At 70.1% G+C, this 110499-nt stretch carries 111 protein-coding genes, 2 tRNA genes, 2 pseudogenes and 1 riboswitch (2 of these 116 running past the window's edge); of the genes and pseudogenes, 41 read left to right on the forward strand and 74 right to left on the reverse strand.

Features of this window, described 5'->3' with window-relative positions; all coding sequences use genetic code 11:
• Both CWN80_RS07415 and CWN80_RS07420 read right to left on the reverse strand, forming a co-directional pair.
• On the reverse strand, positions 1–63 hold the start of the coding sequence (locus CWN80_RS07415; RefSeq protein ID WP_128277080.1) for a hypothetical protein. It extends 321 nt beyond the left edge of the window; the window shows 63 of its 384 coding nt (coding positions 1–63); it begins with the start codon at positions 61–63; its stop codon lies off the left edge, out of view.
• Positions 38–826 carry a prolipoprotein diacylglyceryl transferase gene (locus CWN80_RS07420; RefSeq protein ID WP_238148110.1) on the reverse strand — a complete coding sequence of 263 codons (789 nt, stop codon included), beginning with the start codon at positions 824–826 and terminating at the stop codon, positions 38–40. The genes CWN80_RS07415 and CWN80_RS07420 overlap by 26 nt, the downstream gene beginning before the upstream one ends.
• 128 nt (positions 827–954) lie before the next feature.
• On the opposite strand from CWN80_RS07420, the gene CWN80_RS15350 reads away from it, so the two are divergent.
• Together CWN80_RS15350 and CWN80_RS07425 are read left to right on the forward strand one after the other, a co-directional pair.
• A tRNA-Pro gene (locus CWN80_RS15350) sits at positions 955–1024 on the forward strand.
• Between the two features lie 11 nt (positions 1025–1035).
• Positions 1036–1109, forward strand: a tRNA-Pro gene (locus CWN80_RS07425).
• A 56-nt stretch (positions 1110–1165) separates the two neighbouring features.
• On the opposite strand, the gene CWN80_RS07430 is transcribed toward CWN80_RS07425, so the two are convergent.
• The gene (locus CWN80_RS07430; RefSeq protein WP_128277081.1) at positions 1166–2344 is read right to left on the reverse strand and encodes a DDE-type integrase/transposase/recombinase; all 1179 of its coding nucleotides are present in this window, start codon (positions 2342–2344) and stop codon (positions 1166–1168) included.
• 452 nt (positions 2345–2796) lie between these two features.
• Here CWN80_RS07430 and CWN80_RS07435 point away from each other — a divergent pair, with 452 nt between their 5' ends.
• Together CWN80_RS07435 and CWN80_RS07440 are read left to right on the forward strand one after the other, a co-directional pair.
• Positions 2797–3075 (forward strand): ArsR/SmtB family transcription factor, encoded by a 279-nt coding sequence (locus CWN80_RS07435; protein WP_007927099.1) that lies wholly within the window; start codon positions 2797–2799, stop codon positions 3073–3075.
• Positions 3076–3078: 3 nt separating this feature from the next.
• On the forward strand, positions 3079–3471 hold the full coding sequence (locus tag CWN80_RS07440; RefSeq protein WP_007927100.1) for a VOC family protein: 393 nt from the start codon (positions 3079–3081) through the stop codon (positions 3469–3471).
• A 73-nt stretch (positions 3472–3544) separates the two neighbouring features.
• On the opposite strand, the gene CWN80_RS07445 is transcribed toward CWN80_RS07440, so the two are convergent.
• From CWN80_RS07445 to CWN80_RS07565, 25 genes are all read right to left on the reverse strand, one after another.
• Positions 3545–4696 (reverse strand): tyrosine-type recombinase/integrase, encoded by a 1152-nt coding sequence (locus CWN80_RS07445; protein WP_007927108.1) that lies wholly within the window; start codon positions 4694–4696, stop codon positions 3545–3547.
• Positions 4697–4757: 61 nt separating this feature from the next.
• Positions 4758–4970, reverse strand: coding sequence for a helix-turn-helix transcriptional regulator (locus CWN80_RS07450; protein WP_007927110.1), 213 nt, complete (start codon positions 4968–4970; stop codon positions 4758–4760).
• Positions 4967–5551, reverse strand: a complete 585-nt coding sequence (locus CWN80_RS07455) for a hypothetical protein (RefSeq protein ID WP_007927118.1) — start codon at positions 5549–5551, stop codon at positions 4967–4969. Before CWN80_RS07455 ends, CWN80_RS07450 begins: the two co-directional genes overlap by 4 nt.
• A gap of 87 nt (positions 5552–5638) precedes the next feature.
• Positions 5639–7417: a TraM recognition domain-containing protein gene (locus CWN80_RS07460; RefSeq protein WP_128277082.1), complete on the reverse strand. Its 1779-nt coding sequence runs from the start codon at positions 7415–7417 to the stop codon at positions 5639–5641.
• The gene (locus tag CWN80_RS07465) at positions 7414–7896 is read right to left on the reverse strand and encodes a hypothetical protein (RefSeq protein WP_128277083.1); all 483 of its coding nucleotides are present in this window, start codon (positions 7894–7896) and stop codon (positions 7414–7416) included. Before CWN80_RS07465 ends, CWN80_RS07460 begins: the two co-directional genes overlap by 4 nt.
• 111 nt (positions 7897–8007) lie before the next feature.
• Complete coding sequence (locus tag CWN80_RS07470) at positions 8008–8454, reverse strand: hypothetical protein (protein ID WP_007927125.1); 447 nt, start codon at positions 8452–8454, stop codon at positions 8008–8010.
• A gap of 42 nt (positions 8455–8496) precedes the next feature.
• Entirely contained in the window at positions 8497–8874 is a 378-nt protein-coding gene (locus CWN80_RS07475) for a helix-turn-helix transcriptional regulator (RefSeq protein WP_128277084.1), read from the reverse strand.
• Positions 8875–8945: 71 nt separating this feature from the next.
• A complete protein-coding gene (locus tag CWN80_RS07480; RefSeq protein ID WP_007927129.1) occupies positions 8946–10451 on the reverse strand; it encodes a hypothetical protein in 1506 nt (501 codons plus the stop codon).
• On the reverse strand, positions 10445–11236 hold the full coding sequence (locus tag CWN80_RS07485; RefSeq protein ID WP_007927131.1) for a hypothetical protein: 792 nt from the start codon (positions 11234–11236) through the stop codon (positions 10445–10447). Before CWN80_RS07485 ends, CWN80_RS07480 begins: the two co-directional genes overlap by 7 nt.
• 51 nt (positions 11237–11287) lie before the next feature.
• A complete protein-coding gene (locus tag CWN80_RS07490; protein WP_040881164.1) occupies positions 11288–12757 on the reverse strand; it encodes an SCO6880 family protein in 1470 nt (489 codons plus the stop codon).
• A gap of 6 nt (positions 12758–12763) precedes the next feature.
• Positions 12764–14149, reverse strand: coding sequence for a TrbL/VirB6 family protein (locus CWN80_RS07495; protein WP_128277085.1), 1386 nt, complete (start codon positions 14147–14149; stop codon positions 12764–12766).
• 30 nt (positions 14150–14179) lie between these two features.
• Positions 14180–14449, reverse strand: coding sequence for a DUF6112 family protein (locus CWN80_RS07500; protein ID WP_007926521.1), 270 nt, complete (start codon positions 14447–14449; stop codon positions 14180–14182).
• 90 nt (positions 14450–14539) lie between these two features.
• A complete protein-coding gene (locus CWN80_RS07505) occupies positions 14540–14806 on the reverse strand; it encodes a DUF6112 family protein (protein WP_007926523.1) in 267 nt (88 codons plus the stop codon).
• The gene (locus CWN80_RS07510; RefSeq protein WP_040881049.1) at positions 14806–16461 is read right to left on the reverse strand and encodes a M23 family metallopeptidase; all 1656 of its coding nucleotides are present in this window, start codon (positions 16459–16461) and stop codon (positions 14806–14808) included. The genes CWN80_RS07505 and CWN80_RS07510 overlap by 1 nt, the downstream gene beginning before the upstream one ends.
• Positions 16462–16476: 15 nt before the next feature.
• Positions 16477–17166: a hypothetical protein gene (locus CWN80_RS07515; RefSeq protein ID WP_007926532.1), complete on the reverse strand. Its 690-nt coding sequence runs from the start codon at positions 17164–17166 to the stop codon at positions 16477–16479.
• Positions 17167–17212: 46 nt separating this feature from the next.
• Positions 17213–18223, reverse strand: a complete 1011-nt coding sequence (locus CWN80_RS07520) for a ParB N-terminal domain-containing protein (RefSeq protein WP_128277086.1) — start codon at positions 18221–18223, stop codon at positions 17213–17215.
• Entirely contained in the window at positions 18220–19134 is a 915-nt protein-coding gene (locus CWN80_RS07525; protein WP_007926536.1) for a hypothetical protein, read from the reverse strand. Before CWN80_RS07525 ends, CWN80_RS07520 begins: the two co-directional genes overlap by 4 nt.
• A 94-nt stretch (positions 19135–19228) precedes the next feature.
• Positions 19229–19639: a hypothetical protein gene (locus CWN80_RS07530; RefSeq protein WP_007926537.1), complete on the reverse strand. Its 411-nt coding sequence runs from the start codon at positions 19637–19639 to the stop codon at positions 19229–19231.
• Positions 19636–20334: a helix-turn-helix domain-containing protein gene (locus CWN80_RS07535; RefSeq protein WP_007926539.1), complete on the reverse strand. Its 699-nt coding sequence runs from the start codon at positions 20332–20334 to the stop codon at positions 19636–19638. Before CWN80_RS07535 ends, CWN80_RS07530 begins: the two co-directional genes overlap by 4 nt.
• Positions 20335–20360: 26 nt before the next feature.
• Complete coding sequence (locus tag CWN80_RS07540; protein ID WP_007926541.1) at positions 20361–21293, reverse strand: bifunctional DNA primase/polymerase; 933 nt, start codon at positions 21291–21293, stop codon at positions 20361–20363.
• Positions 21293–22378, reverse strand: coding sequence for an ImmA/IrrE family metallo-endopeptidase (locus tag CWN80_RS07545; protein ID WP_007926543.1), 1086 nt, complete (start codon positions 22376–22378; stop codon positions 21293–21295). The genes CWN80_RS07540 and CWN80_RS07545 overlap by 1 nt, the downstream gene beginning before the upstream one ends.
• A gap of 223 nt (positions 22379–22601) precedes the next feature.
• Positions 22602–23537 (reverse strand): helix-turn-helix transcriptional regulator, encoded by a 936-nt coding sequence (locus tag CWN80_RS07550; protein ID WP_128277087.1) that lies wholly within the window; start codon positions 23535–23537, stop codon positions 22602–22604.
• 24 nt (positions 23538–23561) lie between these two features.
• Entirely contained in the window at positions 23562–24830 is a 1269-nt protein-coding gene (locus CWN80_RS07555; protein ID WP_007926545.1) for an MFS transporter, read from the reverse strand.
• Positions 24827–26482, reverse strand: coding sequence for an ABC-F family ATP-binding cassette domain-containing protein (locus CWN80_RS07560; RefSeq protein ID WP_007926546.1), 1656 nt, complete (start codon positions 26480–26482; stop codon positions 24827–24829). Before CWN80_RS07560 ends, CWN80_RS07555 begins: the two co-directional genes overlap by 4 nt.
• A gap of 202 nt (positions 26483–26684) precedes the next feature.
• Positions 26685–27803: a DNA cytosine methyltransferase gene (locus tag CWN80_RS07565; RefSeq protein ID WP_192899849.1), complete on the reverse strand. Its 1119-nt coding sequence runs from the start codon at positions 27801–27803 to the stop codon at positions 26685–26687.
• A gap of 273 nt (positions 27804–28076) precedes the next feature.
• Between CWN80_RS07565 and mobF the strand changes: the two genes are divergently transcribed.
• Positions 28077–31628 (forward strand): MobF family relaxase, encoded by a 3552-nt coding sequence (gene mobF / locus CWN80_RS07570; protein ID WP_040881054.1) that lies wholly within the window; start codon positions 28077–28079, stop codon positions 31626–31628.
• 21 nt (positions 31629–31649) lie between these two features.
• On the opposite strand, the gene CWN80_RS07575 is transcribed toward mobF, so the two are convergent.
• The 3 genes from CWN80_RS07575 to CWN80_RS07585 form a co-directional block, all read right to left on the reverse strand.
• A complete protein-coding gene (locus tag CWN80_RS07575; RefSeq protein ID WP_007926549.1) occupies positions 31650–32489 on the reverse strand; it encodes a helix-turn-helix domain-containing protein in 840 nt (279 codons plus the stop codon).
• Positions 32490–32632: 143 nt separating this feature from the next.
• Complete coding sequence (locus CWN80_RS07580) at positions 32633–33796, reverse strand: Cmx/CmrA family chloramphenicol efflux MFS transporter (RefSeq protein ID WP_128277088.1); 1164 nt, start codon at positions 33794–33796, stop codon at positions 32633–32635.
• Between the two features lie 254 nt (positions 33797–34050).
• Entirely contained in the window at positions 34051–35046 is a 996-nt protein-coding gene (locus tag CWN80_RS07585) for a DNA-processing protein DprA (protein WP_238148118.1), read from the reverse strand.
• A gap of 221 nt (positions 35047–35267) precedes the next feature.
• Here CWN80_RS07585 and CWN80_RS07590 point away from each other — a divergent pair, with 221 nt between their 5' ends.
• The 4 genes from CWN80_RS07590 (at position 35268) to CWN80_RS07605 (ending at position 38708) form a co-directional block, all read left to right on the forward strand.
• Positions 35268–35645, forward strand: a complete 378-nt coding sequence (locus CWN80_RS07590; protein ID WP_051987926.1) for a hypothetical protein — start codon at positions 35268–35270, stop codon at positions 35643–35645.
• Between the two features lie 84 nt (positions 35646–35729).
• On the forward strand, positions 35730–36842 hold the full coding sequence (locus CWN80_RS07595) for a DUF262 domain-containing protein (RefSeq protein ID WP_202865230.1): 1113 nt from the start codon (positions 35730–35732) through the stop codon (positions 36840–36842).
• A complete protein-coding gene (locus CWN80_RS07600; protein WP_083853677.1) occupies positions 36829–37581 on the forward strand; it encodes an MAE_28990/MAE_18760 family HEPN-like nuclease in 753 nt (250 codons plus the stop codon). The genes CWN80_RS07595 and CWN80_RS07600 overlap by 14 nt, the downstream gene beginning before the upstream one ends.
• A complete protein-coding gene (locus CWN80_RS07605) occupies positions 37581–38708 on the forward strand; it encodes a DNA cytosine methyltransferase (RefSeq protein ID WP_007926561.1) in 1128 nt (375 codons plus the stop codon). The genes CWN80_RS07600 and CWN80_RS07605 overlap by 1 nt, the downstream gene beginning before the upstream one ends.
• Before the next feature lie 385 nt (positions 38709–39093).
• Here CWN80_RS07605 and CWN80_RS07610 read toward each other — a convergent pair whose 3' ends face one another.
• The 6 genes and pseudogenes from CWN80_RS07610 to CWN80_RS07630 form a co-directional block, all read right to left on the reverse strand.
• Positions 39094–39882, reverse strand: coding sequence for a putative hydro-lyase (locus tag CWN80_RS07610; RefSeq protein WP_007926563.1), 789 nt, complete (start codon positions 39880–39882; stop codon positions 39094–39096).
• Positions 39875–40543 carry a 5-oxoprolinase subunit C family protein gene (locus tag CWN80_RS07615; protein WP_337590134.1) on the reverse strand — a complete coding sequence of 223 codons (669 nt, stop codon included), beginning with the start codon at positions 40541–40543 and terminating at the stop codon, positions 39875–39877. Before CWN80_RS07615 ends, CWN80_RS07610 begins: the two co-directional genes overlap by 8 nt.
• 64 nt (positions 40544–40607) lie before the next feature.
• Positions 40608–40832 (reverse strand): annotated as a pseudogene (locus CWN80_RS16005) (urea amidolyase); the annotation flags it as partial.
• Positions 40757–41371, reverse strand: coding sequence for a 5-oxoprolinase subunit B family protein (locus CWN80_RS07620; protein ID WP_007926569.1), 615 nt, complete (start codon positions 41369–41371; stop codon positions 40757–40759). The pseudogene CWN80_RS16005 and the gene CWN80_RS07620, both read right to left, overlap by 76 nt.
• Positions 41368–42138 (reverse strand): LamB/YcsF family protein, encoded by a 771-nt coding sequence (locus CWN80_RS07625; RefSeq protein ID WP_007926571.1) that lies wholly within the window; start codon positions 42136–42138, stop codon positions 41368–41370. Before CWN80_RS07625 ends, CWN80_RS07620 begins: the two co-directional genes overlap by 4 nt.
• Before the next feature lie 38 nt (positions 42139–42176).
• A complete protein-coding gene (locus tag CWN80_RS07630; protein WP_007926573.1) occupies positions 42177–43436 on the reverse strand; it encodes an NRAMP family divalent metal transporter in 1260 nt (419 codons plus the stop codon).
• Positions 43437–43568: 132 nt separating this feature from the next.
• Between CWN80_RS07630 and CWN80_RS07635 the strand changes: the two genes are divergently transcribed.
• Complete coding sequence (locus tag CWN80_RS07635) at positions 43569–44255, forward strand: GntR family transcriptional regulator (RefSeq protein WP_128277089.1); 687 nt, start codon at positions 43569–43571, stop codon at positions 44253–44255.
• Between the two features lie 9 nt (positions 44256–44264).
• Here CWN80_RS07635 and nhaA read toward each other — a convergent pair whose 3' ends face one another.
• From nhaA to CWN80_RS15955, 4 genes are all read right to left on the reverse strand, one after another.
• Positions 44265–45545, reverse strand: coding sequence for a Na+/H+ antiporter NhaA (gene nhaA, locus CWN80_RS07640; RefSeq protein ID WP_040881051.1), 1281 nt, complete (start codon positions 45543–45545; stop codon positions 44265–44267).
• 64 nt (positions 45546–45609) lie between these two features.
• Positions 45610–45780 (reverse strand): hypothetical protein, encoded by a 171-nt coding sequence (locus CWN80_RS15355; RefSeq protein ID WP_007926578.1) that lies wholly within the window; start codon positions 45778–45780, stop codon positions 45610–45612.
• 79 nt (positions 45781–45859) lie between these two features.
• Positions 45860–47281, reverse strand: coding sequence for an MFS transporter (locus CWN80_RS07645; protein ID WP_007926579.1), 1422 nt, complete (start codon positions 47279–47281; stop codon positions 45860–45862).
• A gap of 119 nt (positions 47282–47400) precedes the next feature.
• Positions 47401–47697 carry a DUF6328 family protein gene (locus tag CWN80_RS15955; RefSeq protein ID WP_272948433.1) on the reverse strand — a complete coding sequence of 99 codons (297 nt, stop codon included), beginning with the start codon at positions 47695–47697 and terminating at the stop codon, positions 47401–47403.
• Positions 47698–47764: 67 nt separating this feature from the next.
• Here CWN80_RS15955 and CWN80_RS07650 point away from each other — a divergent pair, with 67 nt between their 5' ends.
• Entirely contained in the window at positions 47765–48034 is a 270-nt protein-coding gene (locus CWN80_RS07650; RefSeq protein WP_007926580.1) for a DUF7218 family protein, read from the forward strand.
• Between the two features lie 83 nt (positions 48035–48117).
• Here CWN80_RS07650 and CWN80_RS07655 read toward each other — a convergent pair whose 3' ends face one another.
• The 4 genes from CWN80_RS07655 to CWN80_RS07670 form a co-directional block, all read right to left on the reverse strand.
• A complete protein-coding gene (locus tag CWN80_RS07655) occupies positions 48118–48507 on the reverse strand; it encodes an ectoine synthase (RefSeq protein ID WP_007926581.1) in 390 nt (129 codons plus the stop codon).
• Between the two features lie 46 nt (positions 48508–48553).
• Positions 48554–49834 (reverse strand): diaminobutyrate--2-oxoglutarate transaminase, encoded by a 1281-nt coding sequence (ectB, locus tag CWN80_RS07660; RefSeq protein ID WP_007926583.1) that lies wholly within the window; start codon positions 49832–49834, stop codon positions 48554–48556.
• 53 nt (positions 49835–49887) lie between these two features.
• Positions 49888–50394 (reverse strand): diaminobutyrate acetyltransferase, encoded by a 507-nt coding sequence (ectA, locus tag CWN80_RS07665; RefSeq protein WP_007926585.1) that lies wholly within the window; start codon positions 50392–50394, stop codon positions 49888–49890.
• Between the two features lie 133 nt (positions 50395–50527).
• On the reverse strand, positions 50528–51655 hold the full coding sequence (locus CWN80_RS07670; RefSeq protein ID WP_128277090.1) for a MalY/PatB family protein: 1128 nt from the start codon (positions 51653–51655) through the stop codon (positions 50528–50530).
• Positions 51656–51735: 80 nt separating this feature from the next.
• Here CWN80_RS07670 and CWN80_RS07675 point away from each other — a divergent pair, with 80 nt between their 5' ends.
• The 9 genes from CWN80_RS07675 (at position 51736) to gcvP (ending at position 59853) form a co-directional block, all read left to right on the forward strand.
• Positions 51736–52725, forward strand: a complete 990-nt coding sequence (locus tag CWN80_RS07675) for a DUF881 domain-containing protein (RefSeq protein ID WP_128277091.1) — start codon at positions 51736–51738, stop codon at positions 52723–52725.
• Positions 52722–53054: a small basic family protein gene (locus tag CWN80_RS07680; protein ID WP_007926593.1), complete on the forward strand. Its 333-nt coding sequence runs from the start codon at positions 52722–52724 to the stop codon at positions 53052–53054. Before CWN80_RS07675 ends, CWN80_RS07680 begins: the two co-directional genes overlap by 4 nt.
• Positions 53051–53833, forward strand: a complete 783-nt coding sequence (locus tag CWN80_RS07685; protein ID WP_007926596.1) for a DUF881 domain-containing protein — start codon at positions 53051–53053, stop codon at positions 53831–53833. The genes CWN80_RS07680 and CWN80_RS07685 overlap by 4 nt, the downstream gene beginning before the upstream one ends.
• A 22-nt stretch (positions 53834–53855) precedes the next feature.
• A complete protein-coding gene (gene gcvH, locus CWN80_RS07690; protein ID WP_007926598.1) occupies positions 53856–54245 on the forward strand; it encodes a glycine cleavage system protein GcvH in 390 nt (129 codons plus the stop codon).
• An 81-nt stretch (positions 54246–54326) separates the two neighbouring features.
• Complete coding sequence (locus CWN80_RS07695) at positions 54327–54776, forward strand: FHA domain-containing protein (RefSeq protein ID WP_007926600.1); 450 nt, start codon at positions 54327–54329, stop codon at positions 54774–54776.
• A 3-nt stretch (positions 54777–54779) separates the two neighbouring features.
• Positions 54780–55487 (forward strand): transcriptional regulator FtsR, encoded by a 708-nt coding sequence (gene ftsR / locus CWN80_RS07700; RefSeq protein ID WP_128277092.1) that lies wholly within the window; start codon positions 54780–54782, stop codon positions 55485–55487.
• Between the two features lie 21 nt (positions 55488–55508).
• On the forward strand, positions 55509–55997 hold the full coding sequence (locus CWN80_RS07705; RefSeq protein ID WP_007926615.1) for a bifunctional nuclease family protein: 489 nt from the start codon (positions 55509–55511) through the stop codon (positions 55995–55997).
• Positions 55998–56164: 167 nt separating this feature from the next.
• Entirely contained in the window at positions 56165–56749 is a 585-nt protein-coding gene (locus CWN80_RS07710) for a MerR family transcriptional regulator (protein WP_007926617.1), read from the forward strand.
• Positions 56750–56791: 42 nt separating this feature from the next.
• A riboswitch (glycine riboswitch) is annotated at positions 56792–56885 on the forward strand.
• A gap of 67 nt (positions 56886–56952) precedes the next feature.
• Positions 56953–59853: an aminomethyl-transferring glycine dehydrogenase gene (gcvP, locus tag CWN80_RS07715; protein WP_128277093.1), complete on the forward strand. Its 2901-nt coding sequence runs from the start codon at positions 56953–56955 to the stop codon at positions 59851–59853.
• Between the two features lie 129 nt (positions 59854–59982).
• Here the strand turns inward: gcvP and CWN80_RS07720 are convergent, their stop codons facing one another.
• Genes CWN80_RS07720 through CWN80_RS07730 form a run of 3 tightly spaced genes read right to left on the reverse strand, consistent with a single transcriptional unit; the run spans position 59983 to position 64752 of the window.
• Positions 59983–63120, reverse strand: coding sequence for an AAA family ATPase (locus CWN80_RS07720; RefSeq protein ID WP_007928954.1), 3138 nt, complete (start codon positions 63118–63120; stop codon positions 59983–59985).
• Positions 63117–64298: an exonuclease SbcCD subunit D gene (locus tag CWN80_RS07725; RefSeq protein WP_007928956.1), complete on the reverse strand. Its 1182-nt coding sequence runs from the start codon at positions 64296–64298 to the stop codon at positions 63117–63119. Before CWN80_RS07725 ends, CWN80_RS07720 begins: the two co-directional genes overlap by 4 nt.
• A 10-nt stretch (positions 64299–64308) precedes the next feature.
• Positions 64309–64752, reverse strand: coding sequence for a DUF7134 domain-containing protein (locus CWN80_RS07730; protein WP_128277094.1), 444 nt, complete (start codon positions 64750–64752; stop codon positions 64309–64311).
• Positions 64753–64871: 119 nt separating this feature from the next.
• Here CWN80_RS07730 and CWN80_RS07735 point away from each other — a divergent pair, with 119 nt between their 5' ends.
• Positions 64872–66353: a glutamate-cysteine ligase family protein gene (locus CWN80_RS07735; RefSeq protein WP_007928961.1), complete on the forward strand. Its 1482-nt coding sequence runs from the start codon at positions 64872–64874 to the stop codon at positions 66351–66353.
• A 13-nt stretch (positions 66354–66366) separates the two neighbouring features.
• Here CWN80_RS07735 and CWN80_RS07740 read toward each other — a convergent pair whose 3' ends face one another.
• Positions 66367–66963, reverse strand: a complete 597-nt coding sequence (locus CWN80_RS07740) for a histidine phosphatase family protein (protein ID WP_007928962.1) — start codon at positions 66961–66963, stop codon at positions 66367–66369.
• A gap of 82 nt (positions 66964–67045) precedes the next feature.
• Here CWN80_RS07740 and CWN80_RS07745 point away from each other — a divergent pair, with 82 nt between their 5' ends.
• The 3 genes from CWN80_RS07745 to CWN80_RS07755 are packed head-to-tail and all read left to right on the forward strand — an operon-like array spanning position 67046 to position 69237.
• Positions 67046–67501, forward strand: a complete 456-nt coding sequence (locus CWN80_RS07745) for an OsmC family protein (protein WP_007928963.1) — start codon at positions 67046–67048, stop codon at positions 67499–67501.
• 6 nt (positions 67502–67507) lie between these two features.
• Complete coding sequence (locus CWN80_RS07750) at positions 67508–68572, forward strand: ArsO family NAD(P)H-dependent flavin-containing monooxygenase (RefSeq protein WP_007928964.1); 1065 nt, start codon at positions 67508–67510, stop codon at positions 68570–68572.
• 44 nt (positions 68573–68616) lie between these two features.
• Positions 68617–69237: an L-threonylcarbamoyladenylate synthase gene (locus tag CWN80_RS07755; protein WP_007928965.1), complete on the forward strand. Its 621-nt coding sequence runs from the start codon at positions 68617–68619 to the stop codon at positions 69235–69237.
• 4 nt (positions 69238–69241) lie between these two features.
• Here CWN80_RS07755 and CWN80_RS07760 read toward each other — a convergent pair whose 3' ends face one another.
• Entirely contained in the window at positions 69242–70438 is a 1197-nt protein-coding gene (locus CWN80_RS07760) for a glycine C-acetyltransferase (protein ID WP_128277095.1), read from the reverse strand.
• Between the two features lie 2 nt (positions 70439–70440).
• Entirely contained in the window at positions 70441–71481 is a 1041-nt protein-coding gene (gene tdh, locus CWN80_RS07765; RefSeq protein ID WP_007928966.1) for an L-threonine 3-dehydrogenase, read from the reverse strand.
• A 144-nt stretch (positions 71482–71625) separates the two neighbouring features.
• On the opposite strand from tdh, the gene CWN80_RS07770 reads away from it, so the two are divergent.
• Positions 71626–71946, forward strand: a complete 321-nt coding sequence (locus tag CWN80_RS07770; protein WP_128277096.1) for a DUF4190 domain-containing protein — start codon at positions 71626–71628, stop codon at positions 71944–71946.
• Between the two features lie 6 nt (positions 71947–71952).
• On the opposite strand, the gene CWN80_RS07775 is transcribed toward CWN80_RS07770, so the two are convergent.
• Complete coding sequence (locus tag CWN80_RS07775; RefSeq protein ID WP_128277097.1) at positions 71953–73077, reverse strand: methyltransferase domain-containing protein; 1125 nt, start codon at positions 73075–73077, stop codon at positions 71953–71955.
• Positions 73078–73199: 122 nt separating this feature from the next.
• Between CWN80_RS07775 and CWN80_RS07780 the strand changes: the two genes are divergently transcribed.
• Positions 73200–73394, forward strand: coding sequence for a mechanosensitive ion channel family protein (locus CWN80_RS07780; protein ID WP_007928971.1), 195 nt, complete (start codon positions 73200–73202; stop codon positions 73392–73394).
• Positions 73395–73444: 50 nt separating this feature from the next.
• Here the strand turns inward: CWN80_RS07780 and CWN80_RS07785 are convergent, their stop codons facing one another.
• Complete coding sequence (locus CWN80_RS07785; protein WP_007928972.1) at positions 73445–75076, reverse strand: AMP-binding protein; 1632 nt, start codon at positions 75074–75076, stop codon at positions 73445–73447.
• A 72-nt stretch (positions 75077–75148) separates the two neighbouring features.
• Here CWN80_RS07785 and CWN80_RS07790 point away from each other — a divergent pair, with 72 nt between their 5' ends.
• On the forward strand, positions 75149–75649 hold the full coding sequence (locus CWN80_RS07790) for a GNAT family N-acetyltransferase (protein WP_238148119.1): 501 nt from the start codon (positions 75149–75151) through the stop codon (positions 75647–75649).
• 53 nt (positions 75650–75702) lie between these two features.
• On the opposite strand, the gene CWN80_RS07795 is transcribed toward CWN80_RS07790, so the two are convergent.
• Positions 75703–76905: an MFS transporter gene (locus CWN80_RS07795; protein WP_007928974.1), complete on the reverse strand. Its 1203-nt coding sequence runs from the start codon at positions 76903–76905 to the stop codon at positions 75703–75705.
• 35 nt (positions 76906–76940) lie between these two features.
• Positions 76941–77390: a MarR family winged helix-turn-helix transcriptional regulator gene (locus CWN80_RS07800; RefSeq protein WP_007928975.1), complete on the reverse strand. Its 450-nt coding sequence runs from the start codon at positions 77388–77390 to the stop codon at positions 76941–76943.
• A gap of 302 nt (positions 77391–77692) precedes the next feature.
• Here CWN80_RS07800 and CWN80_RS07805 point away from each other — a divergent pair, with 302 nt between their 5' ends.
• Both CWN80_RS07805 and CWN80_RS16090 read left to right on the forward strand, forming a co-directional pair.
• Complete coding sequence (locus CWN80_RS07805) at positions 77693–80053, forward strand: ATP-binding cassette domain-containing protein (protein ID WP_007928976.1); 2361 nt, start codon at positions 77693–77695, stop codon at positions 80051–80053.
• A 72-nt stretch (positions 80054–80125) separates the two neighbouring features.
• Positions 80126–80254: pseudogene (locus tag CWN80_RS16090) on the forward strand (iron chelate uptake ABC transporter family permease subunit); the annotation flags it as partial.
• Between the two features lie 190 nt (positions 80255–80444).
• Here CWN80_RS16090 and CWN80_RS07815 read toward each other — a convergent pair.
• Positions 80445–81302 carry an SDR family oxidoreductase gene (locus CWN80_RS07815; RefSeq protein WP_007928979.1) on the reverse strand — a complete coding sequence of 286 codons (858 nt, stop codon included), beginning with the start codon at positions 81300–81302 and terminating at the stop codon, positions 80445–80447.
• Between the two features lie 211 nt (positions 81303–81513).
• Positions 81514–82938: an FAD-binding oxidoreductase gene (locus CWN80_RS07820; protein WP_007928980.1), complete on the reverse strand. Its 1425-nt coding sequence runs from the start codon at positions 82936–82938 to the stop codon at positions 81514–81516.
• A gap of 168 nt (positions 82939–83106) precedes the next feature.
• Here CWN80_RS07820 and CWN80_RS07825 point away from each other — a divergent pair, with 168 nt between their 5' ends.
• From CWN80_RS07825 to CWN80_RS07845, 4 genes are all read left to right on the forward strand, one after another.
• Complete coding sequence (locus CWN80_RS07825; protein WP_128277170.1) at positions 83107–83433, forward strand: single-stranded DNA-binding protein; 327 nt, start codon at positions 83107–83109, stop codon at positions 83431–83433.
• 306 nt (positions 83434–83739) lie between these two features.
• The gene (locus CWN80_RS16010; RefSeq protein WP_007924298.1) at positions 83740–85179 is read left to right on the forward strand and encodes a dihydrodipicolinate synthase family protein; all 1440 of its coding nucleotides are present in this window, start codon (positions 83740–83742) and stop codon (positions 85177–85179) included.
• A gap of 75 nt (positions 85180–85254) precedes the next feature.
• Positions 85255–85500: a hypothetical protein gene (locus tag CWN80_RS07835; RefSeq protein WP_007924296.1), complete on the forward strand. Its 246-nt coding sequence runs from the start codon at positions 85255–85257 to the stop codon at positions 85498–85500.
• Between the two features lie 273 nt (positions 85501–85773).
• Positions 85774–86034 carry a hypothetical protein gene (locus CWN80_RS07845; protein WP_007924289.1) on the forward strand — a complete coding sequence of 87 codons (261 nt, stop codon included), beginning with the start codon at positions 85774–85776 and terminating at the stop codon, positions 86032–86034.
• 325 nt (positions 86035–86359) lie between these two features.
• On the opposite strand, the gene CWN80_RS07850 is transcribed toward CWN80_RS07845, so the two are convergent.
• Positions 86360–87400 carry an FUSC family protein gene (locus CWN80_RS07850; RefSeq protein ID WP_007924287.1) on the reverse strand — a complete coding sequence of 347 codons (1041 nt, stop codon included), beginning with the start codon at positions 87398–87400 and terminating at the stop codon, positions 86360–86362.
• A 17-nt stretch (positions 87401–87417) separates the two neighbouring features.
• A complete protein-coding gene (locus CWN80_RS16015; protein ID WP_337590139.1) occupies positions 87418–87858 on the reverse strand; it encodes a VOC family protein in 441 nt (146 codons plus the stop codon).
• Here CWN80_RS16015 and arfB point away from each other — a divergent pair.
• The 5 genes from arfB (at position 87751) to CWN80_RS07875 (ending at position 92483) form a co-directional block, all read left to right on the forward strand.
• Positions 87751–88197, forward strand: a complete 447-nt coding sequence (gene arfB, locus CWN80_RS07855) for an alternative ribosome rescue aminoacyl-tRNA hydrolase ArfB (RefSeq protein ID WP_007924283.1) — start codon at positions 87751–87753, stop codon at positions 88195–88197. The two genes, CWN80_RS16015 and arfB, sit on opposite strands and share 108 nt — an antisense overlap.
• A 108-nt stretch (positions 88198–88305) precedes the next feature.
• Positions 88306–89682 (forward strand): APC family permease, encoded by a 1377-nt coding sequence (locus CWN80_RS07860; protein ID WP_007924281.1) that lies wholly within the window; start codon positions 88306–88308, stop codon positions 89680–89682.
• Between the two features lies 1 nt (position 89683).
• On the forward strand, positions 89684–90166 hold the full coding sequence (locus CWN80_RS07865; protein ID WP_128277098.1) for a universal stress protein: 483 nt from the start codon (positions 89684–89686) through the stop codon (positions 90164–90166).
• 95 nt (positions 90167–90261) lie between these two features.
• The gene (locus tag CWN80_RS07870; protein WP_128277099.1) at positions 90262–91029 is read left to right on the forward strand and encodes an NYN domain-containing protein; all 768 of its coding nucleotides are present in this window, start codon (positions 90262–90264) and stop codon (positions 91027–91029) included.
• Between the two features lie 101 nt (positions 91030–91130).
• Positions 91131–92483, forward strand: a complete 1353-nt coding sequence (locus tag CWN80_RS07875; RefSeq protein ID WP_007924272.1) for a M15 family metallopeptidase — start codon at positions 91131–91133, stop codon at positions 92481–92483.
• Here CWN80_RS07875 and CWN80_RS07880 read toward each other — a convergent pair whose 3' ends face one another.
• Entirely contained in the window at positions 92484–93839 is a 1356-nt protein-coding gene (locus CWN80_RS07880; RefSeq protein WP_238148122.1) for an MFS transporter, read from the reverse strand. It abuts the gene before it with no gap.
• A gap of 239 nt (positions 93840–94078) precedes the next feature.
• On the opposite strand from CWN80_RS07880, the gene CWN80_RS07885 reads away from it, so the two are divergent.
• Complete coding sequence (locus CWN80_RS07885) at positions 94079–94435, forward strand: RNA polymerase-binding protein RbpA (RefSeq protein ID WP_007924267.1); 357 nt, start codon at positions 94079–94081, stop codon at positions 94433–94435.
• 69 nt (positions 94436–94504) lie between these two features.
• Here the strand turns inward: CWN80_RS07885 and CWN80_RS07890 are convergent, their stop codons facing one another.
• From CWN80_RS07890 to CWN80_RS07905, 4 genes are read right to left on the reverse strand one after another with little or no spacing between them, the layout of a single operon-like run.
• Positions 94505–94996, reverse strand: coding sequence for an FxsA family protein (locus CWN80_RS07890; RefSeq protein ID WP_007924265.1), 492 nt, complete (start codon positions 94994–94996; stop codon positions 94505–94507).
• Positions 94993–95781 (reverse strand): polyprenol monophosphomannose synthase, encoded by a 789-nt coding sequence (locus CWN80_RS07895; RefSeq protein WP_007924263.1) that lies wholly within the window; start codon positions 95779–95781, stop codon positions 94993–94995. The genes CWN80_RS07890 and CWN80_RS07895 overlap by 4 nt, the downstream gene beginning before the upstream one ends.
• Positions 95774–97357: an apolipoprotein N-acyltransferase gene (gene lnt / locus CWN80_RS07900; protein ID WP_007924261.1), complete on the reverse strand. Its 1584-nt coding sequence runs from the start codon at positions 97355–97357 to the stop codon at positions 95774–95776. The genes CWN80_RS07895 and lnt overlap by 8 nt, the downstream gene beginning before the upstream one ends.
• Complete coding sequence (locus CWN80_RS07905) at positions 97354–97776, reverse strand: Lrp/AsnC family transcriptional regulator (RefSeq protein ID WP_007924259.1); 423 nt, start codon at positions 97774–97776, stop codon at positions 97354–97356. Before CWN80_RS07905 ends, lnt begins: the two co-directional genes overlap by 4 nt.
• Positions 97777–97811: 35 nt before the next feature.
• Here CWN80_RS07905 and CWN80_RS07910 point away from each other — a divergent pair, with 35 nt between their 5' ends.
• A complete protein-coding gene (locus tag CWN80_RS07910; protein ID WP_007924257.1) occupies positions 97812–98747 on the forward strand; it encodes a 5'-3' exonuclease in 936 nt (311 codons plus the stop codon).
• A 122-nt stretch (positions 98748–98869) separates the two neighbouring features.
• Here the strand turns inward: CWN80_RS07910 and CWN80_RS07915 are convergent, their stop codons facing one another.
• The 5 genes from CWN80_RS07915 to CWN80_RS07935 all read right to left on the reverse strand — a co-directional run bounded on the left by CWN80_RS07915 (position 98870) and on the right by CWN80_RS07935 (position 104861).
• Positions 98870–101698, reverse strand: coding sequence for a DEAD/DEAH box helicase (locus tag CWN80_RS07915; RefSeq protein WP_128277102.1), 2829 nt, complete (start codon positions 101696–101698; stop codon positions 98870–98872).
• A 23-nt stretch (positions 101699–101721) separates the two neighbouring features.
• Positions 101722–102549 carry a twin-arginine translocase subunit TatC gene (tatC, locus tag CWN80_RS07920; protein WP_238148125.1) on the reverse strand — a complete coding sequence of 276 codons (828 nt, stop codon included), beginning with the start codon at positions 102547–102549 and terminating at the stop codon, positions 101722–101724.
• Between the two features lie 26 nt (positions 102550–102575).
• Positions 102576–102827, reverse strand: a complete 252-nt coding sequence (gene tatA / locus CWN80_RS07925; protein ID WP_007924250.1) for a Sec-independent protein translocase subunit TatA — start codon at positions 102825–102827, stop codon at positions 102576–102578.
• Between the two features lie 88 nt (positions 102828–102915).
• Entirely contained in the window at positions 102916–103878 is a 963-nt protein-coding gene (locus CWN80_RS07930) for a helix-turn-helix transcriptional regulator (protein ID WP_007924248.1), read from the reverse strand.
• Positions 103875–104861: a helix-turn-helix transcriptional regulator gene (locus CWN80_RS07935; protein ID WP_007924246.1), complete on the reverse strand. Its 987-nt coding sequence runs from the start codon at positions 104859–104861 to the stop codon at positions 103875–103877. The genes CWN80_RS07930 and CWN80_RS07935 overlap by 4 nt, the downstream gene beginning before the upstream one ends.
• 38 nt (positions 104862–104899) lie before the next feature.
• Here CWN80_RS07935 and CWN80_RS07940 point away from each other — a divergent pair, with 38 nt between their 5' ends.
• Complete coding sequence (locus CWN80_RS07940) at positions 104900–105997, forward strand: DUF3866 family protein (protein WP_007924244.1); 1098 nt, start codon at positions 104900–104902, stop codon at positions 105995–105997.
• Between the two features lie 122 nt (positions 105998–106119).
• On the opposite strand, the gene CWN80_RS07945 is transcribed toward CWN80_RS07940, so the two are convergent.
• The 5 genes from CWN80_RS07945 to prcB form a co-directional block, all read right to left on the reverse strand.
• Positions 106120–106506, reverse strand: a complete 387-nt coding sequence (locus CWN80_RS07945; RefSeq protein WP_007924242.1) for an FKBP-type peptidyl-prolyl cis-trans isomerase — start codon at positions 106504–106506, stop codon at positions 106120–106122.
• 41 nt (positions 106507–106547) lie between these two features.
• Complete coding sequence (locus tag CWN80_RS07950) at positions 106548–107597, reverse strand: FKBP-type peptidyl-prolyl cis-trans isomerase (protein WP_128277103.1); 1050 nt, start codon at positions 107595–107597, stop codon at positions 106548–106550.
• A 70-nt stretch (positions 107598–107667) separates the two neighbouring features.
• On the reverse strand, positions 107668–109056 hold the full coding sequence (gene pafA / locus CWN80_RS07955) for a Pup--protein ligase (RefSeq protein WP_007924240.1): 1389 nt from the start codon (positions 109054–109056) through the stop codon (positions 107668–107670).
• Between the two features lie 9 nt (positions 109057–109065).
• On the reverse strand, positions 109066–109761 hold the full coding sequence (gene prcA, locus CWN80_RS07960) for a proteasome subunit alpha (protein WP_007924239.1): 696 nt from the start codon (positions 109759–109761) through the stop codon (positions 109066–109068).
• Positions 109758–110499 carry the 3' portion of a proteasome subunit beta gene (prcB, locus tag CWN80_RS07965; RefSeq protein WP_007924236.1) on the reverse strand. The gene runs 83 nt beyond the window's last position, so only the last 742 of its 825 coding nucleotides appear in the window; its start codon lies beyond the right edge, outside the window; it ends in the stop codon at positions 109758–109760. The genes prcA and prcB overlap by 4 nt, the downstream gene beginning before the upstream one ends.

A 110499-nucleotide genomic window follows, 5' to 3' on the forward strand; every position in this document is an offset into this window, starting at 1 on the left:
CATGCCGAGCCCGGTGCGTGGGGGAGCGGGGTAGGGGCTACCCGATGGCGGGGGCTGGACCATGCTCGACTCCTTGGGGTTGACGGCGCACCGCGACGGCGCTGCGCCAGATGAGGAGGGGGAGGGTGGCCGCGAGGAAGAGCTGGGGCCGGGTCAGGCCCAGCCACGCCACCTCGTTGCCACGGACGGCCTCGACACCGAAGCGGAAGAGTGCGTACCCCGTGATGTAGAGGGTGAAGAGATCGGCCGCGTCGGCGAGCCTGTCCCGGCAGATCCAGATGGCGAGCAGAGCCAGCAGGTGGAAGGCGATCTCGTAGGCGAAGGACGGGTGGAGCCGGGTGCCGAGAGGGACACCCCAGGCTGCGGCGTCGGCGGTGGAGGTGACCGTGACCGCCCACGGCACGTCCGTGGCGGTCCCGGGTGGCTCGGTGAGCAGGCACCCCACGCGACCCACGGCCATGCCCGCAGCCACGGCGGGCGCGAAGAGGGCGCCCGTGCGCCACTGCATCCGCAGCAGCCGCTTGCCGACGAGCACCGCGACGTACGCGAAGGCGAGCCCGCCGAGGATGCTCCGGTTGCCGTAGAGCCAGTGCACCGCGAGCGGGTCGTTGGCGCTGGGCTGGAGGTGCTGGAGCCACGTGCCGAGGCGGGCGCCGACGGCGCCGAAGCCGACCGCGAGGGCGACGAGCGCCCAGATCCGCTCGTCGGACACCCCCCGGCGCCATTTCTCCAGGGCGAGGACTCCGCCGGCGGTCAGGACTCCGATACCGACCCACAGGTCGTGCGTCATGGACGGCGTCCACGACGTCGGGAGGCTCGGGTCCATGCCTCCTGATCCTGCCAGTTGACGTGGTGTGGTGGGCCGGAGCGAAGGGAGCGACCCGCCGGTGGACCCGATTCGGCCACGGCCGTGGGAGTGGGTTAAAGTGACGTTCGCTCCTGCGGGAGCGGCCACGGGCTGTGGCGCAGTTTGGTAGCGCACTTGACTGGGGGTCAAGGGGTTTACCCCTCCTGGTTGGCTCAAAAATTGAATAACGGGATGTGGCGCAGCTTGGTAGCGCACCTGACTGGGGGTCAGGGGGTCGCAGGTTCAAATCCTGTCATCCCGACGTATGTGATGTCTCAGGACATCGGCATAGCCGGACCTACGATTTTGTAGGTCCGGCTATTGCTTTTGTGGGCCGGGTTTTCGGCCGGTGGGTTGGTAGTCGCGGGTGGGGTCGAGGGTCAGCTCGCGCAGGAGTTCGCCGGTGGCGGCGTTGATGATGCGGATCTCGAGGTCTTGGACCAGGAGCAGGACGTAGGTTCCGGCGTAGGGTCGGCCGACTCCGATGTGGTGCAGTCGCCCGTGGTTTCGCAGGGTGACGACGCCAGATTTGTCGATCTTGTCGGTCCGGACGCGCTCGTGGGTACCGGTCGGGGCGCCGGGGGCGGCTTTGGGGCGGGCGGTGTACGCGGTGGCGGGGGTGGCGCGGTGCGGCAGGGATCGGTGGGGTCGCCGGTTGTTGTACTCGTCGCGGAAGTCGTCGATCAGGGTGTGCAGGGCCTGGACCGTGGCGGGTTGTTCGGGTTGGGCACGCAGCCACTTCTTCATCGTCTGCTGGAAGCGCTCGACCTTGCCGCACGTCGTGGGGTGCGCGGGTCGGGAGTTCTTCTGGGTCACGCCCAGGGCGGCCAGGTGGGTCTCGAGGGCGTTCTTGCCGCCGCGGCCGCCGGCCAGTCGGGTGGTGAAGACCATCCCGTTGTCGGTCAGCGTGCTTGCGGGGCAACCGTGCTCGTCGGTCGTGGCTTGGAATGCGGCCAGCACGATCGGGCCGGTGACCCGGGTGTGGGCGCTGATGTGCAGCGCGTAGCGGGAGTGGTCGTCGAGCCAGGTGAGGATCTCCACGTCGCGGCCGGTGGTCAGACGGTAGTGCGTGAAGTCGGACTGCCAGGTCTCGTTGGGTTGCTCGGCCTCGAAGCGGATGTAGGAGGATTTCGGGCGCTTCTTCGGCTCGGGCACCACGCGTCCTGCTCGAGTGAGGATGCGGTTGATCGTGGCCCGGGAGGTCGTGACGTCGTGGTGGTGACGCAGGTGCCAGCCGATGGTCTCGGCGCCGGCGTCCAGGCCTCGCGTGCTCAGCTGGTCACGTAGCTGCAGCACGAGGTCGACCGTGGCCTGCGGGGTGGCGGTGGTGAAGGTGTTGGGTCGACGGGAACGCGGCTCGAAGGCCTGCTCGCCCACGGCGCGGTAGCGGGCCATCAACTTGCTGATCCAGCCCTGAGAGACGCCATAAGTGCGGGCGACCTCGGACTGCGACTGACCGGCCAGGACCGCGGTGATCACAAGACGACGTTTCGACATGCCCCAGCATCAGGACCACATCCATCCCAATGTCGTGAGACACCCCTATTCCAATGTCCTGAGACACCCCTATTCCAATGTCCTGAGACACCCAATTCCGATGTCCTGAGCCAGCACACTGTCATCCCGACGTAAAAGCCCTGGTGAGAGCATGTTTCTCGCCGGGGCTTCGTCATGTCTTGGGAGGGTTTTTGTTGGTCCCCCTCTGGTCCCCCTGGACCCGCGCACGCTCGGGCTGCCTGTGGATAGATGGGCCCTCCGAGACCCCTTCCCTGTGGATAAGGGGACCAAAAGGGGACCAGAACGATTCCCGGCCTCATTCGCCCCCCTGCCCGGCTGTTATCGGATGGACGTGAGGACTCGGTAGTCCCCGCTTCTCTCGGACGCGGGCGAGAGCGGCTCGCGTGAACCGAGGCTTGATATGCAAGTAGCCACTTGCCTACTGTGGAGGCGTGGGAGACATCTACCAAGCACTCGCCGATCCGACCAGGCGCCTCATCCTCGATGAGCTCTCCGAGCGCGATGGGCAGAGCTTGTTCGAGTTGTGCGGCCGGCTGGCGATGCGGCATGGCATTGCGTCGTCCAGGCAGGCGATCTCCCAGCATCTGACCGTCTTGGAAGAAGCGGGACTTGTCAGCTCGCAACGTTCTGGGCGGACGAAACTCCTCTCCCTGCACACCGAGCCGCTGCGGGAGATCACCGAACGCTGGCTCACCGAACCGAAGGAATGACTCATGAGCATCCGAATCAACGTCACGAGCGTCTTCGTTGACGACCAGGCCAAGGCACTCGCCTTCTACACCGACAAGCTCGGCTTCGTCCCCAAGAACGACGTGCCACTGGGCGAGTTCCGCTGGCTGACCGTGGTCGGACCTGACGCACCCGACGGCCCCGAGCTGCTGCTGGAGCCCAATCAGCACCCTGCGGCCAACGCCTATACAGCCGCACTCGTCGCCGACGGCATCCCGGCAGCCTCCTTCGCCGTTGACGATGTGGCCGCGACCTATGCGCAGCTTGTTGCTGGCGGCGTCCGATTCACGCAAGAACCGACACCGATGGGGCCTGTCGTCACCGCCGTATTGGACGACACCTGCGGAAACCTCATCCAGCTCACAAGCCCGGCATAACACAGGCCACCGTCGTTCACGTCCAGCATTGCCGCCTGCATCGGTTTGCCCCGAGTCCAGCCCGATCGCGGAGCTAGATGCCGCGCTTGGGCGGCTGACTCTGGCGCGCATGGCGACGCTGCCCCGCGGCAGAGAGGAAGGCGTTGGCCTGCTCAGCGGCGGAGGCGAGGTGGCGGTCGTCGGGGTGCAGGTAGCCGCGGGTGGTCTCCAGCGAGGCGTGCCCGAGGATGTCTTGGAGGACGTGCAGAGGGATGCCGGCGTCGGCCATCCAGGTCGCCCCGGTGTGGCGCAGGCCGTGCCGGGTGAGGTCAGGCAGCCCGAGCTTCGCCACGACGCCGTCCCAGTTCGTGGCGTCGCGGACGGTCGCAGTGGTGAGGTAGCCGCCCTTCGGACCGACCAGCAACGAGTCCGCGGGCTCCTTGCCGTCGGTGAGGCGTTCGAGCACGGGCCGGAGCGGTTCGAGGATCGGCACGCGTCGCTCTTTGCGGCTCTTGGTCGGCTTCGTGACCAGGCCACCCTTGCCGGGGAACACCTGCCGGCGGATCACCACGAGGTTCTTGTCGAAGTCGACATCCCCGACCTGCAACCCAGACACCTCCGAGGACCGGGCCGCGAGCAGCGCGGCGAGCATCACGAAGTCGCTGTAGGACTGATGCACCTTCCCGCATGCGCGCGCGAGGCGGTTGAGGGTCTTCATGTCCGGGATCGCGTGCGCCCGCGGGGAGGCGTGTTCGGCGGACTGGCCGCGGAAGGCGTTGCGATTCAGGCTCCGCTTGGCACGGTTCTTCGCGGGGTTGATCTGGATCAGCCCGTCCCGCACGGCTTCATCGAGCACCCGCACGAGCGGGGCGATAGTGTTCTTGATAGTTGAGGCGCCGTGACGCTGTTCCCACTCATCAATGGTGCGGTCGATGATCCCCGCGGTGATTTGGGTGACCGGCAGATGCCCGAGCGCGGGCAGCACCCGCAGCTTCAGCCCGTACCCGTAGGTCTCGCCGGTGGAGGTCGGGTCCAGGCCCCGCGCCCACCGGTCGCCGATGGAGGTGACGAACTCCAGCAGCGTCATGGACACGTCCATGCCCTTGGTCGAGGAGTTGCGGAGCTGGTCGAAGAACGCGTGCGCGGCCGCTTCGTCCCGCACGATCTCCGAGCGGATCACCCGGCGCTTGGTGGTCGGGTCCGTCCACCGGGCGCGGGCGCGGATGCCGTAGGAGCGGCGCTCCATGTCCGTGGAGACCTTCACACCAATCGGCGGGACCGGCTTGGGCTCAGCGGTCGGCTGCGGCTCAGCTCTCCGGGGCATGGTCGTGTTCCAGCTCCGCCAGCCAGCGATCCACGGCGTCGAGCCGATACCGGGCGATCCCGCCCAGGCGCAGGAACGGCGGCCCCGTGCCCGCCGACCGCCACCGCGACAGGGTGGACTCCGAGACCTTCAAGTACGCCGCGACCTCGCGGCTGTGCATGAGCGGCGACACCACGAGCGTCCCTTCGTCGCTCATGACAGTTCTCCGGTGTCGGGGTCGAGGGTGCGGTAGAACGCTTCCTCGGCGTCGCGGCGAGCCTGGACGTCGGCCATGACGAACTCCACGAACTCGGCGTCGCGGTCGATGATCGGCAGGTCCTGGATCGGGTCGGCGGGTTCCTCACCGGGCCAGACGGTCTGCCTGGTGGGCCGGTCGTGGTCGAGCTTCGTGCCGGACGCAGCGACCCATTCGCGCAGCCGCTGGCGGGCGTCGGCGAAGTCGCGGTGCCAGCCCAGTGGCGCGGAGCCGTTCTGCTCGGGGTCGTAGGCGCACAGCCAGTGCAGGTGCAGCGCGGACAGCTCCCACAGCAGCTCAGAGTGGGCGTACCAGGCGGGCGGGATCACCGCGGCGGGCAGACCGTAGGTGTGCCGCAGCCAGTCCACCCACCGGTTCAGCTCCAGCCACTCGACCTCGGCATCGTCGGCGTTCAGCAGGTTCCAGTTGATCGGGTGCGGCGGCTCCGCGATCAGCGGGTCCTCGAAGCCCTCGTCGCCGTCCAGCTCCGGGCCGGGCAGGTCGCCCGTGGTGGCGTCATCGTCGCGGGGATCGTCGGACATGGTGTGCTCCTGTCTGCTCTCGCGGTCCCCGGTCATGCCGGGGCTTTCTATGGCAGGCAGGTGGGCGCGGAGGCGACTGGCGTGTGCTCAGGTGTCAGAGCGGCGCAGCAGGGCCTCTATCTGCGCACGATCGGCGGTGAGCTGGGTGGTGTCGGGGCGCTTTGGCCACGGGTGCAGGTCGGTGACGATCGGGGGCGCGGAGCGCAGCAGCACGATCCCGGTGCCGAACGGTAGCCGGCGGATGCGGTCGGGCGGGAAGATCGGCACCCGCCGGACGGAGCGCTGGTTGGAGCGGGTGCCGTGGTCACCCAGCGTCACGGAGTCGGTGTACTCGTCGCGTTCCCCGACCAGGGCGCTGAGGTCTTGCAGATCGCGACTGTTGGAAGCGCCGCCGAGGATGACCTTGACGATCGACGCGTCCCAGATCGCGCCGGCCTGGTGCTCGTTCCACTTGTCCCGCGCCTGCGCGAGGGACTGGAGCACCGGCATCGTCGTGATGCCCGACCCGCCGCCTTCGGCCATCAGCGTCGGCAGCGACGGCAGGGGCGAGAGGTTGGCGATCTCATCCAGCGCCAGCAGCATCGGCGGATCGAGCCGCGCACCGGGTGAGCGCGCGGCGAGACGGCGGGCAGTCTCGATGAGGTCTTCCACCAGCGCCGCGACCAGTGCGGCGCTGGCTCCCGCACCGGACCCGGTGGCCAGGAGAAACAGGGTGCCGCGGTTCTGGATGAAGTGCTCGGGGTCGAATCCTTCACCGGGGCCGGGTGAGACGGCGTCGAGCACTCGGGGGTCGGCGAGCGATCCGAGGGCGAGGGACACGCCTTGCCAGATGGAGTCGCGGGTGCGGGGGTCGGAGTCGATCATCGCTTCCAGCGACTCGGCCCATCCGGTCGCCGCGCGGGTCGAGCCGGTCAGGATCGCCACCGCGTCGGCGGCTGCGGTCGGGTCGAGGGTCCAGCGGAACAGCTCGGCCGGTGGGCGGTGGTCGATCGCGGCGGCGTGCAGGAGCGCTTGCAGTGCGGCGCGGGTCTTGCCCTCCCAGAACCCGCCGCCGTCGACGCCGCCGGATGAGAGGCCGGTTCCGGCGGCGAGCCCGGTGGCGCGGATCATCGCGGTCTGCGGGGACTCACAGCCCCGGATCGGTGACCACCGCATCCCCGCGGGCAAGCCTTCGGCGAGGTGTTGCGGGTCGAAGATCGCGACCGGCCCGACCCGGCTGCGGGCGCGCAGGGTCGCGGTCAGGTTGTCCGGCCGGGTCGAGGTCACCACGACGGCACCGGGGGCGTCGAGGATCGCGGGGATCACCAGGTGCAGGCCCTTCCCGGAGCGGGGCGGGCCGATGACCATGATCGAGTCCTCCACCGACGCCCACACCCCGGTGCCCTTAGAGGCGCCGAGCCGGTAGCCGACATCTTGCGGGCGTGGATTATCCAGCCCGGGGCGGAGGTTCCCGGCGCGACGCAGCAGCGCCTTCTCGGACGCGGCGGCAGCGACCTCATGCCTCGTGGCAATGCCCGCCATCCGGCGCGGGTCTTGCTCGACTCGGTGCGTGTGACGGCGCAGCCGCGACCAGACCCACACGCCGCCGGTGATGAGCACGGCGAGCAGGAGGCTCGTGACGAGCCAGTAGACGACCGGGCTCATGCCGGGCGCGTCCAGGGCGCCAGCGGGATCGCCCGGATCGAACAGCACACCGATCCCGGACGCAGGACCACCGGCGGGCTGGCTCGTGCCGGTGACGAATGCCGCGACGGACCCGGCGCCGCGGAGCACCAAGGCGATGCCGAACAGGCCGACCAGTCCGATCATGGCCGCGTTGGTCAGCTCATCACCGAACGAGCCGGTCTGCCGACCCTGACTGTTCATGGCAGCCGCCGGACGATCGTGGCGCCGGAGATACGGCCGACCAGCACCACCTCCACAACCCCGCCCGCAGCATCCGACCCGAGCCGGCCGGGGTCGATCAGGGCACGGGCCGTACCGGTACCGGACGCGTCGGTGTGCCCGGTGACGACGGCGACCGCGATGTCCTCGCCGGGAACGAACCCGTCGCCTTCAACGGTTTGGAATACCGGCCGCGAGGCTGGCTTCTCGGGGTCAGGCGTCGGGTCGGGTGCTCGGCGACGTTGAGCCGCGATGATGTCGGTGAAGGTCGTCCCGTCTGCCTCGCGGACCTCGACCCGCGCCGGTGTCGTCCGGTCATCCGTGGCACGGTCGATGATCTGCCCGAATGAGGAACGCCGCCACGGCGGCGCGAACGGCTCGGGGTCCAGCCGTATCCCGTCGACGGTGACGGCCACGGTGCCGTCCTCGCGCACGTCGAGCACGACGAACGGAATAGACACCGGGACCGGTTCGGGCTCGACTCTCCTCATAGCGGCGAGGTGAACCAGCGATACCTTCGTCCCGCCCAGACCGGCAGCCGCGAGATGCTGACGTTTCGGCCCGCGCGCGGCTTACTCGCTGGGCGGCGTCAGCTCGATGCCGCGTGATGTAGCGAGAGCTTGGAGTTTCTCGGCATCGTCAGTCTGCACACAGACGGTCGCGCGGAGGCCTGCTTCCTCGCTGCGAAGCAGGTAGTAGGCGGTGCTGTCTGTGAGCAACTCACCGGCGGCGTCGAAGAACTCCCACCGCACTCGTATCAGCACGAGTAGGCCGGTGAGGTGGTTCTGATCCAAGAGTTCGTATCCCACGGAGTGGAGGCCGAGCTTCTGGTAGAGCGGGTAGGACTGCTTCAAGCCCTGCACCATCGCCTCTCGCGATTCGAGGACCCCGGAGAACCGGTCGTCTGCGATCAGGCCTGGCGTCGTCCAGAGGTCGGCCGCGGACTCGGCGTCGAGGTCGGTCATGGTGGCGGCGTAGCGGGTGAGGTAGTCGTCGATCTGTTCGTGGCTGATGCTCATACTTCGACGATACGAGCTAATGCCGACAAGGCTGTGACGGTTTTACGCCACCGTCTCAGGCGAGAGTGCGGTGGTGAGCTTCTCGAAAACGCTTCGTGCGCTTGAGGAACTGTAGGGGCCGATGGCGACCAGTGCCGCCAGCAGGGCGGACACCTCGCCGGGCGTGAGGGAGACCTGGCACGCTTGTTCCCGAGCGGCGACTCGGTAACCGCCTCGTGAACCCCTGACGACTTCAACCGGAATGCCGGCTTGTCGGAGCCTGGCGATATCTCGCTCGATGGTCCGCGCGCTGATCCCAACCAGGTCGGCGAGCTGGTTCGCAGTGGTGAGCTTCGGATGCCGTGCGCGTAGTTGCTCGATGACGGCGTGCTGCCGCTCGACCAGGGGAAGGAGCTGGTGCAGGCGGATGGAGGGGTCCATACGACCAGACTCGCACCTGAGCGACGGTGATGCCCGGAACAGCTTCGATCCGCCAAGGCCTGGCGTCCCGTTCACGGCTCAAGAGCATGCGATGGATCGCCATTCATGCGGGCAGTGGTATCGAACGCGGCCAGTTCGGCGGGGTGGAGTTGGTGCTGGACGACGAAGCTGCGGTCCTTGATGCGCCAGAGCCCTTGCCCGGTGCCCAGTCCCGGCAGGAGACGTTGCTCGGTGCCGGTGAGCCCGAGCGCGGTGGCGGTGGGGCCGAGCTGGTCGGTCTCTTGCCGGTAGACGATCCGGGTCTCCGCGTTCGCCAGCAGCGAGTTCGCCAGAGCACGGTTCGCTGAGCCGAGGTCACCGACGTTCTCCAGGTCGGTGAGCTTGTGGAACACGAGCAGGTTCGCCAGGCCGTAGTGGCGGGCGAGCCGCCAGTGCGCGTCCATCCGGCGCAGCAGCGCCGGATGCGACATCAGCCGCCACGCCTCGTCGTAGATGACCCAGCGTCGGCCGCCGTTCGGATCGAGGAGGGCGGCTTCCATCCACGCCGACGAGCACGTCATCAGCACCGAGATCAAGGTGGAGTTCTCGGTGACGCGGGACAGGTCCAGGCTGACCATCGGCAGCGTCGGGTCGAACCTCACCGTCGACGGGCCGTCGAACAGCCCGGCCAGGTCACCAGCGACGAGCCGCCGCAGCGCGTGCCCGACTTGACGGCCATCCTCAGCAAGTCGGCCGTCTGGATCGTCGGCCGGGTCTGGGCGCAGCAGCCGGTCGACCACCATCGGCAGAATCGGCACCTCGGTGTCGCGCACCGCGCCGGCCAGGGCGGTATCGATCGCGGTGTGTTCCAACGGCGCGAGCGGTCGAGCAAGGACGGTCTCGGTGAGCGCGCCCAGTAGGTCCCGGCGCCGCGCAGCCAGCGTGGTCGCCCACTCCCGGTCCGAGAGGCCACCGGGACGGTAGCCCTCATCGAGCGGGTTGAGCCTGTTGCCCATCCCGTGCCCGAGGATGATCGCCTTCCCTCCGACCGCTTCGGCGACACCGGTGTGCTCGCCTTTGGGGTCGCCGGGAACGTAGACGCGGTAGCCGAACGGCAGGCTGCGCGTGTAGAGGCTCTTGGCGAGCGAGGACTTCCCGGAGCCGACGATCCCGGCCAGGATCAGGTTCGGGGCGGTGATAATGCCCCGCCGGTACAGCACCCACGGGTCGTAGACGAACGACGACCCGGAGTAGAGATCCTGCCCGATGAACATCCCCTGCGGCCCGAGACCAGCTTCGGCCAAGAACGGGTAGTGGCCGGCGAAGACGGCGCTGGTGTCCTGATGCCGAGGCAGCCGGAACCTCCCCGGAGTACGGAGCGCGGCTGGCCCTGGCTCGCCGGCCGAGGACAGGTAGACCGTGGCTCGCCGTTCGGCACGCTCAGCCTCCAGCTTCGCGCGGGCCGTGGCCTTCTCCGCCTGCCGCTGCTCGTCGACGAGCCGGGCGGCTGCTTGTCGCCGCTGCTTTCGCAGCCGCCGTCGTTCGGAGGCCGGTGCGACGAGGACGGCGGTGTGCAGCTTCTCGTCCCGGCTCACCACGAGAGCCCCCGGGCCTGCTTGACGGCGGCGACGCCGGGATGCTCGAACCAGCTTCCGTCCCGGACTCCGCTGCGCCGTCTCGCCGTATCGCGCCCGGTCTCGCGGTCCGAGGGTGGGACGGGGGTGTCGTCGGGCGGGTCTGTCGCGTGGTCGGCGGGGATCAGGTGCCGCCGGTAGAGGGCAACGTGCCCGGCCTGCGGGTTGTAGGTCATCGCATAGTCGCCAGTCTCGGCCGGCCGATCCCCGGCACAGACAGGGCCGTGGTCGTGAACATCGCCGTTCTCCAAGGCGGCGTCGGTGGTCTCGTCGCCGTAGTCCCAGCCGGACAGATGCTCGATCCCCGCCTCGACGCCGTCACGGTCGATGAGGTCGAGAACCCGGTCGGCGTCCTCGCCTTGCAGGAACACGACCCCCACCCACTGTTCAACGAGTTGCGTCGGTGGGTTCCAGACGATCCGGCCGGAATGACTCATCGCGGCGTTGAGCCGGTCGTGGGCCCGGTCGATGAGCGTGCCGGCCCGGTGCAGCTCGTCGGCCGCCGACACCGCCTCGACCGCACCGCCGGCCGGGTCGCGTGCTTCGTCGGCCAGCTGATGCTGCTGGTTCAGGTGGGCGGTGGCGAGCTGGTCCAGGACTTGCCGGAGCGAGCGCACCCCGCCCAGCAGGTCACCGATCACCGCGTACATGTCGGCCGGGTCGGCGAAGCTGCGGGTGGCGTGCGCGAGCCCGCGCAACGCTTCGGACGCCTCGGCGGCGTCGCGGCCGGGATCGGCGAACGTGGGCATCACTGGCCTCCATCTGTGCAGGGTCTCGACGCCTGCCAGGTAGGCCAGCGGTCACACGATCCGGCACAGCGGGAGCGCCGCCGCGGTGAAGGCTGCGGCTTGCTGGCCGACGAGCCGGCGGGTCTCGCAGGAGGCTTGGATCGCGGACTGCTCGATCGCGGCGATCGCGGCTTCCAGGTCGTCGAGGGTGGGTGCCGTGATGCTGATGAGGCCGGAGACGCGGAGCACGCCGTGTCCGGCGGTGAGGTCGGCTTCCTGTTGGAGCACGTCGTGGTACTCGGCGGTCTGGGCGGCGTCCTCGATCTGTCCCATCCGTGCCCGCTGGGCCGCATCGGAGAGGTGTTCGACCTTCTTCTTGCGGATGTCGCGGGCGGCCTGATCCGAACGCATCGGCGTGTAGAGCAGCGAGACCGAGCGTTGGATGCCGGTGGACAGCAGCACAGGGGCGAGGAAGCCCGGGTAGACCATGCTCCGGGGCCATTCGGCGACCCAGAGGACGGTGTGCCAGGCCGAGTCGGTGCGCAGGCTGCCCCAGGTCTCGGTGACCGCGACCGGGCCGGCGGTGGCGAGGTCTTGCCCGAGCTTCCCGTGCCGTTCCAGTGCGGCGGCGACGGCCGGGTCGTAGGCCGAGCGCAGGATCACCGCGACCTGGCCGGGGCCGAGCCACCCGACCGGGGTCAGGTCCGCCGACCGCAGCGCGGCGGTTAGGGTCGCCATCTCTTGGCGCAGGACCGCGGCGGCGCCCCGGATGCCGCCGCCGGCGGTCCTGATCTGCCGGGCCGCGGTCTTCATGTCCAGGGAGAGGCTGATCGTGGTGGCGTGCCGTTCCCCGGCGGGACCGGCCCGTTCGATCAGCTCGGCGTAGGTGGTCGCGGCCCAGGAGTCGTCGGCGGTGCCGTGCTCGGCCCACCATTCGGCCAGTCCGGTCCCGGAGTCCGGCAGCGTCCGCTCCAGGACCTGCAGGGTCGCGATCCGCCCGGACCGGCAGATCGTGGCGAGCACCCGTCCCCAGGAGGTGACCCGGCGTTCCTGCTCGCCGGGGTCGAGCAGCACGAACGCGGGATGGGTGACTTCGCAGACCACGGTGAGGGTGGACTGGCGGGGGTCGTGGATCATGCAGGCCCCGGTCTCGGGGTCCAGATGCTCGCGCAGCCGGGCCATGTCGCCGGGCAGGGCGAGGTTCCCGGCCGGGCGCGGGGTGACGATCCGCCGCCGGTACAGCAGTTGCCCGCCGGTGGAGCGCCACAGCCACCAGCAGGCGACGGGGAGCCATTCGACCATCGGCCGCCCGGCGACGGGCACCCAGGTCAGCACCGCGGCGAGCACCCAGATCGGGGCGGTGTAGGCCAGCAGCATCCCGGCCCCGCCGTAGAACGCCGCCAGCACGCTCAGGCCGCCGATGCCGAGGGTGATGAGCTGTGAGATCGAGAGCCCCAGCAGCACACCCCGGCGCGTGAGGCGGGAGAACTTCACCGGCGTCAGCTCACTGCCCGGCGCTTTCTGATCTGTCGTGGCGGGCATGGCCGGTCACTCCTTTCCGGTTTGCGGCGGCGCTGGCTGGGACGGTGCCGGGGTGCGCGGCTGGGGTGCGGACGGCGGGGGCGGTGTCTTGGACGGCGCGGTCTGGCCGCTACCGGCTTGGCCTTCGGCGCCGCTGGCGGCGGTCTCGGCCTGTCCGGCGACTGCCTTGCCTGCCTTCGGGCCGGATTCGGCCGCGCCCTTGACGACCTGCGCTCCGACGACGACCGCCGCGGCCGGACCCGCCGCCGCAGCACCGCCCCCCGCTCCTGCCGCCGCACCGGACCCTGCGCTGGTGCCGGCACCAGCGGTGCCAGCGCTGCCGGTGCCGCTGGCGGCGGCCGGTGCCGGGGTGCGCGGCGACGGGCTGCCGCCTGGTCCGCCGCCGGACACCTTTCCGCCTCCCGGGTCGCCGCCCTGGGGGTCATCGAGAACCTTCTTCGGCTCGCCGCCGCCGGGGGTCTTGGAGGGCAGCGGGAGGGGACGGTTGAGGGCGTTCTTGGCTTCCTGCTCGGTGCCCATCTGCTGGTAGAGGTCGAAGCCGATGAACGACACGAACCGGTAGGCCATGTACGGGGCGAAGGCCGCGATTCCCATCAGCACGATCCCGGTGATCGGCTCGGTGACCGCGGTGATGTCCGCCTCGATGGGGGTGGCGATCTGGGTGATCGCCAGCAGGAAGATCACCACGAGCACGAGCTTGGACACGATCAGAGCGATCACGAACGCGGCCCACTTGCCGATCCACCCCTTGGTGGCATCCCACGAGGCGCCGGCGAACGCGATCGGCGCGAGCACGACCCCGACCAGCAGCAGCGCCTTGCGGATCAGCAGCGAGAACCAGACGATGAAGACCGCGGCGATCATCAGCCCGGCCAGGAAGATCGTGACGATCGCGCCGACACCGGGAGCGGCGATGTTGATGCCGGTCAGTCCGGCGGCGAGCAGGATGATCTTGTCGCCCATCGTCTCGGTGGTCTCCCCGGATGCCTGGATGATGCCGATGCAGAGCTGGTCCACGATCTCCAGCGCGAGCGCGGTCAGCGTGACCACGACGAACGCGCCGAGCACCGACTTCGCCGCTCCGAGCGCGGCACGAGACAGTGCGGTCGGGTCGCGCTTGATGAGCCCGGTGATGAGTTGCAGGCAGAAGAAGATCAGCACCAGGAACACGCCGATGCCGAAGATCAGGTTGTAGACGTTGGTGAACCCATCGGTTTGGACGTCGACCAGGGTGGTCGTGTCGAACACCGCCCACATCGCCTCGATCAGCCAGCCGGCCGCGCCGCCCATCGCCTGGGCGAGCCAGTCGAACGGGGCAGCCACGACCGTCGCGGCAGCTTCCCCGGCCACATCGCACACCGACGAGATGACCGGCACATCGCAGACACCCATCGTGAATCTCCTGTCGTGTCGGGGCCGGCCTCAGACGGCCTGGCCGACGTCCCAGAAGAAGTTGACGAGCGTCACTGCGGCGCCGCAGATCACCGCGGCGCCGCAGGAGATCAGCACGCCGAGCTTCCCTCGCCCGGACAGGTGCGGGTTGGAGCTGTTGGCGCCGTAGGCCCACACGATCGCGGACACGATCAGCGCCAGGACGGACAGGATGAGGCCGACCGTCATCACGGCGCCGACGATGGCGCGGAGCTGTTCGATGCCGGGCAGGCCGGAGCTGTTGGGGTCGATGTCGATCACGGCGGTTACTCCCTCGCTGAGCGGATGGCTGGTTCAGCGGCGAGGTGAGCCAGTTGCCCCCTGAGGGCCGCGTCTGCCTGCGCGCGGGGGTCAGAGCTGGCGGCCGAGGACGATCAGCCAGTTCACCCACGCCACCCCAGCACCGGCGAGCACGGCGGCACCGGCCCCGACGAGCACCCCGACCCGGCCCTTGGAGGCCAGCGAGTGGTTGCCGTGCGACGCGCCCAGCGCCCAGCAGATCGCCGAGACGACGATCATCAGCACCGCGACGACGAGCACGATCGTGAGCAGCGCACCGATCACCTGTTCCAGGTCACCGATCCCGGCCAGGCCGTCGAAGTCGGGGAACACGTCCATCACGCACCGGCCTTGACGGTGACGTGGAGGTGGTCGAAGTGTCCGCCGGTCACGTCACCGGGGTCGTGGCTTCCGCCGCCGTCGTAGTCGCGCCAGCCTTCCCCATCGCGGGCGACCGACCAGATGCGGCCCTGCCAGATCAGGTACTCCACGCCCAGGGTCTCGGCGTGGTCTTTCATCCAGTTCGTCACCCGCCATCCGTCCTCGAGTTGCGCGGGTGTGGGATAGGTCCCGATGCGGTTGCCGAAGGTGATGTCGCAGGCGCGTCCCAGCGGGTGCTCGGAGGTGGTGCCGGGCCGGGGCGAGTAGCAGGCCCAGCCGGTGTCGGGGAACCCTGCGCGGGCTTGGGCCACGAGGTGCGCCATCCGGGCGGTGATCTGCCCGTCGCGGGTGGGGTCGTCCACTAGCCGGTCGGGGTCGCCGTCGACCGGGGCGGGTTCGCCCGCGGTGCCGCCGGGGGTGTCGCAGCCGGCGGGGGTGCCGACGGCGGCTTCGGGCAGGTCGGCGGCGTTGTGCGCGTTGAGCCACGCGGCGGCGTCGACGGCCTCGCCGTGGGTGCCGCCGGGGCGGACCTCGAAGTGCAGATGCGGTCCGGTGGAGTTGCCGGAGCTGCCGACATCGCCGATGTGCTGCCCGGCGACCACCCGGTCACCGGCTGAGGCGTGGAGGCCGGATTCCCACATGTGGGCGTAGGCGGTCGCCACCGTCTGGCCGTCGATCTGATGCTCGATGACGATCAGCCCGCCGTAGCCGCCGGAGAACTCCGCGACGGTCACGGTGCCGTCCGCGGCGGCGAGGATCGGGGTGCCGTCGGGGGCGGCGAGGTCGGTGCCGGTGTGGAACGACGACTCTCCGGTGATCGGGTGGACTCGTGGCCCGAACTCGCTGGTGAGCACCCAGGTTCCCTCCGGCAGCGGGAACACCACCCGCGCGGACTGTGCCACCGGACCCGCCGCGACCGCGGACCTCGCCGGACCGGCCGAGCCGGATGCGTCGGTTCCGTCGCTGGCGGCGCCGGTGAGGGCATCAAGGATCGCGTCGGCGACTGGCTGGTAGTTGCGGTAGCGGTCCGGGTAGGCGCTGACTTCGACGGCTTGGGCGGCTTCGCCGGGGTCCATCTGCTGCCAGCCCGGGATGTCCAGCAGCCCCCGCGGGCTCGGGTAGTTCGGGCCGTCCGGTCCGCCGAAGAACGCCCGCGCCTGGTAGTTCGGGTCCATCAGCTCCGCGACGGTGCCCCACCCGGATTGCGGTCGCATCTGGAACAGGCCGAGCGAGTCGTGATCCGAGCCGTTGCCGTCGTTGGGGTAGTTCCCGCTGTCGGGGTAGGCGCCGGTGTTCGCCAACTGCCGCAGCGTGCTCTCGGCCAGCGCGGCCATCAGCGCGATCGTGATGCCGGGCCGGCCGACGCCCTCGATCCCGCCGCCGATCGTGATGATGGTGGCCGCGTGCGTGAGCTGCTGCCGGTTCAGGGTGAACGTCTCACCGTTCGCGGTCGTGACCGTCAGCGACTCCGGGACCGTCCCGACGGTCACCGATCCGCCGGGAGTCGCGCAGTTCGCGGCGGCGGGATTCATCAGCACGCCGATGCCGACCAGCCCCAGCATGGGGCCGAGCAGCAGCAGCGCGAGGATGGCGGCGGTGAGCTTCTTCAACACGGCAGGACCCGGTGGCTATCGGAGCGGGTTGTCGAGCTGGGACAGGCGCAGCAGATGACACAGGCCGGTGCGGAACTGCGGCGCCGGCGGCGGGCAGGCCAGGAACACCGTGAACGACACCGACTGCTCAGCCGTGACCGGTTCGCCGTTCCAGACGCCCGCGCGGTGGCGGGTGCCCTCGATCGTGACCGCGGTGGCACCAGGCGCGAGCTGGCCGGGCTGGGCTTGCTCGACCGCCTGATCCCATGCCTCCGGTACGAACGAGCGGTCGATGACCAGGCGCTGGGTGGTGGCGTACTGGCGCAGCTCGATCCACGTCTCACGGGAGGGCAGGTAGGCGGCGATGTCCGAGCCGAGTCCGGCCTGCTCGGTGCCGGAGGGGTCGCCGACCTCCAAGATTCCGGCGGAGTAGTCCAGCGGCATCAGCCCGGAGCCGGTGTCCCACCCGAACAGCGCTTCCGCGACGTTGCGGGCGAACTGATCCGGGTCGTGCGAGGGCAACACTCGCGGTGGCCCCGGCGCCGCCGGGCCGGTCTCGTCGAGCGCGGTGACGGTCGGCGCCGGTGCGGGTGCGCCGTCACGGGGTGGTCGTGGGCCGGTGAGGAGCCCGTAGACGCCGACACCGACGAGGAGCAGCAGGGCGAGCCCGGCGGCGATCACGGCGATCAGCCGGCCACGGGACCAGGATGCGAGATTCGTCTTCATACCCGCCAGGTGCGCCCGCCCGTGACACACCGGGACCCGGAGTAGTTCAGAGTGCGCGTAGCAGCGGCTGGTCGGGCTGGGTCGCGGTGCGGGCGGTGCGGAGCCGGTCAGCGAAGGCCATCGTGCCTTCGACGGCGGCGAAGAACACCTCGATCTGCTCGTCGGTCAGGTCCGTCGCCAGTTCGTCCACGTCGTAGTGCGTCCACCACGCGTCCAGCCCGCCCCAGGTCAGCACGAACGCGCGCACCGAGAACCGTGCCGGACCCGCGTCCCCGTCAGCGGGTCGCGCCTCGGATACGGCCCGTTTCGGAGCCTTGCCGCGCCGGGTGGTATGGACGCGGGCGAGTGCTTCGTCGGCCAGCTCGTGCAGCCGCCGGTCCCGCTCAGCGCCGGTGTCGGAGTGTGCGTCCCGGAGACGCTGGAGGATCGGGATGACCGGCGCGCCGGCCTCGATCCGCGCCAGCCCGTCGCGGGCCTGGCCGCGCAGCGCCTCAGAGACGGAAGGGTCGTCGGTCAGGCGTTGCAGGAACCCGATCTGCTCCAGCCGCGTGTAGGACAACGAGCCGGTCACCATCCGCGCTGCTTGCGCGCGGGCATCGCCGAGCGGGCCGGGGGCTGGTGGTCCCGCCGAATCGGCGGGACCATGCTTCCCGGGCTCGTGGCCGTCCTGGAACTGGGTGGCCGCCTTCCTGCGGGCGGCGTCCTCGGCGATGAGTTCCTTGATCTCCCGGTACAGCCCGGCCGCCTCGATCGGGGTGAGGGACTTGTGGAGCTGGTTGTCGTCCTGTTCAGCGAGCAGATGACCGAGCCGGTCCGAGATGCCCGAGCGCACCCACACGCTGACGCGGCGGTGCCCGAGCTGCTTGATCGCCGCGAGCCGCCGCGCCCCGCACACCAGCGTCCCGTCCGGGGTGATCGTCGGCGGCTGCAACAGGTCCTCCCGCTCGATCGACGCCGCCAGAGCGTCGAGGTCGCCCAGGTCGGTGCGGTGCCGGCGACCGACGGTGATGGAGTCCACCGTCCGCTCCAGCTCGATCCGCCCGTCCGGGGTACTCATCTGGCACCTCGCGACGTGTCGGTGCCGCGCGCGTTCGTGCCGGGTGCCGCCAGCGACAGGGTGAGCACGAGGTCGTCGTCGCGCAAAAGCACCGGGAGCGTCTCACCGATCAGCAGCCGCAGCAGGATGCCCCGTCCGGCGCCGGTCGTCGCGAGTTCCGCCGCGGGGCTGCCCAGCAGCGCACGCAGCAGCACCGCCCAGGTCCGGCCCGGCATGTCGAGCAACGCGCGGGCGTGCTTGTCACGCCGCAGCGTCTCGTAGGCGGTGTGCCGGTTCCCGACCCGGGTCAGCGTCCCGCAGACATGCTCCACCGCCGCCCGCGCGGTCCCCGCAGGCCAGCCCAGCAGCACCAGCAGCGTGATCGCATCCTCGACCGCCGCGGTCGCCGACGTCGGTTCCGACCCGTCCCGCCCTGCCTCGTCACCGTGTTCCTCGCCGTGCCCGGTGGTGTCGTGCGGGTCGGTGATCTGGAAGGCGGGGTGGTAGTCGTCCAGCGGGTTCTCCCGGTCGGAGAGCCGTTCGGGGTCGTGGAACACCGAGTAGCGGGGCCGGCGCGCCTGGTGGGTCGAGCACAGCAGCCCTTGGCCGCGTTCCTCGGCGATGCAGGTGATCCGCACCGCGTGAGTGACCACCGCCCACGGGTCATCGGCGGTGCGGGCGGCCTTGCTGCGCATCACGTCGAACGCCGCTGACGCGGCCTCCCACGGGTCGAGCCGGTGCTTGTGCGCCAGGGCCGCGTACTTCTCGGCCGCGAACGCCATCAGCTCACCCGCCACGGGGTCCTGCTCCCACGCGCCACGACCCGCGGCGTGGAGCCGGTGCAGCAGCGCGCGCAGCCCCTCGCTGCTGCGGTAATCCTCCGCCCGTTCGCCGCTGTTCGTCGTGCCGGTGGTCTTGGTGTCGTCGGTCATGGTTGGGGCACCTCCTGGCGGGCAGGTGCGCCCGCAGGTCCCTGCGGGTCTGACCTCCGCCAGCCAGGCGTCCACCACTGATCACCGCTCCCGGCTACCGCATCCCGACCCCGGAGCGGACCTGGGCTCGGTCGGTGCCGCCGCGACGCCCGAACGCCGACACCGGCGGCAGATGCCGGGCACGTTCGCTCGCCCTCTGCGCGCCCTTCTCGATCGGGGCGCGCAGACGGCGGCTCCCCGCGGCGGCGAGGTCGATGCCGCCGCGCGACAGCGCCCCGCCGGCGCGGGCGAACAGGTCGGTCGGGCGCACCCAGTCCACGCCCCGGCCCCGTACCTGCGCCAGCTTCTCCTTCGCGGCCCGGCGGGATGCGGCGTCCCTGATCGCGTCCGGCGTCCTCGTCGCCTCCGCATCCTCGGTCGGCGCGGTCGGTGTTCGTGGGGCGTCGTCCGGCACGCGATGCCGTCGGTACTGCTCGGCCGGGTTCGTCTGGTCCTGGTCACTCATGGCGTGACTCCTTCCCTTATGGGCTCGGACCCGGGCGGGCCGGCCTCATGGCTGTGGTGAGCGTCGGGACGCTCGGGGCGGGGCAGCCACCGGCCGACTGTCGAGGGATGCACCCCCAGGTGTCGGGCGATGGCCTTGTTCGACCACTCCCGCTCCCGTAGCTGCGCCGCCTGCGCCCGACGATCCGAACCAGCGTCCTCACCCGCCTCGAAGGGGCCGGGCGTGGCAGGCGGGGGTGCGGGTCGTTCGGGCTCGATGCCTGCCACGGTGACCGTGGCGGGCGGCACCTCACCCGCTGTCTCTGGCGGTTCGGCGGGACGGGCGGCAGCGCGGGTCAGAACGACGGTCAGATGGGTGATCGCCAGCAGCACCACGGGCGGCACCGCGGCGACTGCAGCCGCGAGCGGGCCTGGCACGTCGGCGTCCGCGGCGACGACCGCATGCAGGGAGTTCGCCGTCACCGACACCGCCGCGCCGCCGATCAGCAGCGTCCACGGATACCAGGCCGCCTTCTCACCGGCGAGCGCGACCACGGCGACCGTGGACACCACGATCACGCCATCGACGATCAGCGGCCACGCCCACGCTTGCCCCGCCCCTATCCCGGAGCGGCGGGCCAGGTCAGCCAGCGCGGTGAAGGACAGCCAGAACGCTCCGGTGGCGATGAACACCGTCCCAGCAACGGAAGTGACCACGGCCCAGCTCCGCCCCCGCACCCTGTTCATCCCAGGCCCCTCACCGCGCCCGCCCACGACCCGGGGTCGCGTCGAGCGAACCCACCCGCCGGCGTGCTCGCTGAGGCGGAGCGTTCTCGGCGGGCGGCTCCCGCGTTGACGCTGCGGTAGGCGCTGTAGACGGTGCGGGTGATCTCCCGCTCGGCGAAGTCGGGCTGCTCGGCACGCACCAGCGCATCCAGGGCATCGGAGACCGGCACGTTCCCCTCAGCCAGGCGGCACGCGGCCCAGAACAGCTTGTAGTTCCGATCGCCCTTGATCTGCCGGGACAGCCACGCCGCCAGCCGGTCCGCGTTCTCCCGCCCCGACGCCTGCCCGCCTTCCCGCCCCGGGCGACGTGGCGGTGGCGGATCGAGGAAGTCACGTAGCCGCACCGCATCCACCGGCGCGACCGCACCGGCGGCCACTTGCTCGACCCGGTACGAGACCGAAGTAGCCTCCAGTCGCAGCGTCGAGGGGGGCGCGATGACGTAGCCTCCGTCCCCGCGGCAATCCACGCCGGCCTTGCCGACCGCCCACGACCGCTGCACCCGGGCCGGGACGGCCGGGAAGTAGGCATGCCGACCCCCGGTGGGCGTGGTCACCGTCGCCAGCGGCGCCGGGATCAGACCCGCGCGAGCCGCCCGCGCATATGCCGCGTACCCGTCGACGCCGTGCACGTCCACGTCGATCACGACCAGACCCGAGACGGCGCCGGTCGGGATGCCGATGTTCGCGCTCGGCTGCCACCGCCACCACTGCGCGACCTGGTGCGGGTCGGTTGTCGCGCGCCGGAAACCGGACGCGACGATCGGGGTCTTCTCGCCCGGCACGCACGGGAACACGGCCACCCCGGCCCGTGCCAGCTCGCGTGCTGCAACCGGCAACGGCAGACCGTCGAGCCGGTCGAACACGGCGGCGAACGCCGAGGGGGCGACCATCACAGCCCCCGCTCCGGCACCGCCTGCACCGTCCGCGGCTCACGCACCGGCAACGGCTCGGCCCCCGGTCCCGCCTCCGGCGCCCGCGCAGGTCCAGACTGTTCGACTTCGGGTCGGTCGAGTCGCAGTGAGGTCGGGTTGCCGTTGCCGAGCTGGATCGTGTCGAGCTGGCCCAGGACCTCGGTCGCGGTGCGGCGGACCTTCTCGCCGGTGTCGCGGATGACCTGCACCGGGTCCGTGCCGTCGACGTTCGCGGCCCACCCAGCGACGTAGGGGATCGTGTAGTCGCTGGTGTCCATGCCATGCGCTGCGGCGATCATCAGCGCCACCGACTCGGCCTCGACCTCACCGATCCCGCGATGCTGGCGCGCGTCCTGCTGGTTCGGCCCATGCAGACGCACATGGCCCAGTTCGTGCGCGAGGGTCTTCACCTGCGCGGCCGGATCCATGTCGGTCCGCACCAGGACCTGGCGGGTCTCGTAGTCGGTCATGCCGTTCGCGCCGCGGATCGCGTCGGCGTCGGGTATCCGCAGCACCTCGAATCCCAGCGACTCGACCTGCCCGGCCAGCCCCTCCCACAGCCCGGCGGGCGCCTCGCCTCTCAGCAGCTTCGGGCTTGGCAGTTCCGGCAGGTCGGCACCGTGGGTCCGGGACACATCCCACACATGAGCGGGGACGACGCTGACGATCCGCCGTTGCACGACCTCACCCGGGCGCGGCTTCTCGCCCTTCGTCAGGCGTCGCCACGAGGCCGGGTCCTTCGGCGTGGCCGTGGCGAAACGCACTCGGACCGGGGCGCGAATCTCATAGCCGCCGCCGGCCTCGGCCCAGCGGCCCATCTTCTTCCAGTCCTGGAACCCGGCCACCCATGTCGGCGTCGGGGATGGCACCCGGCCCTGCTCGTAGGCTTCCAGGTGCTGAGCCCAGATCAGCAGCGTGTTGTTGAATGAGCGCGATCGGAACCGCGCGGCGAACTCCATCGCCCGCCGCCAGTCCTCACCTGAGACCAGCTCCTCGACCGAGCGCACGATGCGTTCTTCGAGAGCTTCGAGCTTCGCTTCCCGCGTCTCGCTCCTCATCGCCATCGCAGGACCTCCCTCCGCCGTGGCCGCCCCGAGTGGGAGCAGCCGTTGCGACCACGAGGTACGCCGGGCGGATCAGGAAGACAAGGCGGACGACGGAAACGAGACTGGCGACCGCCAGGCTCCGCGATGAACCCGACGAGTCCCTACCGGACTACCGGAACCCCCGAAAGCCGTGGGGCCGCGGCCCGCGATCCTGCGGATATGACCCGGCTCGATGCGCGTTTCACCCGGACGACGGGGTGGCACGCGAGCGGGCGATCGCCCGGTAGCGGCTCGGCGTCACACCGACGCTACGACGGAACTGACGCGCCGCGAAATCAGGATCACTCCACCCCACCTCACGAGCAACCACCGCGATCGGCGTGTCCGTCGTGCGTAGAAGACCCGCCATCCGCTCCGCCCGCAACATCGTCAGATACGCGATCGGCGACTTCCCGTACGCCTCCACGAACACACGACCAAGCTGCGACTTCGACAGATGCACCTCGCGCGCCAGGTCCGTCACCGACCACCGACGCACCGGGTCCGACCGCAGCAGCTCGGCGACCCTCCGCGCCTCGGCCCGCAACGGCGCGAATCCCCGTCGCCTGGGCGGAGCAGGCCACGTCGTCGCGCGCTGCGTGGAGGACTCGCGCACCGGTGTCGTCGTGACGAACGGAGTCAGGACGTGAGCGATCGAGAACCACAACGCCTGCACCCGATGAAAGTTCGCGACCGGGCGATCCTCAACACTCAGCGCGACCAGCTCGTCCAGCCACGGCATCAACATCCCCGCCCGGTCCTCACCAAGTCGGAGAACCTGGGCTGGCTCGGCATAAGTCGTCGCAAAGAAGTCCTGTGCTTCAAGTCGATCTTGCAGAAAGCCGACGTACTGCCAGAACACCTGGTCCACCAGGTAATCGGTGTTCGCGAAGACGGTGGTCGTCGTGACGTGGCCTTCTGGCTCACTCCCGCACAGGACGTTCGCGCCGAGCACGACAACATCGCCAATACAGACGGGTCGCTGTCCGAACTCACTGAACAGCACCGCGGACCCAGAGCGGACGATGACAATCTTGATGCAGTCATATGCCACCGGACCGATCGGACGATGCTCGGTACGGGTCAATGCCGTGATGGGTGAGCGCAGGCCTTGTTCGTCTGCCTCGAATCCCAACATGTTCTTGACCCGGACAGTCGCGTCTCAGCGTTCGTCCAGTGAGCGTTCCATCTCGCTTTCGCGCATCCGTCCCGCCAGCAGAGCGATCAGCGCAAGGGCGGGTGGCGCGATGCCGGCGATGATGAAGATCACGGGGATAGGCACGAGCAGTGAGAGCGGGCCTGCGATGGCGATCGAGACCGGCATGAAGGCGATCGAGACGAAGAAGTCGAGGCTCGCGACTCGGCCGATCATGTCGAGCGGCACCAGACGTTGCAGCAGGGTTCCCCAGATGACGACACCGGCTCCGGTCGCCGCGCCGACGATGAACAGTGCTGAGAGCATCAGAATCAGGTTGTCGGCGACGCCGATGACCGCAAGGGGGAGGGTTCCGCCGCCCCAGCAGGCGATCATGAATGTGAGGTAGCGGCGCGGCAGTTTCAGAGATGACACAACGAGTGAGCCGATCGCCCCGCCGATGCCGAATGCGGCAAGGAGGAAACCGAACGTCGATTCGGCGTCCTCGAACCTGTCGCGGGTGATGAACGGCAGCAGCACTTCGATCGGTCCCTGGATGATGAGGGCGAGAGAGGAGCCGAAGATCAGAGTCCAGAGCAACCAGCGAGTGCGAGCCACATAGTTCACGCCTGCTCGAAGGTCGCCCCACACGCTCGTGCGCTGCTCCGGAGAAGTGACCGTGATCAGTTCGTCGCGCCGACTGAGGAACAGAGTGAGGATGAACGCGATCGCGTACGACGCTGCGACGATCACGGCCCCGATGGCGGGAAAGAACATGCCGACGAAGATTCCGCCGAGGGCGGGACCCAGACCCTGCCCCATTGAGGGTCGGAGAGCGCCTTCGAGCCCGTTCGCGGCGAGGAGCTGCTCAGGCGGAAGCACCTGGGGCAGATACGCGCTGTAGGCGGGGTAGAAGAACGCGCTTCCTGCGCCCATCGCGAAGGAGGCGACGCCGACGTGCCACAGTTCGATCGTCCCGGTGAGGGACAGCACTGCCACCACGGTCATCACGGCCGCGGTGCATCCCTGCACGGTGATGATGATGCGGCGTTTGGAGAACCGATCGGCGACAACGCCACCCAGGATCGAGAAGGCGAACAAGCCCAAGCTCATCCCTGTCGCGACCGCTGAGAGCGCGAGCGGGCTGTCATCGAGCGCGAGGACTTGGAAGACCATCACGATGGTCCACATCCCGGTGCCGAAGACCTCGATGCCGACTGCGGCGAACAGGAGCCGATAGTCCCGCGAAGCCAGTGGCCGCAGGGCACGTATCCGGTTGAGGTTCTTCTCGCTCATACCAGCGCCTCGCCTTCGATCATCGAAGTCAGTTCGAGGCTCGGCCATTCGTAAACGTCACGGAGCAGCTGCCGGTCGTGCGTTGACAGGACGACCGCCGCTGCAGTCGCTCCGAGCGCGTCGGTGAGTTCGTCAACGAGCGCGATTGAAAGGTGGTTGGTGGGTTCGTCCAGGAGGAGCACATGCGGGCGCATCGCGAGCACGAGTGCCAGATCGAGCCGGCGCTGCTGCCCCATCGAGAGCTCGCCCACTCGTTTGCCCGCCTCGCGCGGGCGAAGGAGACCAAGCTGAGAGAGGCCGATCGCATCCGATTCCCGCAAGGTGCCTTCGGACACGAGCGCGCCGACGTGCGTGGCGTACACCTCGCTCGCTCTCCGATCAGGCGGCAGGGTCGTCTCCTGATGGAGAAAGCCGAGGCGCGTGCTCCGAGGCATCCGAACCGCTCCGGTGTCCGGCGATAGCTCACCACCGACCACGCCCAGCAGTGTGGACTTGCCGGCACCGTTCGGGCCGGTCACAACGAGACGGCCGCGGTGGGAGAGTGAGAACGACACTGGCTGGCTCAACCGCCCGGCGACGCTGACGTGATCGACGCTGAGGAGAACCGCGCCAGTTCGTGTGGGGAGTTCGGGGAACCGGAAGAGCTGAGGCGGTTCCGGCACGGTGACGGCGTGGGCTTCGAGTGCTTCCTGGCGTCGGTGAACGTTCTGCACAAGCCCGCCGGCCCGGGTGGCGCGCCCATGCTTGTTGGTGCCCTTCTCTGGTCTCCACCCCGAGACGAGTCGGTTCTGCGCTGCGCTGAGACTGTCCTGTAGCCGAGCATGCTCGGCCTGCTGGCGGTCATAGTCCTGTTCCCAGCGTTCCCGCTCGGCCAGACGTCCCTCCCGGTAGCCGGCATAGCCGTTCCCGTACACGCGCGGCCGATCGTCCGGCGTCGGGTCCAGGTCGACGATGGTCTCCGCGATGTCGGACAGCAGCGCGCGATCGTGGCTGACGACGACAACACCCCCGCTCCGCGCTCGGAGCTGCGCGGTCAGGAACTCGAGCCCGCTTCGGTCGAGGTGGTTGGTGGGCTCATCAAGCAGGAGGAAGTCGTGATCGGCGCCCAGGAGGCACGCCAGCCGTACCCGATAACGCTGTCCCACCGAGAGGTCTGTGAGAAGCCTGGTCGAGTCCGTCTCCGCGTCGAGTGCTTCGAGCGCGATCTGCACGCGCCGTTCGGCATCCCACGCATCGAGCGCTTCGGCATGTTCCAACGCGGCCGCGTACTGCTCCTCCGTCCGGTCCTTGTTGTCCGCGAGAGCGAGAGCGGCCGCGTCGAGCGCCGCCAACGCGGCCAGTGGTTCGGCGATCGCCTCTGCGACCGCCTGCCCAACAGTTCGACTGTCAGCGGCGGTCATCTCTTGCTCGGCCACAGCGATCGTGCCGATGCGCTGGACTGTTCCGCTGTCCGGGACCAGGACGCCAGCGAGAACCTGCAGGAGGGTCGATTTCCCTCGCCCGTTCTCTCCCACGATCGCGACACGCGATGAGGAAGTGAGGGTGAGGTCTACATGATGGAGAACGGGTGTGGCTCCGCGCATCAAAGACACGTCGGAAGTGATGAGTTGCGCGCGATGGCGCGCCGGATGACGGTTCGTCGGGGTAAGCATTGAAGTCCTTCGAGACGACGCACCACCAGCCACAGACAGGCAGATAGGTACGCAAATGACGGCGACCCAGGAAGGGTCAGAAACGAGCGGCCGCCGCAGTCTCGGATTACTCAACGAGCGCGGTGGGCCTACTCAGCCGTCACAGGAAGTACAAATGCATACGACCACCCTACCGCACGAAGCCGACGTGCCCTCCGCCTAGCTACGCGATCGCTAGAAGGGCGCGGAGCGCGTGCGCTGCTTGGGCGGGTACGACTCCGTTGCCGAGTGCGGTGAGCTGTTCTGGCGGGGTGAGTCCGAGGTTGGGATCGGTCACCCATCCGTCCGGTAGGCCCATCAGCCATTCCACGAAGCGCGGCGCGGGCCGGCACTGCCCCTCGTCCGTTACGAGGGCTGGTGAGGGGGCGCCTCGTCCGGTGAGGTGTTCCCATCGTCGGATTGCCAGGGCGTAACGTCCCCAGCGTCGAAGAGCTGCCCGATCAGCGGCCACAGAAGCTCCGGATCCCGATGCGGCCGCGAACCGTCCGGCCCGTTCAGCGCCAGGTCGATGACCTGATGGGACAGGGCGATCGTGCCGCGCCGCGCGCGTACTCGTTCCAGGCTCTCCCCGCCGCGGGCGGCGTCGGAGGCCAGCGGCGTGCGGAACAGCGCGGCGGGCGAGGATGAAGATGCGAAAGCGGGTGTGGGGTGCGCCGATGTCGGAAGCGGGTAGGCCGAGCCAGCGCGCGTCGTACCCGAGGTCGGCCAGATCGCCGAGTACGGCGCCAAGAGCCCGTAGAGGTCGAGCTGGCTGGTCTCCCAGATGCCACGGGTCGGATTCCACACCGCGAACGGCCGCCCCCTCGATTGCGGTTGCGGGCTCGGGGGTTGCAGAGGCGGGGTTGCGTCCATCAGGGTCCTCTCCTTCCGGTGTCGGGCGCGTCGCGGTAGCCGAAAGCAGCCCGCGCACGTTCTCGGCGACGACCCACTCCGGTTGCAGCACGTCGATCGCCTCGGCCATGCGCGCCCACAACCCCGAGCGGGTGCCAGGGTGCAGGCCGGCCATGCGTCCCACGGTGGACACGTCCTGGCAGGGGAACCCACCGCAGATCACATCGACGGGCTCGACCGCGTTCCAGTCGATCGTCGTGATGTCGCCCAGGTTCGGCACGCCCGGCCAGTGATAGGCGAACACCCGCGCCGGCGCCGGGCTCAACTCTGAGAACCACACCGTCTCGCCGTCGAACACTTCCTCGACGGCAAGGTCGAGTCCGCCGTAGCCAGAGAACAGTGACCCGATCCGTAGACGACGGCCCTGGGTCTCGTCGTTCGGCAGGCGCATGAGGACTCCGGCAGATCGGTGATCCCCGGCCGAGTCCGATCGTGAACTCGATGCCGGGCTGGTTACCCGCCAAGTGCTCGCCGCACCTCCCGTCTCCAACTCGAACGACCTTGCGACGGCCTGCCGCCGCCCTTGGCTCGCCCCGTCTCTGAGCTGCCACACGTCTTTCAGACGAGGCGCGAGGGTCCCGAGTCGCATCTGATGCGACCGGGCTTGCGGGATCACCTGCTCTCCGAGCGGTTAGCGGAAGGGGCAGCCGAGGTGACGGTTTCGATGCGTGTGATGAGCGCGGGCGATGGGTACAAGTACCTACTGAAGTCCATCGCCGCGGGCGATGGCGACCGCTCGCTGTCCACGCCGCTGACTCGGTATTACGCAGAGGCAGGAACGCCGCCCGGCTTCTGGATGGGCTCGGGACTTGGCCGGCTCGGGCACGGCGAGCTGGTCGAGGGAGCCCAGGTCGCAGAAGCCCAGCTCGCGCTGTTGATCGGGATGGGCCATGACCCGATCACGGGCGATCCGCTGGGCCGCGCCTACCAGCAGTTCGCGTCGGTCGCGGAGCGGATCACGCAGCGCGTCGACGCCCTCGACCCCGAACTGGGGCCGGCCGCTCGAGCTCAACAAGTAGCCGCGATCGAAGCGGAGGAGGCTGAGCGCGGAACCCGCCGCGCCGTGGCGGGCTATGACTTCACCGTCTCCGTGCCGAAATCCGTCTCCACGATCTGGGCGGTTGCAGACGCGGGCACCCAAGCCTTGATCGCAGACGCCCACCATGCGGCGGTTGCAGAGCTGGTTGCGTTCCTCGAACGAGAGGTTGCGACAACCCGAGTCGGTGCAACCGGCCCGGACGGCGCGGTTGCGCACGTCGATGTCGCCGGCGTCGTGGCGGCGGCGTTCGATCACTACGACAGCCGCGCGGGCGACCCGCAGTTGCACACGCATGTCGTCATCAGCAACAAGGTTCTGACCGTGCAGGACGGGCGCTGGCGAACCCTCGCTGGCCGGCCGATGCACTCGGTCGTCGTAGCCGTCTCCGAGCTCTACAACGCCGCTCTGGCGGACCAGCTCACCCGCGTCCTCGGCGTGGAGTGGGAGGCGCGAGAGCGGGGCCGGGACCGGAACCCGGCATGGGAAATCGAGGGCGTGCCCGACGAGCTGGTGACTGAGTTCTCCACCCGGTCGCGACACATCAAGGCCGAGAAGGATCGCCTGATCGCTGAGTACGTCGCCAGGCACGGGCGCCAGCCTTCGGCGCGGACGGTGCTGAAACTCCGGGCACAGGCGACGCTCGCTACCCGGCCGGAGAAGCAGGTTCGGTCGCTGGCCGACCTCACCCGCGAGTGGCGGCAGCGCGCCAGCCGAGTGCTCGGGAAGGACGCGAACGGCTGGGCTCGCACCCTCACCGTGACGAACGCGCGGGCGCCGCGGGTGTTGCGTGCCGACGATGTGCCGCTGGACGTGGTGCGTGAGGTCGGGCAGACCGTGATGGAGACGGTCGGTGAGAAGCGTTCGACCTGGACCCGCTGGAACCTGCATGCCGAGGCATCCCGGCAGTTGATGGGGTGGCGGTTCGTCACCATGCAGGATCGGGAGGCGATCACTGGCCTGGTGGTCGACGCGGCCGAGCACGCTTCGCTGCGGTTGACGCCGCCGGAGCTGGCGTCGAGTCCGTTGCAGTTCCGCCGCGTGGACGGCACCTCCCGGTTCCGGCCGCACTCCTCGACGCTGTTCTCATCCGAAGTCCTGCTGGCCGCCGAAGACCGGCTCCTGGCCCGAGCGTCCACCACCACGGGGCCGGTCGTGGCGTTGGAGACGGTCGAGAGGATCGCCCGAAAGCCCGACGCACGCGGGCGGGTGCTCGGCGAGGATCAGGCCGCGGCCCTGGCAGCTATCGCAGTCTCCGGTCGGATCGTGGACGTGCTGGTCGGCCCGGCCGGTGCCGGGAAGACCACGGCCATGAACGGGCTCCGCAGGGCGTGGGAGAAGGAACACGGCAACGGGTCGGTGATCGGACTCGCGCCCTCTGCTGTGGCGGCGCAGGTCCTCGCCGATGACCTCGGCATCGCGACGGAGAACACCGCGAAGTGGTGGCAGAACCATCTCATGCACGGGACCACGTTCGCGGCTGGGCAGCTCATCATCATCGACGAGGCGAGTCTGGCCGGCACCATGTCGCTGGATCGGCTCACCCACGAGGCTGAGCAGGCGGGCGCGAAAGTCCTCCTGGTCGGTGACTGGGGCCAGCTCCAATCACCGGGCGCCGGCGGGAGCTTCGCGATGCTCGTGCACGCCCGTGAGGATGCCCCCGAGCTGACCGATCTGCACCGCTTCACCCACGAGTGGGAGAAGACCACCTCGCTCCAGCTCCGCCACGGCCGCGCCGAGGCGATCGACACCCTGATCGAGCACGGCCGGATCACCGGCGGCGACGAGGAAGCGATGATCGACGCCGCCTATCGCGCGTGGCGGGCTGATGTTGCCGCTGGGCGTGCGTCGATCCTCGTGACCGAGACGCACGCGACCGTCACCGAGCTGAACGCCAGGGCGCGGGCGGATCGGATCATCGACGGCGCCGTGAACCCGACCCGCGAACTCGCCCTGCACGACGGTACCGCGGTCTCGGACGGTGATCTGGTCATCACCCGCGAGAACGACCGGCGGCTCCGCAACGGCCGAACGTGGGTCCGCAACGGCTCCAGATGGATCGTCACCGGGGTCCGTGAGGACGGGTCGGTCAGCATCCGCCCTGCCGGGCGCAGGTTCGGCGGCGGGATCGTGCTGCCGGCCGACTATGTGGCCGAGCACCTGGACCTCGGTTATGCGATCACCGCGCACCGTGCCCAAGGCGTGACCACCGACACCGCGCACGCGGTCGTCACCGCCACCACGACGCGGGAGAACTGCTACGTCTCCATGACCCGCGGCGCCACCAACAACCACGCCTACGTCGCCGTCGACCGTGAGGACGCCGAGCACGCGGTGCCGCGTCCCGGCGACAACCCGAACGTCACCGCCCGCTCGATCCTCTACGGCGTGTTGCAGCACATCGGCGCGGAGCTGTCGGCGCACGAGACGATCGCCGCCGAGCAAGACCGCTGGGGCTCGATCGCGCAGCTCGCAGCCGAGTACGACACGATCGCGCAAGCCGCGCAGCACGACCGCTGGGCCACCTTCCTGCAAGCCTCCGGCCTCACTGTCGAGCAGGTCGAAGACGTGCTCGCCTCCGACGCCTACGGTGCTCTGTCGGCCGAGCTGCGCCACGCCGAGGCCAACCACCACGACCTCGACGTGCTGCTGCCCAAGCTGGTGGCCGCGCGGGGCCTGCGCGATGCCGACGACATCGCCTCCGTCCTTCACGCCCGCGTCGCTCGTGCCACCGTCCGGCCTGCCGGATCGGGACGCACACGCAAGCCCCCGCGGTTGATCGTCGGGCTCATCCCGCACGCCGGCGGGCAGATGGCCGAGGACATGCGCCAAGCCCTGGACGAGCGCCGCGAGCTGATCGAGGCCCGCGCCGACGCCATACTCCGTACCGCGCTCACCGAGAAGGAACCGTGGACGGCCAGCCTCGGCCAGGCACCGAAGGACAAGAAGCAGCAGGCGGCATGGTGGCGCGCCGCCCGCACCATCGCCGCATACCGAGACCGCTACGGCATCACCGACGACCGCACCCCGTTCGGCCCCGACCCGGAGAGCACCAGCCAGAAGATTGACGCGATCCGCGCCCGCGCCGCCCTGAACCGCGCCCGCGCCGCCACGATCGAGGGCACCACGACGGAGCAGATACGGCCTGTGGCTGTCGGGCGGCGGACGCCGAGTCTGTGAATGAGCACCTGTGGCCGCACGTCACCCGACTACCAATCGAGCAGACTTAGCATGTTCGATGCTCCGGTACTGATTTGGCGTGACGCCGATACCGCGGCGAAACTGTCGCGCAGCGAAGTCTGAATCACGCCAGCCGACTTCGCGAGCAATAGCGGAAAGTGGCCGGTCGGTAGTGCGGAGAAGATGAGCCATCCGTTCTGTGCGGAGCATTGTTAGGTAAGCGATGGGCGACTTGCCGTACGCTTCCACAAACACCCGCCCCATCTGCGACTTAGACAAATGGACTTCATCGGCAAGGTCCGACACCGACCAACGGCGCTCAATGTCCGCGCGCAGCAGTTCCGCGGCTCTCCGCGCCTCCATGCGCAGCGGGGTGAACCGGCGATGCCGAGGCAACGTGGGCCACGTTGTCGCTTGCTGCGTTGAGGATGTTCGGATCGGAGAGGTCTTGATGAAGGGGGCGATGACGTGCGTGATCGAGAACCAGAGCGCCTGCATTCGGTAGAAGTTCTCCACTGGCCGGCCTTCGATACTTAGCGCGACCAGTTCGTCCAGCCACGGCGTTAACGACTCCGCCCGATCCTCGCCGAGTCGAAGAATCTGGGCGGGCTCAACATAGGTGGCGGCGTAAAAAACCTGCGCATCGAGACGATCTTGCAGCATCCCGACGTACTGCCAGAACACTTGATCGACCACATAGTCGGTGTCGGCATAGATTGTCGTCATCGTGATACGGCCTTCGGGCTCACCACCGCACAGCGTGTTCGGACCGAGCAGGATCACGTCACCGGCATTGACTAGTTGCTTCCCGAACTCACCGACCAAGACCGCGCCGCCGTCACGGACGATCGTTATGGTCACACAGTCATAGGCCGACGGTACGACGGCAGCACGGAGCACTCTGGTTCGAGCAATGACCGGCTCGAACCAGAGTGCTCCACTGCGACGGGGAGACATCACGCTGTCGAATCCCAGTGATGCGTGTCGTCCGACGACCCACCGTCCTAGTTGACACGCTCCCGATGCGCCCTCGTGCGGTACCACCACAGAAGCAGAGCGAGGCCGACGAATATGGCACTGGTCAGAGCGATGCCGCGTGTTCCGGCGAGGTTGAGGGCGAGACCGCCAGCAATGGGGCCGATGATCGCCCCGATGTTGAGTGCCGCAGTAGAGAACGACCCAGACATCGTTGGGGCTGCTTCCGCCTCGGCCATGATCCGGGCGATCAGCGCGCTGCCGACGGTGAAGGAAAGAGCGCCTTGTGTGAAGGCTAGAACCCACAGCAGAGCGGGGCTCGTCGGTGCCAGGGCGAGAGTCGCCCAGCCGACAAGCAGGAGCGGACTCGCTATCGCGATCAGCGGGCGCCAGTGACGGTCTCCGAGCTGGCCGGCCAAGGTGACACCAGCAAAGGCGCCGATGCCGAACAATGCCAGGAGCGCCGGCACCGCCCGGTCACCGATGCCACCCGGTCCAGCGGCGATCACAGCCAAGTAGGTGAACGTGCAGAACGTCGCTCCGTTGACCAAGATCGCCAGGACCACGACGACTTGTAGCGGGCGCCGACGCAAGACCGAGAGCTCTGCACCCAACGTTGTCGGTGCGGTGGCTACTGCAGTCGGGTCAGGCCGGGTCGGCGTCGCCGTGACCACCGCGATAAGTGCGGGTACGCAGATGATAGCGATGGCCCACAGGGTCGTGCGCCATCCCAATGCCTCACCGACAAGAGCCCCGAGAGGAACACCGGCGATCAGCGCGAGCGTGGTGCCAGCGAGGATCACAGCCAGGGCGCGTGCGCGCCGGTGGGCGGGAACGATCTGGCCGACCGTCGACAAAGCGACGGCAAGGAACCCGGCGTTCGCCAACGCAGCGACAAACCGGGTCAGGATGAGAATGACGAACGACCCAGTGACGGCACCGACGACATGTGCGACCACGAAGACGGCGAGGAACCCGGTCATGGTCCACCGCGGCGATAGCCTCCGGCCGCTAGCGGCCATCACCGGCGCGCCGATGACCATTCCGACCGCGAACGCGGAGGTCAGGAGACCGGCCTGACTCAGTGAGACGCCAAGCTCGGTGGCGATAGCCGGTAGCAGGCCAGCCAAGACGAACTCGGAAGTTCCTTGAGCGAAGACGGCGAGGGCAAGTAGATACAGCAAGAAGGGCATGAGAGTGCTTTCCGAAACATGAGACGAATACGGGTGCGAAAGGCACGGCCGGTGTTTCGGATGCACGGGCTCAACGGACGCGACGACTCAGGGCGCGCGTGCGACGAGGCTGGTGGGGAAGAACGTCAGCATCCAGGGCTACCGGCGTGCCGGCAGCCCTGCTCTGTCTGACTCAGGTGACCCCATAGCCCCAAGACTATCTCAGAAGCAGAGCGGAGCACCCGCGCGGCGTTCTCGGCGCGGGCACCTCGAACTCAGAGAGAGCGTCCGGGCGTGCTCCGTGACGGCCGCCGGTGCCCGAACTCGCGTCCGATCTCGGGTCGGGTCATGGCCCGACCTGGGCTCGGGTCGGCGTCGAGAAGGTCGATCACGTCGCTGGGCTGCGTGACGAGCGAGGCGAATCCTTGCTTGATGAGTACGTTCGGTCCGGCGCTCGCGACGCTGGTCAGCGGACCAGGCACGGCGCCGACGCCCCGGCCGAGGTCGCGTGCGTCGATGACCGTGGTCATCGACCCGGATCGAGGCCCGGCCTCGGGGATCACGGTCGCACCCGACAGTGCCGCCAACAGGCGACTACGGGCGAGGAACCTGTGCTTTGTCGGCGCAGAGCCGGGTGGCAGTTCGCTGACCAGCAGCCCGATATCCCCGATCCGGTTCAGCAGCTCGGAATGTCCGGCCAGGTAGGGACGATCCAGCCCACCGGCCAGGACCGCGATCGTCTGACCGCCCGCGGCCAGCGCGCTCTTGTGCGCGGCCCCTTCGATCCCGTAAGCGCCACCGGCGACGATGACCCGTTCCTCATCGGCCAGGCCCATCGCCAGCTCGCCCGTGACGTGCTCGCCGTATTGGGTTGAGGCACGAGAGCCGGTGATCGTGGCTCGATCGCTCAGTGGCGTCATCAGGAACGAGACCGCCCCGCGCATCCACAGCAGGTACGGAGCACGATCGCCCAAGTCGTTCAGGCCGGCGGGCCACTCCTTGTCGGCAGGAATGAGCGTGCCGAACCCGTGCCGCTCCGCCTGCGCCAGTTGATCCAGCAGGCCGGGCGTGATCCGTTCGGTAAGCCGCTCGCGCCACATCAGCGCCTCGGCGCGAGCGAGACAGGGCACGTCGTCGTCGGCCTGGATCAGGCGCAGCGTCTCGACGCCGCCGTGATGGGCGAGGACAATGCCGGTGGCTGGGTCGTTCGGCTCGGCGATCATCGACAGCACGGCTCGCGCCTGCCGCTCGTCCTGTACCTGCTCGGCCATCGTCGCCATGATCGGTGTCCTCTCGCTCCAAGGTCACCGACGAGGTACACGCTCTTGCGCTCAGCGAGGGGTTCCCTCCGTCACACGTCAGTCGTAGACTGTGAGATGAGGCAGGTTCAGCAAACTACGCGGGTCCTTCGGGACGGCCCCTCGCGGGCACTCGGTTCATAGCCGCCTCCACGACGGAACACGTCGCGCTATGACGAGGAAAGAGGCCCGCAATGATTCGCCAATCCATGAACCTGAGCGAACGAGGCTACGGCGTCTTCCAGTACGCGCCCACGAACCTGCTGCTCGGCGCCATCCGCTACCGCCGTCGAGGCTTGAAGTGGGGCATCCCCGCCATGCTGCTCCTGGGCGGCGGTTACTACTACGCCACAGCGATCTGCCACACGATCATCCTGCGGGAAGGCCCCGGTCCTCTCTACCTGCTGGTCCTGCTGTTCGCGTGGAACGCCCTCAAGTTCTTCTGGATCGGGCCGGTCAGCCTCGTCCAGCTCGTGCTCGTCCAAGCACAGGAACGGAGGGTCCGACGAGTCGCCGACGTGGGGGAGGGCGAGGGCAGCCGACAGATGTCGGAGGCACCCGGCATCCTGTGACGTGGGCTTGGGGTTCGCCCGCCTGTCGTCGCGGTGGCAAGGGCAGCGCCCCGGTAGCCTAGAGGCAAGGCCTACCTGTCGGAGGTGAAGCAAGCAGAAGGAGGAGGTGCGATGGTGGCGCGGTCCAAGGATCGACCGACTGCGGAGCAGATCGAGCTTGCCGAAGCGCAGATCGTTGAGCAGTCCAAACGAATCGACTTCTTCCTCACGGAGTATTCCGTCGAGCTGCTGGCCCAGAAGGTCCGCGACGGCGAATATGTCGTGCCCGCGTATCAGCGCGAGTTCACCTGGGAGGAGCGTCGTAAGTCTCGGTTCATTGAGTCATTGATTATGGGTCTTCCGATTCCGTTCATCTTCTTCTGGGAGATGCCGGACGGGCGGCTGGAAATCGTTGACGGCTCGCAGAGACTGCGCACTATCGAAGAGTTCATTTACGGCGGATTCCAGCTTGGCGAACTTGATCCTCTGACACATCTGTCGGGATTCCGTTTCGATGACCTCCCCGAGTCGAGGCAGCGAAAGATCAAGAACCGATCAGTTCGCGGCATCGTTCTGAATGAGCATGCCGATGAGGCGGCGCGGCTCGACATGTTTGAGCGCATCAACACGGGCAGCAAGATCGCCAACAATGCAGAGATTCGTCGTGGCGCTCTCGCTGGGCCGTTCCTGGACGTTGTAACTGAACTTGCTAACGTGCCGCTCCTTGCCCAGCTCGCGCCGATGCCAGCGAAGGCCAAGAGAGAGCGTGGCTACGAGGAACTCGTCACGCGACTCTTCGCTTACGGAGACGGTCTTGACGGCTATCGAGACCGGCCTTCCGACTTCCTCTTCACTTACTCAAAGAAGATGAATCAAGAGTTCGCTTCAAACCCGGACCTGGCGGACGCATATCGCCAGCGGTTCAATGCTGTTCTTGATTTTGTGTCACGCAATTTCCCGTTCGGATTCCGTAAAGCCGAGAAGAGCACGGCCACGCCGCGGACGCGATTCGAGTCGATTGCTATCGGCGTTGACCGGGCACTGGCTGAGATGCCGGAGCTTGCCGACCGCCCGGCCGACCAGATTGATGTCGCCTCCTGGATTGGTCTGCCGGAGTTCCAGAAGATCACGAGTTCGGACGGTGCGAATGCGATCGCTCGCCTTCGCGGACGTATTGATTTCGTGAAGCACAAGCTGGTGGGGCATGGCGACGATTGATCTTGCTCCGTTTTTTGAGGAGAGGTACGAAGAAATAGAGGCGTACCTCTCTTTTCTGCAGAACGTCGAGGATGCCGCCCGCGAGGGCACACCCCGCCTGCGTGGAACCGACGCTCCGATCACCACTGAGCAGAAGAAGATTCTCAACTCAAGTCTCTACCTACAGCTCTACAACCTCGTAGAAGCCACCGTGCTCCGATGCTTGGAAGCGGTTGTCGCCGCCGTCGAGGAAGCGGAACGGCGTCCGAGCGAGCTAAGCATTGGTCTCCGAACTGAGTGGGTGCGTTCGATCGCGCGCACTCATAGCGATCTGGGGCCGGACAAACGTCTGCAAGCGGCACTTGATCTGTGCGAGCAGTTGTTGCAGCAGATGCCTGTCAAAGGGTTCAAGATCGAACCTGGTGGGGGCGGAAACTGGGACGACTCTTCGATTGAGAAGATATGTGAACGAGTTGGCTGTGGCCTGACGCTCTCACCTGATGTCCTCGAAGCGGCAAAGCGTCACATTCGAGATGACATGGGCGCCCTCAAACTAGTTAAGAACCGTCGCAACGGACTTGCTCATGGGTCGCTGTCATTCGTTGACTGCAGCGATGGCGTGACGGTAGCGGAGCTCAAGGTCCTCGCTACTGCGGTCGGAGACTATCTGAGAGAAGCAGTTGGATGTTTCGTGAGCTTTATCCAGGTCGAGATTGCGAAGAGCAAAGAGCAGATGGAGACGGAAGGAGTGGTCGCTTGATGAGTGAGGGCGAGAACGCTCCGACGATTCGTGCCGTCGATCTGTTCTGCGGAGTTGGCGGCCTGACATACGGCCTCGTCCAGGCAGGTATCGAAGTTGTTGCGGGCATCGATATCGACCCGGCGTGCAAGTATCCCTACGAGGCCAATAACAAGGCCAAGTTCATTGAACGTGATGTCAATGAACTTTCGGCGTCTGACGTTGCAGCCATGATTGGCGGTGCCGACATCAGCATGATCGCTGGATGCGCCCCATGCCAGCCGTTTTCAACGTACAGCCGGTCGGGCAGGAGCAAGAAGCGCGGAGACGACTGGCAACTTGTTGAGACGTTCGGCAAGCTCGTGAAGGAAGTCCAGCCCGATCTGGTCACGATGGAGAATGTTCCTCAGTTACTCGACCATCCCGTCTTCGATCAGTTCTTGGAGAACTTGGATGGCTATTCAGTTGAGTGGTCTGTCGTTCAAGCGGTCCGGGTGGGCATCCCGCAGACACGCAAGCGCCTGGTTCTCATCGCCTCCAAGCTGGGCGCTGACGGCCTCACGCTGGCGCAAGACACCGAGCGTGTGAGGACCGTGCGGGAGGCCATCGGTCGCCTCCGTCCGATCGAGGCTGGTGAGTCAGACCCGAAAGACCGTCTGCATGTCGCGTCACGATTGAGTAAAACCAACCTTGAACGGATACGCCACTCGAAGCCGGGCGGTACATGGCGCGACTGGCCCGATGCGCTCCAGGCCGCCTGTCATCGGAAGAGCACGGGCGCCACGTATCCGAGTGTGTATGGCCGGATGTCGTGGGACGACGCGAGTCCGACGATCACTACCCAGTGCTTCGGGTACGGGAACGGGCGGTTCGGTCACCCCGAGCAGGATCGGGCCATCTCCTTGCGGGAAGCTGCGATCTTGCAGACCTTCCCACCCAAGTACAAGTTCGTACCTCCGGGCGAGCCCGTCCGCTTCAGCGTGCTGGGACGCCTCATCGGCAACGCCGTACCAGTGCGCCTCGGCGAGGTTGTTGGCCAGACGATCGTCGCGCACGCTTCGCGGTTCCGGCCGCCGGAGAGCCGAGTTGGGGCTGAGCGAGGGACGCCAGGACAAGAGCCACGCGGCGATCATCTCGCTCGGTCGTAGGGGGACCAGAAGGGGACCAGAAGGGGACCAGAATCATGCAAACCATGCATCCCGTGACGTGTTCTGCATGATCTGACCCCGGAATCACGCGGAATCCGGCTTGGTCGGAGCCGTTTGGACGCCTGGGGGTCAAGGGGTCGCAGGTTCAAATCCTGTCAGCCCGACCGTGTGATGTCTCAGGACATCGTCATAGCCGGACCTACGTTTCGTAGGTCCGGCTCTTACCTTTTCGGCGGGTGTGCGGGTCCCGTCAGCCCGGAGCTGAGTGCCGGTGCCCGGTGGCGTTGCGGTCGCCTGGTCCCCCTTCTCCGGGCAACCAGGTGGCACCAACGCCGCCGGGCGACATGGCCCGATCGCAACCGTGGGCGGCCGAGTGCCAGTCGGCTCAGGGCACGAGGTAGTCGCTGTCGAGTGCGTCGGTGATGGCCATCATCCCGGGCGCGTGCCCGATGGCGAAGGGGGGACGAGACTCCATGATCGCTGCCTGCGGGGTCACCCCGCAGGCCCAGAAGACCGGGACCTCGCCCTCGTGCACCGGCACCGGGTCACCGAAGTCGGGCGCCGCCAGGTCACGGATTCCCAGGGCGGCCGGGTCGCCGATGTGGACCGGGGCACCGTGCACCGCCGGGTAGCGCGAGGTCACCCGCACGGCGGTGGCCACCTGCTCGGCGGGCATCGGTCGCATCGACACCACGAGCGGGCCGCCGATCGATCCGGCCGAGCGGCACGGACGGTTGGTGCGGTACATCGGCACATTGTTGCCGGTCTCGATGTGCCGCACCGGCGCACCGGCCTCGAGCAGGGCCGCCTCGAAGGTGAAGCTGCACCCGATGAGGAAGGCGACGAGGTCCTCGCGCCACAGGTCGCGCACGTCGGTCACCTCGTCGACGAGCTCGCCGTGCTCGTACACGCGGTAGCCCGGCAGGTCGGTGCGCAGGTCGCCGTCGAAGATCTCGCAGGCCACCTCGCCCGGCTCGGTGACGTCGAGGACGGGGCAGGGCTTGGGGTTGCGCTGGGCGAAGAGGAGCACGTCGTAGGCCTGCTCGCGGGGGACCGCGATGAGGTTGGCCTGAGTCCAGCCGGCGCTCCAGCCGGAGGTTGGGACGGACAGCCCTGCGCGAAACCGGGCGCGGGCCTCCTCGGGGATCAGGGTTGCCGGGTCGAGGTCAGCCATGGTGGGTGCTCCCTTCGAGGACGAAGCGCATGTGCTGCCCGGGTTGTGCCTGCGCGGCACGCCCGATGTCGGCGGTGACGACGACCCCGATGACGGGATAGCCGCCCGTCACCGGGTGGTCGGCGAGGAAGAGGGTCGGCTGACCGGTGGGCGGCACCTGCAGGGCGCCGGGCACCATCCCTTCGCTCTTGAGCTCGCCCTCACGGGCCCGCTCCAGCCGCGGTCCGGACAGTCGCATGCCGACGCGGTCGCTCTCGGAGGTGACCTCGTAGGTGCCGCCGAGTAGGGCCTCCACGGCGCCGGGGGCGAACCAGTCGTCGCGGGGTCCGCGCACGATCCGCAGCCGCACCTCGCCGGTGGTCGGTGCCGCGACGGGCGCCACGTCGACGAGCGGCACGCCGGAGGGTGCCCCTCCCACGGGCAGCACGGTGCCGGGCGAGGGCACGGCCGGGCCCAGCCCGGCGAGGGTGTCGGTGGATCGTGAGCGCAGCACCGGCTCCACGTCGATGCCACCGCGCACGGCGACGTAGCTGCGCAGGCCGGCTGTCGCCGCCCCCAGCCGAAGGGAGGCCCCGTCCGGGAGCCAGGTCACGGCTGCGTGTCCGACGGGCCGCCCGTCGATGGTCATGGGCGTCGTGGCACCGGTGACGACGACCCACATGCCCCCCGCGCGCCCGCACCTCCAGCCCGCCGAAGGTCACCTCGAGGGCGGCCGTCGCCTCCGGGTTGCCCAGCAACCGGTTGGCGAGGCGCAGCGAGCCCGGGTCCGCGGCCCCGGAGCGGCCCACGCCGAGCCCGGCGAGCCCGACCCGGCCCAGGTCCTGGACTGTCGTCTGCGGCCCGGTCGCGACGACCTCCAGCGCCCGCGGGGCGCTCACGACGTCACCTCGACGTAGCGCACGGTGGTGCCGGGCACGAGCAGCGCGGGCGGCTCGCGCCCGATGTCCCACACCTCGAGTGACGTGCGACCGATGAGCTGCCAGCCCCCCGGGGACTCCCGGGGGTAGACGCTGGCGAACTCGCCGGCGATGGCCACCGAGCCCGCCGGGACCCGGGTGCGCGGGTTGTCGCGGCGGGGGACCCGCAGCCGATCGTCGCCGCCGACCATGTAGCCGAAGCCCGGCGCGAAGCCGCAGAAGGCGACCGTCCACGGCGTTGCAGTGTGCGCCTCGACGACGCCTCGCTCACCCAGCCCGGTCAGGCGACCGACGTCGGCCAGGTCCTCCCCGTCGTAGACGACAGGGATCTCGACCTCACCGGCGGCGGCCCGGCCGTGGGTGCCCACGGTCAGGGTGGACACGGTGCGGGACAGACGCTCGACGGCGGTACGGGCCGGGTCGAGCGTCAGCAGGAGGGTCGCGGCGGCCGGCACCATGTCGACGACCCCGTCGGGCAGGTCCTCGTCGAGCTGGGCGTAGAGCGAGAGGACCTCCTCGAGGTCACCGAGCTCGACGAGCAGCGCGGTGTCGCCGGCGGGCAGCAGCTTCATGCGGCCTCCCCGACGAAGGGGGTGAGCCGCACCCCGGCCTCCTCGAGACCGGCACGCACGCGCCGGGCGATCTCGACGGCACCGGGGCTGTCGCCGTGCACGCACAGCGACCCGGCCGGGGCCGGGACCACCGTCCCGTCGACGGCGACGACCTCTCCCTTCGTCGCGATGCGGACGCACCGCTGCGCGATCTCGTCGGGGTCATGGAGCACGGCGTCGGCCTCGCGTCGCGAGACGAGGGTGCCCTCGGGGGTGTAGGCCCGGTCGGCGAAGGCCTCGCCGACGGTCGTCAGACCGGCCTCGCCGGCGAGCCGCAACCAGGCCGAGCCGGGCAGGCCGAGGACCGGCAGCGTCGGGTCGTACTGCACGACGGCCGCAACGACCGCGGCGGCCTGCTCCTCGTGGTGGACGATGGCGTTGTAGAGCGCGCCGTGGGGCTTGACGTAGCGCACCCGCGTCCCGGCGACCTTGGCGAAGGCCTCGAGCGCGCCGATCTGGTAGAGCACGTCATCGGTCAGCTCGGCCGGCGCGATGTCGATGAAGCGCCGGCCGAAGCCGGCCAGGTCGCGGTAGCCGACCTGGGCCCCGATCGCGACGCCCCGCGCCGCCGCACCCTCGCAGCTGTGCCGCAGGGCCGTGGGGTCGCCCGCGTGGAAGCCGCACGCGACGTTGGCGCTCGTCACGACGTCGAGCATCGCGTCGTCGTCGCCGAGGGTCCAGCTGCCGAAGCTCTCGCCGAGGTCGGCATTGAGGTCGATCTGCATCATCTGCTCCTGTCGTCGTACGTCTCGGCCGGTGTTGCGGCTCACTGCTCCCAGAGGTCGAGGATCCCGCTGAAGGACTCGTAGCCGAGGTAGATCGTCAGCAGCCACACGGCGAGCCCGACGTAGGCCAGGACCTTGGGGTAGCGGTAACCGCCGAGCAGGTCGCGGCGCATGAGCGCCACCCAGATGAGGATGCCGAAGCCGAAGGGGAGGATCAGGCCGTTGAGCGCACCGGCGAGGACGAGCAGCGTCGCCGGGGTCTGCCCGAGGGAGAGGTAGATGGCTGCCGAAAAGACGATGAAGCCGATGACGACCCACTGCGCGTGCCGCTTGATCGTCTCGCTGAAGGTCGTCAGGAAGCTGACCGAGGTGTACGAGGCGCCGATGACGCTCGTGATGCTCGCCGCCCAGAGGATGACGCCGAAGATGTGCAGCCCGACCGTGCCGAGCGCCGACTCGAAGGCCACAGCGGGCGGGTTGTCGACGCCGACGAGGTTGACCCCACCGACGACCACGCCGAGGATCGCGAGGAAGAGCAGCGCCCGCATGACACCGGTGACGAGGATGCCGGTGATCGATCCGCGGCTGATCTCGGCGACGCGCTCGGGGCCGGTGATGCCGGAGTCGACGATGCGGTGCGCGCCGGCGTAGGTGATGTAGCCGCCGACGGTGCCACCGATGAGGGTGGTGATGATGAGGAACTCGACCTTGTCGGGCATGACGGTCTGCTTGAGCGCCTCGCCGTAGGGCGGCTCGGTCGCGACGGCCGCATAGGCGACCATCGCGATCATCAGCACACCGAGGACGACGACGATCCGGTCCATGGCCACCCCGGCGCGCTTGCTGACGAAGATACCGATGGCGACGAGCGCGGAGATCGCACCGCCGATCTTGGCGTCGACGCCGAGCATGGCGTTGGCACCCAGTCCGGTGCCGCCGATGTTGCCGATGTTGAAGACGAGCCCGCCGAAGACGACGAGTCCGGCGAGCACGTAGCCGAAGCCGGGGATGACCTTGTTGGCGAGGTCCTGGGCGCGCAGACCGGAGACGCCGATGACGCGCCAGACGTTCAGCTGCACGGCGATGTCGACGATGATCGAGATGACGATCGCGAAGGCGAAGGCGGCGCCGAGCTGGGCGGTGAAGACGGTGGTCTGGGTGATGAAGCCCGGGCCGATCGCGCTCGTGGCCATGAGGAACATCGCCCCGAGGAGCGCGCCCTTCGTGGCCGTCGCGGCCGTGCCGGGCGGTGGCACGACCGATCCGTCGCCGCGGGTGTCGGGGCTGGGAGCCTGCGTCATCGGGGTTCTCCTCGTCGCTCACGGGACCACCTCGGTGTGCTCCCGATGACCCAAAGTAGCGATTGTTCAACAATCCGGCAATACCCTCGTCGGCTACAGTCGCGGCGTACCGGTGACGAAGGGGTGGACGGGATGACGCAGGACTGGCTCGCAGCACTCGAGGCCGAGCGGGGGTCGATGGGCCGCGCGAGCGCCAGCGAAAAGGTGGCGGATGCGCTGCGCACCCGGATCATCGAGGGCGACCTGCCGCCGGGGACCCGCCTGTCCGAGGAACGCATCGGGGGCGCGCTCGGCGTCTCCCGCAACACCCTGCGCGAGGCCTTCCACCTGCTCGGGCACGAGCGTCTCGTCGTCCACGAGTTCAACCGCGGCGTCTTCGTCCGCACGCTCGGGGCCGACGACGTGCGCGACCTGTACGCCTTCCGGCGGATCCTCGAGACGGCGGCGGTGCGCCGGCTCGCCGCGACCGGAGGCGACCTGTCCGGCGTCCGGGCGGCCGTCGACGAAGGGAGACGCGCCGCCGCGGCCGAAGACTGGCGTGGCCTCGGCTCGGCCAACATGCACTTCCACCGGGAGCTGACCCTCCTGGCCGGCAGCCGCCGCCTCGACGACGCAATGCGACAGGTGCTCGCGGAGATGCGCCTCGTCTTCAGCACGATGGACGACCCGCGCACCTTCCACGAGCCCTACCTCGCGCACAACACGGTGATCGTCGACCACCTCGAGGCCGGGCGCCACGATGCGGCGGAGCAGGCCCTGGGCGAGTACCTCGACCAGGCCGAGGCCCAGCTGCTCAGCGCGCTGAGGGCCTCGGCCTGATCCAGCTCGTCAGCTGGCGGTGGCCCCCGCTGCGTGCGCGGCGCGACTGCGGACGGCGAGGAAACCACCACCGACGACCGCCGAGACGAGCGAACCCAGCAGCACGCCGATCTTGACGTGCTCGTCGGCGACGCTGGCCGTGCCGTAGGCGAGCTCGCCGACGAGGAGCGAGACGGTGAAGCCCACGCCGGCGACGAAACCCATGCCGATGATGTCCGGCCAGCGCAGGCTCTCGTCGAGCTCGAAGGCCGGCAGGCGACTCAGCGCGAAGGACGTCAGAGTGATGCCGACCGGCTTGCCGATGACGAGGCCCGCGATGATCCCGAGGGTGATCGGGTCCTGCAGGGCCGTGCGGAAGCCCTCGAGCCCGCCGACGGTGACGCCGGCCGAGAAGAAGGCGAAGACCGGCACGGCGACGAGGGTCGTGAAGACCCCCCACTGGTCGGCCAAGTAGGCCGTCAGACCGTCGTAGACCGGGGTCCCGTCCTCGTCGGTCGAGCTCTGCACCCGAGCCCGCTGGGTGGCGACGACGGGTACGGTGAAACCGAGCAGCACGCCGGCGACCGTGGCGTGGATCCCCGATGCGTGCACGAGCGCCCAGGTCAGCACGCCGAGCGGCGCGAGCAGCCACCACGTGATGACGCCGCGCTGCACGAGCACCGCGAAGACCGCGAGGGGCACGAGGGCGAGCAGCAGCCACTGCAGGTGCAGGCCCTGCGTGTAGACCACGGCGATGATCGTGATGGCGATGAGGTCGTCGACGATCGCGAGGGTGAGCAGGAAGACACGTAGCGCCGGGGGCAGGTAGCGCCCGACCACGGCCAGGACCGCGACCGCGAAGGCGATGTCGGTCGCGGTCGGGATGGCCCACCCGCGCATCGCGCCCTCCGAGTCGGACGAGACCGCGATGCCGGCGAAGATCAGGGCCGGCACGGCGACACCGCCGAAGGCAGCGGCGATGGGCAGGGCCGCCTGCCGCGGGTCGCGCAGCTTGCCCGCGACGAACTCCTCCTTGAGCTCCAGCCCGACGACGAAGAAGAAGATCGCGAGCAACCCGTCGGCGGCCCACTCGCCGATCGTCAGGTCGAGGTGCAGGGCGTGGGGGCCGATGGTGAAGTCACGGACCGAGGTGTAGAGGTCGGTGGCGGGGGAGTTGGCCAGGAGCAGGGCCACGACGGTGGCGACGAGCAGGAGGGCGCCGCCGACGGCATCGCTCTGGGCGGTGGCGTGCACGCCGCGCCACAGCTCGTGGGGAGCCAGACGGCTCGTGGATCGGGGGGACTGGGACATGGGTGGGACCTGTCTGGTGGAGGAGAGGTGGGCTGCCTGTCGGCGCCCGTCGTCGCAGGGCGCCTCAGCCGCTCGGCGGAGGGCAGCCAGCGATCTCCCCGTGCGCATTGGTGCCCCACGTGCTGATCCAGCCGTTGGTCCCGGGGTGACGCACCGTGCGCATGTGCGCACGCATCCGGGCCGCCTGGGCCAGCAGGCGGGGGTGCGCAGCGTCGCGTGACTCGGGACCGTTCACGGGGTGAGTCTAGAGAGCGACGAAGGGAGGTGAGCGGCGGACTCGCCGCGGTCACCTCCCTTCGTGCTCGTGCCTCCGGTCAGCGACCGCAGGCGTCCAGCGCCGCGGACTCCTCGGCGATCGCCTCGGAGCCGTAGTCCTCCGGCTCCGACTCCGGGATGTCGCGCCCGTGCAGCGAGGCACCGGCGGTCTCCTTGAAGAAGAGCATCGCGATCATGCCGATGACGCAGGCGCCCATCATGTAGGCCGCCGGGAACTCGAGGAAGCCGGTGCCCTCGACGGCGGCCTCGTTGACCGAGGCCGCCGTGCCACCGAAGGCGGCCGTGAAGACGTTGTAGGTCACGGCGAAGCCGGCGAAGCGCACGTGCGCGGGGAACATCGCGGGGAAGGTCGCCGAGATCGTCGACAGCTGGGGGATGTACAGCAGACCCAGCACCGCGAAGCCGACCATCGCCCCGACGAAGCCGGTGCCCATGAGGAAGTACATCGGCAGCGCGAAGACGAAGAGGCCGATGAGCGAGAACCACCACATGGGGCGGCGTCCGACGATGTCGGAGAAGTGCCCGGCGAGGGGGATGAGCATCATCATCAGCACCTCGCCGACGATGATGACGACGAGCGACTCGGTCTCACCCATGCCGATCTTCGTGCCGAGGTAGGTCGGCATGTACGTCAGCAGGGTGTAGTTGACGACGTTGAGCGGGATGACCAGGCCGGCCATCGTCAGCATCGGCTTCCAGTACTCGACCATGAGGTCGCGCAGACCCTTGGTCGCGGAGTCCTCGCTCTCGCCGGCCTCGTCGAGCTCCTCGTAGACCGGGGTCTCGTCGAGCTTGGAGCGCAGGTAGAGGCCGATGGCACCGAGCGGGCCGGCGACGAAGAAGGGCAGACGCCAGCCCCAGTCCTCCATGGCGGCCTCACCGAGGACGAGCTGGAGGACGAGCACGATGCCGGCACCGAGGGCGAAGCCACCGAGCGTGCCGAACTCGAGGAAGCTGCCGTAGAGGCCGCGTCGCTTGTCCGGGGCGTACTCGGCCATGAAGGTCGCGGCGCCGCCGTACTCACCACCGGTCGAGAAGCCCTGGATCAGGCGCAGGATGATCAGCAGGATCGGCGCGCCGATGCCGATCGTCTCGTAGGTGGGCAGCAGACCGATGCAGAAGGTCGCGGCCGACATCATGATGATCGTCATCGCGAGGACGCCCTTGCGACCGAGCCGGTCGCCGAGCGGGCCCCAGAAGAAGCCGCCGAAGGGACGGGCGATGAAGGAGACGGCCAGCGTGGCGAGGGTCAGCAGCGTCTCGTGCTCGCCGGGGAAGAAGTGGTGCCCGATGTACGTCGCGACGACGGCGTAGGCGCCGTAGTCGTACCACTCGGTGGCATTGCCCATCGCGGAGGCGGCGACGGCCTTGCGGATCGTGGGACGGTCGGGCAGGTCCTCGAAGGCCACGCCCTCCGCGCCTTCGGACGCGGGGTCACCCGCGGTGTTCTGCGTGCTCATGGATCTCCTAGGGTTTGATCTTTTCCGCGCAGGCGCGGCTTGGCACGTTGCTCGACGTTACGGAGATCCACTTCCTGCCGCCATCCGAAACGCCGTGACCAGCGGGTGGAAGCGGTGTCTCAGGTTCCGGATTGCGGGTCCTTGCGACGCCACCTGAAGACCCGGCGGTGGATCGCGATCGGCGCGACGAGCGCGGTCGTCGTGGCGGTCGCGAGGAGGACGAGCACGAGGTAGAGGCCGCGCTGGAAGGAGTCCCGGCACCCGGCGAGTGCAGGATCCTCGAAGAAGGCCCTCCTGCAGGTCGACGGCGCGCACGGCCGTGCGCTCGAGGGGTGCCTGCCACGGAGCGTGGTCGGCGTGCGGTCCGGCTGTAGAGTCGTCCATGCTGCCCATCTACCCCATCGCAGGTGGATCATGCCGCCCGGTGCATGTCACGCGGGGCGGGGGTAGGAGCGTCTGACGTGACCACGAGAGGAGCACACCATGCCCGAGCGGACACCAGGCCCGAGCGTCAAGGACGACGAGCTCTACGAGGAGCTGCGCGACGACGGAGCGAGCAAGGAGAAGGCCGCCAGGATCGCCAACGCCGCGGCCAACAGCTCACGCTCCGAGGTCGGGCGCCGCGGCGGAGAGTCCGGGTCGTACGACGACTGGAGCGTCGACGAGCTGCGCGAGCGCGCCAGAGAGCTCGAGATCGAGGGGCGGTCGTCGATGGACAAGGCCGAACTCATCAACGCTCTGCGTCACCACTGATCCCGTCCTCGTCGGGAGAGCGCGAAGGGGGGCGGACCGCACCGGGTCCGCCCCCCTTCGCCCGGCCGTTGCCGGGGGAGTGCTCAGTCCTCGGTGAGGACCGGGTACACGCCGTTTTCGTCGTGGACCTCACGACCGGTGACCGGCGGGTTGAAGACGCACGCGCAGTGGATGTCCTCCTCGACGGTCACGGTGTGCTTGTCCGCGTCGTCGAGCATGTACATGACACCCGGCTCGAGGATGTACTCCTCGCCGGTGTCGCGGTCGAGGAGCGTGCCCTTGCCCTGGTAGACGTAGACCGCCTCGACGTGGTTGGCGTACCAGAACTCCGAGGACGTCCCGGCCTTGAGGATCGTGATGTGGAAGCTGAAGCCGACCTTGTCCTTGGCCAGCACCATCCGGCGGCTCTGCCAGTTGCCGTGAGTGACGTCGTACTCGGTCCCGTCCAGATCGTTGACGTTGAGGACCTTCATGCGGATCTCCTTGTCTCGTGGTGCAGTTCGGTGGGGCGAAGGGGGGTCAGGCGCCGGTGCGAGCCGGCGCGCCGAGGACCTCGCGGGCCGCGTCCTCGAGCTGGTCGAGACCCGCAGCCATCTCCTCCTCGGTGATGGTCAGCGGTGGCATGACCTTGACGACCTCGCTGGACGGACCGGAGGTCTCGACGAGCAGCTTGTGGGCGAAGGCCGCCTTGGCGATCTTCTCGGCGACCTCCTTGTCGGCGAAGGCGACACCGGAGAGGAGGCCGCGACCACGCAGCTCGCTGCCCTCGGCAAGGCCCGCGAGGACCTCGAGGCGCTCGCGCAGCTGGGCCGTGCGCTCGGCGACGTTGCGCTGCAGCGTGTCGTCGGTCCAGTAGGTGCGCAGCGCCGTGGTCGCGGTGACGAAGGCCGGGTTGTGGCCGCGGAAGGTGCCGTTGTGCTCGCCGGGCTCCCAGTCGTCGACCTCGGGCTTCATGAGCGTGAGCGCCATCGGCAGGCCGTAGCCGGAGATCGACTTGCTCAGCGTGATGATGTCGGGGTCGAGGCCGAAGGGCTCGAAGGAGAAGAAGGTGCCGGTACGGCCGCAGCCGGCCTGGACGTCGTCGATGATGAGCAGGACGCCGTGCTCCTTGCACAGGCCCTCGAGCTCCTTGAGCCACTCGCCCCGGGCCGCGTTGAGGCCGCCCTCGCCCTGGACGGTCTCGACGATGACCGCGGCGGGCAGGTTGTGACCAGAGCCGCTGTCGGCCCAGATGCGCTTGAGCCAGGCGAAGTCGGAGGTCTCGCCGACGATGTAGTCGTCGTAGGGGGCCGAGGTCGCGTGGTAGAGCGGCGTGCCGGCACCGGCCCGCTTGAAGGCATTGCCCGTCACGGCGAGCGAACCGAGCGTCATGCCGTGGAAGGCATTGGTGAAGGAGACGATCTCCTCGCGCCCGGTCACCTTGCGCGCGGTCTTCAGCGCCGTCTCGACGGCATTGGTGCCGGTCGGGCCGGGGAACTGGATCTTGTGGGTCATGCCGCGCGGCTCGAGGATGACCTCGGTGAAGGTCTCGAGGAAGTCGCGCTTGGCCTTGGTGTGCATGTCCATCGAGTGCGTCACGCCGTCACGGGTGACGTAGTCGAGGAGAGCCTGCTTGAGCACATCGTTGTTGTGCCCGTAGTTGAGTGCGCCTGCACCAGAGAAGAAGTCGGTGTAGACCTCGCCGTCCTCGGTGGTCTGGTGCACGCCCTTGGCCGTGTCGAAGACGACCGGCCAGTTGCGGCAGTAGGAGCGCACCTCGGACTCGCGCTGGGTGAAGATCTCGGTGGCGGGGTTGGTCATGTCAGGGATCCTTCCTCGAAGGGAGTGTGTGGGGAGCTGTCGTGGCGGCCGGGTCAGAACGGTCCGATGCGGTGCAGCACCTCCGGGTCGTGCCCTTCGTCGGGGAAGTGGGCCTTCACGAAGAGGTCGGTCTCCTCGTGCTGTGCGTCACGAATGCGGGCGAAGCGGGCGAAGAGAGCCCGGGAGGCCGCGTTGTCGTCCGTGATGGTCGTCTCGAGCATCGTCACGTCGGGGACCTGCTCGGCCAGGTGGTCGAGCATGCGGCCGGCCAGCCCGTGGCCTCGCTGGTCGGCGTCGACGGCGACCTGCCAGACCATGAGCGTCTCGGGGGAGTCGGGCCGGACGTAGCCGCTGACGAAGCCGACGACGGCACCGTCGCGCTCGGCGACGACGCTGGTCGCGGCGAAGTCGCGGGCCCACAGCAGGTAGGCGTACGACGAATTGAGGTCGAGCGTCTGCGAGTCACGGGCGACGCGCCACATGGCACCACCGTCCTCGACGGTCGGCCGTCGCAGGACGAAGGGGGAGTCGGTCGAGTGCGGGTCTGGGTCAGCGGTCACCTGTTGCAACCTAACGTGACCAGCCCACAGATCAAGTCAGCATGCCCCAAGGTGGGCGAATTCGCTTGTGCCACAAGAGGGTTCGTCGATTCGTGATCCCGACCACCCGGGACGAAGGGGGGAGTGGCCCCCGTCACCCGGTGGCCGCGGCGACCCGATCGACGGCCTCGGTGAGCAGCTCGGGAGAGGTCGCGAAGTTCAGCCGGGCGTGGCCCTCGCCGGCTCCGAAGGGGAGGCCCGACATGAGGGCGACCTTCGCCGTCGTCGCCAGGTGACGCGCCGGGTCCGGCCCGAGGTCGAGGGCCCGCAGGTCGAGCCAGGCGAGGTAGGTCGCCTCGACGGGTCGCCAAGTGGCTGCCGGCAGGCGCTCGGCGAGGAGGCGGGCGAGCAGGGCCCGGTTGGCATCGAGGTCGGCGATGAGGTCCGCGAGCCAGTCGCGGTCCTGCTCGAGGGCGACGGTGTGCAGGCGCACGGCCAGGTGGCTCGTGCCGTAGGGCAGCCCGTCCGGCAGGGCGGCGACGACGTCCCCGGCGGCGGACCCACTGACGATGCCGGCCGCCTTGACCCCGGGGAGATTCCACCCCTTCGCCGCGGAGAAGACGGCGAGCCACGACTGGGTCTCGGGCAGGGCCAGCGCAGGAGTCCAGGTCGCCCCCGGCAGGACGAGCGGAGCGTGCACCTCGTCGCACACGACTCCCACGCCGTGCCGGTCGGCGACCTGGGCCACCGCGCGGAGCTCATCCGGCGTCGGGACCGTGCCGGTGGGGTTGTGGGGGTTGGCGAGGAGGAGCGCGCCCCGCCCTTCGCGCCCCATCGCCTCGTCGAGCGCTGCAGGGTCGAGCCGGCCCGTCGGGCCGAGGGGCACGGTCACGAGGCGACGCTGCGACTCGAGCACGGTCGAGTGGAAGGGCGGGTATACGGGGACGGTGATGTACACGGGGTCGCCCGGTCTCGTCAGCGCGCACATGGCCGCCCGCATGCCTGTCATGACGTCGGCGACCGGGCGGGTCAGCGCCGGGTCGACCGCGGCCCCGTGCTCGGCGTAGAAGGCGGCGACCGCCTCCATGTACGCGGCGTTGACGGGGTAACCGGTGTCACCGTCACGGGCGATCCGGCTCAGCTCCTCGACGACCGCGGGGGAGGGCATGACATCCATCTCGGCGATCCACAGCGGCAGCACGTCGGGGGCGTACTGCCGCCACTTGATACTCGTGCGCCGGCGCAGGGTGGTCTCGTCGAGGGTGAGCAGGCGTGGTCCCATGCCTCCACTCTGGCACCCGGTGCACCGCCTACGCTGGACCGGAGGCCCGTGGCCGTCGACATGATCGGAAGGAGTGACACGTGCGCCCAGACCTACCCGACGAGGCACCGGAGACGCGGGTGGACTCCGACGACCTCGGCGAGGGCGAGGACGAGTACGCCGACGCATCCGGTGTCGCTCACCCGCCGCCACGCCGAGACGCCTCCATGACCCTGCTCACGTCGATGCTCGAGCGTCCACTCGACCCCGGGTACCAGGCCGCCGCCGACCGACGGGTCGCACGTGGGCTGCCGGCGAGCGCCGGGAGCAGGCGGTGGGTGCTCTTCAGCTGGCTCCTCGTCATCGGTCTGGTCGTCGGCATCAGCACGGCCGAGCTGCGCGGGCGCGACGGGGCACGCGCTGCTGCACGGGCGGACCTGATCCGCCAGATCGAGGACCGTCAGGCCAGCGTCGAGACCCGCGACACCCGTGCGCGAGCCCTCCAGCAGGAGGTCGACACGGCGACGGCCCAGCTCGACCCGGACCTCGTCGGGACCCAGCGCGAGGAGCTCGACGCCCTGCGGGTGGAGAGCGGCCTGGCCGCGGTGCAGGGGCCCGGTCTGCGGATCACCCTCGACGACGCCCCCGGCGCCCAGCGCAGCGCTGACGGCGACCCGCGGACGGGTACCGATGCCGAAGGGAGGGTCCAGTCCCGCGACATGCAGATCATCACCAACGGTCTCTGGGCCTCGGGGGCGGAGGCGATCACCGTCAACGGGCAGCGACTGACCTCCAGGACGGCCATCCGGTTCGCCGGCGAGGCGATCCTCGTCAACTTCCGACCGCTGACGCGGCCGTACACCATCGAGGCGATCGGCGACCCCACGCAGATGCAGACCCGCTTCGCCGAGGGCAGCGCCGGCTCGTACCTCACCGGCCTGCGCAACAACTACGGCATCCAGACCTCGCTGACCGCGCAGCAGGAGCTGGACCTGCCGAGCGCCGTCAACGTCAGCACCCGGCTGGCCGACGTCATCCCGCGCGGTGGCACGGTGCCCGAGGAGACCCCACTGAAGAAGGAGACCAAGTGATCCCCGCCCTAGGACTCGTGGCCGGGATCATCCTCGGTCTCGTCCTGCAGCCCGACGTGCCGATCTGGATGCAGCCCTATCTCCCGATCGCCGTCATCGCTGCGCTCGATGCCGTCTTCGGTGCCGTCCGGGCCACGCTCGACGGGATCTTCGACGACAAGGTCTTCGTCATCAGCTTCCTGTCCAATGTCGTCGTGGCCGCCTTCATCGTCTTCCTCGGTGACCAGCTGGGCGTCGGGTCGCAGCTGTCGACCGGCGTGGTCGTCGTCCTCGGTGTCCGGATCTTCTCCAACGTCGCCTCCATCCGGCGACACCTCTTCAAGGCATGACGGGCTCGCGGGACGAGGCCGACGAGTCGGCCCCGGAGCAGCTGTCGGTGAGCGCGTGGCGGCGGGTCTACCTCATGGCGCGGCCCCGAGCGACCCGGGCCAATGCCTTCGCCCTCCTGCTCGCCTGCCTGCTGGGATTCGCCATCGCCACGCAGGTCCGCCAGACGCAGGCCCAGGGGTTGGAGGACCTGCGCCAGGACGAGCTCGTGCGCATCCTCGACGACGTGACCCAGAACGGCGCACGGCTCGACGACGAGATCGCCGAGCTCGAGGCGACCCGTGACGGCTTGGCCGACAGCGACGCCACCTCGCCGGAGGCGATCGCCGCGGCACAGGAGCGTGCCGACACGCTCGGGATCCTTGCGGGCACCGAGCGCGCCACGGGTCCGGGGATCCGTCTGCACATCGAGGACGGCGACGGGCAGGTCGACGCGGCGGTCCTGCTCGACACCATCCAGGAGCTACGCGATGCCGGCGCCGAGGCCATGCAGATCGGTGGCGTGCGCATCGTCGCCAGCACCTGGTTCAGGGACGCCGACGGTGGCGTCGAGGTCGACGGCACCACCGTGACCGGCCCCTTCGACATCATCGTCATCGGGGACCCGCAGACGATGAGCTCGGCGATGGAGATCCCGGGCGGCGTCTCGGAGTCGGTCCGCAGCAAGGGCGGCGACGTGACGATCACCGAGTACCAGTCGATCAACGTCGAGGCGTTGCACACCGATTCGTCACCTCGTTACGCTCAGCCCGTCCCGGAGCCGACCGACGGCTCGAACTGATCCGGGCTCGATGAGGAGAGAGATGAGCGACGCGACCTACCCCGAGGACCTGAGGTACACGAGCGACCACGAGTGGGTGCGCGACGCGGGGGAGGGCACGGTCCGGGTAGGCATCACCCACTACGCCCAGGAGGCACTGGGTGACGTCGTCTACGTGAGCCTCCCGGCGGTCGGCGACACGATCGAGCCCGGCGACTCCTGCGGTGAGGTCGAGTCGACGAAGTCGGTGAGCGACCTGTACGCACCGCTCGGCGGCACGGTGACGGCCGTCAACGAGGCGCTCGACGCGACGCCCGAGCTGGTCAACTCCGACCCCTACGAGCAGGGGTGGATGTACGAGCTCAAGCTCGCCGAGGGTGCGGACACCTCCGGTCTGCTCGACGCGGCCGGCTACCGGGCCGAGATCGGCTGACGTCTTTTGCACGACCGTGACCGGCCCGATGTCGGGCCGGTCACGTACGCTTGATCACGCACACGACAGGAGGAGCGCTGGATGAGCGGCAACGAGGCCAACAGGCCCGCACGGCAGGACCCGGCGACGCAGCAGTTCACGGGCGTCGACAGCGGACTGCCGGCGGAAATCCCCGACTCCGACTACCACCTCACGCGTGAGGAGCAGGCGACCGTCGACGCCCTGCACCCGGGCACCGCGCTCCTGATCGTCCTGCGCGGCCCCAACACCGGCGCGCGCTTCCTCCTCGACGACACCGAGGTGACGACCGGTCGCGGCCCGGAGAGCGACATCTTCCTCGACGACGTCACCGTCTCGCGCAAGCACGCGGTCTTCTCCCGCGAGGACCAGGGCTTCGGCGTGCGTGATGTGGGCTCGCTCAACGGCACCTACGTCAACAAGGAGCGCATCGACCAGACGAGTCTGCGCACCGGTGACGAGGTCCAGATCGGCAAGTTCCGCCTCGTGTACTACGCCAGCGCCGCCAGTTGACCGTTGACCGACGAGCGGCTCGGGATCGGTGCGCTCATCGCCCGGCTCCAGGGCGAGTTCCCCGACGTCACGATCAGCAAGGTGCGCTACCTCGAGAGCGAGGGCCTGCTCTCGCCGGAGCGGACCCCCTCGGGCTATCGCAAGTACACGGTGGCCGACGTCGAACGTCTCCGCTTCGTGCTGTCCGCACAGCGCGACCGCTTCTGGCCGCTGAAGGTCATCCGCGAGCGTTTGGACGCTCTCGACCGCGGTCTGGAGGTCGGGGACGACGGTGACGTCGCCCCGCCGCCACGTCCTCAGGCCGAGCGCCCCGACCGGCTGGCGGCACGCGCTGGGCAGCGGCCCCTGCGGTTGACCGCGATCGAGCTGCAGCACGCCGCGGACATCGACACCGGGACCTTCCGCGAGCTCGTCTCGTACGGCCTGCTCCCCAAGGGACGCGACCACTTCGACGCCGACGACCTCGGAGTGGCTCGGGCCTGCGGGTCCCTGGTCGCCGCAGGCGTCGACGTCCGACACCTGCGGCCCTTCAAGAGCGCCGCCGAGCGCGAGGTCAGCCTCGCCGACCACGTCCTCGGCCAGCAGGCCCTGCGCGACCGGGGTGCGGGGGCGGCGGGTCTCGACGACGCGACGGTCCGCCGGCAGGTCCTCGAGGACTGCCTGGAGCTGCACGTCGCCCTGGTGCGTCGAGGCCTTGACTCCACTCCGTGACCGGAGGGATACGGTAGGAGGGTGAAGCCGCTCGACGTCCTCGGTGTCCGGGTGGAGATGCCCACCTCCCAGCCGATCGTGCTCCTGCGGGAGCGCGACGGAGGTCGACACGTGCCGATCTGGATCGGCGCGGCGGAGGCCACCGCGATCGCCTACGCGCAGGAGGGCGTCGAGCCGCCACGACCCCTGACCCACGACCTGCTCGTCGACGTCATCGCCGCGGTCGGTCGCGAGCTGACGACGGTGCGGATCGACGCGGTGCTGGAGGGCGTCTTCCACGCGACCCTCGTGCTCGACGACGGGACCGAGATCTCCTCCCGTACCTCCGACGGCGTGGCCCTGGCCCTGCGGACCGGCGCGCAGATCGTCGCCACGGACGCCGTCCTCGACGAGGTGGGCATCGAGTCCTCCGACGAGGAGGAGGACGAGGTCGCGAAGTTCAAGGAGTTCCTCGACGAGGTCTCACCCGAGGACTTCGAGGCACCCGACGAGGACCCTCCGGCGACCTGAGCGGACCGGTCCGCGACGAGATCGTTACCGACACGCGGGCGCCCCGCACGGCGCGGATGTTTGACGCCTCACGCCCCCCCGCCGTAGCGTCGAAGACACACCGGTACGACACCGGTGTCATTCCCAACCGTCATCGGCTGGGACCGACGGCTAGGTGGGAGGGCGCAGTGGACGCCACGAGTGACGAGAGCAGGACCCCGGTCCGCGCCCAGGGCGTGCTCTTCGACGACGACCTGCCCGAGCTGTCCGAGGACATCGGCTACCGCGGGCCGGCTGCGTGCAGCGCCGCGGGCATCACGTACCGCCAGCTCGACTACTGGGCCCGGACCGGCCTCGTCGAGCCCTCCGTGCGAGGTGCGGCAGGCTCGGGGAGCCAGCGGCTCTACGGCTTCCGCGACATCCTCGTCCTCAAGGTCGTCAAGCGACTGCTCGACACGGGCGTCTCCCTCCAGCAGATCCGGGTGGCCATCAAGCACCTGCGCGAGCGCGGGGTCGAGGACCTCGCCCAGATCACCCTGATGAGCGACGGCGCGAGCGTCTACGAGTGCACCTCCGCTGACGAGGTCATCGACCTCGTCCAGGGAGGGCAGGGCGTCTTCGGCATCGCCGTCGGTCGCGTGTGGCGTGAGGTCGAGGGATCCCTGCTCGAGATCCCGAGCGAGCGCATGGGCGGCGACGACGCCGCCGACTCCGGCCCCACGGAGATCCCCGGCGACGAGCTGTCCGCCCGTCGCCGCGCCAAGCTCGCCTAGAGCGCGACGACCGGCGGCACGCTGATAGCCTGAGCGCGCTGCTCACCCCACGGGGGAGAGTCCTCGCGGATCACCGCGGGGCGCCGAAGGGGCAAACTCCCCGGAACCTCTCAGGCGCCAGGACCTCGTGGATCAGGCACCTCTGGAGCGTGCGCGACAGATGGGGAGGCTGACCATTGCACACCTGCGTCCAAGGGAGCCTCATGAGCGCCTCGTCCCCCCTGTCCGAGTTCGTCGGCCGCCATGTCGGCCCGCGTGATGCCGATGTCACGCAGATGCTCGGACTGCTCGGCCAGCCCAGCCTCGACGCCCTCTGCGACGCGGCCGTGCCCGGGGCCATCCGCCAGACCCGCTCGCTGGACATCGAGGCCTCGCCGAGCGAACTCGCCGTCCTCGAGGAGCTGCGAGACCTCGCGGCGAAGAACTCGGTGCTCACGTCGATGATCGGTCTCGGCTACTACGGCACGATCACCCCGTCGGTGATCCAGCGCAATGTGCTCGAGAACCCCGCCTGGTACACCGCCTACACGCCGTACCAGCCGGAGATCAGCCAGGGCCGTCTCGAGGCCCTCCTCAACTTCCAGACGATGGTCGCCGACCTGACCGGTCTGCAGACGTCGGGGTCCTCCCTCCTCGACGAGGCCACCGCGGCTGCCGAGGCGATGACCGTCATGCGTCGCTCGAGCAAGGTCGCCAAGGACGCCGTGCTCGTCGTGGACGCCAACACCTTCCCCCAGACGCAGGCCGTCATCACCACCCGCGCCCAGCCCCTTGGTCTGGATGTCGTGATCGCCGACCTCACGGCGGTGACCAGCGCCGACGCGCTGCGCGCTGCGGCCGGTGACCGCGAGGTCTTCGGAGTCCTCGTGCAGTACCCCGGCGCCGACGGTCGGATCACCGACTGGCGTGCTCTTGCGGACGCCGCACACGAGGTGGGTGCACTCGTCACCGCCGCGGCCGACCTGCTTGCGCTCACCCTGCTCACCCCGCCGGGGGAGTGGGGCGCCGACGTCGCAGTCGGCACGACCCAGCGCTTCGGCGTCCCGATGGCCTTCGGCGGTCCGCACGCCGGCTACATGTCCGTGCGCGCTGGCCTCGAGCGGACGCTCCCCGGTCGACTCGTCGGCGTCTCCGTCGACGCCGCCGGCCGTCCCGCCTACCGCTTGGCGCTGCAGACGCGCGAGCAGCACATCCGGCGAGACAAGGCGACGAGCAACATCTGCACCGCGCAGGTGCTGCTCGCGGTCATGGCGTCGATGTACGCCGTCTACCACGGTCCTGACGGACTGCGGGCCATCGCCGAGCGGGTCCACGGGACGGCCGTGGGCCTCGCCGACCGGCTGCGGTCCGCCGGTGCCGATGTCGCCGAAGGTCCGTGGTTCGACACGCTGCGCGTGTCGGTGCCCGGCCGCGCCGACCACGTGGTGGCGGCCGCCCTTCGTGCCGGGGTCAACGTGTGGAGGGCAGACGCCGACACCGTGCTCGTCTCCGTCGACGAGACGACCGACCCCAGCGAGGTCGCTGCCGTGGCCTCGGCCTTCGGCGCGCAGGCCGGGGAGGTCGACCTGCACGAGGTCGACGCCTCGCACGCACCCCGAGTCTCGCCGGCCTGGCCGGAGCAGCTCGTGCGCACGAGCGAGTACCTGACGCACCCGGTCTTCCACGAGCACCGCAGCGAGACCGCGATGCTGCGCTATCTGCGCCGCCTGTCCGACCGCGACTTCGCGCTGGACCGGGGCATGATCCCGCTCGGCTCGTGCACGATGAAGCTCAACGCCACCACCGAGATGGCAGCCATCACCTGGCCCGAGTTCGCGTCGCTGCACCCCTTCGCCCCCGATGACCAGACGGTGGGGATCCGCCAGCTCGTGGGGCAGCTGAGCACCTGGCTCAGCGAGGTCACCGGGTACCACTCGGTCTCGCTCCAGCCCAATGCCGGCTCGCAGGGTGAGCTCGCCGGCCTGCTGGCCATCCGCGCGTACCACGCGGCCAACGGCCAGTCGGAGCGCCGCATCTGCCTCATCCCGGCCAGCGCCCACGGCACCAACGCCGCGTCGGCCGTCATGGCCGGCATGCAGGTCGTCGTCGTCAAGACCGCCGAGGGCGGCGACGTCGACATGGACGACCTGCGCGCCAAGGTCGACAAGCACCGTGACGATCTCGCGGCGATCATGGTGACGTACCCCAGCACCCATGGCGTCTTCGAGGACACGATCAGCGAGCTGTGCGCGCTCGTCCACGAGGCCGGCGGTCAGGTCTACGTCGACGGAGCCAACCTCAATGCCCTCGTCGGGCTCGCCCAGCCCGGCGACTTCGGTGCCGACGTCAGCCACCTCAACCTGCACAAGACCTTCTGCATCCCGCACGGCGGCGGCGGCCCCGGCGTGGGGCCGGTCGCGGTCCGCGAGCACCTGACTCCCTACCTGCCCAACCACCCGCTGGCACCTGCTGCCGGTCCGGAGACGGGCGTCGGTCCGATCAGCGCCGCGCCCTACGGCTCGGCCGGCATCCTGCCGATCTCCTGGGCCTATGTCCGCCTCATGGGTGGCGACGGCCTCGCGCGGGCGACCCAGATCGCAGTCCTCAACGCCAACTACGTGGCGGCTCGGCTCGGTGAGCACTACCCGGTGCTCTACACCGGCCCCGGCGGCATCGTCGCCCACGAGTGCATCCTCGACCTGCGCGGCCTGACCAAGGAGACCGGCGTGACGGTCGACGACGTGGCCAAGCGCCTCATCGACTACGGCTTCCACGCCCCGACGATGAGCTTCCCGGTGGCCGGCACCCTCATGGTCGAGCCGACCGAGTCGGAGGACAAGGGCGAGATCGACCGTTTCTGCGACGCGATGATCGCCATCCGCGAGGAGATCGACGCGGTCGCCGCCAGCGGCGACGTCGAGTCCTCGGTGCTGCGCAATGCGCCGCACACCGCCGCGGAGCTGGCAGGGGAGTGGCCCCACTCCTATGACCGCTCCACGGCGGTCTTCCCCGTGGGCGTCGACGCGGCAGACAAGTACTGGCCGCCGGTCTCGCGCATCGACGGCGCCTACGGCGACCGCAACCTCGTCTGCTCCTGCCCCTCGCCCGAGGCCTTCGAGGACTGACCCCTCCACCCGAGCCCCCTTGCGCATCTCCCTGGGCAGATGCGCAAGGGGGTTCGCATTTCCCTAGGGAAATGCGGGGTGGGGTGCGTATTTCCCTAGGGAAATGCGCGAAGGGGGGTGGTGGCCGGGTCAGGCGACGCCGAGGACCCCGGTCACGCCGACGGTCGAGCCGTGCTGGGTCTTGTCGACCCGCACCTGGGTGGGGATGCGAGAACGCATCTCGCTGACGTGGCTGACGACGCCCACGCAGCGGCCGCCGTCCCGGAGCCCGTCGAGGACGTCGAGCACCTGCTCGAGGCTGTCCTGGTCGAGGCTGCCGAAACCTTCGTCGACGAAGAGTGTGCCGAGCTCGACCCCGCCGGACTCTTCCCGGATCGTGTCGGCCAGACCGAGAGCCAGGGCGAGGGAAGTCGTGAAGGACTCCCCGCCGGAGAGGGTCGCGGGGTGACGGTCCTGCCCCGTCCACAGGTCGCGCACGAGCAGGCCCAGACCACCGCGACGCTGGCCCCTGGCGGAGGAGTCGTCGTGGGCGAGCTCGTAGCGGCCGTCCGCCATGGCGGTCAGCCGGGCATTGGCCAGCTCGACGATCCGCTCGAGCCGCGCCGCGAGCACATAGGTGCTCAGACGCATCCGCTTGTCGTTGTCGCTGCTCGTCCCGGTGACGAGGTCGGCCACGCGCCGCACGAGCGCGGCCTCGTCCACCGCGGGACCGAGCACGCTGCACTCGTCGACGACGAGTCGGGCGACTCGCGTGACCTGCTGATGCACCGCCCCTGAGGTGGCCTGCCGACGTCGCGTCTCGTCGGCGTGCACTCGAGCAGCCCGGGCCGCTTGCTCCATCTCGGCGAGATCGACCTCGTCGGTCTGCAAGGCACCGCGGACCTCGTCGTCGTCGAGCGTGGCGCGGCAGGCGGCCAACTGCCGCTCGTGCGTGTCGACCTGCTCGGCGAGGGCAGCGAGCCGGTGGGTGGGCAGCGCCGAGGCCCGCGCCTCGTCGGCACCGGCGACGTCGTGCTCCTGCAGGGCGTCGGCGAGCCGTTCGCCGGCAGCCTCGAGGAGCTGCGTGGACCGGGCCACGTCGCGATCGGCGACCGCCAGCGCCTCGACGCCCTGCTCGACGCGTCGGTGCCGCTCCTGGGTCGCCTCGACCCGGTCGACGAGGCCAGAGATGCTGGAGCTGACGGTGCCGAGGTCGGCGGACCGCTGGAGATCCGGCTCGGCGGGCAGCGGGCCAGCCTCCTCGTCCGGGGCGCAGACACAGACCCGGGCGTGCTCGCGCAGATCACTGGCCAGGGCCTCGAGCAGCTCGTCGATCTCGTCGACGAGCTCCTGACGTCGCGCCCGCAGCGAGGCCAGCTCGCTCTCGTGCTCGACGAGGGTCTGGCGCGTGGTGGCCAGATCCTCGGTGCTCTGCGCGATCCGTTGCTCCACATCGGCCGCGGCCGACAGCTCGGTGGACAGGGCTGCGGCCTCGGCCGCGAGCTCGTCACGGACCCGGATCTCTGCCGCCGCATCGAGGTCGTGCGGGACGACACCGGGGTCGCCCGCCGTCGCCAGCCGGACGACCTCGGTGCGGGCGGCGTCGAGGCGGGAGCCCAGCTGCTCGCGCCGTCCGCGCGCGAGCTCGTGGGAGGCCTCTGCCTCGTCGGCCAGTGACTGGGCCTCCTCGATCTCCTCCGGAGTCACGACTCTGGCGGCGGATGCGGGAGCCGGGTGCTCGCACGACCCGCAGACAGCGCACGGGTCTCCGTCGGTGAGCAGTCCCGCGAGCTCACCGGCCATGTTGTCCAGCCGTGCTGCCACGAGCGCCTGGACGGCTCCCCGCAGGTCCTGGGCACGCTCCCGTGCGGCCTGGGCCGTGTCCGTGGCGGCGCGCAGCTCCTCCTCGAGCCGGCCAGCGAGCTGCCGGCTCCGCCTCAGCTCGTCGAGACGTGCGATCTCCGGCTCGACGAGTGCCGACCGACGACGCGCCCCGTGGATCCGCTCGAGTGCCGCAGCGTCCGACTCGGCCTGCTGCTGCACGGCTGCCACGGCCTCTGCCGCGCGCGCACACCGCGCGGTCACGGCCTCGATCCGCTGGTCGAGGACCGGGCCGCTGGCCCACACCCTGCGCAGGTGACCCACCTGGGTGCCGGCTCGAGCGAGGGGCTCGGTGCCGATGACCAGACCAGCCCGTACCGCATCGACGTCGCGCCCGGCCAGCACGTCAGTCAGGCTGAGCTCCACCGCAGCACGGGCCTCCTGCGCCGTGCGCGACGCCACCTCGGCCCGGGCGACCTCCTCGACGTGTGGCAGCACGGCCAGAGCTGCTCGCGCTCGGGCGAGAGCGACCCGCCGCTCGTCGTGGACGTCACCGACCGCCTCGAGACCGTCCAGCTGCGACCGGGCCGCCTCGCCCCGTCGCCGCAGCGCCGCCGTGTGCCGGGCCTCGTCGAGCCGGTCCCGGGTCGAGACCGCAGCGCGGTCGGCGGCGTCGAGACGGGTCAGCGCCTCCGCCGAGCGCTCGTCGAGGGCGGCCGACACCGCATCGAGGGCCGTCGGCAGCGACTCCAGCGCCAGCTCGGACCAGGGCATCTCCGGCTCGGGCAGGTCGGCATCGGCGGCCGAGAGCACGTCGACCAGGTGTGCCAGATGGGTGTCCAGACGTGCCCGGGCGGCCTTGATCACCCCGTCGCCGGCTTGACGTCGCTGGACCAGCTCTTCCTCGACAGCGGCGTAGTCGGAGATGTCGAAGAGCCGCTCGAGGACCTCGCGACGCTCCTCGTCGGTGGCGCGGAGGAAGGCCGCGAAGTCCCCCTGGGGCAGCATGACGACCCGCCGGAACTGCTCGAGCCCCATGCCGAGCAGGTCGTCGAGCAGCTGGGCGCTCTCGTCGATGCGCGTGCTCAGGGTCCGCCACGTCGTGCCCTCCAGCTCTTCGAGGCGCACCCCGGCCGGGTCGGTCGTGGTGCCCGTGCCGCGTCGCTTGGGGCGCTCGTGCGCGGGGTGCCGCACGACGCGCAGTCGCCGACCAGCGACCGTGATCTCCAGCTCGACCTCGGTGCGCAGCTCGATCGGGGCGTGCTGGCTGCGCAGCGACGGGCCCCGTCGCTCGCCGGGCACACCGGCGTAGAGGGCGAAGCAGATGGCGTCGAGCAGGCTGGTCTTGCCGGAGCCGGTGGGCCCGTGGATGAGGAAGAGGCCACTGGCGCCCACGGCCTCGAAGTCGAGATCGATCGAGTCGGCGAAGGGACCGAAGGCCGTCGCCCGCAGCCGGTGGATCCTCATGCCACGCCTCGACGCCGCCGGCGCGGGGCCGCGTACTCCTCCGCCCGGTCGCGGTCGCGGCGGCCCGCCTCCAGGGCAGCGGCGAGGACGTGCCGCTCGGCCTCGTCGGCCGGGACACCGTGGCGGACGTCGGCGACGAAGTCGCAGCACACGTCAAGCGGCTCGCGGTGCTGCAGACGAGCCGTGTAGGAGCGCACCGGGACGACCTGACCGCGGGGCTCGAAGGTCAGCTGCAGCAGGTGGGGGAAGCGCCGGCGCAGTCGCTCCAGCGCGCCGACGGGGCGGACCGGGTCGGTGAGGACGACCTGCACCCAGGCCCGCTCGGCGGAGGCGTGCTGCTGGCTGGCGAGCACCTCGTCGAGGTCACCGCGGACGACGGCCAGCTCCCGCTGCACGGGTGCGGCCACCTGCTCCACCGACACGCCACCCTGCGGGTCGATCTCGACGAGGAGCGAACCCTTGGTGTGCCCGGTCTCGCTGAAGGACATCGCCACCGGTGAGCCGCTGTAGCGCACGTGGTCGGCGACCTGCTGGGGCCGGTGGAGGTGGCCGAGGGCACCGTAGGCGACCCCGTCGAAGGTGTCTGCCGGCACCATGGCGACGCCACCGGTCGTGATGTCGCGCTCGGAGTCACTCGCGGCGCCCCCGCTGGCGAAGCAGTGCGCCATGACCACCGTGCTCGGGCCACGCCCGGCAGCGTCCGCGCGGACCCGCTCCATCGCGGCCCCGAGCACCGCGGTGTGGGTCCGCTCGCCGACCGCGAGCGACTCGGTGACCGACGTCGCGGTCGGCTCGAGGTAGGGGAGCGGGTAGACGGCGGTGTCGCCGACGAGTACCGGGCGGCCGACGTCGGCGACGTCGGAGCGGATGTGCAGCCCCGAGCGCTCGAGCAACCCCGAGGCGAAGCCGAGCCGGATGGCTGAGTCGTGGTTGCCGCTGGACAGGACGACGGTCGCACCGGCGTCGATGAGCCGGGTGAGGGCCTCGGACAGCAGCTGCACCGCATCGGGCGGCGGGAGTGCCCGGTCGTAGACATCGCCCGAGACGAGCACCGCCTCGACCGACTCCTCGCGGACGGTCTCCACGAGATGGTCCACGTAGTCCGCCTGTGCACCGAGCAGGCCCACGCCGTGGAAGGCGCGGCCCAGGTGCCAGTCGGAGGTGTGGATCAGCTTCATGAGCACCACGCTATGAGGCGCCACCGACAACGCGGCGGCGCGACACCCCCTTCGCCGGGGCGGGGCGGGGACGAAGGTGGTGGGGCTGCCCCCTGCGCAGCCCCAACCCCGGTCCACGGATCAGTCGGCAGCGAGCGCCGCGGCCGACGCCACGGTCGCGGCCCTCGACGAGCAGCTGCGCCAGGTGCCCGAGGACGACGAGCGCCCAGGACGGCCCGCCGCGCGTGCGCCGCCAGGCGAGCGGCACCGCCTGGAGGGTCGCCACGCCGAAGAGGGCGAGCATCTCGAGGGCGCCCATCGGCAGTCCCGCGTACGAGACGAGGTACGCGGCGGCGGTGAGCAGCCACAGCAGCGCCGCGAGCGCGAGGTCCACGAGCTCGACGTGGGCGGCCGGCCAGGAGCACAGCCGCTCGAGCCGGCTGCCGGCGTCGTCGGGAGCCGCAGGGAGGTTCACGGGCCGAGCGAAGGCAGGTGCCGGGCGCCGATGCATCAGCCCGTGGTCGGATCCTCGCCGTCGGGTGCGGTCGTGGGTAGATTCACCGGCAGGAGCAGCACCGGTGAGAGGCAGGGGCCATGGGCAAGGACGTCGCCGCGCAGAGCTACACCCGCGAAGAGCGCCAGCGCTACCGCGAAAAGGTCCGCCAGGACCTCGATGTCTTCGAGCGGATGCTCGCCGAGCGGGCCTTCGACGACGAGGTCCCGCTGACCGGCCTGGAGATCGAGCTCAACCTCATCGACGAGGACCAGCAGCCCGCCTTCGTCAACGACGAGGTGCTCGAGGCCATCGCCGACCCCGAGTACCAGACCGAGCTCGCGCAGTTCAACATCGAGCTCAACGTCGCACCGCGGCCCCTGCCTGGGGACTCCGCCCTGCAGCTCGAGGAGAGCCTGCGCGAGTCGCTCAACCGGGCCGAGGCCAAGGCGGAGGAGGCCGACGCACGGATCGTCGCCATCGGCATCCTGCCGACGATCCGTCCCGAGCACTTCCAGGGCGAGTGGATCAGCGACAACAACCGGTACACGGCGCTCAACGACTCGATCTTCGTCGCCCGCGGCGAGGACATCGTCCTCGACATCGAGGGCCCGACGGGGGAGCGGCTGCACACCTTCGCCGACTCCATCGCGCCCGAGTCCGCGTGCACATCGGTCCAGCTGCACCTGCAGGTCGGCCCCGGGGAGTTCGCCGACCACTGGAACGCCGCCCAGGTCATCTCTGCGCCGCAGATCGCGCTCGCGGCGAACTCACCCTTCTTCTTCGGGCGGCGCCTGCACGCCGAGACCCGGATCGCGCTCTTCAGCCAGGCGACCGACACCAGGCCCATCGAGCTGAAGAACCAGGGCGTGCGCCCGCGCGTCTTCTTCGGCGAACGGTGGATCACCTCGATCTTCGACCTCTTCGAGGAAAACGTGCGGTACTTCCCGGCGCTGCTCGCCGAGACGACCGACGAGGACCCCGTGGCCGTGCTCGACGCCGGCGGCACCCCTGAGCTCGGCGAGCTCAACCTCCACAACGGCACGGTGTACCGGTGGAACCGGCCCATCTACGACACCGGCTCGGGGCGACCGCACGTCCGCGTCGAGAACCGCGTGCTCCCCGCCGGCCCGACGATCATCGACACGCTGGCCAATGCGGCCTTCTACTACGGCTCCGTGCGGATGCTCGCCCGCGAGGACCGGCCGATCTGGACTCAGATGTCCTTCCCCGCCGCCCAGGCCAACTTCGAGGCCGCGGCCCGTGACGGACTCCGTGCCCGCCTCTACTGGCCCGGCCACGGCGAGCTGGGCGCCGACGAGCTCACCGTGCGCCACCTGCTGCCGCTGGCCCGCCGCGGGCTGCAGAACTGGGGCGTCTCGGATGCGGTCATCAGCCGGTACCTCGGCGTCATCGAGGGGCGGTGCACCAGCGGGGTCAACGGCGCGGTCTGGCAGACCGAGTGCGTCGCCCGTCTCGAGGAGGGCGGGCTGGACCGGTCAGCGGCGCTGGCCGAGATGACCCGGCTCTACGGGCAGCACATGCACACCAACGAGCCGGTGCACACCTGGCCGCTGCCCTGAGTCGGCGCTGCCGTCAGCAGTTCCAGCTGATGATGCAGGGGTCCTCGCGGTGGTGGCCCAGCACAGCCAGGTGGGCGGCATCGAGAGTGAGACCCGCCGCGAGTCGTGGAGTGGTGCGCAGCCAGACCGTCGCGAGCACTCGTGAGGTGTGCCCGTGCCCGACGAGGACGACGTCACCGTCAGCCAGCGTCGGCGTGACCCGTCGCAGCACCCGGGAGGCACGTGCCGCGACCTCCTCGACCGTCTCACCGGGCGTCGGACCCGGCACGACACCGTCCCGGAAGACGTCCCACGCCGTGCCCGTCTCCTCGCGGATCTCGGCGGTCGACCTCCCTTCGTACCCGCCGTAGTCCCACTCGCGCAGGTCGACGTCGGTCTGCGCCCGCAGACCGGCCAGCTTGGCCGTGTCGGCGGCACGCCGCAGGTCGGAGCAGAGGACGAGAGCGGGTTCGACGCCGTGGGCGCGCAGCCGCTCGCCGGCCTCCGCGGCTTGCGCCCTCCCGTGGTCGGTGAGCGGCAGGTCGGTGAGGCCCGTGTGCAGCCCGTCGCGGCTCCACTCCGTCTCACCGTGGCGCAGCAGGACGAGGCGGCCGGAGCGGGTGGCTGGCATGCGTGCAGCCTAGTGCGGCGATGTCTGCGAGGATCGGCACGCGGCCCATCCGGCCGCACCACGACGACATGCGGAGGTTGGGATGACGAGCGACGAGACCACGGGGGGTACCGGCCAGGGCCACCGCAGTGTCGAGCTGACGCGGCTGGAACTCGGCCGATACGAGCTGCGCAATGCCCGGGGCGGCACGATCACCATCGGTGACGGCACCACCGACGACTTCACCCCCGTCGAGCTGCTGCTCGCCGCGCTCGCCGGCTGCAGCTCCGTGGACGTCGACCACATCACCTCCCGCCGGGCCGAGCCGGAGAGCTTCGTCGTCGTTGCCGAGGGCACCAAGGCCTCCTCACCCGAGCAGGGCAACCACATGACCGACCTCGAGGTGACCTTCCGGCTCGGCTTCCCGGAGGGCGAAGGGGGCGACGCCGCACGCGCGGCCTTCCCGCGGTCCGTGGCCCAGTCCCGTGATCGCCTGTGCACCGTCTCCCGCACCGTCCAGATCGGCACGCCGGTCGAGATGACCGCCGAGGACGCCTGAGGTCACATGCTCGGTGATGTCGAGGTGGTCGTCATCGGTGGGGGACAGGCGGGTCTCGCCACGGCCTACCACCTGCGTCGCGCCGGAGTCGACCACGTCGTCCTCGACGCGCAGGACGAGCCGGGCGGTGCCTGGCAGAGCACCTGGCCCTCGCTGCGACTCTTCTCGCCGTCGGCCTACTCCTCGCTGCCGGGCTGGCCGATGCCGCCGCACCCGGACGCCTTCCCCCCGGTGGAGCACGTGCTGGCTTACCTGCGGGCCTACGAAGAGCGTTACGACCTCGACGTGCAGCGTCCGGTCGTCGTGAGCGACGTGATCGCCGACGACGACGGGCTGACCGTGCTCACCGACGTCGGGCAGATCCGGACCCGGTACGTCGTCAGTGCCACAGGCACGTGGGCGGCCCCCTTCGTCCCGACCGTCGAGGGGCGGACCGACTTCGCCGGGACCCAGCTGCACAGCGCCCACTACCGGGGTCCCGACGACTTCGCCGGGCAGCGGGTCGCGGTCGTCGGGGGCGGCAACTCGGGCGTGCAGATCACCGCCGACCTCGTCGACGTCGCCGAACGGGTGTCGCTGGTGTCGGCCCGACGGCTGCGTTTCCTGCCCGACGACGTCGACGGTCGGCACCTCTTCGACCGGGCCACCGCGCGACTGCAGGCGGCCGGCGATGCCCGCGCCCAGACCGAGGCGATCATCGGGGAGATCGTCGCCCTTCCCCGGGTCCGGGAGGCCCGGGCCCAGGGGGCCCTGCGGGTCCGGGCGATGTTCGACCGCATCGTCCCGTCGGGCGCCGTCATCGGGAGGGAGCTCCTCGACCTCGACGCGATCATCTGGTGCACCGGGTACCGGCCGGCCCTGCGGCACCTGCGCTCCCTGCGGCTGCGGACCTCCGACGGCTACCCGGAGGTCGTGGACAACCGGTCGACGAAGGATCGCCGGGTCTGCTTCGTCGGCTACGGCGACTGGACCGGGCCCGCCTCGGCCACCCTCATCGGGGTCGGGCGCACCGCCAAGTCCCTCGCGGCCTCCCTCGCCCGCGAGCTCGCCGACGAGACGCACCAGCCCTGAGGCCGTCCGGGCGCACGGAGGCCCGGTGGGCCTACGGTGGACCCATGGCCACCTTCGTCGAAGTCCACCCCGACAACCCCCAGCCCCGCACGGTCGCCCAGGTGGTCGAGCGGATCCGCGAGGGTGCCCTCGTCGCCTTCCCCACCGACTCGGGCTACGCCCTCGGAGGCCGGCTCGACGACCAGGCCGTCAAGGACCGCATCCGAGACATCCGCCGGCTCGACGACAAGCACCACTACACGCTGTTGTGCGCCGACTTCGCGCAGCTCGGGCAGCTCGTCCACGTCGACAACGCCGTCTTCCGCGCGGTGAAGTCCGCGACACCGGGGCCCTACACCTTCATCCTCCCGGCGACGAAGGACGTGCCCAAGCGGCTGCTGCACCCCAAGAAGAAGACCGTCGGAGTGCGCATCCCCGACCACCCGCTGTCGCAGGCTCTGCTCGCCGGGCTCGGCGACCCGATGCTCATCTCGACGCTCCTCCTGCCGGGGGAGACCCAGACGCCGACCTTCGGGTGGGACGTCAAGGAGGCTCTCGACCACCAGGTCGACATCGTCATCGACGCCGGCGAGGTGAGCACCGAGCCGACCACCGTCGTCGACCTCTCGTCCGGGGAGGCCGAGGTCGCCCGCCACGGGGCAGGCGACCCGACGCCCTTCGAGTGAGGCGTCAGTCCGCTGCGCCGAGCACCTCGTCACGGGCCGCGACGAAGGCCCGCACGCACGTGCGCACGTCCTCCTCGCTGTGGGCGGCCGACAGCTGCACCCGGATGCGCGCCTGGCCCTGCGGCACGACGGGGTAGGAGAAGGCGATGACGTAGACGCCGTGCCCGAGCATGGCGTCGGCGATCTGCGCCGCCTGCCGGGCGCCGTCCTCGCCGGGAAACATCACCGGCGTGATCGGGTGGTCGCCGGGCAGCAGGTCGAAGCCCGCCTCGGTCATCAGCTCGCGAAACATGAGCGTGTTGCGCCGCAGCGTCGCCCGCGCCTCGTCCGACCCCCGCGCGATCTCGATGGCGGTCAGCGAGCCGGCCGCCACGACCGGGGCCACGGCATTGGAAAACAGGTAGGGCCGCGAGCGCTGACGCAGCAGTGCGATGACCTCGGCGGGCCCGCTGACGTACCCACCGCTCGCCCCACCCAGGGCCTTGCCGAGCGTGCCGGTCAGCAGGTCGACGCGGTCGGCGACGCCACAGGCCTCGGGGGTGCCGCCACCACCCTCACCGACGAAGCCCACGGCGTGGGAGTCGTCGACGAGGACCATCGCGCCGTACTCGTCGGCCAGGTCGCAGATCTGCTCCAGCGGGGCGAGGTAGCCGTCCATCGAGAAGACGCCGTCGGTGACGATGACGGTGCGGCGGGCTCCCTTCGCCGCCTCGAGCTGGGCGCGCAGGTCGTCCATGTCCGCATTGGCGTAGCGGTAGCGGGCGGCCTTGCTCAGCCGGATCCCGTCGATGAGGGAGGCGTGGTTGAGGGCATCGGAGATGATCGCGTCCTCGGCGCCGAAGAGGACCTCGAAGACGCCGCCGTTGGCGTCGAAGCAGCTCGAGTAGAGGATCGTGTCCTCCGTCCCGAACCAGTCGGACAGCGCCGCCTCGAGACGCGTGTGCAGCTCCTGGGTGCCGCAGATGAAGCGGACGCTCGCCATGCCGAAGCCCCACTCGTCGAGCGAGGCCGCGGCCGCCGCCCGCACCTGCGGGTGGTCCGCCAGCCCGAGGTAGTTGTTGGCGCAGAAGTTGATCGCCTCGGCGGTGGTCGTCGTGATGTGCGCCTGCTGGGCGCTCGTCAGCCGGCGCTCGTCCTTCCACAGACCCGCGTCACGGATCTCCTGCAGGGTGGCGGTCAGGTCGTCCTTGATCGTGTACATGCTCAGCTCCAGTCCATGATGACCTTGCCGCACTCTCCCGAGGCGGCCGTGGCGAAGGCTTCCTCCCACTGCTCCGCGGGGAAGCGGTGGGTGATGACGGAGGAGATGGCCTCCCGCAGCACCGGTGACGTCGAGAGCATCGAGCTCATCGTGTACCAGGTGTCGTACATCTCCCGGCCGTAGATCCCCTTGATGGTGATCATGTGCGTGATGACCTTGCCCCAGTCGACGGGGTAGGCGTCCTTGGGCAGGCCGAGCATCGCGATCCGCCCGCCGTGGTTGAGGTGGTCGATCATGTCAGCGACCGCCGGTGGGGCACCCGACATCTCGAGACCGACGTCGAATCCCTCCTTCATGCCGAGCTCTCGCATGGCCTGGCCGAGGTCGGAGCGGGCGGCGTTGACGAGCAGGTCTGCGCCTGCTCCCTTCGCGAGCTCGAGGCGGGCATCGGACAGGTCGGTGACGGCGATGTGTCGCGCCCCGACGTGCCGGGCGATCGCCACGGCCATGACGCCGATGGGGCCGGCACCGGTGACGACGACGTCCTCCCCGGCCAGGGGGAAGGAGAGGGTCGTGTGGACGGCGTTGCCGAGCGGGTCGAAGACCGCCCCGAGGTCGGGGTCGATGTCGTCGTGGTGGACCCAGACATTGGTCGCCGGGATGACGACGTGGTCGGCGAAGGCGCCGTCACGGTTGACGCCGACACCGATGGTGTTGATGCACAGGTGGCGACGCCCCGCGCGGCAGTTGCGACAGGTGCCGCAGACGATGTGGCCCTCGCCGGAGACCCGGTCGCCGACCCGCACGCTCGTCACGTTGCGACCGACCTCGTCGACCTCGCCGTAGAACTCGTGACCGATGATCTGGGGCGTGCTCGGCACCGCACCGGCGGCCCAGTCGTCCCAGCCGTGCAGGTGCAGGTCGGTCCCGCACAGGCCGGCACGCAGGACCCGGACGCGGACCTCGTCGTCGCCGGCGTGGGGCTCGGGGAGGTCGGTCAGCTCGAGGCCTGGGCCTCGGCGGGGTTTGACCAGTGCGCGCATCTGCTGTCCTGTCGACGGGTGGTGCGGGGTGACCGCGGTCACGACCCTAGACCCGAGCCGGCCCTCCGGCCGCATCACGACGCGGGACGAAGGGGAGACCTCCCCGTGGTCGGGACGGTCGCGGGCCCCTACGGTGGAGGCACCATGACGACGCCCCAGCTGCCACCCCCTTCGTACCCGCCGATGCCGCGATCGCACGGCAACGCGACCACGTCCCTGGTGCTGAGCATCATCGGCCTCACCATGGTCCCTGGTCTGGGCATCATCGGCTGGATCATGGGCTCGAAGGCCCTTGAGGAGATCGACGCCCACCCGGAGATGGGGTGGACCAACCGGGACCACGCGGTCATCGGGCGCCTCGTCGGCATCGTGGGCACAGCGCTCCTCGGCTTCATCGTGCTGCTCGTCGTCGGCTACGTCGTCTTCATCCTCGGCCTCGTCGCGATCATCGGCACGAGCCCCTGAGCCCGCTCAGGCGCGCTCGAGCAGGACGAGGACCTCGTGGTGGCGCGTCTGGGGAAACATGTCGAAGACGCGTGCCTGCCGCACCGTGTAGCCCGGGAGCGCTGCCAGGTCACCGGCGAGGCTCGTGGCATTGCAGCTGGAGTAGATGACGTGGTCCGGTCGGGTGGCCTCGATGGCGCCGCACAGGTCCGGCCCGATTCCGCGACGCGGCGGGTTGACGACGACGAGGTCGTGGTCGAGCGCGTCGAGGGCGCTCGCGTCCCCCACCGTGAAGTCGACGTCGAGGCCGAGCTCGCCCGCCGACCGGCGCGCGCTGAGCACCGCATCGGGGGCGACCTCGATACCCGCGACGCGCCGCTGACGACCTGGCGCCAGGGCAGCGTTGAGCGCGAAGCCACCCACACCGCAGTAGAGGTCGAGCACGCTGCCGGGGTCGATCTGCCCGACCCAGTCACGGGCCTGCCCGTAGAGCGCGGTCGTCACCGTCGTGTTGGTCTGGAAGAAGCTGCGCGGCCGCAGGTGGAAGACGATCTCGCCGACGCGCATCGGCAGGGTGTCGGCCGGGGTGAGCACGACCTCCTCCTCGCCTTCGAGGACCGCCTTGTGCTCCGGCTGCAGGTTGACCGACACCACCCGCAGGCCGGGGGCGGCCTTGCGCAGGAGGTCGAGCCCGCGCTCGACCCGACCCATCTGCCCGGGGGAGCGGAGCACGAAGCGCGCCATGAGCTCCCCATCGGGCGAGCCGGTGACGATGAGGTGCTTGAGCTCGCCCTGACGTCCCGGGACGTCGAAGGGGGTCAGCCCGAGCTCGGCGACGGCCGGCAGCAGACCGTCGAGGGCTGCGGCGAGCCGGGGCTCGTAGAGCCCGCACTCCGGCAGCGAGACTCCCCGGCGGTCGGCGTCGAGGATGCCGAAGGTGGGTGCTCCCTTCGTCCCGCCCACGACGAGCTTGGCCTTGTTGCGGAAGGCGGACTCGGGGCCGGCGACGGGGGCGTCCCAGACATCGTGCGGGACGACGTCGGCGAGGACCTCGCGCACGTGGGCGTCGAGGTCGGCCAGCTGTTGCTCGTAGGGCGTGCCCATGAGGGTGCACGATCGGCACTCCCCGGCGTCGTAGTGGGGGCAGCGCATGGTCACCATCCCGGCGGAGGTGACTCCACGACCCGCTGGTGCAGCCGACCTCTGTGCTTCATGGCTGCAGCCTAGCCAGCCGAGGAGGCCGTCGAGATCCTGCAGCTCCTCGGCCTGAGCCGGTGCTCACCCCGATCCACGGCATGGTCGACGGGGTCCTCGGCTTCCGCCCCAACCTCATCGGCGCCGGGATCGTCTTCTTCGTCGGTGCGCTCCTCGCCAACCTCCTGGTCAAGCTGTGCATCGGACAAGGCGCAGGCCCCGTCCGAGCAGTCGTCGACGGGCGACCGGCAGGTCTGACTCACCGCACCACATGACGAAGGGTGGTACCCCCGGTCTCCGGGGTACCACCCTTCGTGCGTCCGGCTCAGTCGGCGCGCAGGATCTCGCCCGCCTGCTCCCGCATCTCGACCTTGCGGACCTTGCCCGTCACCGTCATCGGGAAGGCATCGGTCACGTGGACGTACCGCGGGATCTTGTAGTGGGCGAGCTTGTCGGCGGCGAACTCGCGCACGTCGTCCACGGTGAGCGAAGCGACGCCCTCCCTGAGCACGACCCACGCCATGAGCTCCTCGCCGTAGCGCTCGTCGGGCACGCCGATGACCTGCACGTCGGCGATCGACGGGTGCGTGTAGAGGAACTCCTCGACCTCGCGGGGATAGATGTTTTCGCCGCCCCGGATGACGAGGTCCTTGATCCGACCGACGATCTCGACGTAGCCGTGCTCGTCCATCGTCGCCAGGTCTCCGGTGTGCATCCACCGGGCGTCGTCGATCGCCTCGGCGGTCTTGTCCGGCTGCTGCCAGTAGCCGAGCATCACGCTGTAGCCGCGCGTGCACAGCTCGCCGGTCTCACCACGCGGCAGGGTCACACCGGTCACCGGGTCGACGACCTTGGACTCGATGTGCGGCATCGACCGGCCCACCGTCTCCGTGCGGCGGGCCAGGTCGTCGTCGGTGTGGGTCATCGTCGAGACGGGGGAGGTCTCCGTCATGCCGTAGCTGATGGCGACCTCCGCCATGTTCATCTCGGCGACGACGCGCTTCATCACCTCGACCGGGCAGGTCGACCCGGCCATGATCCCGGTGCGCAGGCTCGACAGGTCGTAGTCCGCAAAGTCCCGGAGCCCGAGCTCGGCGATGAACATCGTCGGCACGCCGTAGAGCGAGGTGCACCGCTCGTCGACGACCGCCCGGAGGGTGGCCGCCGGCTCGAAGGAGGGTGCCGGGATGACCATGCACGCCCCGTGCGAAGTGGCCGCCAGGTTGCCCATGACCATGCCGAAACAGTGGTAGAAGGGCACGGGGATGCAGATCCGGTCGGCCTCGGTATAGCGGATCAGCTCGCCGACGAAGTAGCCGTTGTTGAGGATGTTGTGGTGGCTGAGGGTGGCGCCCTTGGGGAAGCCGGTCGTGCCCGAGGTGTACTGGATGTTGATCGGGTCATCGGGGGTGAGACCGGCGCCGCGCTCGGCGAGCTGGTCCTCGGTGACCGAGGCTCCGCCGGCGACGAGTTCCGCCCAGGAGGGGTCGCCGATGTAGACCACGTCTCGCAGGTCGGGCAGCTGACCCCGCACCTCCTCGACCATCGCCCGGTAGTCGGAGGTCTTGTGCTGCTGGGCGCTCACGAGCATCCGCAGGCCGGACTGCTGCGCGACGTAGGTCAGCTCGTGCGAGCGGTAGGCCGGGTTGATGTTGACGAGCACGGCACCGACCCGCGCCGTCGCATACTGCAGGATCGTCCACTCGGCGCAGTTGGGTGACCAGGTGCCGACCCGGTCGCCGGCGGACACCCCCTTCGCCATGAGGCCACGCGCCACGGCGTCGACGTCCGTGAGCAGCTCGCGATAGGTCCATCTGCGGCCGCTCGGCACGTCCACGAGCGCCTCGCGGTCACCGTGGGTCGCCACGGTCCGCTCGAGGTTGCCCCCGATCGTGTCGCCGAGCAGGGGTGCGTCCGAGGTGCCGGAGGAGTACGAAGGGAGTGCGGGCTGGGTCATGGTCACCTTCCGTCGTCGCGTCGTTGCGATACCCGCGAAGCCTGCCACGCTCCCGGGTGCGATGCTGACCCGGTGAGCAGCGACCTGACGATCCGCGCGGCCACCCACGAGGACTGGTCGCAGATCTTCCCCTTCTGGGCCCGCATCGTCGACGACGGGCGGACCTACGCCTACCCGGAGGGGCTCACGTCCCCCCAGGCGCACGCGTTGTGGATGGAGACGGCGCCCGGCCGGACCGTCGTCGCCGAGTCGGGTGACCGGGTCATCGGCTCGGCGAAGATGGGGCCCAACCGGCCCGGCCGCGGGTCGCACATCGCCACCGCGTCCTTCATGGTCGACCCGGACGCCGGTGTGCGGGGCGTGGGACGAGCACTCGGCGAGCACGTCATCGGGTGGGCGCGCGAGCAGGGTTACGCCGGCATCCAGTTCAACGCCGTCGTCGAGACCAACGAGCGCGCTGTGGGTCTCTGGCAGTCACTGGGCTTCGAGGTCATCGGGACCGTGCCCGGGGCCTTCGACCACCCGGAGCACGGTCCCGTGGGACTGCACGTGATGTTCCTCGACCTGGGGTAGATGCCCTCCCCGATCCCTGAGGAGGTCGCGAAGCGACCGTCTCGAAGGGCCGCTCAGTCCGCGTCGCCGACGAGGACGGCCTCCCCTTCGGCCGGGCTGTGCGCAGCGGGCGTCTGCTCGCCGCGCAGGTAGCGGGAGCCATAGGCGAAGATCGCGACGCCGACGAGGACCGCCATCGTCGCCATCCAGTAGGGGGCGCTCATGCCGACCTCCTCCCCGAGGCGACCCGCGGCCCAGGGGGCGACGGCGCCACCGGAGAAGCGGACGAAGGAGTACGCGGACGATGCGATCGGCCGGTCGACCGGAGCCGAGCCCATGACCGCCTCGGTGATGAGGGTGTTGTTGACGCCGAGGAAGGCGCCGGCGAGGACGACACCGACGACGAGGGCGGCCTTGGAGTCGACAAGGACCGCCATCATTGCCAGGTCGAGGCCAAAGAGGGTGAGCGCGCCGATGATCGACGGGATGGTGCCGAAGCGGCGCTGCAACCACGGGGCGGTCTTGACCGAGGTGATGGCGAGGAGCACGCCCCAGCCGAAGAAGACCCACCCCACCTGCGAGGCGGTCATGTCGAGGGGGAAGGGGGTGAAGGCGAGCAGGGTGAAGAAGCCCATGTTGTAGAAGAGCGCGGTGAGGGCGACGGTGAGCAGACCCGGGTGACGCAGCGCCCTGAGCGGCGCGGCGAGCGAGGTCCTGTGGCCCGACGGTGGAGTGGGCGGCAGGAGGAAGGAGGTGACGACCACGGCCCCGACCATGAGGACCGCGACCCCGAAGAATGGGGCCCGCCAGGAGATCGAGCCGAGCTGACCGCCGACGATCGGGCCGACGGCGATGCCCAGGCCCAGGGCGGCCTCGAAGAAGATCACCGCCTGGCCGACACTTCCGGCGGAGGCGACGACGATCGTCGACAGGGCCGTGGCGACGAAGAGCGCGTTGCCCAGGCCCCAGCCGGCGCGGAAGCCGACGATCGCCCCGATGCTGTCGGACATCCCGGCGAGCGCGGAGAAGACGATGATCAGGGTCAGGCCGGCGATGAGGGTGCGCTTGGCGCCGATGCGCGAGGAGATGAAGCCGGCGACGAGCATCGCCACGCCCATGATCGCCATGTAGCTGGTGAAGAGGAGCGAGGTCTCGCTCGGGGTGGCGCCGAGCTCGTCGGCGATCGGCTTGAGGATCGGGTCGACGAGACCGATGCCCATGAAGGCGATGACGCACGCGAAGGCGACGGCCCACACGGCGCGCGGCTGCTTCCACATCGACGGGGTGGTCTCGGCGGGTACTGCGGGGGTTGTCACTGCTGACCTTCCTGCTGGGACGAGCTGGCCTCCAGCACCGCGCGCAGCACCGTGACGGCGGTCGCGAGGTCCTCGGGGGTCAGGGTGGGGTGCTCCCGGATGACCCGGGAGACGGTGGTGGCGCTGCGCTCGCGGACGACCGCGAGCGCGCGGCGTCCGGCGTCGGTGAGGGTGACCCTCGTGGCGCGGGCGTCGGACGGGTCGGGCTCCTTGGTGACCCAGCCGCGCTCGACGAGCGTCGCGACGGCCCCGGACATCGTCGGCTGGGAGGTGCGGTCGAGCTCGGCGAGTCGTCCGATGCCGGTGGGGCCGTGCTCGTCGACGAGCGACAGGACGCGGATGCCGGCGGGGGGAGTGCGGTGGATGTGCTGGCGCGAGGCGCGGACGAGACGGGCGGCATAGGTGACGAGGTCGCTCGCGGTCTGGTCGATGGAGTCGTCGGGCACGTCCCGCCACGTTACATAGGACTCCTATCTATCGCAAGTGGTCGTCCAGCGGAGGATCGGTGGGACTCAGCCGGTGGGGTCGTCGCTCCCGAGCGGGAAGCCGAGTCCAGCTCGGCGGCGAGGTCTCGCTCTCCCATCGCCCGGCCGCGATCGGTCACGTGCCGCGATGGCGCCGGCACTCGCATGACCGAGGACGCCCAGAGTGTGCAGCACGAGGAGGCCGTGCGGGGCCGGATGCGACATGTGGCCAGCATCTGCTTTGCTCGAGCAGACCCGCCTCGACCCCATCGTCTGGAGCACCCATGCCGCACGCCGCCGACAGCCACGACCTCATCCGGGTGCAGGGAGCGAGGGAAAACAACCTCAAGGACGTGAGCGTCGACCTGCCCAAGCGGCGGCTGACGGTCTTCACCGGGGTCTCGGGCTCGGGCAAGAGCTCGCTCGTCTTCGGGACGATCGCCTCCGAGTCGCGCCGGCTCATCGACGAGACCTACAGCGCCTTCCTCCAGGGCTTCATGCCCTCGCTGGCGCGGCCCGACGTCGACCACCTCGAGGGGCTGACGACGGCGATCATCGTCGACCAGGAGCGCATGGGGGCCAACCCGCGCTCGACGGTGGGCACGGCGACCGACGCCAACGCCATGCTCCGCATCCTTTACTCGCGGCTCGGCCAGCCGCACGTCGGCCCGCCGACTGCCTTCTCCTTCAACGTCCCCACGCGCAAGGCGAGCGGGTCGATGACGACCGACAAGGGGACCCACACCGAGCGCAAGACGGTCAAGCAGGCGGTCTACCTCGGCGGCATGTGCCCGCGCTGCGAGGGCATGGGGCAGGTGAGCGACATCGACCTCACGGCCCTCTACGACGACACCAAGACGCTCGAGGACGGGGCCCTGACCGTCCCCGGCTACTCGATGGACGGCTGGTACGGCCGCCTCTTCGCCGGCATGGGTCTGCCGATGGACACACCGATCAGGGACTTCACGAAGAAGCAGCTCGAGACGATGCTGTGGAGCGAACCGACGAAGATCAAGGTCGAGGGCGTCAACCTCACCTTCGAGGGGATCATCCCCAAGATCCAGAAGTCGATGCTCTCCAAGGACCCGGAGGCGATGCAGCCGCACGTGCGCCGTTTCGTCGAGCGGGCCGTGACCTTCCAGACCTGCCCGGAGTGCGAGGGCACTCGCCTGACGCCGGAGGCGCGCGCGTCGAAGATCGAGGGCAAGAGCATCGCCGACCTGTGCTCGATGCAGATCAACGACCTGGCGGCCTGGGTGCGCGAGCTCGACGAGCCTGGCTTCGGGCCGCTGCTCGCCGGCTTGCAGCACCTGCTCGACTCCTTCACCGAGATCGGCCTGGGCTACCTCTCCTTGGACCGTCCCGCCGGCACGCTGTCGGGCGGCGAGGCCCAGCGGGCCAAGATGATCCGCCACCTCGGGTCCTCGCTCACCGACGTCACCTATGTCTTCGACGAGCCGACGATCGGTCTGCACCCGCACGACATCGACCGGATGAACGACCTGCTCCTGCGGCTGCGCGACAAGGGCAACACCGTGCTCGTCGTCGAGCACAAGCCCGAGACGATCGCCATCGCCGACCACGCCGTCGACCTCGGCCCCATGGCGGGGTCGAAGGGGGGCGAGATCGTCTTCGAGGGCACCGTCGACGAGCTGCGGGCCAGCGACACCCTCACCGGGCGCCACCTCGACCACCGCGTCGCGCTCAAGGACGAGGTCCGCTCCGCCACGGGGGCGCTGGAGATCCGCGGGGCCAGCACCCACAACCTCCAGGACGTCGACGTCGACATCCCGACCGGGGTGCTCGTCGCGGTGACGGGCGTCGCCGGGTCGGGCAAGAGCTCGCTCATCCACTCGGGGCTCGACCACCGTGACGAGGTCGTCGTCGACCAGTCGGCGGTCAAGGGCTCGCGCCGCAGCAACCCCGCGACGTACACGGGGCTGCTCGAGCCGGTGCGCAAGGCCTTCGCCAAGGCCAACGGGGTCAAGCCGGCGCTCTTCAGCTCCAACTCCGAGGGCGCCTGCCCGACGTGCAACGGCGCGGGCGTGATCTTCACCGAGCTCGGGGTCATGGCCACGGTCGAGTCACCGTGCGAGGACTGCGAGGGGCGCCGCTTCCAGGAGGCGGTGCTCGAGTACGAGCTCGCCGGCAAGAACATCGCGGACGTGCTCGAGATGTCGATGACCGAGGCGCAGGCCTTCTTCGCCAAGGATGGCCCGGCCTCCTTGCCGGCCGCGCACAGGATCCTCACTCGTCTCGTCGACGTGGGTCTGGGCTACCTCACCCTCGGCCAGCCGCTCACGGCCCTCTCCGGTGGCGAGCGCCAGCGGCTCAAGCTCGCCGTGCACATGGGCGACAAGGGCGAGGTCTACGTCCTCGACGAGCCGACGACCGGCCTGCACCTGGCCGACGTCGACAACCTGCTCGCGCTGCTCGACCGCCTCGTCGACTCGGGCAAGTCGGTCATCGTCATCGAGCACCACCAGGCCGTCATGGCCCACGCCGACTGGATCATCGACCTGGGGCCCGGCGCCGGTCACGACGGGGGCCGGGTGGTCTTCGAGGGGACGCCTGCCGACCTCGTGGCGAAGGGGGAGACCCTCACCGCCACGCACCTGGCGGCCTACGTGGGCCACGAGGGTTAGGTCGCGTGGCGGCCCCGTGGCACGACGACGGCAGCACCAACGCCCAGATCATCCGGGGGGTCACGTCTCCCGCGCACCCTGCTCGTGCTCACCGTGGGTGCCGCGATGGGCATCGCGGGCGCGCTCATGCAGGGGATCACCCGCAACCCGCTCGCCGACCCCGGGCTCCTCGGGGTCAACGCCGGGGCCTACGTCGCCATGGTCGTCGGCTTCCGCTCGTCGCCGCCACGTCGACGCCAGCAGCATCCCCTTCGCCATGGCCGGAGCCCTGGTGGCCACGACCCTCGTCGACGTCGTCGGCGACCCGAAGGTCAGCTCGCTGTCCGTCGTCAAGGACGAGCGTGCGCTCGTGCTCGACGGGGAGGAGGTCAACGTGGCGCTCGCGCCTGGGTCAGCGCCAGCCGATCCGCCGGCGGCCCTGCTGCGCCTTGCGCATCCGGCGCTGGGTTCGCTCGCCCTGCCGCACGACGAAGGGCGTCAGGGCCAGCCCGAGAGCCGGGAAGAGGTCGCCGAACCGCACGACCGCCCCGCGCCACCCGGGCAGGGTGGTGACCAGCCGCGGCTCTTCGAGGACCTTGCCCACCGCGGACACGACCTCGTGGGGCTGCAGCAGCTTGCCGGAGAAGGAGAGCGCGGCGCCGGGGTCGTCGAGCTTGTCGTGGAGCATCGGCGTCCAGATGCCGTCGGGGCAGATGCACGAGATGTGCACGTTCTTGACCTTGGCTGCCCGCAGGTCGGCCATGGTGCTCAGGCTGAACCCCATGACGGCGTGCTTCGAGGCGGCGTAGACCCCCTCGCCGGGCACGGCGGTGAGGCCGGCGAGCGAGGCGATGTTGATGATCTGGCCACCGCCGTCGGCACGCATCGACTCGACGGCGGCCAGCGTGCCGTTCATCGTCCCGATCGCATTCACCTCGATCATCAGGCGGCGCTGCTGCTCGTCGTGCTCCCACGCGGGGCCGGTGAAGAGCACGCCGGCGTTGTTGACCCAGACGTCCAGGCGACCGGCGACGGCGATGATCCGATCGCGCGCGGCACGCACGGCCGCGTCGTCACGGACGTCGAGCGCGAGAGCTGTCGCTCGCTCGCCGAGCTCGCGCGCCACTTGCTGCGCCGCCGCCTCGTCGAGGTCGGTGACGAGCACCCGGTAGCCCCGCTCCACGAGAAGGCCGGCGATCTGCCGCCCCAGGCCGCGGCCGGCGCCGGTGACGACGGCGCCGGCAGGCCACCGGTGCGTCTCGGCGCTCATCGCCGCGCCGCTCGGATCGTGCCGTGCTCGATGGGGCGGGCGTCGGTCGTCGTGCCCGTCCGGGGATGGGTCGTCACAAGGTCTCCTGGGTCGGTGTGGTCGGCGCACACCCACGCGTCGTGCGCGCCTCGACCCACGATGGCACGTCCGCGCGTCTCCGGGGGACCGGATCCCACCGGGCCGGGCGCTCCCGGGGCGGGTCGGGTCAGCGTCAGAGGATGACGCCGTCGGGGTCGTACGCGGCGCTCACCTGCGTGTGGCGGGTGGCGTTGTCGGCGAGGTAGTCACGGCGGGTCCGTCCGGACTCGAGATAGCCGATGTAGCCACCGACGCTGCGCCCACCGAGCCGCTCGTGCGCCAGCCCGATCCAGTCGTGCGCGGCGGCATAGCTGCTCGAGGTCGCGGACGAGGGGAGGCCGACGTACCACTGCACGCTCGCGGTGTGCGAGCGCCAGGGGAAGGGGGTGGCCCCCGTCGACGGGGAGCTCACCGCTCCGTCGAGCGGGTCGAGGATCGCGGCGGCGGCCAGCCCCCGCGAGCCGGCCGATCGCATGGCGGAGACGATGGCGTCGGCTGTCCCGGTCGTCATCCGGGCGATGATGTCGGACCCGGCCGCACACCGGGTCCGTGGCGTCGTCGAGCCACCGCCGAGGTACTTCACTGCCTCGAGGTGGGAGCGCGAGGTCGTGCTCGTCCGGGTCGGGGTGATGCCGATGCCCTGGCGCAGGGACGCGGCCCGGGCGTCCTGCCTGCCTGCTGGACAGACGCCGAAGATGCGCACCGACAGCGACGACCCGGAGACGTCGACGTGCGCATTGGCCCAGGTGTCCTTGGGCTGGGTGGCCAGCCATTCGGGCCAGCGGCGCAGCACGGTGGCGGCGGAGGACGCCGGGAAGGACAGCGAGAAGAAGCCCATCGAGGCGGCGGGGATCGTCCGGTAGGTGAGCATGGTGACGAGCCCGACGCCGGAGCCACCGCCCCGGAGCGCCCAGTAAAGGTCCGACTCGTGCGAGGCGTCGACCTCGTGGATGCGGCCGCGGCCGTCGACGACCGTGGCGCCGACGAGGCGGTCGGCGGTCAGGCCGTAGCGGCGGCTGTCGACCCCGAGCCCCCCGGCCAGGGTGAGCCCTGCGGTCCCGACGGTGGGACAGGTGCCGGTGGGGATCGAGCGGCCTCGCTGGGCCAGTGCGGCGTGGACGGAGTACAGGCCGGCACCGGCGCCCACGATCGTCTGGGTGTCACCGGATCGGAGGACGACATTGCGCAGGCTCCGCGTGTCGACGACGAGCGACCCGGAGGTCGCCGACGCACCGACGTAGGAGTGCCCGCCAGAGCGACCGGTGACGCGGAGCCCGTGGTCACGGGCGAAGGTCACGCACGTGGCCACGTCACGAGTCGACAGGACGCGAGCCACGGCAGCCGGTCGGCGGAAGTCCCAGCGGGGGTCGAAGAGGGGGACCCGGCTGCTGTAGCTCGACGACCCCGGTCTGGCGATGCTGCCGCGCAGCGCCGAGTCGAGCTCGGCCCAGTCGCGTGGGCTCGGGCCGCTCGTCGTGGCGGCTCCGGCGCGGGCGGGTGCGGCGATGAGGGGGAGTGCTGCCCCCGCGCCGAGGACGGTGCGGCGTGTGATCTCCATGTCCCGGCAGACGTGTGCCCGACAGGGGTGGTTGGGACGTATACCGAACCGTGATGTCACCACCCTCTCGGCGCGACCACGCACTGTCCACAGGTCCATCGCCGGCCCGCCGGTCGAGGGCTCGGGCGGAGAGGGTAGGAGCCACACCGACGACAGGGAGCAGACGTGATGGGCACGACGGCGGAGCGCACGACGGAGGTCAACCGGGTCGAGATCACCGGTCGGGTGAGCGGGCCACCGGCGAGCCGGACGCTGCCGAGCGGCGACGAGCTCGTGACGCTGCGGGTGGTCGTCGCGAGAGATGACGGGCAGCCGGTGGACACGATCGACTGCGCCTGCTGGTCGGCGTCGGCCAGGCGTGCGGCGGCACGCCTGGAGGACGGCACCCGCGTGCGGGTCGAAGGGAGTCTGCGGCGCCGCTTCTTCCGCACCCCGGCCGGAGCGGCCAGCCGCTACGAGGTCGAGGTCCGACGTCTCGTCAGGGACCGACGGTGAGTCAGGCCGGATGGCCCGTCGCCCACCGCGACTCGGACTTCGAGCACATCGCAGTGGCCACGGGGCTCACCGTCGTCCACCTGCGCGACTGACCGGGCCCGCCGCACGCCAGGCGGCACGGGAGTGGCGCCGGGTGAGCCAGCCCTCGACGAGCGGAAGCCGGACCGCCGCCGACGAGATCACGCCTGCGACGACCAGGGCGGCCTTGGCCGTGCTGCACCCGGCCCGGGCGGCATGAGGCCGACGGCCAGCGGCAGCACGCGCGGTCCTCTCGCTCTGGGCCGATCCGGATGATGGAGTGGGGCCATGACGACTGCACCCGGGCTGCGGGGCCTGAGCGCCTTCCCCCTCACACCCATCGCCCAGGACGCCGTCGACGAGGCGGCCTTCGTCGGCATCGTCGAGCGAGTCGTGACGGCGGGAGTCGACAGCATCACCGCCCTGGGCTCGACGGGCAGCTACGCCTACCTCGACCGCGCGGAGCGGCGGCGGGTCGTCGAGCTCGCGGCTTCCGCCGCCGGCGGGGTCCCGGTCATCGCCGGCATCGGCCACGTCCGGACGCGCGAGGTGCTGCGGCACCTCGACGATGCCCAGACGGCCGGCGCCACAGGGGTGCTGCTCGCGCCGATGACCTACCAGGCCCTGACGGACGACGAGGTCTACGAGCTCTTCGCCGACGTCGATGCGGCGAGCTCCGTGCCCGTCGTCGTCTACGACAACCCCGGCACGACCCACGTGAACTTCGGCGACGAGCTGCACGGTCGGATCAGCGAGTTGACGCACGTCGCCGCGATCAAGATCCCGCCCGTGACCGGGGGAGTGGAGGCGACCAGGGCGCGGGTGGACTCCCTTCGCTCCCACCTCGCGCCCGAGGTGGCGATCGGCACCAGTGGCGACCAAGCGGCGGCCGATGCCCTCGTCGCCGGGTGCGATGCCTGGTACAGCGTCCTCGCGGGGACACTGCCGGGGCCCTGCCGCGCGATCGTCGACGCCGTGACCGCCGACGACGCCGCACAGGCACAGCACCTGTCCCGCCAGCTCGACCCGCTGTGGCGCCTCCTCAGCGCCCACGGGAGCTACCGAGTGGTCTCGGCCCTCGCCGAGCAGCTGGGCCTCGTCCGCGGCCCCAACCTGCCGCGACCGGTTCTGCCGCTGGACGAAGGGGGGTCGCGCCGACGTGCGGGCGGCGCTGACCTCCCTTCGCGAGGAGGGCCTGGTCGAGCCGTGATCCTGCCCCCGGTCCGCGACCCCCGCATGATCACCGTGCGGCGTGGCGGGACGCTCACCGACGAGCACCACCGGATGCTCGCCCTGTGGGCTGCGGACTGCGCCGCGCACGTGCTCCCGCACTTCGAGGCAGCGGCCCCTGCGGACCGACGACCCCGCGAGGCGATCGCCGCAGCACGAGCCTGGGCGGCAGGGGAGATGCCGATGATGGCCGCACGGGCGCTCGGTGGTCACGCCATGGGCGCTGCGCGACCGCTGACCGGAGCCGCACGATTCGCCGCATACGCCGCCGGCCAGGCCGCGTGCGTGGGCCACGTCGCCGAGCACGACCTCGGGGCGGGCGCCTACGCGATCAAGTCTGCTCAGGCCGGGGCGCCACGGGGTGGGGGAGCGGCCGAAGGGCGTGCGGAGGCCGCCTGGCAGCGGGACCGGATCCCCGACGAGATCCGAGCGCTCGTCCTGGAGGACATGGCCCGGCGCAACGACCTCTGCTGGTCGGTCTTCGACACGCAGGCCTGAGACACGACCACCGCTGAGCAGCGTTGCTCACGTGACGTGGACCCGGCACCGCGGTACCTTGATCGAGGAAGGGATGTGATCCAGATGACACCCGAGATCCACGACTTCGGCTCCGACGTCGAGACCCGGCTGAGCGAGGTGGCGCGCAGTCACGGACGCACGATGGAGGCCGAGGCTGCTGTCGTCCTCACCGCCGTCATGCAGGGCTGTGCCCACGACCCCGACGCCGTCATGAAGCTCTACACCTCGGCCCGGCGCGTGGTCTCCAAGGAGGCCCTGGCCCCGCCGACGCAGGTCGACTTCACGCCCGACGGGTACTGATCAACCACGCGCCCTCCTTCGGCGACCTCGTCGCCGAAGCGGTCGCCGCCGACGTCACGGGCTGGGGCTTCGACTGGCTCGACGGGCGGGCAACCGAGCAACGCCCTCCATGGAGTTATGTCAGATTGCTCGGGTCCGAGCTCACCGGCGCCGACTCGGCGCTGGACATCGACACCGGCGGGGGGAGGTGGTCGACGTCGTCGAGGACCTGCGCACGGCCCGTCTGCGCGTGTAGTTCTCCGACACCAGCGCCAGCGCGTGGACCCTTCGCACGTGCATGTGGTGGTCCCGGACCTCACGGTCGAGCGCCACGAGGCCACGCTGCGCCGGCTCGAAGAGCACGACGCCGAGGATCCGGTAGAAGTAGACGACGCGGCAGCCGATGACTGCCGCGGCCCCGACGCTCGTACCGGGCAGTCGCCGGTGATGCCGACGTCGCTGCTGCGGATCGTGCTGGCGAGTGCGTCAGCGACCGGAGAGCTCTCGAGGCCCTCGGTGGAGACGGGCCTGACGTCGACGACCTGGCTCATGTAGCTCCTGCGTGCTGATCGATGGGGTGAGCCGGAATCTACGGCTGGCCCCGTCGTCGGCAACGCCGATAATCCACATTATGTCATTTCGCAGTGCGAGGAGCGGCCGCCTCGCGCCGTGTGTCGTCGCCACCCACTTCCCCGCGAAGGAAGCTGATGTCCCCTGGTAGTGGCGCACCGTCACCGCGCTCCCGAAGTGCGCGCGCGGCATCGACTTCACCTGGTCGCGGACGGAGACCCACTCCCCGGTCTCCCTCCACGCGCTGCCCGGGACAGGCGAGGTCGTCGCGACAGCAGACGCCACAGCACCGGCGACCTGTCTCCCCTGGTCACCCGCTCTGGGCGCCCAGCTCGTGCCGGATCCGTCGGAGGTCCTCCATGAGCGAACCGATGAGGATCCACCTCATGCCCTGCGGCGCACTGGTGTCGAGCGGCTCGGTGAGCGCCGGAGCCGTGTCGTCGAGCCCACCGGCCGCGGTGGGTACCGCCAGGTGGAGCTTCATCCGGGTGTCGTGGGCCGCTCGCAGCAACTCCTCGGCGATGCCGGGGACGAGCGGTTCCTCGCGCACCCCTTCGTCGTAGTGGTCGACGTAGGCCCGCGTCATCCCCCGCACCTGGGTGCCGATCCGCGACAGCAGGTCGAGCGTCTCTCGCATCGCCTCGAGCTCACCGCGGTAGCGCGCCGCGCGCGGGTTGAGCGTGAGCGAGTCGGCGGCCGCCTCGATGGTCTCCAGGGCCTCGTCGCGAAGGGGGCTCAGCCTCCGGGCATCGACGATGAGCAGGATGCGCCCCGGCCGGGTCTTCTTCGACACGAGCGCATCGGCGAGGCGCTCCATCGCCTCGGCCGTCTCCACCCCGAGGAGGTCCAGGGCCGTCCGCGCCGGGGCCAGCGCGACCGGCGGGACGAGGAGCAGGTGGATGACGATGCCGATGACCGCACCGATCATCGTCTCGACGATGCGGAAGAAGGCGTAGTCGGGGGTCGATGCCCCGAGGGTGAGCACGAGCAAGGCGCTGATCGCGATCTGGATGCCCGAGCCCGTGGTCAGTCGCAGCGCCCACGACAGGCCGAAGGCGGCGGTCACCGCGAGCAGCACCACCCACGCCGACGTCCCCAGCACGACACCCATCCCGGTGGCCAGGAGGACCCCGGCCACGACGCCGACGCTGCGCTCCACCCCCTTCGCCATGGACTGGTTGAGGCTGGGCTGGACGACGAGCATTGCCGCGATGGCTCCGAAGACCGGGGGCGGCCCGTCCGGGATGAGCAGGTCGCAGACGACCCACGCCACGATCGTGGCGAGCACGGTCTTGACGACCTGCAGCAGGGGGTCCCGTGCGGAGGCGCGCACGGCGGCGGTCAGACGCATGACCTCACGTTAGGCGGTCAGCGCCAGCCGTCTGCGGGCAGGCTGTCCACCGAGAACTCGTTGCCCTCCGGGTGGGCGGGCACGACGTGCCCCTCCTCGGGGCGCTGCCGACACCGTTGTGCGCCGCGCCGAGCTTCCAGGGCCAGCGCAACCCTCGAGTCCTGCTCTGTCGCAGTGGCGCTGGTCAGGTCGAAGTGAGCACGGCCGAGCACTCGACGCACGTCGTCACGCCGGCGGAAGCAGATCGCGACGTCGCTCAGGCCCGCTGGGAAGAGAGCGGTGCCGGACTCCCCCACTCCCCTGCCGACAACTTCGACACCGCTGCTGCGTCCGGGTGAGACCCTGAGGTCATGAGCGAGCTGCGCGTGCCTCCAGGGCCCGGGGTCCCCGACGGGCTCGTCGTGCCCGCCGGCGAGCTCACCGAGCAGTTCAGCCGGGCCGGTGGACCCGGCGGTCAGGGGGTCAACACGACCGACTCCCGCGTCCAGCTCTCCCTCGACCTCGCCACGACGACATCGCTCACCGAGTGTCAGCGGGAGCGCGCTCTGGCCCGCCTGTCACCCCGGCTCGTGGGCACGACCCTCACGGTCGACGCCTCGGAGCACCGTGCGCAGCGACGCAACCGCAGCGCCGCACGTGAGCGGATGGCCGCGCTGCTGCGCGAGGCCCTGGCACCGCCTCCCCCTTCGCGTCGGGCCACGAAACCCACCCGCGGATCGCAGCGCCGCCGGCTCGCCGCCAAGTCGCGACGGGGCGAGATCAAGCGGGCTCGCTCGCGCCCGTCCGGCGACGACTGACGACACGCTGCGTCCACCCTCCGGTTGACACGACGCCTTATGCGGTGTGATCTGGATCACGGGACACACGCGCCGCACCGGCGGCGCGCCCGGGCCGGAAGGACCCCGATGTCCGTCGACACAGCCAACCCCGAAGGGTCGTCCGAGCTCAACGCCGACTCCGAGCTCAAGCAGGGAGTGAGCGGGCGCCTCCTCTACTTCTACGTCCTGGGTGACGTGCTCGGCTCTGGCATCTACGTGCTCATCGGGCTCGTCGCCGGCGCCGTCGGCGGAGCCTTCTGGGCCGCCTTCGCCGTCGGCGTCACGGTCGCGACGATCACGGGCCTCGCGTACGCCGAGCTGGTGACGAAGTACCCCCAGGCCGCGGGCGCTGCCCTCTACGTCAACAAGGCCTTCAAGAACAAGACCCTGACCTTCTTCATCACCTTCTGCATGTTGTCCGCGAGCTATGCGGCGGCGGGCTCCCTCGCGACCGGATTCGCCCAGTACTTCGGCGAGGTGTGGGAGGCGGCGCCCGCGCTGGTCGTCGCCCTGGGCTTCATCGTCGCCCTGGCGATCATCAACTTCATCGGGATCACCGAGTCGGTCGTCGCCAACATGATCATGACCTTCGTCGAGGTCACCGGCCTGGTCATCGTGCTCGTCATCGGCGTCGTCGCGACGGCCCAGGGTAAGGTGGACTTCGGACGGATCACCGAGTTCTCGACCGACAGCAACCCTGCGCTCGGCCTGCTCGCCGGCGTCGCCCTCGCCTTCTTCGCGATGACCGGCTTCGAAAACGCGGCCAACCTCGCCGAGGAGACGCGCAACCCTCGCCGCGACTTCCCCCGAGCGCTCATCGGTGGCATGGCCACGGCCGGCGTCCTCTACGTCCTCATCGCCGTGACGGCCGCGATCACCGTCCCCATCCAGCAGCTCGCCGAGTCCGATGCCGCCCTGCTCGAGGTGGTCAAGACGGGGATCCTGCCGCTCTCCGTCGCCGTGCTGACGATCATCTTCGCGATCATCGCGATGGTGGCCATCACCAACACCTGCCTCGTCTGCCTCGTGACCGAGTCGCGCATCCTCTACGGCATGGCCCGCGAGGACGTGGTCCCGGCCCCCTTCGCCAAGGTGAGCAGCCGGCAGGTGCCCTGGCTGGCGATCCTCTTCTCCGTCATCGTCATCGCCGCTCTGCTCGTCTCGGGGGCCGACCTCGCCCAGCTGGCGAATGTCACCGTCGTCTTCACCCTGCTGATCTACGCCCTCGTCATCGTCTCGGCCGTCAAGCTGGATCGCCACGACCGCACCGACGAGACCTTCAGGGCGCCACGGGTCCTGCTCGGGATCGGTGTCGTCGCCAACTTCCTCATCCTCGGCTACGTCATCTACGACGACCCGGGATCGCTCCTGTACTGCGCGGCACTGCTCGGTGTCGGCGTCGTCCTCTTCATCGCTGAGCGAGTGCTCGGCGGCGGCACCCCCACGACCGATCTGGAGAGCTGACATGCACGTGCTCATCGCGACCGACGGTTCCCGCCAGTCCCTGCGGGCCGCCCGGCACTTCAAGTCCTTCGCCGACCCGAGCAAGGTCGAGCAGATCCTCGTCCTCGCCGTCACCCGGCCCCTGGCGAGCGTCTCCTTCGTCGACGAGATCTCCCCCGACGCCAAGGCGCCACGGGCCCTGACGGGCAGCTCCTTCAAGGCCGAGGCCGAGGCCGCCGTGGCCGTCATCGCCGCGGAGTTCGACGACTGGTCGGAGACCACGCAGGTGCGGACCCGGGTCCGTAGCGGGACACCGTCCACGGAGATCAACCGGGCGGCCAAGGTGTCCGGGATGGAGCTCATCGTCCTGGCGAGCGGCAGCCGCGGTCTGAGCGACACCATCCTCATCGGCAGCACCGCGCAGCGGGTCCAGGCGACCGCTCCGTGCCCGGTCCTCGTCGTGCGACCGGTCCCGCGCCCGCGGCGCAGCAGGAAGCGGTCCTGATCTGCGGACCGCGGTGGCCGTCGGGACCGGCAGGTCGCCTCGCACCCCCGCGGTCCTCCCCTTTCGGCCGAGGGGCCACGCGATAGGTTGCGGTCATGGACGACCCCCGCACCACGACCCGCATCGCCGTCCTCATCGACTGCGACAACGTCTCGGCCAAGCACATCGGCGCGGTGCTCGAGGAGCTCGCCACCTACGGCACGCCCACCGTCAAGCGCGCCTACGGCGACTGGACGACGACCCAGCTCGGCGGGTGGAAGCCCGAGCTGCACCGCAATGCGATCCAGCCGGTCCAGCAGTTCGCCTACACGACGGGCAAGAACTCGACCGACTCCGCGCTGATCATCGATGCCATGGACCTGCTGTGGCAGGGCAACGTCGAGGCCTTCGCCCTCGTCTCGTCCGACTCCGACTTCACCCGCCTGGCCACCCGGCTGCGCGAGTCGGGCAAGCGGGTCTACGGCCTCGGTCTGCGCAAGACCCCCGAGTCGCTGCGCCGGGCCGTCGACCAGTTCGTCTTCCTCGAGCTGCTCCAGGAGCAGGCCCGAGAGGACGAGGTCGCCCCCGACGACAGCAGCCGGCCCGAGCCGAAGGGCGACTCCCCCGAGCCGAGCGTCAACCTCCAGTCGGCGCTCACCAAGGCGGTCAACGCCACCTCCGGTGACGACGGGTGGAGCACCCTGGGCACCGTCGGGCAGCACCTGAGCCGCGCCCACGCCGACTTCGACCCGCGCGCCTTCGGCCACCAGAAGCTGTCGACCCTCGTCGACGAGCAGCCGTACCTCGAGACCCGCGCGGAAGGTTCGCTGCGGCAGGTGCGCCTGCGGTCGCGCCGCAACTCCGGCCGCTCGAAGGGGGACTGACCCGCCGCGTCGGGCTGCGTCGCCGGTCACGGTGGCGTATACCCGCGCGCACTTCCGGCCTAGGATGTCGCCGGTCTGCTTGTCGTCAGGAGAGTCATTCGATGCGTCGTGCCACCCGTTGCCCCACCGCGACCGTCCGGGCCGTGCTCGCGCTGGGCTGCGCCACAGGTCTGGCCCTGGCGCCCTCGGCATCCGCCGAGCCCACCGACCCGGTGACCCCGTCGACGACGCCGGCCCCCTCCTCCTCCCCCTCCAGCACCGGCGGCACGAGCCCGAGCGTCGCGTGGACCGAGGACACGACCTCCCCGCAGGGTGACAACAACGACACCCCGCTCGGTGGCGAGGACCTCGACAGCCAGATCGCCGAGGCCGACGCCTTGGCGGCCGACCTGCTCAAGGACAACAAGGACATCGCCGCTGCGGTGAAGTCGCTCAGGTCCTACTCCAAGAAGGCCAACTCGCTGCTGCAGAAGAAGGCGAAGGCGCAGGAGGAGTACGACGACGCCAAGAGCGAGGCCGACCAGGCGCAGAAGGACCTCGACGCCTTCAGGTCACGGCTGTCGAAGGGGCGCAAGGACCTGCGCAGCTGGGCCTTCGACACCTACACGCAGGGTGGTGGCTACACCGACACGATGACGATGTTTGGCACCATCACCGGCGGCTCGCAGACCTCGGGCAACTCGGCGGGTGACCTCTCCTACCTCACCGACGAGCGCATCCGCACCGTCGACCTCGTCCGTGAGGACACCGTCACGCAGGCGTCCCTGACGAAGAAGAAGGACAAGGCCCTCGCTCGGGCCTCCGCGGCGAAGAAGCGCGCCGACCGGGCCAAGGCCCGCGCCGACAAGGTCCTCACGGAGCGCAAGACCGAGCTGGCCGCGCTGCGCCGCAAGCACGCCGACGAGCTGAAGAAGGCCGGCCCGATCGTCAACGCGCTCATCGGCCAGCCGGACTCCCGGGCCCAGGGCGCCAGCGACCGGCTGACGGGCGCGCTCGAGGACCTCGGGCAGGACATCAGCGAGTTCGAGGACGCCAAGCCCTGCTCGACCAACACCGAGACCTACCCCAACGGCCAGATCCCGCCGAGTGCCCTCTGCCCGCTGCTCGGCGCTCCGGGTGAGTCGCTGCGGCCCAAGGCGGCGGCGGCCTTCAACGCGATGAGCAAGGCCTACCAGCGCGACACGGGCAACCTGCTGTGCGTCACCGACAGCTACCGCTCGTACGCGGAGCAGGTCGTCACCAAGCAAAACCGCGGTGGCTGGGCCGCGGCCCCCGGCACGAGCAACCACGGTCTGGGCAAGGCGCTCGACCTGTGCGGCGGCATCAACAACTTCGGCCACCCGGCACACGCCTGGATGCAGCAGAACGCGCCGCTCTACGGCTGGTTCCACCCCTCGTGGGCCGCGGCCGGTGGCAGCCTCCCCGAGCCGTGGCACTGGGAGTTCGCCGGCTGATCAGCCGGCCTGTGACCCCACCTGTGCCTGCGGGGTCTTCACCGGGACGAGCACAGCCAGTCCCGCCGCGAGGACGAGGGCGATACCGAGGATGCCCCAGTACTGCGTGTTGTCCTGGCCGGTCACGAGCGACCCGATCCAGATGAAGAGGCCGAAGGCCGCCGGGGACAGGAAGGACACCACTCGCCCGGTCGTCGCGTAGAGACCGAAGATCTCACCGCCCTGCCCCTCGGGGATCACCCTGGCCAGGAAGCTGCGGGAGGCGGCCTGGGCCGGCCCGACGAAGGCCGTCATCGTCAGCCCGAGGGTCCAGAAGACCATCTTGCCCCCGTCGTGGAGGACGAAGATCGCCATCCCGATGGCGACGAGCGAGACGAGCGAGATGAGGATGACCCGCTTGGGTCCCAGGACGTCGTCGAGCAGACCGAAGAGCATCGTCGCGATGCCCGCCACGATGTTGGCGACCGCACCGAAGATGATGACCTCGCCGGCCGTCAGCTCGAAGGTCCCGGCGGCGAGCACCGCGCCGAAGGCGAAGACGCCGGCCAGGCCGTCGCGGAAGAGCGCGGAGGCACCGAGGAAGTAGACCGTGTGCCGGGACTGCCCCCACAGCCGGCGAAGGGAGGCCCACACGAGCTTGTAGGACGCGACCACGCCGACCCGGGGACCCGGCTCCTTGGGCGCGTCACGCAGCACCGCGAAGGTCGGCAGGGTGAAGAGCAGGATCCACAAACCGCAGACGAGCATCGAGACGCGGATGTCGATCGCGCCCTCGTCGCTCACGCCGAAGAGGCCCACCTCGGGCTGGATGAAGAGGAAGTACAGCAGCAGGAGCACGAGGATGCCGCCGAGGTAGCCCATCCCCCAGCCGAAGCCGGACACCCGGCCGACGTTGCGGGGCGAGGCCACCTGCTCGATCGAGGCGTTGTAGTTGACGCTGGCGATCTCGGAGACGATCGAGCCGGCGCCGAGGAGCACCAGACCGAGCACGAGGTAGCCGGGCTCGGGCTTGACGAAGAAGAGCGAGGCCGACAGCGCCGCCAGCAGCCAGGTCTGCAGCCGCAGGTTGCGCACTCCCTTGCCGGAGCGGTCGGAGTTCTGCCCCAGCACGGGCGCGAGCAGGGCGACGAGCAGTCCGCTGACGGCCGTCGAGACGGCCAGGGCCGTCGACGTGGTGTTGGTCGACCCGAAGCTCTCGCTCGTCAGGTAGACGGCAAAGACGAAGGTCGTGATGACCGTGTTGAAGGGCTGCGAGCCCCAGTCCCACATGGCCCAGCCGAGGATCCGTCGCCACCCGCCCTGGGGCTCGGCGCGCAGCGCGGTGGTCGGCCCCGGAGGCGTGGTCACATCAGTCACGAGGTGAGGCTATCTCGTCGATGTGCGCTCGGACGGTAGGACGCGCTATCCTGTGGGGTCGCCCCAGATCCTGCCCCGCACGACCCTGACGGTCCGGTGCGTGGCGGCGGGCTGGAGGGGCCACTGCACCGCAAGGACGCGTGTGGCAGGAACACGAGACGCACCCACGGCGTTGACACGACATGAGAGGTCTGTGCGCAGGGGCGCAGACATCGAGAGAGACACCAGGAGACAGCCACATGGCAGAGCGCACGCTGCGCGGTACGCGCATGGTCAGTTTCAGCATGGAGACGACGGACAACGTCGTGCCCAGCGACCGTCAGATCACGGCCTACGTCTGCGACGACGGCCACAAGACGGAGCTGCCCTTTTCGGTCGAGGCCGACATCCCCGGCACCTGGGAGTGCCGCTGCGGCAAGCTCGGCAAGCTCGTTGACGGCCCCGAGCCGGAGATCAAGCCGGCGAAGCACGTGCGCACCCACTGGGACATGCTGCTCGAGCGTCGCTCGATCCCCGAGCTCGAGGAACTCCTCGAGGAGCGTCTGGCGCTGCTGCGCGCCAAGCGTGGCGAGAAGCCGCGCAAGCGCTCCGCCTGACCCACGCGGATGACGAAGGGGGCCGCCGCACCGGATCGGTGCGGCGGCCCCCTTCGTCTGTGTCCCGCCTCAGTCGTCGACGATCTCGCCCTCGACGACGTCTCCGTCGTGGTCGCGGGTGCGCCGCACCCGCGCCTCCCCCGGGGCGACGTCGAGGCCGACCGCGAGCAGCTTGCGGGCGACGACGGCCTCCAGCCCGATGCGCGCGATCGGACGGGTGAAGGGCAGGACGAAGACCAGCCCGACGACGTCGGAGACGAAGCCCGGGAAGGTGAGCAGCAGCCCACCGACGAAGACGAGGATCGCGTCGGCGATCTCGCGGCTGGGCATCTGCCCGCTGCGCAGGGTCGTGCGCAGCGCGGTGGCCGTGCGCCGTCCTTCGCGTCGGAGCAACCACGCACCGAGGGCCGAGAGGGCGATGACGAGCAGCAGGGTCGGCCAGAAGCCGATCCAGCGGCCGACCGCGATGAGCGCAGCGATCTCGACGATCGCCCACACGATCAGAACGAGCGGGATCCACGCCACCCGACGGCGGCGGCGCGGCGTCGGCCCGTGGATCACAGCCGGTGCCAGGTGGGCTCGCGGTCGAGGAGACGGCGCACCTGGCCCTTGCGGTGCGCGATGCCCCAGCCGGTGATCCGGGCCATGGACTCGCGCACGACGTCGCCGTCCATCTTGGAGTCGCCGATCTCCCGCTCGATGAAGGTGATCGGGAACTCGACGACCTTGAGCCCAGCCCGGACGGTGCGCACCGTCAGATCGGTCTGGAAGACGTAGCCGGCGCTCTCGACCTCGTCGAGGCCGATCGTGCGCAGGGTGTCGGCGCGGTAGACGCGGTAGCCGGCGGTCGCGTCGTTGACCGGCATGCCCAGGATCAGCTTGATGTAGAGGTTGCCGGCCATGCTGATCGCCTTGCGGTCCAGCGGCCAGTTGACGATCTTGCCGCCGAGGACGTAGCGCGAACCGATGACGAGGTCGGCGTCGGCGGCCTCCGCCAGCATCTGCGGCAGGTGCTCGGGGCGGTGCGACCCGTCGGCATCCATCTCGACCACTGCGTCGTAGCCGTGCTCCAGTGCCCAGGCGAAGCCGGCGAGGTAGGCGGCGCCGAGCCCCTCCTTGCCCTTGCGGTGCAGCACCTTGACCTGGGGGTCGGCCGCGGCCATGGCGTCGGCCACGTCACCGGTGCCGTCCGGCGAGTTGTCGTCGAGGACGACGACGTCGGCACTCGGGACCGCGGCGCGGGTCCGCTCGACGATGAGCGGGAGGTTGTCGCGCTCGTTGTACGTGGGGATCAGCACAGCGACCCGCTCGATCGGCGGACGCTGCACGGGGGTGGAGTCAGGCACCTGCGGAGGCTTCCTCGGTCTGGTCGGACGGCTCGTCATCGGACGGGGGCTGGTCCTCGACCCTACCCTCGGGGCGGTGGCGCAGGCGCCACGCCACGGCGAGGGCGAGCAACAGGGCACTCCCCCACTCGACCCAGGGACCGAGCCGGTCGGAGATCGTCAGCCCGCTGCGCAGGACGACGTCCTCGACGGGCTGCGCCGCGGTGAAGAGGTCGGTCGTCGGGGTGGTGCTGCCGTCGGGGTGGACGAATCCGGAGACCCCGACGGTCGACACGTGGGCGACGCTGCGCCCGTGCTCGATGGCCCGGATCCGCGAGATCGCGTACTGCTGGGTCGACTCCGCGGTGTAGCCGAAGGTGGCGTTGTTGGTCTGCACCACGAGGAGGCTGGGGTCCCCCTTCGCGTCGGCCTCGCGCACGGCCGAGCGCATCAGACCGTCGTAGGCCACCTCGAAGCAGATCGTGGGCACCGCGGAGAAGTCACCCTCGCGGCCCGGGACGGTGAAGGCGGCATTGCGGTCTCCCTTCGCGAAGCCGACGCGCACGAGGTCCACCTTGTCGCTGAAGAGCCGGTAGAAGTCACGGTGCGGGACGTACTCGGCGAAGGGGACGGGGTGCTGCTTGACGTACCGCTCGGGCTCGCCGCCGCCGGGCCGGTAGTACAGCGAGGCATTGGAGACGGCTGGCGCCGGCTCGTCGATGATCGCCCCCATGATGAGCGGGGTGTCCGTGGCGTCGAGGGCACGCTGGACCTGCTCGGCGGCGTCGGCATTGCGCAGCGGGTCGATGTCGGAGGAGTTTTCCGGCCAGATGACCACGTCGAGTTCGTCGTGGCGGGCGGCCAGCGCCTCCGTCCCGGTGACGTGGTTGTCGAGGACCTGGCGCCGCTCCGCGTTGAAGTCCAGACCGGCGCGCGGCACGTTGCCCTGCACGAGGCCGACCCGGGCCGTCGCGTCACCGCTCGTGGGGATCGGGACGAGAGCGGTGCCGACGACGGCCACCACGGCGATGGCGAGCGCGACCACAGGCGGTCGCCGGGTGACGACCACGAGCACGAGCGGGACCGCGACGAGGGCGACGGCGGCAGTGACGAGCGGCGCCCCGCCGATCGCTGCCCAGCGGGCGAAGGGGGTCTCCGCCTGCGCGAAGGCGATGCGGGCCCACGGGAAGCCGCCGTAGGGCAGCGTGCCGCGCATCCACTCCTGCAGGACCCACAGCACGGGGACGAGGAGGGCGGCGGTCAGCTGGTGCCCGGCCCGCAGCAGCGGGCGCTGCACCGCCGCGAGCACGGCCCCCATGAGGGCCACGTAGAGCGCCTCGAAGGTCGCCAGGGCGAACCACGGGAACTTGCCGACGAAGATCCCCGACCAGCTGAGGGTCGGGACGAAGCAGGCCAGGCCGGCGACGAGCCCGAGGAGGAAGCCGACCCGGGCCGTGACATCCCACAGCGCGATGCCGACGAGGGCGACGCCGACGATCGCGAGGTAGCCCAGGTCGTGGTCGGGGAAGGCCAGCCACAGGCACAGGCCGCCGACGAGGGCGAGCAGCAGCCGGACGGGCAGGCGGCTGAGGGTCACTCCCACGGTGTGGTGAGGACGATCGTCGTGCGCGTCGAGACGCCGCCCTCGCTGCGGACCCGCGCCAGGAGCTCCTCGAGGTCCTGGGGGGTGCCGACGCGGACCCGGAGCAGGTAGTTGGCATCGCCCGCCACCGAGTAGCAGGCGTCGATCTCGGGGATGTCGCGCAGCCGCTCGGGGATGTCGTCAGGGTCGCGGGGGTCGAGCGGGGCGACGGAGACGAAGGCCGTCAGCGGGGTGCCGAGCGCGGTCGGGTCGATCGTCGCGGCGTACCCGGTGATGACGCCGCGCTCCTCGAGGCGCCGCACCCGCTGGTGGACGGCTGAGGTGGAGAGCCCGACGGCCTTGCCCAGGTCGGTGTAACTCATCCGCCCGTCGCCGCGCAGGAGCTCGATGATGCGTCGGTCAGCGGCTTCCATGGGTAAACCATAGGTCAGGGACATAGGGTCGGGGCATGTCCGATCCAGCTGGTGACCGTCTGCTCCTGCTCGACTCCGCCTCGCTGTACTTCCGGGCCTTCTACGGGGTGCCCGCACGCACGCCCGGCCCGTCGGGGCTGCCGACCAACGCGATCGCCGGCTTCCTCGACATGATCGCCACCCTCGTCACCCGCTACCGCCCGAGCCACGTCGTCGCCTGCTGGGACGACGACTGGCGTCCGCAGTGGCGCGTCGACGCGATCCCGACGTACAAGGCCCACCGCGTCGCCGAGGACCCCGCCGAGGGCGAGGAGGTGCCCGACGAGCTGAGCCCCCAGGTACCCGTCATCGCCGAGGCGCTCGCAGCCATCGGCATCGCCCGGGTCGGCGCGGCGGGCTACGAGGCGGACGACGTCATCGGCACCTACGGCATGCGCTACCGCGGGGTCATGCCCGTCGACGTGGTCACCGGTGACCGCGACCTCTTCCAGCTCGTCGACGACGCCTCGGCCACCCGGGTCGTCTACACCGCACGCGGTGGGGTGCGCGACCCCGACCTCGTGACGCAGGCCTTCCTCCGGGAGAAGTACGCCGTGGCATCCGGCGACGCCTACGCCGACATGGCCGCCCTGCGAGGTGACACGAGCGACGGCCTGCCCGGAGTCAAGGGCATCGGGGACAAGACCGCGGCCGCGCTCATCGCCGACTTCGGCAGCCTGGCCGGGGTCCGCGAGGCCCTGGCCGCCGGCGACCCGCGGATCAAGGGCGCTCGACGGGCCAACCTCGAGGCCGCGAGCGACTACCTCGACGTCGCGCCGCTCGTCGTGCGCGTCGCGCACGACGTCCCAGTGGGCGACGGCGACATCCGCCTCCCCCGCGACATCGTCGATCCAGCCGCGATGAGCCGGCTCGCCGTCGAGCACGGTCTCACCTCCCCCTTCGACCGGGTGGCGACCGCCCTGCGCGGCTGACCCCACCCGCGACCACGGACTCCCGCATTTCCCTAGGGAAATGCGCACAGGCCCCGTATTTCCCTAGGGAAATGACCGCCAGCCTGGTGATTTGCCTAGGGAAATGCGGGGTGGGGACGGGGTCAGTCGAGGCGGTCGGCGGCGACAACCCCCCGCATCACCTTGTCGACGGCCGTGCGGGCCACGCCGCGCAGGTGCGGCTGCGGGGCCGCGTCTCCGATCTGGTCGAGCAGGTCGACGACCTGCTTGCACCGCCGGACGAAGTCGCCCGCGGTCAGGTCCGAGCCCGAGAGCACCTCGTCGAGGCGCCGGCCGCTGGCCCACCGGTGCACCGCCCACGCCAGCCCACCGTCCGGCTCGCCGGTCTGCTGCAGGGCGTGCGCGCCCTCGAGCTCCTCGAGCTCGCTCCAGCGGCGCACCATGTCCTGCCAGGCGTCGGCCACGCCGTCCGTGGGCATCCGCGGGAAGGCGTCGTGCTCGTCGCGTCGGGGCTCGTGCACGAGCATCGACACGACCGCCGCGAGCTCGGCCGGGTCCAGCCGCGTCCACGCGCCCCCGCGCAGGCACTCGGCGGTGAGCAGGTCCTTTTCGGTGTACAGCCGCCGAAGTCGGGTGCCGAGGTCGGTGACGCTCTCGCCGTCCTCACCGAGGTACCCCAGGCCGACGAGCACCGTGCAGATGCGCTCGAAGGTCTGCGCCACCGAGTTGGTGCGCAGCTCGACCTTGCGCTGCAGCGCGGAGGTCTCGCGCTTGAGCTTCCACCACCGCGCGGCCCAACGGGCGTGCTCCTCGCGCTCGGGGCACTGGTGGCAGGGGTGTGCCTTGAGCTCGCGGCGCAGCTGCTCGATCCGCTCGTCCTCCCCCTTCGCCGTCTCGACGGCCTCCCGCCGCACGCTCGGCGCGTCCTCGTGCGGCGCCTTGATCCGCAGCGTCGCCGCGAGGTCGGACCGCTGCTTGGCCGACTTGGGGTTGAATCCCTTCGGGATCGCCAGACGGCCGAAGGGGGCCAGCGGCCGGTCGAGGTCGGCGGCGGTGAGGCGTCGCACCTGCTTGCCCTCGGTGAGCACCGTCGGTGCGCTCGACTCCCCCTTGTACGAGCGTGGCGGGGCGATGACGACCGCCAGGCCGGCGCGTCGGCCGCCGAGCCGGACGATGTCACCGACCCGCAGCTCCTCGAGCGACACGGCGATCTCCGCCCGCCGGTTGGCACTGCGCTTGCGCGAGCCCTCCTTCTCGAGATCGGTGATGCGTCGCCGCAGCGCGGCGTACTCGCGGAAGTCACCGACGTGGCAGTGCATCGCCTCGGCGTAGGCCTGCAGCGACTCCTGCTGGTCGCGGACCTGGGTCGCCAGCCCGACGACCGCCCGGTCTGCCTGGAACTGCGCGAAGGAGGTCTCGAGCACCTCCTTGGCCGTCTGCCGCCCCACCTGGGCGACGAGGTTGACCGCCATGTTGTACGTCGGGCGGAAGCTCGAGCGCAGCGGGTAGGTGCGGGTCTGGGCCAGCCCGGCCACGGCCATCGGGTCCATCCCCCGCGACCACACGACGAGGGCGTGCCCCTCGACGTCGATGCCGCGCCGGCCCGCGCGGCCGGTCAGCTGCGTGTACTCCGCCGGGGTGATCTCCACGTGGGACTCGCCGTTGAACTTCACCAACTTTTCGAGCACGACCGTGCGCGCCGGCATGTTGATGCCCAGGGCCAGGGTCTCCGTGGCGAAGACCGCCCGGATGCGGCCGGCGGTGAAGAGCTCCTCGACGACCTCGCGGAAGAGCGGGAGCATCCCGGCGTGGTGGGCCGCGAATCCTCGCGACAGCCCCTCGACGAACTGGTGGTAGCCGAGGACGTCGAGGTCCTCCCCCGCGAGCACCGCGGCCCGCTCCTCGACCGTGCGCCGGTTGCGCTCGCCCTCTCGCTCGGAGATCAGGCGCACGTCGTTACCGAGCAGCTGCCCGACGGCGCCCTCGCACCCCGCCCGACTGAAGATGAAGGTGATGGCCGGCAGCAGCCCGTCGCGGTCGAGCTCGCGGATGACCTCGGTGCGCGACGCGGCGCCACCGAAGCGGCCTCCCCCGCCACGCGGACCCGGCGCGGTGTGCTCACCCCGACCCCGCGCGTCGCGACGGTCGCGGCCACCGCGCCGGTCACGACCACCGCGGCCGTGCCCACCTCGACCACCGCGACCGGGTCCCCCTTCGTCACCGGTGGAGCGCAGCCGCGAGCGGATCGCGTCGAGGAGCTCGGGGTTGACCTTGGCCGGCGAACCCTCGGCGGCGCCGGCCTCGTCGACGAAGAGGTCATGGACCTCGCGACCCACCTGCATGTGCTGCCACAGCGGGACTGGACGCACCTCGGAGACGATGACCTCGGTACCGCCGCGCACCTCGGCGAGCCAGTCACCGAACTCCTCGGCATTGCTCACCGTCGCCGAGAGCGAGATCACCTGCACCGAGCGCGGCAGGTGGATGATGACCTCCTCCCACACGGCGCCGCGGAAGCGGTCGGCGAGGTAGTGCACCTCGTCCATGACGACGAAGGCGAGGGTGTCGAGGGTCGTCGACCCCGCGTAGATCATGTTGCGCAGGACCTCGGTCGTCATGACGACGATCGGTGCCTCGCCGTTGATCGAGGTGTCGCCGGTGAGCAGCCCGACGTTGTCGTGGCCGTGGCGGGCGGCGAGCTCGTGGTACTTCTGGTTGCTCAGCGCCTTGATCGGCGTCGTGTAGAAGGCCTTCTGCCCCCGGACCAGCGCCAGGTGGACTGCGAACTCGCCGACGATCGTCTTGCCCGCGCCGGTCGGCGCGGCGACGAGCACGCCGTGCCCGGCCTCCACGGCCTCGCAGGCGTCGCGCTGGAAGGGGTCGAGCTCGAACCCCAGCGAGTCGGCGAAGGTGGCCAGCTGGCCCCTGCTGCGACGGCGGGCGGCGGCATATCGGTCGGCGGGCGAGGACATGCCCCCACGCTATGCCAGCGGCGTCAGCGCAGCGGTGAGGCCTGGTCGTCCGGCAGGTCCGACCAGTCCGGCTCCTCGCCGGCCTCGACCCGCCGCCTGTCGATGAGCAGGCAGACGCCGAGCGCGATGAAGTACAGCAGGCACAGCGGACCGGCGAGCAGGAACATCGTGAAGGGGTCCGGCGTCGGCGTGATGACCGCGGAGGCGATGAAGATCAGCAGGATCGCCACCCGCCAGGACTTCTTGAGCGTCTTGCCCGAGAGCACGCCGATGGCGCACAGACCGACGAGGAAGACCGGCAGCAGCCAGGCCAGGCCGAAGGCGAGGATGAAGCGGGTGATGAAGGTGAAGTAGTCGCTCGCCTGCTGGATGTTGCTCGACTTGTCGTCGTCCGGCGTGAAGCCGAAGAGGATGAGCAGCGCCTTGGGCAGGGTGACGTAGGCGAAGTAGCAGCCGCCGAGGAAGAGCGGCAGCGCCGTCGCGAAGACGCCGATCGACATCCGCTTCTCACGCTTGGTCAGCCCGGGGAGGATGAAGGCCCAGATCTGCCAGACCCAGATCGGGCTGGCGAGGATCACCCCGGTGAAGAGGGAGAGCCCGAGCTGGGTGGTGAAGGCCGAGGTCGCGTTGCCGAAGTTCAGCGTGACGACGCTGTCGGGGTTGGCCCTCTTGTACTCCGTGAAGGGCAGGGTGAGCTGCTCGTAGACCGTCGGGTAGATGATCCACGCGACGATCGCGCCGAGGACGATCGCCGCGGCCGAGACCATCAGCCGGTTGCGGAACTCGATGAGGTGCGCCTTGAGCGGCATCCGCCCCTCGGGGTCCTTGGGCGTGCGTGGGCTACGAGCCATGCGGGTTGTGGACGAAGGGGGGTGGCTCAGGCCACCGGGCCGGACTGGTTGTCCGTGCGGGGCTTGGCCTCGTCGATGACGGCGTTGCCGTCGGCGGTCGGGGTGCTGCCGGCCTGCCCCTGCTTCCTGGCCTCCTCGCGCTGGCGGTCCTCTTCCTTCATCTCGCTGACCTCGGCCTTGAAGACGCGGGCGGACTTGCCGACGCTGCGCGCGGCGTCCGGGAGCTTCTTGAAGCCGAAGAGCAGCAGGATGACGAGCAGGATGAGGATGATTTCCATGGGACCCAGATTGGGCATGGCAAGACCTTTCAGGTGGCGACCAACGTTGTCAGTGTATGCCTCGACCCTGTGCGCGAGCCGTGAGGCGTCAGTGTGCGTCGTAGCCGCTCAGGGCCTGCTCGGCGGCTCCCTCGACGGCAGCTCGAGCTGACTCCGGCGCGACGACCTGCGCTCCGCCGCCCAGCCGCAGCACGAGACGGCGGAGGAATCCCTCATTGCTCGTCGGGAGCGTGACGAGCAGATCTTCACCCGCCGTTTCGCGAGATGTCACCGGGTAGTACTCCGCGACCCAGTGGGCGGACGGCGCGAGGCGCAGGGTGACCGGCAGGTCGGCGTCGCTGGCCTGGTAGGCGCCGGCGCTGAGGTCGCGACCGGTGATGCCCTCGGGCAGGCGGGCCGGCACGTCGAGCACCTCGAGGTCCTCGATCCGGTCGACGCGGAAGAGGCGCACGTCCTGCGCCCGGTGGCACCAGCCCTCGAGGTACCAGTGACCGTCGACGTGGGCCAGCCGCATCGGGTCGACATCGCGCTCGGTGCGCTCGTCGCGACTCGGGACGACGTAGGACAGGTGCACGCGGCGGCCGGCGGTCACGGCGTCGCGCAGGGCCGCTGTGGTGCGTCCGACCTCGGTGTCGTCCTCGACGACCACCACCCGGTCGACCCCGGGGATCGCCCCGGTCGCCTCCTCGAGCTTGGCCAGGGCACGCTCGACCGCGCTGGAGTCGCCGGCGCCGCTCGCGGCGAGCGAGCGCAGCCCGACGATCAGCGAGATCGCCTCGTCGACGGTGAGCCGGAGCGGTCGGGCGATGGCATCGGCATTGGTGACGAAGACGCGGCCGCCCTCGTAGCTCGCCTCGATCATCTCGTCGGGCATCTGCCCGTACCCGCACATGAAGAGCAGGTCGAGGTCCTTGGTCAGCTGCTCCTCGCTGATCCCCAGCCCGGCGGCCGCCGCGGAGATCTCGATCCCCTGGCGGCTCACGAGCCACGGGACCATCGTCAGCAGCCGCTGGACGCGGCTCGTCGCGGACTCGACACCCTGACGACTCATCGGGGGCTCCCTTCGTGGGTGGCGACGGCCCGCAGCCGGGAGACGACGGCCTGGCGCAGCTCGGTGGGCTCCTCGACGACGACGTCGGCGCCGTGGCTGGCGATCTCGTCGGCGAGCCAGCGCAGGTCACCGTGCTCGAGGTGCAGGCGGTCCCACTGCGGCTCGGCGTCCTCGACGCGCACGGCGCGTCGGCGCAGCCCGTGGCCCGTGCCGACGCGCACGCGCAGCACCGCCGGCAGCGGCTGGGGCTCGCGGCCGTCGACGGCGGCGATCATGCGCACCGGGTCGACGTCGTCGGGCGCGGCGACGGTGATCGACTCGCGGGTGACCGTGACCGTCGAGGTGATCCGCGACAGGCGGAAGACGCGCGCAGCCTCGCGGTCGAGGTCGTGGCCGACGAGGTACCACCGACCGTGCCACGCGGTGAGGTACCAGGGCTCGACCCGGCGCGGGGAGGCTCCGCCGGTCCCGGGGCGGGCGTAGTCGAAGCGGACGGCGACCCCCGACAGCACGGCGTCCTTGAGGGGCTCGAAGGCCGGCTCCGCGCCACCGAGCCGCGGCTCGAGACCGGCGAAGGGGTCCTCCCCCACCTCGTCGTCGGCCGCGACCTTGCGCCAGGCCGTCGCGGCGGTGCCGGCCATCGTCGCGTGCGCCCAGGCGCGGCTCGCGAGCCCGACGACGGCGCGCTCGTCGGCGGTGAGCTCGACGGGCGGCAGGGCGTAGTCGCGCTGGTCGATGCGGTAGCCCTGCTCGTCCTCGAAGGAGCCGATGTCCTCGGTGACGAGCGGGATGCCCATGGCGCGCAGGTCCTCCTTGTCGCGCTCGAACATCCGGTCGAAGGCCTCGTCGGACTCGACGAGCTGGTAGGCCTCAACCATGCGACGGATCCGCTGCTTGGGCAACGGCATCCGCGACGAGAGCAGGCTCATCGTCAGGTTGAGCAGTCGCTCCGTCTTGGCCGCGGGGGTGTTGGGTGCTGCCACGTCGCTCCCTTCGTCACGCTGAGGCTAACCTGCCGCACATGATCCACTGGCGCAGCGGCGTGGTCCGCGAGGTGACCCGTGCCCGGCGCGGCGCGGTCCGGCTGCGCGTCGAGGTCGACGGGGCGGACGTCCCCGCGCTGGCCCTCACCGAGGTCGTCGGCTCTCCGGAGCCCGGCGACGAGGTGCTGCTCAACATCTCGGCCCTGCGCCGAGGTCTCGGGACGGGCGGCATGGCGCTCGTCGTCGCCGACGTCACCCGCCCGCCCGCCGACCCGGCAGACGGCCCCGGGCACATCGTCAAGGCGCGCTACACACCGCTGCAGCAGATGGTCCAGACCCTCGAGGAGCAGGAGTCACCCCACCACGAGACGATGCGCGAGCACCCCGACATCGCCGGCGGCGACCTGCGCGGGCTGCCGGTCGTCGTGGCCGAGCTGCACTCGGCCCTGCCAGCCGTCCTCGCCGGCATCCGGTCGGTCGCGCCGCAGGCGCGAGTCGGGTACGTCATGACCGACTCGGCGGCACTCCCCTTCGCCCTGTCCGACAGCGCGGCCCGGCTCGTCGAGGCCGGCTGGCTCGCGACGACGATCACGGCAGGGCAGGCCTACGGCGGGGAGCACGAGGCGATCACGGTGCACTCGGCGCTCCTCGCCGCCCGGCACGTCCTCCGCTGCGACGTCGTCGTCGTCGCCCAGGGGCCGGGCAATGCCGGCTCGTCGACGACGTGGGGCTGGTCCGGGCTGTCCACCGGCGACGTGCTCAACGCCGTCCACGTCCTGCGCGGGCGGGGCGTCGTCGTGCCGCGGGTCTCCGGCAGCGACCCGCGCCCACGGCACGTCGGACTCTCGCACCACACGGCCACCGTGCTCTCGCGGGCGCTGCTCGGTGGGGCCGACGTCGTCGTCGCGGACTCGACCGATGCGCCCTGGCCGGATGTCCGTGAGCAGCTCGAGACGGCGATCAGCACGTCGGCCGGCGCGCCGCACCTGGTACCGCTGCCCCTCGACGGGGTCGCCGAAGCGCTCGCCACGAGCCCGGTCCCGCTGACGAGCATGGGCCGGAGTGCGACGGAGGACGTCACCCCCTTCGTCACCGCGGCCCTGGCCGGCCGGCACGCCGCCGCACTGCTCCCCTGAACTCCCGCATCTCCCTAGGGATATGCGCACGCCAGCCGCATTCCCCCATGTAGATGCGGCCCCCGGCGACACCTCCCTGGGGAGATGCGCCGGGGGCGGGTGGAGCAGAGGTGAGGTCGGGGTCAGCCGACCTTGACGAGGTCCACGACGAAGATCAGCGTCTCGCCACCCTTGATGGCAGCGCCGGCGCCGCGGTCGCCGTAGCCGAGGTGCGGCGGGATGGTGATCTTGCGGCGACCACCCTCCTTCATGCCGAGGAGACCGTCGTCCCAGCCCTTGATGACCTGGCCGATGCCGGCGGTGAAGGCGAGCGGGGCGCCGCGGTTCCACGACGCGTCGAACTCCTCACCGGTCGAGTGGGCGACGCCGACGTAGTGCGCCTGGATGGGCGACCCGGGGGTCACCTCGGCACCGTCACCGACGGTGATGTCCTCGACGACGAGGTCGGTGGGCGCCTCGCCCTCGGGGAAGTCGATCTCGGGCTTGGTGGTGCTGGGGTCGAAGGGCATGTGGCTCTCCTTGTCGTGGGTGTGGCGGGGGTGGGGTCGGGTCAGGGTGCGCTGAGGATGTCGACGACGAAGACGAGGTCCTCGTTGGGCTTGATCGAGCCGTCCGGGGTGCCCTGCTCGCCGTAGCCCTCCTTGGACGGGACGACGACGAGCAGACGGTCGCCGACCTTGGAGCCCTCCACGGCCTTGTCCCAGCCAGGGATGACGCCCTGCTGACCGACGACGAAGGGGAAGGGCCCGCGGCCCTCCTTGAAGGAGCTGTCGAAGACCTCACCGCTCTTGAACTTCACGCCGGTGTAGCTGACGTACACCTGGTCGCCCTTCTTGACCGTCTTGCCGGTGCCCTCGATGAGCTTCTCGGTGACGAGCTTCTTCGGCTTCTTCGCGTCCTTGGGGATGGTGATGTCGGCGGGCGCGTCGGCCTTCCACTTCACGGTTGGCAGGGTCTTGTCCTTGGGCGTGACGGCCTTGCCCTTCGCCTCCTGCGGCATGATGCCGCGCACGTCGTAGACGAGGACGAGGTTGTCCTTGCCGTCGACGCCGTACTGGGGCATGCCCTGGTCGCCGAAGAGGTCCTTGGGCGGCATGACGGAGACGCCGTGGGCGCCGACCTTCTGCCCCTTGATCGACTTCACGAGGCCCGGCAGGGCGCCCTCGTTGCCGAGGGAGAGGACGATCGGGGCACTCGTGTACGTCTCGGAGCCCTCGATGGCCTTGCCGTCCTTGCCGGAAAACATGGCGAGGTCGACCTCGACGTAGGCGTCGTCCGGCAGGGTCTCGCCGGACCCCTCGTCGAGCACCTTGCGCGTCGTCTCGGTGACGCTCAGCGGCTTGTCCTCGATCGAGATCGACGGCGCCTTCTTGCCCTTGGCCTCCGTGATCTCGATGTCCTCGACCTTCTTGGTGTCCTCCGGCTTGGGGTCCGCGAGGGTCACCGGCGAGGACTCGGACGACGAGGCCGACGAGGCCGACGCGTCGGTCTTGCCGTCACTCGTCGCGTCGGTGTCGGAGTCACCGCCACAGGCACTGAGCGCGAGCACGGCGGCGGCGGACACCGCGGCAGCGGTGGTCAGTCGGGGGGACTTCGGCACGATCAACCTCGATGTGTGGGAAACGCGTTGGCCCCGGCAGCCTAACCACCGAGTCTGGACACTGCCTGACTCAGGGGCCCGCCGGGGTGGGCCGCGACGCCAGCAGCTCGAGCAGCCGGTCGACCCGCTCGTCCACCGCGCGGAAGGGGTCCTTGCACAGCACGGTGCGCTGCGCCTCGTCGTTGATCTTCAGGTGCACCCAGTCGACGGTGACATCACGCCCGTGCTCGCGTGCCGTGCGGACGAAGTCGCCGCGCAGCCGGGCACGCGTCGTCTGCGGCGGCACGTCGACCGCCTCGCGGATCTGCTCGTCGGTGACGACGCGCGCGATCTTGCCCGCGCGCTGCAGCACGTGGTGGACGCCGCGGCGCGGGTTGATGTCGTGGTACGCGAGGTCGAGCTGGGCCAGACGCGGGTCGTCGAGGTCGAGCCCGTGGCGGCTCGCGTAGGCGTCGAGCAGGCGGTACTTGATGACCCAGTCGATCTCGGTGCCGACGGCGACCAGGTCGTCACGCTCGATCGCGTCGAGCGTGCGCTCCCAGAGGTCGAGCACCCGTGTGCTCACCTCGTCGTCGATGCCCTCGCGGGCCGCGTGCTCCGTGGCCCGGGCGAGGTACTCCCCCTGGATCTCGAGGGCACTCATCCGCCGCCCGTCGGCGAGCTTGACCGGGGTGCGTCCGGTAGGGTCGAGGCTGATGTCGCGGATCGCCCGGATCGGGTTGTCGAGCGCCATGTCCGGCAGGGCGACGCCCTCCTCGAGCATCCGCAGCACGAGGTGGGCGGCGCCCACCTTGAGCAGCGTGGTCGTCTCGGTCATCGCCGAGTCACCGACGATGACGTGCATCCGGCGGTAGTGCTCCGCGTCGGCGTGCGGCTCGTCGCGGGTGTTGATGATCGGCCGCGAGCGGGTCGTCGCCGACGACACCCCCTCCCAGATGTGGTCGGCTCGCTGACTGACCGAAAACCGCGCGCCGCGGGGTGAGGGCATGATCTTGCCGGTGCCGGCGATCAGCTGGCGGGTGATGAGGAAGGGCAGCAGCCCGTCGGTAACGGACGCGAAGTCCGAGGTGCGCTGCACGAGGAAGTTTTCGTGGCAGCCGTAGGAGTTGCCCGCGGAGTCGACGTTGTTCTTGAAGACGTAGATCTCCCCCGCGACGCCGTCCTCCTCGAGCCGTGCCTGGGCGTCGTCGACGAGGTCCTGCACGACGAGCTCACCGGCCCGGTCATGGGCGATGAGCGTGGTCAGGTCGTCGCACTCGGCGGTCGCGTACTCCGGGTGGCTGCCGACGTCGAGGTAGAGGCGGGACCCGTTGGGCAGGAAGACATTGCTCGAGCGGCCCCAGGTGACCACCTTGCGGAAGAGGTAGCGCGCCACCTCGTCGGGCGTGAGCCGCCGCTGACCGTCCGAGACCGCCGTGATGCCGAACTCGGTCTCGATGCCGAAGATGCGCCTGTCCACGTCTGCAGGCTAACCGTCGCCGCGAAGGGAGCCACGCACCCGCTGGAAGCACCGCCGGGGACGGTGCCGCTCCAGCACTGCGGCCTCGAGGGCGTCGGTCGGCAGCAGACCGCCGGCGTCGCCCCCTTCGGCCGAGCCGGAGAGGACCTCCACAGCGAGCCGGTGGGCGTCCTCGAGGTCCATGCCCGGCCGCCACTGCTCGTCGAGCAACTCGTTGAGCCGGGCGCTGTCGCCGCCGACCGCGACCCAGCCGCGCTCGTCGGCGACGGACCCGTCGTAGGTGAGGCGGTAGATCCGGTCGTCGGCGACGGCGCGACCGACCTCGGCGACGACGATCTCGACCTCGTAGGGCTTCTGGTCCTGGGTGAAGACGGTGCCGAGCGTCTGCGCGTAGGCATTGGCCAGGGCACGGGCCGTGACGTCGGAGCGGTCGTAGGAGTAGCCCCGCAGGTCGGCGTAGCGGATGCCGGCGACCCGCAGGTTTTCGAACTCGTTGTACTTGCCGACCCCGGCGAAGGCGATGCGGTCGTGGATCTCGCTGATCTTGTTGAGCGAGCGGCTGCTCGGGTTGTCGGCGACGAGGAGGATGCCATCGTCGTAGCCGAGGACGACGACCGAGCGGCCGCGGGCGATACCGGCGCGGGCGAACTCCGCCCGGTCGGCCATGACCTGCTCCGGGGAGACGTAGAAGGGTGGCTGCGTCATGCGCGGGCACCTCCCCCGTGACGGTCGGCGAGGACCTGCGTGACGACCTGCTCGCACTCTGCCTCGTTGACGAAGGAGACCCCCGACGCGTCGACGACCCCGACGACCGGCCAGATCCGGCGGTGGAAGTCCGGGCCACCGGTCGCGGAGTCGTCGTCGGCGGCGTCGTAGAGCACCTCGACCGCGACCCGCACCGCGGCTGCCCGGTCGAGGTCCGGGTGCCAGAGCTTCTTCAGGGAGCCGCGCGCGAAGAGCGAGCCGGAGCCGACGCTGTGGTGCTCCTGCTCCTCGTAGCACCCGCCGGTGACGTCGTACGAAAAGATGCGGCCCGCCCCCAACGCGGCGTCGTACCCGCCGAGCACCGGCAGGACGGACAGGCCCTGCATGGCCAGGGCGAGGTTGCCGCGGAGCATCGCCGCCAGACGGTTGGCCTTGCCCTCGACGGACATGTTGACGCCCTCGACCTTTTCGTAGTGCTCGAGCTCTACCTGGAAGAGGCGCACCATCTCCAGGGCCACGCCCGCCGTGCCGGCGATGCCGATGAGCGAGCTGTCGTCGGCCGCGTGGATCTTGCGCATGTCACGGTTGGCGATGAGGCTGCCCATGGTCGCGCGGCGGTCGCCGGCCATGACCAGACCGCCGCTGCAGGTCAGCGCGACGATCGTCGTGCCGTGCGGCGCGTCGACGACTCCCGCCGCTCCCGTCGCCCGGCCCCCGGGCAGCAGGCCAGGGTCGACC

The sequence above is a fragment of the Janibacter hoylei PVAS-1 genome, from assembly GCF_004025845.1.
Lineage (GTDB): Bacteria > Actinomycetota > Actinomycetes > Actinomycetales > Dermatophilaceae > Janibacter > Janibacter hoylei.

What these genes read in the sequence shown, in the direction of transcription:
- CWN80_RS07420 (WP_238148110.1), bottom strand. Translation starts at nt 826, where the DNA reads ATGGACCCGAGCCTCCCGACGTCGTGGACGCCGTCCATGACGCACGAC.
- CWN80_RS07430 (WP_128277081.1), bottom strand. Translation starts at nt 2,344, where the DNA reads ATGTCGAAACGTCGTCTTGTGATCACCGCGGTCCTGGCCGGTCAGTCG.
- CWN80_RS07440 (WP_007927100.1), top strand. Translation starts at nt 3,079, where the DNA reads ATGAGCATCCGAATCAACGTCACGAGCGTCTTCGTTGACGACCAGGCC.
- CWN80_RS07445 (WP_007927108.1), bottom strand. Translation starts at nt 4,696, where the DNA reads ATGGAGCGCCGCTCCTACGGCATCCGCGCCCGCGCCCGGTGGACGGAC.
- CWN80_RS07450 (WP_007927110.1), bottom strand. Translation starts at nt 4,970, where the DNA reads ATGAGCGACGAAGGGACGCTCGTGGTGTCGCCGCTCATGCACAGCCGC.
- CWN80_RS07455 (WP_007927118.1), bottom strand. Translation starts at nt 5,551, where the DNA reads ATGTCCGACGATCCCCGCGACGATGACGCCACCACGGGCGACCTGCCC.
- CWN80_RS07460 (WP_128277082.1), bottom strand. Translation starts at nt 7,417, where the DNA reads ATGAACAGTCAGGGTCGGCAGACCGGCTCGTTCGGTGATGAGCTGACC.
- CWN80_RS07470 (WP_007927125.1), bottom strand. Translation starts at nt 8,454, where the DNA reads ATGAGCATCAGCCACGAACAGATCGACGACTACCTCACCCGCTACGCC.
- CWN80_RS07475 (WP_128277084.1), bottom strand. Translation starts at nt 8,874, where the DNA reads ATGGACCCCTCCATCCGCCTGCACCAGCTCCTTCCCCTGGTCGAGCGG.
- CWN80_RS07485 (WP_007927131.1), bottom strand. Translation starts at nt 11,236, where the DNA reads ATGCCCACGTTCGCCGATCCCGGCCGCGACGCCGCCGAGGCGTCCGAA.
- CWN80_RS07490 (WP_040881164.1), bottom strand. Translation starts at nt 12,757, where the DNA reads ATGCCCGCCACGACAGATCAGAAAGCGCCGGGCAGTGAGCTGACGCCG.
- CWN80_RS07495 (WP_128277085.1), bottom strand. Translation starts at nt 14,149, where the DNA reads ATGGGTGTCTGCGATGTGCCGGTCATCTCGTCGGTGTGCGATGTGGCC.
- CWN80_RS07505 (WP_007926523.1), bottom strand. Translation starts at nt 14,806, where the DNA reads ATGGACGTGTTCCCCGACTTCGACGGCCTGGCCGGGATCGGTGACCTG.
- CWN80_RS07515 (WP_007926532.1), bottom strand. Translation starts at nt 17,166, where the DNA reads ATGAAGACGAATCTCGCATCCTGGTCCCGTGGCCGGCTGATCGCCGTG.
- CWN80_RS07520 (WP_128277086.1), bottom strand. Translation starts at nt 18,223, where the DNA reads ATGAGTACCCCGGACGGGCGGATCGAGCTGGAGCGGACGGTGGACTCC.
- CWN80_RS07525 (WP_007926536.1), bottom strand. Translation starts at nt 19,134, where the DNA reads ATGACCGACGACACCAAGACCACCGGCACGACGAACAGCGGCGAACGG.
- CWN80_RS07530 (WP_007926537.1), bottom strand. Translation starts at nt 19,639, where the DNA reads ATGAGTGACCAGGACCAGACGAACCCGGCCGAGCAGTACCGACGGCAT.
- CWN80_RS07540 (WP_007926541.1), bottom strand. Translation starts at nt 21,293, where the DNA reads ATGGTCGCCCCCTCGGCGTTCGCCGCCGTGTTCGACCGGCTCGACGGT.
- CWN80_RS07545 (WP_007926543.1), bottom strand. Translation starts at nt 22,378, where the DNA reads ATGGCGATGAGGAGCGAGACGCGGGAAGCGAAGCTCGAAGCTCTCGAA.
- CWN80_RS07550 (WP_128277087.1), bottom strand. Translation starts at nt 23,537, where the DNA reads ATGTTGGGATTCGAGGCAGACGAACAAGGCCTGCGCTCACCCATCACG.
- CWN80_RS07555 (WP_007926545.1), bottom strand. Translation starts at nt 24,830, where the DNA reads ATGAGCGAGAAGAACCTCAACCGGATACGTGCCCTGCGGCCACTGGCT.
- CWN80_RS07560 (WP_007926546.1), bottom strand. Translation starts at nt 26,482, where the DNA reads ATGCTTACCCCGACGAACCGTCATCCGGCGCGCCATCGCGCGCAACTC.
- CWN80_RS07565 (WP_192899849.1), bottom strand. Translation starts at nt 27,803, where the DNA reads ATGCGCCTGCCGAACGACGAGACCCAGGGCCGTCGTCTACGGATCGGG.
- mobF (WP_040881054.1), top strand. Translation starts at nt 28,077, where the DNA reads ATGCGTGTGATGAGCGCGGGCGATGGGTACAAGTACCTACTGAAGTCC.
- CWN80_RS07580 (WP_128277088.1), bottom strand. Translation starts at nt 33,796, where the DNA reads ATGCCCTTCTTGCTGTATCTACTTGCCCTCGCCGTCTTCGCTCAAGGA.
- CWN80_RS07585 (WP_238148118.1), bottom strand. Translation starts at nt 35,046, where the DNA reads ATGGCCGAGCAGGTACAGGACGAGCGGCAGGCGCGAGCCGTGCTGTCG.
- CWN80_RS07590 (WP_051987926.1), top strand. Translation starts at nt 35,268, where the DNA reads ATGATTCGCCAATCCATGAACCTGAGCGAACGAGGCTACGGCGTCTTC.
- CWN80_RS07600 (WP_083853677.1), top strand. Translation starts at nt 36,829, where the DNA reads ATGGCGACGATTGATCTTGCTCCGTTTTTTGAGGAGAGGTACGAAGAA.
- CWN80_RS07605 (WP_007926561.1), top strand. Translation starts at nt 37,581, where the DNA reads ATGAGTGAGGGCGAGAACGCTCCGACGATTCGTGCCGTCGATCTGTTC.
- CWN80_RS07610 (WP_007926563.1), bottom strand. Translation starts at nt 39,882, where the DNA reads ATGGCTGACCTCGACCCGGCAACCCTGATCCCCGAGGAGGCCCGCGCC.
- CWN80_RS07615 (WP_337590134.1), bottom strand. Translation starts at nt 40,543, where the DNA reads ATGTGGGTCGTCGTCACCGGTGCCACGACGCCCATGACCATCGACGGG.
- CWN80_RS07620 (WP_007926569.1), bottom strand. Translation starts at nt 41,371, where the DNA reads ATGAAGCTGCTGCCCGCCGGCGACACCGCGCTGCTCGTCGAGCTCGGT.
- CWN80_RS07625 (WP_007926571.1), bottom strand. Translation starts at nt 42,138, where the DNA reads ATGATGCAGATCGACCTCAATGCCGACCTCGGCGAGAGCTTCGGCAGC.
- CWN80_RS07630 (WP_007926573.1), bottom strand. Translation starts at nt 43,436, where the DNA reads ATGACGCAGGCTCCCAGCCCCGACACCCGCGGCGACGGATCGGTCGTG.
- CWN80_RS07635 (WP_128277089.1), top strand. Translation starts at nt 43,569, where the DNA reads ATGACGCAGGACTGGCTCGCAGCACTCGAGGCCGAGCGGGGGTCGATG.
- nhaA (WP_040881051.1), bottom strand. Translation starts at nt 45,545, where the DNA reads ATGTCCCAGTCCCCCCGATCCACGAGCCGTCTGGCTCCCCACGAGCTG.
- CWN80_RS07645 (WP_007926579.1), bottom strand. Translation starts at nt 47,281, where the DNA reads ATGAGCACGCAGAACACCGCGGGTGACCCCGCGTCCGAAGGCGCGGAG.
- CWN80_RS15955 (WP_272948433.1), bottom strand. Translation starts at nt 47,697, where the DNA reads ATGATCCACCTGCGATGGGGTAGATGGGCAGCATGGACGACTCTACAG.
- CWN80_RS07650 (WP_007926580.1), top strand. Translation starts at nt 47,765, where the DNA reads ATGCCCGAGCGGACACCAGGCCCGAGCGTCAAGGACGACGAGCTCTAC.
- CWN80_RS07655 (WP_007926581.1), bottom strand. Translation starts at nt 48,507, where the DNA reads ATGAAGGTCCTCAACGTCAACGATCTGGACGGGACCGAGTACGACGTC.
- ectB (WP_007926583.1), bottom strand. Translation starts at nt 49,834, where the DNA reads ATGACCAACCCCGCCACCGAGATCTTCACCCAGCGCGAGTCCGAGGTG.
- CWN80_RS07670 (WP_128277090.1), bottom strand. Translation starts at nt 51,655, where the DNA reads ATGGGACCACGCCTGCTCACCCTCGACGAGACCACCCTGCGCCGGCGC.
- CWN80_RS07685 (WP_007926596.1), top strand. Translation starts at nt 53,051, where the DNA reads ATGACGGGCTCGCGGGACGAGGCCGACGAGTCGGCCCCGGAGCAGCTG.
- gcvH (WP_007926598.1), top strand. Translation starts at nt 53,856, where the DNA reads ATGAGCGACGCGACCTACCCCGAGGACCTGAGGTACACGAGCGACCAC.
- CWN80_RS07695 (WP_007926600.1), top strand. Translation starts at nt 54,327, where the DNA reads ATGAGCGGCAACGAGGCCAACAGGCCCGCACGGCAGGACCCGGCGACG.
- gcvP (WP_128277093.1), top strand. Translation starts at nt 56,953, where the DNA reads ATGAGCGCCTCGTCCCCCCTGTCCGAGTTCGTCGGCCGCCATGTCGGC.
- CWN80_RS07720 (WP_007928954.1), bottom strand. Translation starts at nt 63,120, where the DNA reads ATGAGGATCCACCGGCTGCGGGCGACGGCCTTCGGTCCCTTCGCCGAC.
- CWN80_RS07725 (WP_007928956.1), bottom strand. Translation starts at nt 64,298, where the DNA reads ATGAAGCTGATCCACACCTCCGACTGGCACCTGGGCCGCGCCTTCCAC.
- CWN80_RS07735 (WP_007928961.1), top strand. Translation starts at nt 64,872, where the DNA reads ATGGGCAAGGACGTCGCCGCGCAGAGCTACACCCGCGAAGAGCGCCAG.
- CWN80_RS07740 (WP_007928962.1), bottom strand. Translation starts at nt 66,963, where the DNA reads ATGCCAGCCACCCGCTCCGGCCGCCTCGTCCTGCTGCGCCACGGTGAG.
- CWN80_RS07745 (WP_007928963.1), top strand. Translation starts at nt 67,046, where the DNA reads ATGACGAGCGACGAGACCACGGGGGGTACCGGCCAGGGCCACCGCAGT.
- CWN80_RS07750 (WP_007928964.1), top strand. Translation starts at nt 67,508, where the DNA reads ATGCTCGGTGATGTCGAGGTGGTCGTCATCGGTGGGGGACAGGCGGGT.
- CWN80_RS07755 (WP_007928965.1), top strand. Translation starts at nt 68,617, where the DNA reads ATGGCCACCTTCGTCGAAGTCCACCCCGACAACCCCCAGCCCCGCACG.
- CWN80_RS07760 (WP_128277095.1), bottom strand. Translation starts at nt 70,438, where the DNA reads ATGTACACGATCAAGGACGACCTGACCGCCACCCTGCAGGAGATCCGT.
- tdh (WP_007928966.1), bottom strand. Translation starts at nt 71,481, where the DNA reads ATGCGCGCACTGGTCAAACCCCGCCGAGGCCCAGGCCTCGAGCTGACC.
- CWN80_RS07770 (WP_128277096.1), top strand. Translation starts at nt 71,626, where the DNA reads ATGACGACGCCCCAGCTGCCACCCCCTTCGTACCCGCCGATGCCGCGA.
- CWN80_RS07775 (WP_128277097.1), bottom strand. Translation starts at nt 73,077, where the DNA reads ATGCGCTGCCCCCACTACGACGCCGGGGAGTGCCGATCGTGCACCCTC.
- CWN80_RS07785 (WP_007928972.1), bottom strand. Translation starts at nt 75,076, where the DNA reads ATGACCCAGCCCGCACTCCCTTCGTACTCCTCCGGCACCTCGGACGCA.
- CWN80_RS07795 (WP_007928974.1), bottom strand. Translation starts at nt 76,905, where the DNA reads ATGTGGAAGCAGCCGCGCGCCGTGTGGGCCGTCGCCTTCGCGTGCGTC.
- CWN80_RS07805 (WP_007928976.1), top strand. Translation starts at nt 77,693, where the DNA reads ATGCCGCACGCCGCCGACAGCCACGACCTCATCCGGGTGCAGGGAGCG.
- CWN80_RS07815 (WP_007928979.1), bottom strand. Translation starts at nt 81,302, where the DNA reads ATGAGCGCCGAGACGCACCGGTGGCCTGCCGGCGCCGTCGTCACCGGC.
- CWN80_RS07820 (WP_007928980.1), bottom strand. Translation starts at nt 82,938, where the DNA reads ATGGAGATCACACGCCGCACCGTCCTCGGCGCGGGGGCAGCACTCCCC.
- CWN80_RS07825 (WP_128277170.1), top strand. Translation starts at nt 83,107, where the DNA reads ATGGGCACGACGGCGGAGCGCACGACGGAGGTCAACCGGGTCGAGATC.
- CWN80_RS16010 (WP_007924298.1), top strand. Translation starts at nt 83,740, where the DNA reads ATGACGACTGCACCCGGGCTGCGGGGCCTGAGCGCCTTCCCCCTCACA.
- CWN80_RS07850 (WP_007924287.1), bottom strand. Translation starts at nt 87,400, where the DNA reads ATGCGTCTGACCGCCGCCGTGCGCGCCTCCGCACGGGACCCCCTGCTG.
- arfB (WP_007924283.1), top strand. Translation starts at nt 87,751, where the DNA reads ATGAGCGAGCTGCGCGTGCCTCCAGGGCCCGGGGTCCCCGACGGGCTC.
- CWN80_RS07860 (WP_007924281.1), top strand. Translation starts at nt 88,306, where the DNA reads ATGTCCGTCGACACAGCCAACCCCGAAGGGTCGTCCGAGCTCAACGCC.
- CWN80_RS07865 (WP_128277098.1), top strand. Translation starts at nt 89,684, where the DNA reads ATGCACGTGCTCATCGCGACCGACGGTTCCCGCCAGTCCCTGCGGGCC.
- CWN80_RS07870 (WP_128277099.1), top strand. Translation starts at nt 90,262, where the DNA reads ATGGACGACCCCCGCACCACGACCCGCATCGCCGTCCTCATCGACTGC.
- CWN80_RS07875 (WP_007924272.1), top strand. Translation starts at nt 91,131, where the DNA reads ATGCGTCGTGCCACCCGTTGCCCCACCGCGACCGTCCGGGCCGTGCTC.
- CWN80_RS07885 (WP_007924267.1), top strand. Translation starts at nt 94,079, where the DNA reads ATGGCAGAGCGCACGCTGCGCGGTACGCGCATGGTCAGTTTCAGCATG.
- CWN80_RS07905 (WP_007924259.1), bottom strand. Translation starts at nt 97,776, where the DNA reads ATGGAAGCCGCTGACCGACGCATCATCGAGCTCCTGCGCGGCGACGGG.
- CWN80_RS07910 (WP_007924257.1), top strand. Translation starts at nt 97,812, where the DNA reads ATGTCCGATCCAGCTGGTGACCGTCTGCTCCTGCTCGACTCCGCCTCG.
- CWN80_RS07915 (WP_128277102.1), bottom strand. Translation starts at nt 101,698, where the DNA reads ATGTCCTCGCCCGCCGACCGATATGCCGCCGCCCGCCGTCGCAGCAGG.
- tatC (WP_238148125.1), bottom strand. Translation starts at nt 102,549, where the DNA reads ATGGCTCGTAGCCCACGCACGCCCAAGGACCCCGAGGGGCGGATGCCG.
- tatA (WP_007924250.1), bottom strand. Translation starts at nt 102,827, where the DNA reads ATGGAAATCATCCTCATCCTGCTCGTCATCCTGCTGCTCTTCGGCTTC.
- CWN80_RS07930 (WP_007924248.1), bottom strand. Translation starts at nt 103,878, where the DNA reads ATGAGTCGTCAGGGTGTCGAGTCCGCGACGAGCCGCGTCCAGCGGCTG.
- CWN80_RS07940 (WP_007924244.1), top strand. Translation starts at nt 104,900, where the DNA reads ATGATCCACTGGCGCAGCGGCGTGGTCCGCGAGGTGACCCGTGCCCGG.
- CWN80_RS07945 (WP_007924242.1), bottom strand. Translation starts at nt 106,506, where the DNA reads ATGCCCTTCGACCCCAGCACCACCAAGCCCGAGATCGACTTCCCCGAG.
- prcA (WP_007924239.1), bottom strand. Translation starts at nt 109,761, where the DNA reads ATGACGCAGCCACCCTTCTACGTCTCCCCGGAGCAGGTCATGGCCGAC.